95 protein-coding genes, 2 rRNA genes, 1 other RNA gene and 3 pseudogenes (1 of these 101 only partly in view) are annotated in these 115,343 nt (G+C 38.9%); 57 read left to right on the forward strand and 44 right to left on the reverse strand.

The genetic code is table 11. From position 1 onward, the window contains the following. The first annotated feature begins 105 nt into the window (after nucleotides 1–105). Nucleotides 106–292, forward strand: a non-coding RNA gene (ssrS, locus tag NMG86_RS20440) — 6S RNA. 28 nt (nucleotides 293–320) lie between these two features. Here ssrS and NMG86_RS20445 read toward each other — a convergent pair. The 3 genes from NMG86_RS20445 to NMG86_RS20455 are packed head-to-tail and all read right to left on the reverse strand — an operon-like array spanning nucleotide 321 to nucleotide 1,765. Next, nucleotides 321–1,064 carry a HEAT repeat domain-containing protein gene (locus tag NMG86_RS20445; protein WP_026785358.1) on the reverse strand — a complete coding sequence of 248 codons (744 nt, stop codon included), beginning with the start codon at nucleotides 1,062–1,064 and terminating at the stop codon, nucleotides 321–323. Between the two features lie 52 nt (nucleotides 1,065–1,116). After that, nucleotides 1,117–1,602 carry a GNAT family N-acetyltransferase gene (locus NMG86_RS20450; RefSeq protein WP_026785357.1) on the reverse strand — a complete coding sequence of 162 codons (486 nt, stop codon included), beginning with the start codon at nucleotides 1,600–1,602 and terminating at the stop codon, nucleotides 1,117–1,119. Further along, nucleotides 1,595–1,765 carry a DUF8624 family small hydrophobic protein gene (locus NMG86_RS20455; RefSeq protein ID WP_173401021.1) on the reverse strand — a complete coding sequence of 57 codons (171 nt, stop codon included), beginning with the start codon at nucleotides 1,763–1,765 and terminating at the stop codon, nucleotides 1,595–1,597. Before NMG86_RS20455 ends, NMG86_RS20450 begins: the two co-directional genes overlap by 8 nt. A gap of 184 nt (nucleotides 1,766–1,949) precedes the next feature. Between NMG86_RS20455 and NMG86_RS20460 the strand changes: the two genes are divergently transcribed. The 3 genes from NMG86_RS20460 (at nucleotide 1,950) to NMG86_RS20470 (ending at nucleotide 6,243) form a co-directional block, all read left to right on the forward strand. Further along, the gene (locus tag NMG86_RS20460; protein ID WP_026785356.1) at nucleotides 1,950–3,260 is read left to right on the forward strand and encodes a M16 family metallopeptidase; all 1,311 of its coding nucleotides are present in this window, start codon (nucleotides 1,950–1,952) and stop codon (nucleotides 3,258–3,260) included. Nucleotides 3,261–3,470: 210 nt separating this feature from the next. After that, nucleotides 3,471–4,688 carry an RNA-guided endonuclease TnpB family protein gene (locus NMG86_RS20465; RefSeq protein WP_087882091.1) on the forward strand — a complete coding sequence of 406 codons (1,218 nt, stop codon included), beginning with the start codon at nucleotides 3,471–3,473 and terminating at the stop codon, nucleotides 4,686–4,688. 526 nt (nucleotides 4,689–5,214) lie between these two features. Further along, on the forward strand, nucleotides 5,215–6,243 hold the full coding sequence (locus tag NMG86_RS20470) for a C39 family peptidase (RefSeq protein WP_026785355.1): 1,029 nt from the start codon (nucleotides 5,215–5,217) through the stop codon (nucleotides 6,241–6,243). Between the two features lie 61 nt (nucleotides 6,244–6,304). Here NMG86_RS20470 and nadC read toward each other — a convergent pair whose 3' ends face one another. From nadC to rrf (NMG86_RS20485), 3 genes are all read right to left on the reverse strand, one after another. Then, on the reverse strand, nucleotides 6,305–7,156 hold the full coding sequence (gene nadC, locus NMG86_RS20475) for a carboxylating nicotinate-nucleotide diphosphorylase (RefSeq protein WP_026785354.1): 852 nt from the start codon (nucleotides 7,154–7,156) through the stop codon (nucleotides 6,305–6,307). Nucleotides 7,157–7,281: 125 nt separating this feature from the next. Then, nucleotides 7,282–7,398 (reverse strand): 5S ribosomal RNA (gene rrf, locus NMG86_RS20480). Between the two features lie 257 nt (nucleotides 7,399–7,655). Then, nucleotides 7,656–7,772, reverse strand: a 5S ribosomal RNA gene (rrf, locus tag NMG86_RS20485). Between the two features lie 337 nt (nucleotides 7,773–8,109). On the opposite strand from rrf (NMG86_RS20485), the gene NMG86_RS20490 reads away from it, so the two are divergent. The 5 genes from NMG86_RS20490 (at nucleotide 8,110) to NMG86_RS20510 (ending at nucleotide 13,350) form a co-directional block, all read left to right on the forward strand. After that, on the forward strand, nucleotides 8,110–8,352 hold the full coding sequence (locus NMG86_RS20490) for a hypothetical protein (protein ID WP_026785353.1): 243 nt from the start codon (nucleotides 8,110–8,112) through the stop codon (nucleotides 8,350–8,352). 79 nt (nucleotides 8,353–8,431) lie between these two features. Continuing rightward, nucleotides 8,432–9,460 carry a J domain-containing protein gene (locus NMG86_RS20495; RefSeq protein WP_043939057.1) on the forward strand — a complete coding sequence of 343 codons (1,029 nt, stop codon included), beginning with the start codon at nucleotides 8,432–8,434 and terminating at the stop codon, nucleotides 9,458–9,460. 53 nt (nucleotides 9,461–9,513) lie between these two features. Continuing rightward, nucleotides 9,514–10,860 (forward strand): P-loop NTPase fold protein, encoded by a 1,347-nt coding sequence (locus NMG86_RS20500; protein ID WP_026796389.1) that lies wholly within the window; start codon nucleotides 9,514–9,516, stop codon nucleotides 10,858–10,860. Between the two features lie 577 nt (nucleotides 10,861–11,437). Next, on the forward strand, nucleotides 11,438–12,610 hold the full coding sequence (locus NMG86_RS20505) for an ATP-binding protein (RefSeq protein ID WP_026796390.1): 1,173 nt from the start codon (nucleotides 11,438–11,440) through the stop codon (nucleotides 12,608–12,610). A gap of 2 nt (nucleotides 12,611–12,612) precedes the next feature. Then, nucleotides 12,613–13,350: a DUF4276 family protein gene (locus NMG86_RS20510; protein WP_026785349.1), complete on the forward strand. Its 738-nt coding sequence runs from the start codon at nucleotides 12,613–12,615 to the stop codon at nucleotides 13,348–13,350. Between the two features lie 81 nt (nucleotides 13,351–13,431). Here NMG86_RS20510 and NMG86_RS20515 read toward each other — a convergent pair whose 3' ends face one another. Continuing rightward, complete coding sequence (locus tag NMG86_RS20515) at nucleotides 13,432–14,055, reverse strand: Uma2 family endonuclease (protein WP_026785348.1); 624 nt, start codon at nucleotides 14,053–14,055, stop codon at nucleotides 13,432–13,434. Between the two features lie 105 nt (nucleotides 14,056–14,160). Here NMG86_RS20515 and NMG86_RS20520 point away from each other — a divergent pair, with 105 nt between their 5' ends. Both NMG86_RS20520 and NMG86_RS20525 read left to right on the forward strand, forming a co-directional pair. Further along, on the forward strand, nucleotides 14,161–15,024 hold the full coding sequence (locus NMG86_RS20520; protein ID WP_026796391.1) for a shikimate dehydrogenase: 864 nt from the start codon (nucleotides 14,161–14,163) through the stop codon (nucleotides 15,022–15,024). A gap of 12 nt (nucleotides 15,025–15,036) precedes the next feature. After that, the gene (locus NMG86_RS20525; RefSeq protein WP_026785346.1) at nucleotides 15,037–15,468 is read left to right on the forward strand and encodes a hypothetical protein; all 432 of its coding nucleotides are present in this window, start codon (nucleotides 15,037–15,039) and stop codon (nucleotides 15,466–15,468) included. A gap of 6 nt (nucleotides 15,469–15,474) precedes the next feature. On the opposite strand, the gene NMG86_RS20530 is transcribed toward NMG86_RS20525, so the two are convergent. Beyond that, entirely contained in the window at nucleotides 15,475–17,664 is a 2,190-nt protein-coding gene (locus NMG86_RS20530; RefSeq protein ID WP_081694400.1) for a serine/threonine-protein kinase, read from the reverse strand. A 137-nt stretch (nucleotides 17,665–17,801) separates the two neighbouring features. Between NMG86_RS20530 and NMG86_RS20535 the strand changes: the two genes are divergently transcribed. The 7 genes and pseudogenes from NMG86_RS20535 to NMG86_RS20565 all read left to right on the forward strand — a co-directional run bounded on the left by NMG86_RS20535 (nucleotide 17,802) and on the right by NMG86_RS20565 (nucleotide 27,783). After that, complete coding sequence (locus NMG86_RS20535) at nucleotides 17,802–17,933, forward strand: hypothetical protein (RefSeq protein ID WP_267879857.1); 132 nt, start codon at nucleotides 17,802–17,804, stop codon at nucleotides 17,931–17,933. Between the two features lie 653 nt (nucleotides 17,934–18,586). Next, on the forward strand, nucleotides 18,587–20,365 hold the full coding sequence (gene ltrA, locus NMG86_RS20540; protein WP_087882101.1) for a group II intron reverse transcriptase/maturase: 1,779 nt from the start codon (nucleotides 18,587–18,589) through the stop codon (nucleotides 20,363–20,365). Nucleotides 20,366–20,461: 96 nt separating this feature from the next. Next, on the forward strand, nucleotides 20,462–22,324 hold the full coding sequence (gene acs, locus NMG86_RS20545; protein WP_026785344.1) for an acetate--CoA ligase: 1,863 nt from the start codon (nucleotides 20,462–20,464) through the stop codon (nucleotides 22,322–22,324). Between the two features lie 459 nt (nucleotides 22,325–22,783). Next, nucleotides 22,784–23,629, forward strand: a complete 846-nt coding sequence (locus NMG86_RS20550) for an MASE1 domain-containing protein (RefSeq protein ID WP_026785343.1) — start codon at nucleotides 22,784–22,786, stop codon at nucleotides 23,627–23,629. 47 nt (nucleotides 23,630–23,676) lie between these two features. Beyond that, on the forward strand, nucleotides 23,677–25,233 hold the full coding sequence (locus tag NMG86_RS20555; RefSeq protein WP_026785342.1) for an ATP-binding protein: 1,557 nt from the start codon (nucleotides 23,677–23,679) through the stop codon (nucleotides 25,231–25,233). Nucleotides 25,234–25,294: 61 nt separating this feature from the next. Further along, nucleotides 25,295–25,780, forward strand: a pseudogene (locus NMG86_RS20560) (7TMR-DISMED2 domain-containing protein); the annotation flags it as partial. An 84-nt stretch (nucleotides 25,781–25,864) separates the two neighbouring features. After that, nucleotides 25,865–27,783, forward strand: a pseudogene (locus NMG86_RS20565) (7TM diverse intracellular signaling domain-containing protein). On the opposite strand, the gene NMG86_RS20570 reads toward NMG86_RS20565, so the two are convergent. From NMG86_RS20570 to NMG86_RS20580, 3 genes are all read right to left on the reverse strand, one after another. After that, entirely contained in the window at nucleotides 27,780–28,355 is a 576-nt protein-coding gene (locus NMG86_RS20570) for a Uma2 family endonuclease (protein ID WP_026785339.1), read from the reverse strand. The pseudogene NMG86_RS20565 and the gene NMG86_RS20570 overlap by 4 nt on opposite strands. A gap of 116 nt (nucleotides 28,356–28,471) precedes the next feature. Further along, nucleotides 28,472–28,783 (reverse strand): helix-turn-helix domain-containing protein, encoded by a 312-nt coding sequence (locus tag NMG86_RS20575; protein WP_026785338.1) that lies wholly within the window; start codon nucleotides 28,781–28,783, stop codon nucleotides 28,472–28,474. A gap of 1 nt (nucleotide 28,784) precedes the next feature. After that, complete coding sequence (locus NMG86_RS20580; RefSeq protein ID WP_026785337.1) at nucleotides 28,785–29,135, reverse strand: type II toxin-antitoxin system RelE/ParE family toxin; 351 nt, start codon at nucleotides 29,133–29,135, stop codon at nucleotides 28,785–28,787. Nucleotides 29,136–29,278: 143 nt separating this feature from the next. On the opposite strand from NMG86_RS20580, the gene NMG86_RS20585 reads away from it, so the two are divergent. Next, nucleotides 29,279–30,229, forward strand: coding sequence for a thermonuclease family protein (locus NMG86_RS20585; protein WP_043939053.1), 951 nt, complete (start codon nucleotides 29,279–29,281; stop codon nucleotides 30,227–30,229). A 13-nt stretch (nucleotides 30,230–30,242) separates the two neighbouring features. After that, a complete protein-coding gene (locus NMG86_RS20590; protein ID WP_026796394.1) occupies nucleotides 30,243–30,824 on the forward strand; it encodes an NADPH-dependent FMN reductase in 582 nt (193 codons plus the stop codon). 110 nt (nucleotides 30,825–30,934) lie between these two features. Here the strand turns inward: NMG86_RS20590 and NMG86_RS20595 are convergent, their stop codons facing one another. Then, nucleotides 30,935–31,993, reverse strand: a complete 1,059-nt coding sequence (locus tag NMG86_RS20595; protein ID WP_026785332.1) for an NAD(P)-dependent alcohol dehydrogenase — start codon at nucleotides 31,991–31,993, stop codon at nucleotides 30,935–30,937. A gap of 231 nt (nucleotides 31,994–32,224) precedes the next feature. On the opposite strand from NMG86_RS20595, the gene NMG86_RS20600 reads away from it, so the two are divergent. Beyond that, nucleotides 32,225–33,442 (forward strand): RNA-guided endonuclease InsQ/TnpB family protein, encoded by a 1,218-nt coding sequence (locus tag NMG86_RS20600; protein ID WP_087882102.1) that lies wholly within the window; start codon nucleotides 32,225–32,227, stop codon nucleotides 33,440–33,442. Here the strand turns inward: NMG86_RS20600 and NMG86_RS20605 are convergent. Beyond that, complete coding sequence (locus NMG86_RS20605; protein ID WP_071783159.1) at nucleotides 33,388–34,335, reverse strand: SDR family oxidoreductase; 948 nt, start codon at nucleotides 34,333–34,335, stop codon at nucleotides 33,388–33,390. The two genes, NMG86_RS20600 and NMG86_RS20605, sit on opposite strands and share 55 nt — an antisense overlap. A gap of 195 nt (nucleotides 34,336–34,530) precedes the next feature. On the opposite strand from NMG86_RS20605, the gene NMG86_RS20610 reads away from it, so the two are divergent. Together NMG86_RS20610 and NMG86_RS20615 are read left to right on the forward strand one after the other, a co-directional pair. Next, complete coding sequence (locus NMG86_RS20610) at nucleotides 34,531–35,046, forward strand: FHA domain-containing protein (RefSeq protein ID WP_026795972.1); 516 nt, start codon at nucleotides 34,531–34,533, stop codon at nucleotides 35,044–35,046. A gap of 38 nt (nucleotides 35,047–35,084) precedes the next feature. Continuing rightward, nucleotides 35,085–37,070 (forward strand): FHA domain-containing protein, encoded by a 1,986-nt coding sequence (locus tag NMG86_RS20615; protein WP_026796396.1) that lies wholly within the window; start codon nucleotides 35,085–35,087, stop codon nucleotides 37,068–37,070. 330 nt (nucleotides 37,071–37,400) lie between these two features. Here the strand turns inward: NMG86_RS20615 and rpsN are convergent, their stop codons facing one another. From rpsN to rseP, 3 genes are read right to left on the reverse strand one after another with little or no spacing between them, the layout of a single operon-like run. Then, nucleotides 37,401–37,703 carry a 30S ribosomal protein S14 gene (rpsN, locus tag NMG86_RS20620; protein WP_026785328.1) on the reverse strand — a complete coding sequence of 101 codons (303 nt, stop codon included), beginning with the start codon at nucleotides 37,701–37,703 and terminating at the stop codon, nucleotides 37,401–37,403. Nucleotide 37,704: 1 nt separating this feature from the next. After that, nucleotides 37,705–38,424, reverse strand: coding sequence for an endonuclease III (nth, locus tag NMG86_RS20625; RefSeq protein WP_043939052.1), 720 nt, complete (start codon nucleotides 38,422–38,424; stop codon nucleotides 37,705–37,707). Between the two features lie 9 nt (nucleotides 38,425–38,433). Continuing rightward, the gene (gene rseP, locus NMG86_RS20630; protein ID WP_026785326.1) at nucleotides 38,434–39,537 is read right to left on the reverse strand and encodes an RIP metalloprotease RseP; all 1,104 of its coding nucleotides are present in this window, start codon (nucleotides 39,535–39,537) and stop codon (nucleotides 38,434–38,436) included. Between the two features lie 174 nt (nucleotides 39,538–39,711). On the opposite strand from rseP, the gene gcvT reads away from it, so the two are divergent. The 7 genes from gcvT to NMG86_RS20665 all read left to right on the forward strand — a co-directional run bounded on the left by gcvT (nucleotide 39,712) and on the right by NMG86_RS20665 (nucleotide 46,935). After that, nucleotides 39,712–40,842, forward strand: a complete 1,131-nt coding sequence (gene gcvT / locus NMG86_RS20635; RefSeq protein WP_026795974.1) for a glycine cleavage system aminomethyltransferase GcvT — start codon at nucleotides 39,712–39,714, stop codon at nucleotides 40,840–40,842. A gap of 62 nt (nucleotides 40,843–40,904) precedes the next feature. After that, on the forward strand, nucleotides 40,905–41,813 hold the full coding sequence (rimK, locus tag NMG86_RS20640) for a 30S ribosomal protein S6--L-glutamate ligase (protein ID WP_026785324.1): 909 nt from the start codon (nucleotides 40,905–40,907) through the stop codon (nucleotides 41,811–41,813). Nucleotides 41,814–41,864: 51 nt separating this feature from the next. After that, nucleotides 41,865–42,605, forward strand: coding sequence for a Uma2 family endonuclease (locus NMG86_RS20645; protein ID WP_026796397.1), 741 nt, complete (start codon nucleotides 41,865–41,867; stop codon nucleotides 42,603–42,605). A 146-nt stretch (nucleotides 42,606–42,751) separates the two neighbouring features. Next, on the forward strand, nucleotides 42,752–43,069 hold the full coding sequence (locus NMG86_RS20650; RefSeq protein ID WP_026785322.1) for a DUF6825 family protein: 318 nt from the start codon (nucleotides 42,752–42,754) through the stop codon (nucleotides 43,067–43,069). 56 nt (nucleotides 43,070–43,125) lie between these two features. Continuing rightward, nucleotides 43,126–44,889, forward strand: coding sequence for an ABC1 kinase family protein (locus tag NMG86_RS20655; protein WP_026796398.1), 1,764 nt, complete (start codon nucleotides 43,126–43,128; stop codon nucleotides 44,887–44,889). Between the two features lie 118 nt (nucleotides 44,890–45,007). Beyond that, nucleotides 45,008–45,733 carry a PP2C family protein-serine/threonine phosphatase gene (locus NMG86_RS20660; protein WP_026796399.1) on the forward strand — a complete coding sequence of 242 codons (726 nt, stop codon included), beginning with the start codon at nucleotides 45,008–45,010 and terminating at the stop codon, nucleotides 45,731–45,733. Nucleotides 45,734–45,750: 17 nt separating this feature from the next. Next, entirely contained in the window at nucleotides 45,751–46,935 is a 1,185-nt protein-coding gene (locus NMG86_RS20665) for an anhydro-N-acetylmuramic acid kinase (protein ID WP_043939051.1), read from the forward strand. Here NMG86_RS20665 and NMG86_RS20670 read toward each other — a convergent pair. Next, the gene (locus NMG86_RS20670) at nucleotides 46,909–48,159 is read right to left on the reverse strand and encodes an RNA-guided endonuclease InsQ/TnpB family protein (RefSeq protein WP_499075460.1); all 1,251 of its coding nucleotides are present in this window, start codon (nucleotides 48,157–48,159) and stop codon (nucleotides 46,909–46,911) included. The two genes, NMG86_RS20665 and NMG86_RS20670, sit on opposite strands and share 27 nt — an antisense overlap. A 186-nt stretch (nucleotides 48,160–48,345) precedes the next feature. On the opposite strand from NMG86_RS20670, the gene NMG86_RS20675 reads away from it, so the two are divergent. Then, nucleotides 48,346–48,798 (forward strand): hypothetical protein, encoded by a 453-nt coding sequence (locus tag NMG86_RS20675; protein WP_026785318.1) that lies wholly within the window; start codon nucleotides 48,346–48,348, stop codon nucleotides 48,796–48,798. A gap of 149 nt (nucleotides 48,799–48,947) precedes the next feature. Here NMG86_RS20675 and NMG86_RS20680 read toward each other — a convergent pair whose 3' ends face one another. Further along, the gene (locus NMG86_RS20680; protein WP_026785317.1) at nucleotides 48,948–49,145 is read right to left on the reverse strand and encodes an NblA/ycf18 family protein; all 198 of its coding nucleotides are present in this window, start codon (nucleotides 49,143–49,145) and stop codon (nucleotides 48,948–48,950) included. A gap of 559 nt (nucleotides 49,146–49,704) precedes the next feature. On the opposite strand from NMG86_RS20680, the gene NMG86_RS20685 reads away from it, so the two are divergent. Continuing rightward, on the forward strand, nucleotides 49,705–50,052 hold the full coding sequence (locus tag NMG86_RS20685) for an NINE protein (RefSeq protein ID WP_026796400.1): 348 nt from the start codon (nucleotides 49,705–49,707) through the stop codon (nucleotides 50,050–50,052). Nucleotides 50,053–50,076: 24 nt separating this feature from the next. Next, nucleotides 50,077–50,778 (forward strand): helix-hairpin-helix domain-containing protein, encoded by a 702-nt coding sequence (locus tag NMG86_RS20690; RefSeq protein WP_026796401.1) that lies wholly within the window; start codon nucleotides 50,077–50,079, stop codon nucleotides 50,776–50,778. Here NMG86_RS20690 and NMG86_RS20695 read toward each other — a convergent pair whose 3' ends face one another. Further along, nucleotides 50,779–52,308 carry a carboxypeptidase M32 gene (locus NMG86_RS20695; RefSeq protein WP_026796402.1) on the reverse strand — a complete coding sequence of 510 codons (1,530 nt, stop codon included), beginning with the start codon at nucleotides 52,306–52,308 and terminating at the stop codon, nucleotides 50,779–50,781. It abuts the gene before it with no gap. Nucleotides 52,309–52,570: 262 nt separating this feature from the next. Between NMG86_RS20695 and NMG86_RS20700 the strand changes: the two genes are divergently transcribed. From NMG86_RS20700 to NMG86_RS20715, 4 genes are all read left to right on the forward strand, one after another. Continuing rightward, nucleotides 52,571–53,266 (forward strand): hypothetical protein, encoded by a 696-nt coding sequence (locus NMG86_RS20700; RefSeq protein WP_043939049.1) that lies wholly within the window; start codon nucleotides 52,571–52,573, stop codon nucleotides 53,264–53,266. 45 nt (nucleotides 53,267–53,311) lie between these two features. Continuing rightward, nucleotides 53,312–55,180 carry a hypothetical protein gene (locus tag NMG86_RS20705; protein WP_026796404.1) on the forward strand — a complete coding sequence of 623 codons (1,869 nt, stop codon included), beginning with the start codon at nucleotides 53,312–53,314 and terminating at the stop codon, nucleotides 55,178–55,180. A gap of 14 nt (nucleotides 55,181–55,194) precedes the next feature. Beyond that, complete coding sequence (locus NMG86_RS20710) at nucleotides 55,195–56,688, forward strand: DUF1802 family protein (protein ID WP_043939048.1); 1,494 nt, start codon at nucleotides 55,195–55,197, stop codon at nucleotides 56,686–56,688. 335 nt (nucleotides 56,689–57,023) lie between these two features. After that, the gene (locus NMG86_RS20715; RefSeq protein ID WP_026796406.1) at nucleotides 57,024–58,520 is read left to right on the forward strand and encodes a DUF1574 family protein; all 1,497 of its coding nucleotides are present in this window, start codon (nucleotides 57,024–57,026) and stop codon (nucleotides 58,518–58,520) included. A 47-nt stretch (nucleotides 58,521–58,567) separates the two neighbouring features. Here the strand turns inward: NMG86_RS20715 and NMG86_RS20720 are convergent, their stop codons facing one another. Continuing rightward, complete coding sequence (locus tag NMG86_RS20720) at nucleotides 58,568–59,269, reverse strand: Uma2 family endonuclease (protein ID WP_026796407.1); 702 nt, start codon at nucleotides 59,267–59,269, stop codon at nucleotides 58,568–58,570. Nucleotides 59,270–59,373: 104 nt separating this feature from the next. Here NMG86_RS20720 and NMG86_RS20725 point away from each other — a divergent pair, with 104 nt between their 5' ends. Beyond that, nucleotides 59,374–60,294: an NAD(+) kinase gene (locus tag NMG86_RS20725; protein ID WP_026785308.1), complete on the forward strand. Its 921-nt coding sequence runs from the start codon at nucleotides 59,374–59,376 to the stop codon at nucleotides 60,292–60,294. A 119-nt stretch (nucleotides 60,295–60,413) separates the two neighbouring features. Here the strand turns inward: NMG86_RS20725 and psbA are convergent, their stop codons facing one another. After that, on the reverse strand, nucleotides 60,414–61,496 hold the full coding sequence (psbA, locus tag NMG86_RS20730; protein WP_026787323.1) for a photosystem II q(b) protein: 1,083 nt from the start codon (nucleotides 61,494–61,496) through the stop codon (nucleotides 60,414–60,416). Between the two features lie 195 nt (nucleotides 61,497–61,691). Continuing rightward, entirely contained in the window at nucleotides 61,692–62,033 is a 342-nt protein-coding gene (locus NMG86_RS20735; RefSeq protein WP_026796408.1) for a histidine triad nucleotide-binding protein, read from the reverse strand. Nucleotides 62,034–62,212: 179 nt separating this feature from the next. Between NMG86_RS20735 and NMG86_RS20740 the strand changes: the two genes are divergently transcribed. Then, nucleotides 62,213–63,523: a D-alanyl-D-alanine carboxypeptidase gene (locus NMG86_RS20740; protein WP_026796409.1), complete on the forward strand. Its 1,311-nt coding sequence runs from the start codon at nucleotides 62,213–62,215 to the stop codon at nucleotides 63,521–63,523. Nucleotides 63,524–63,732: 209 nt separating this feature from the next. Here the strand turns inward: NMG86_RS20740 and NMG86_RS20745 are convergent, their stop codons facing one another. The 3 genes and pseudogenes from NMG86_RS20745 to dnaE all read right to left on the reverse strand — a co-directional run bounded on the left by NMG86_RS20745 (nucleotide 63,733) and on the right by dnaE (nucleotide 68,801). Beyond that, nucleotides 63,733–64,353, reverse strand: coding sequence for a GIY-YIG nuclease family protein (locus NMG86_RS20745; protein ID WP_026785305.1), 621 nt, complete (start codon nucleotides 64,351–64,353; stop codon nucleotides 63,733–63,735). A 73-nt stretch (nucleotides 64,354–64,426) separates the two neighbouring features. Beyond that, nucleotides 64,427–65,236: pseudogene (locus tag NMG86_RS20750) on the reverse strand (DNA-methyltransferase). A gap of 196 nt (nucleotides 65,237–65,432) precedes the next feature. Next, nucleotides 65,433–68,801 carry a DNA polymerase III subunit alpha gene (gene dnaE, locus NMG86_RS20755; RefSeq protein ID WP_071783056.1) on the reverse strand — a complete coding sequence of 1,123 codons (3,369 nt, stop codon included), beginning with the start codon at nucleotides 68,799–68,801 and terminating at the stop codon, nucleotides 65,433–65,435. A gap of 46 nt (nucleotides 68,802–68,847) precedes the next feature. Between dnaE and menD the strand changes: the two genes are divergently transcribed. The 6 genes from menD (at nucleotide 68,848) to NMG86_RS20785 (ending at nucleotide 75,812) form a co-directional block, all read left to right on the forward strand. After that, nucleotides 68,848–70,611 carry a 2-succinyl-5-enolpyruvyl-6-hydroxy-3-cyclohexene-1-carboxylic-acid synthase gene (menD, locus tag NMG86_RS20760; RefSeq protein ID WP_026785304.1) on the forward strand — a complete coding sequence of 588 codons (1,764 nt, stop codon included), beginning with the start codon at nucleotides 68,848–68,850 and terminating at the stop codon, nucleotides 70,609–70,611. 190 nt (nucleotides 70,612–70,801) lie between these two features. Further along, nucleotides 70,802–72,091 (forward strand): hypothetical protein, encoded by a 1,290-nt coding sequence (locus NMG86_RS20765; protein WP_026796410.1) that lies wholly within the window; start codon nucleotides 70,802–70,804, stop codon nucleotides 72,089–72,091. A gap of 83 nt (nucleotides 72,092–72,174) precedes the next feature. Continuing rightward, the gene (locus tag NMG86_RS20770) at nucleotides 72,175–73,242 is read left to right on the forward strand and encodes an AAA family ATPase (RefSeq protein WP_026785302.1); all 1,068 of its coding nucleotides are present in this window, start codon (nucleotides 72,175–72,177) and stop codon (nucleotides 73,240–73,242) included. Between the two features lie 49 nt (nucleotides 73,243–73,291). Continuing rightward, the gene (locus tag NMG86_RS20775) at nucleotides 73,292–73,933 is read left to right on the forward strand and encodes a DUF3226 domain-containing protein (protein ID WP_330949120.1); all 642 of its coding nucleotides are present in this window, start codon (nucleotides 73,292–73,294) and stop codon (nucleotides 73,931–73,933) included. A gap of 59 nt (nucleotides 73,934–73,992) precedes the next feature. Further along, nucleotides 73,993–74,760 (forward strand): YebC/PmpR family DNA-binding transcriptional regulator, encoded by a 768-nt coding sequence (locus tag NMG86_RS20780; RefSeq protein ID WP_026796411.1) that lies wholly within the window; start codon nucleotides 73,993–73,995, stop codon nucleotides 74,758–74,760. After that, nucleotides 74,757–75,812: a retropepsin-like aspartic protease gene (locus NMG86_RS20785; RefSeq protein ID WP_052338550.1), complete on the forward strand. Its 1,056-nt coding sequence runs from the start codon at nucleotides 74,757–74,759 to the stop codon at nucleotides 75,810–75,812. Before NMG86_RS20780 ends, NMG86_RS20785 begins: the two co-directional genes overlap by 4 nt. A 39-nt stretch (nucleotides 75,813–75,851) precedes the next feature. Here NMG86_RS20785 and NMG86_RS20790 read toward each other — a convergent pair whose 3' ends face one another. Then, on the reverse strand, nucleotides 75,852–77,972 hold the full coding sequence (locus tag NMG86_RS20790) for a S8 family serine peptidase (protein ID WP_026785299.1): 2,121 nt from the start codon (nucleotides 77,970–77,972) through the stop codon (nucleotides 75,852–75,854). 239 nt (nucleotides 77,973–78,211) lie between these two features. On the opposite strand from NMG86_RS20790, the gene NMG86_RS20795 reads away from it, so the two are divergent. The 3 genes from NMG86_RS20795 (at nucleotide 78,212) to grxD (ending at nucleotide 79,724) form a co-directional block, all read left to right on the forward strand. Next, the gene (locus NMG86_RS20795) at nucleotides 78,212–78,877 is read left to right on the forward strand and encodes a hypothetical protein (protein ID WP_026785298.1); all 666 of its coding nucleotides are present in this window, start codon (nucleotides 78,212–78,214) and stop codon (nucleotides 78,875–78,877) included. Between the two features lie 136 nt (nucleotides 78,878–79,013). After that, nucleotides 79,014–79,271, forward strand: a complete 258-nt coding sequence (locus tag NMG86_RS20800) for a BolA family protein (RefSeq protein ID WP_026785297.1) — start codon at nucleotides 79,014–79,016, stop codon at nucleotides 79,269–79,271. 129 nt (nucleotides 79,272–79,400) lie between these two features. Then, on the forward strand, nucleotides 79,401–79,724 hold the full coding sequence (grxD, locus tag NMG86_RS20805) for a Grx4 family monothiol glutaredoxin (protein WP_026785296.1): 324 nt from the start codon (nucleotides 79,401–79,403) through the stop codon (nucleotides 79,722–79,724). A gap of 104 nt (nucleotides 79,725–79,828) precedes the next feature. On the opposite strand, the gene NMG86_RS20810 is transcribed toward grxD, so the two are convergent. Then, complete coding sequence (locus NMG86_RS20810) at nucleotides 79,829–80,077, reverse strand: DUF6761 family protein (protein WP_026785295.1); 249 nt, start codon at nucleotides 80,075–80,077, stop codon at nucleotides 79,829–79,831. Between the two features lie 241 nt (nucleotides 80,078–80,318). Here NMG86_RS20810 and NMG86_RS20815 point away from each other — a divergent pair, with 241 nt between their 5' ends. Then, on the forward strand, nucleotides 80,319–81,083 hold the full coding sequence (locus NMG86_RS20815) for a response regulator transcription factor (protein ID WP_026785294.1): 765 nt from the start codon (nucleotides 80,319–80,321) through the stop codon (nucleotides 81,081–81,083). Nucleotides 81,084–81,151: 68 nt separating this feature from the next. Here the strand turns inward: NMG86_RS20815 and NMG86_RS20820 are convergent, their stop codons facing one another. After that, the gene (locus tag NMG86_RS20820; RefSeq protein WP_026785293.1) at nucleotides 81,152–81,721 is read right to left on the reverse strand and encodes a hypothetical protein; all 570 of its coding nucleotides are present in this window, start codon (nucleotides 81,719–81,721) and stop codon (nucleotides 81,152–81,154) included. Nucleotides 81,722–81,835: 114 nt separating this feature from the next. Beyond that, nucleotides 81,836–82,210, reverse strand: coding sequence for a DUF1830 domain-containing protein (locus NMG86_RS20825; RefSeq protein WP_026785292.1), 375 nt, complete (start codon nucleotides 82,208–82,210; stop codon nucleotides 81,836–81,838). Nucleotides 82,211–82,589: 379 nt separating this feature from the next. Here NMG86_RS20825 and NMG86_RS20830 point away from each other — a divergent pair, with 379 nt between their 5' ends. The 4 genes from NMG86_RS20830 to uppS all read left to right on the forward strand — a co-directional run bounded on the left by NMG86_RS20830 (nucleotide 82,590) and on the right by uppS (nucleotide 87,617). Next, entirely contained in the window at nucleotides 82,590–84,158 is a 1,569-nt protein-coding gene (locus NMG86_RS20830) for a photosystem II high light acclimation radical SAM protein (RefSeq protein WP_026785291.1), read from the forward strand. Between the two features lie 237 nt (nucleotides 84,159–84,395). Then, a complete protein-coding gene (gene lysA / locus NMG86_RS20835; protein WP_026796412.1) occupies nucleotides 84,396–85,784 on the forward strand; it encodes a diaminopimelate decarboxylase in 1,389 nt (462 codons plus the stop codon). 187 nt (nucleotides 85,785–85,971) lie between these two features. Further along, nucleotides 85,972–86,871: a diadenylate cyclase CdaA gene (gene cdaA, locus NMG86_RS20840; RefSeq protein WP_026796413.1), complete on the forward strand. Its 900-nt coding sequence runs from the start codon at nucleotides 85,972–85,974 to the stop codon at nucleotides 86,869–86,871. Beyond that, nucleotides 86,868–87,617, forward strand: coding sequence for a polyprenyl diphosphate synthase (gene uppS, locus NMG86_RS20845; protein ID WP_026796414.1), 750 nt, complete (start codon nucleotides 86,868–86,870; stop codon nucleotides 87,615–87,617). The genes cdaA and uppS overlap by 4 nt, the downstream gene beginning before the upstream one ends. A 76-nt stretch (nucleotides 87,618–87,693) precedes the next feature. Here the strand turns inward: uppS and NMG86_RS20850 are convergent, their stop codons facing one another. The 4 genes from NMG86_RS20850 to NMG86_RS20865 all read right to left on the reverse strand — a co-directional run bounded on the left by NMG86_RS20850 (nucleotide 87,694) and on the right by NMG86_RS20865 (nucleotide 90,946). After that, nucleotides 87,694–87,966, reverse strand: coding sequence for a DUF3143 domain-containing protein (locus NMG86_RS20850; protein WP_026796415.1), 273 nt, complete (start codon nucleotides 87,964–87,966; stop codon nucleotides 87,694–87,696). 78 nt (nucleotides 87,967–88,044) lie between these two features. Further along, complete coding sequence (locus NMG86_RS20855; protein ID WP_043936715.1) at nucleotides 88,045–88,518, reverse strand: J domain-containing protein; 474 nt, start codon at nucleotides 88,516–88,518, stop codon at nucleotides 88,045–88,047. Between the two features lie 214 nt (nucleotides 88,519–88,732). Next, complete coding sequence (locus NMG86_RS20860) at nucleotides 88,733–89,506, reverse strand: pentapeptide repeat-containing protein (protein ID WP_071782639.1); 774 nt, start codon at nucleotides 89,504–89,506, stop codon at nucleotides 88,733–88,735. Between the two features lie 186 nt (nucleotides 89,507–89,692). Beyond that, nucleotides 89,693–90,946: a tetratricopeptide repeat protein gene (locus NMG86_RS20865; RefSeq protein ID WP_052338551.1), complete on the reverse strand. Its 1,254-nt coding sequence runs from the start codon at nucleotides 90,944–90,946 to the stop codon at nucleotides 89,693–89,695. Between the two features lie 55 nt (nucleotides 90,947–91,001). Here NMG86_RS20865 and NMG86_RS20870 point away from each other — a divergent pair, with 55 nt between their 5' ends. Together NMG86_RS20870 and NMG86_RS20875 are read left to right on the forward strand one after the other, a co-directional pair. Then, complete coding sequence (locus tag NMG86_RS20870) at nucleotides 91,002–94,025, forward strand: tetratricopeptide repeat protein (RefSeq protein WP_052338552.1); 3,024 nt, start codon at nucleotides 91,002–91,004, stop codon at nucleotides 94,023–94,025. A 107-nt stretch (nucleotides 94,026–94,132) separates the two neighbouring features. Next, entirely contained in the window at nucleotides 94,133–96,550 is a 2,418-nt protein-coding gene (locus NMG86_RS20875) for a tetratricopeptide repeat protein (RefSeq protein WP_052338553.1), read from the forward strand. A 6-nt stretch (nucleotides 96,551–96,556) separates the two neighbouring features. On the opposite strand, the gene NMG86_RS20880 is transcribed toward NMG86_RS20875, so the two are convergent. The 11 genes from NMG86_RS20880 to NMG86_RS20930 all read right to left on the reverse strand — a co-directional run bounded on the left by NMG86_RS20880 (nucleotide 96,557) and on the right by NMG86_RS20930 (nucleotide 114,154). After that, the gene (locus NMG86_RS20880) at nucleotides 96,557–97,321 is read right to left on the reverse strand and encodes a cephalosporin hydroxylase family protein (RefSeq protein WP_026796416.1); all 765 of its coding nucleotides are present in this window, start codon (nucleotides 97,319–97,321) and stop codon (nucleotides 96,557–96,559) included. 1 nt (nucleotide 97,322) lies between these two features. Continuing rightward, nucleotides 97,323–98,243 carry an NAD-dependent epimerase/dehydratase family protein gene (locus NMG86_RS20885; protein WP_026796417.1) on the reverse strand — a complete coding sequence of 307 codons (921 nt, stop codon included), beginning with the start codon at nucleotides 98,241–98,243 and terminating at the stop codon, nucleotides 97,323–97,325. Further along, on the reverse strand, nucleotides 98,240–98,773 hold the full coding sequence (gene rfbC, locus NMG86_RS20890; RefSeq protein ID WP_026796418.1) for a dTDP-4-dehydrorhamnose 3,5-epimerase: 534 nt from the start codon (nucleotides 98,771–98,773) through the stop codon (nucleotides 98,240–98,242). Before rfbC ends, NMG86_RS20885 begins: the two co-directional genes overlap by 4 nt. Then, nucleotides 98,770–99,999, reverse strand: coding sequence for a class I SAM-dependent methyltransferase (locus NMG86_RS20895; protein ID WP_026796419.1), 1,230 nt, complete (start codon nucleotides 99,997–99,999; stop codon nucleotides 98,770–98,772). The genes rfbC and NMG86_RS20895 overlap by 4 nt, the downstream gene beginning before the upstream one ends. A 5-nt stretch (nucleotides 100,000–100,004) precedes the next feature. Beyond that, entirely contained in the window at nucleotides 100,005–101,006 is a 1,002-nt protein-coding gene (locus tag NMG86_RS20900; protein ID WP_026796420.1) for a GDP-mannose 4,6-dehydratase, read from the reverse strand. After that, nucleotides 101,003–101,782, reverse strand: coding sequence for a glucose-1-phosphate cytidylyltransferase (gene rfbF, locus NMG86_RS20905; RefSeq protein ID WP_026796421.1), 780 nt, complete (start codon nucleotides 101,780–101,782; stop codon nucleotides 101,003–101,005). The genes NMG86_RS20900 and rfbF overlap by 4 nt, the downstream gene beginning before the upstream one ends. Nucleotides 101,783–101,926: 144 nt before the next feature. Then, a complete protein-coding gene (locus NMG86_RS20910) occupies nucleotides 101,927–102,901 on the reverse strand; it encodes a methyltransferase domain-containing protein (RefSeq protein ID WP_052331193.1) in 975 nt (324 codons plus the stop codon). Nucleotides 102,902–102,974: 73 nt separating this feature from the next. Then, complete coding sequence (locus tag NMG86_RS20915; protein WP_052338554.1) at nucleotides 102,975–106,439, reverse strand: tetratricopeptide repeat protein; 3,465 nt, start codon at nucleotides 106,437–106,439, stop codon at nucleotides 102,975–102,977. 117 nt (nucleotides 106,440–106,556) lie between these two features. Then, the gene (locus tag NMG86_RS20920; RefSeq protein ID WP_026796422.1) at nucleotides 106,557–108,521 is read right to left on the reverse strand and encodes a glycosyltransferase family 2 protein; all 1,965 of its coding nucleotides are present in this window, start codon (nucleotides 108,519–108,521) and stop codon (nucleotides 106,557–106,559) included. Between the two features lie 158 nt (nucleotides 108,522–108,679). Beyond that, the gene (locus tag NMG86_RS20925; protein ID WP_026798789.1) at nucleotides 108,680–111,208 is read right to left on the reverse strand and encodes a tetratricopeptide repeat protein; all 2,529 of its coding nucleotides are present in this window, start codon (nucleotides 111,206–111,208) and stop codon (nucleotides 108,680–108,682) included. A 96-nt stretch (nucleotides 111,209–111,304) separates the two neighbouring features. After that, nucleotides 111,305–114,154, reverse strand: a complete 2,850-nt coding sequence (locus tag NMG86_RS20930) for a tetratricopeptide repeat protein (RefSeq protein WP_026796424.1) — start codon at nucleotides 114,152–114,154, stop codon at nucleotides 111,305–111,307. A gap of 310 nt (nucleotides 114,155–114,464) precedes the next feature. Here NMG86_RS20930 and NMG86_RS20935 point away from each other — a divergent pair, with 310 nt between their 5' ends. Together NMG86_RS20935 and nusB are read left to right on the forward strand one after the other, a co-directional pair. Further along, the gene (locus NMG86_RS20935; RefSeq protein WP_026785284.1) at nucleotides 114,465–115,214 is read left to right on the forward strand and encodes a DUF502 domain-containing protein; all 750 of its coding nucleotides are present in this window, start codon (nucleotides 114,465–114,467) and stop codon (nucleotides 115,212–115,214) included. A gap of 34 nt (nucleotides 115,215–115,248) precedes the next feature. Continuing rightward, on the forward strand, nucleotides 115,249–115,343 hold the beginning of the coding sequence (nusB, locus tag NMG86_RS20940; protein ID WP_026785283.1) for a transcription antitermination factor NusB. It continues 565 nt past the right edge of the window; only the first 95 of its 660 coding nucleotides appear in the window; it begins with the start codon at nucleotides 115,249–115,251; the stop codon falls past the right edge of the window.

The following is a 115,343-nucleotide window of genomic DNA, read 5'->3' on the forward strand; positions in this document are numbered from 1 at the left end:
ATTTAATTTTTTGATGAACAACAGCCATTACCCATTACCCATTACCCATTACCTCTTGCCCAATCTCCTTGCTATCCCAGAAAAATCTGTTATAATAAGTTCAAGGTTGTGCTGCGGCGTTGGTGATTTGCCGATATGTTTTTTTGATCTATAGCTTTAAGAATACGGGAGCCAAGAGAATTGCAGGCGGCAGTAAACCGAGCTTAGACTCGGAAACTTTAAGTCTGGTCGAGGTACCCACCTGGTTTTGCCCAGGTCAAAAGCTGAGGTAACACGGCGTTGCGGTTAACCTTATCGATCAAGTTCTGAAACGATAGAAACTATAATAGGCCGTCCATTTCTAAATCTTCAATAATTTGTAATCCCCTCGGATCACCGACTCTTAATAACGATGATTTAGCATCATCCTTAACCCCTACATCCCCATCTTCTTCTAAGGCTTCAATTAAGGCATCAATAGCCACGGCATAAACAACATTAGAGGGTAGTTCTCGACAGAGTTGACCCAATGCCCAGGCGCAGTTACTTCTAACCGCCGGAACCGGATCTTGACGCAGGGCTTCAATCATGGGGGGAATTGCCCGAATCACGGTATCATAACTCACTTTCGCCATTTGACCAAGGGAACTCGCCGCCCACAGACGCACGGCGGGAATATCAGTTTTTAGGGCATCTAATAAAGGTTCTAAAGCTCGGCGATCGCCACAGGTTCCTAAAGCCCAAACCACCCCTTTACGGACATAACCATTCCAGTCTTGATGTAGTTGTGTAATCAAAGCTTCCACCACTTGGGAATTAGAATTGCGTCCCAAGGCATAGGCCACACTTACCCGCACCAAAGGGCAACTATCCTTCAACAACCGAATTAAATCAGGAATAGCCCGCCTGTCCTTAATTTCACAAAATGCCCTGGCCGCAATCATGCGCTGTTGCGGTTCGGATGAGGTTAACAACAGCAACATTTCCTCTGGATCGGGTTTGGCCATTTCGCCATCATCCAATTGATCCAAAGGACTTTCTAAGGGGTCTTGAGTATTGGTTACGATCAGTTTTTCATCCTCCATATCATTAATTTACAACAATTTGTCACCGTTGATGTTATCAATTTTAGGGAAGTTAAACCTCTTTGTATAGAATCTTCTGCATCAACAAAGATTGAGGTTGATAACCTAGTTTCTGATAAAGATTGAGAGCGGGTTGGTTATTCGTGAAAACTTGTAAACTGATTTTGCGATCGCCTCGTCCTATGGCCCACTGTTGGACATGAGCCATTAAAGCCGAACCAATACCCCGTTTTCGGTGTTCTGGTGCGACATACAACAAAAAAACATGGGCGGTGCGTTCTCCGTCGGCCAAATCAATCGCATTACCTAACCATAAACAAGCTATCGGTTCGGGAGGGTAGGAGTCTGGGTTGAATTTATCCACCCACCACAAAGGAGTTTGAGGCGAAAAATACTGCTCAACAGTTAGGGCGAGATGGCTTAAATCTTGATCGGGGAATTGTTCCTTATAGGTTCGATATGCAAACTTGAGTAATAAAGCCCGATCTAAACGTGACCCCTGGCGCAAATGATAACCGGGAATAAAAACTTCAGACACGGATATGATTAAGGAAATAGGTCGCCGATGTAGTAATCGTGCCAATGGGCGCAGGGGCGGTCATATCTCCAGGGAGAAAAATTCGCGCACTGACAACGAACAGAGCAAATAAAAACATGATGACCACAATCAACGGGGCCATATATTGACGAAAGAATGCCATAATCAGTTATCAGTTATCAGTGTAGGAATTGTCGGTTTTTAGCTAATAACCTACAATACAATAAAAACTATCAACTATGAACGAATAACTAATAACTGGTACGGATGCAATAACAGCCTGACGAGATTGCGCTTTGTTTAGGCGCGTCTAACCACTGATAACTGTTTACTGATAACTGAATTAAATGACTTCTATCCTCGTTAAACCATCTTTGCCTCGACCGATCAATACTCCCACTGTTCATCAACTCTCCAATGGTCTGACCATTGTGGCAGAACAGTTAGCCGTTGATGCGGTAAATCTCAATGTTTGGATTAATATTGGTTCAGCCATTGAATCCGATGATATCAACGGTATGGCGCACTTTTTAGAACATATCGTTTTTAAAGGCACACCCCATCTGCAAATCGGTGAATTTGAGCAAAAAATCGAACAACGGGGCGCGGTCACCAATGCAGCAACCAGTCAGGACTATACCCATTACTACATCACCACCGCCCCCCAGGACTTTGCGGATTTAGCTCCCCTACAATTTGATGTGGTTCTGAATGCCAGTGTCGCGGATGAAGCCTTTGAACGGGAACGATTTGTCGTCTTAGAAGAAATTCGTCGGGCTGAAGATAACCCAGGGCGGCGTTCCTTCCGTCAGTCCATGGAAATCGCCTTTGAGCGACTCCCCTATCGTCGTCCGGTTTTGGGGCCAGCATCGGTGATTGAGCAGTTACAATCTCAACAAATGCGGGATTTCCATGGCACTTGGTATCAGCCCCGCTCCATGACCGTAGCAGTGGTCGGAAATTTACCCGTGGAAAATTTGATCCAAACGGTAGAAAATTCCGTTAGCTCGGTTTATTCCCCATCCTCGTCGGGTTCTGCCCTCCCTGAACTACAACCCTGGACTCCTGAAGCGAGTTTTCAGGAAATTGTTCGTCAAGAAATCATTGATGATACCTTGGAACAAGCCCGATTATTGATGTTGTGGCGTGTACCTGGTTTAGTAGAACTTTCTGAAACCTATCCTTTAGATGTTTTAGCCTATATTTTAGGTCAGGGCAGAACCGCACGACTATTCCAAGACCTACGAGAAAATCGGGGGTTAGTTTCGTCGATTTCTGCGAGTAATATGACCCAGCGTTGGCAGGGGGTATTTTATATTTCAGCCCGTTTGCCCGTGGAGAATTTGGCTCTGGTTGAAGGAATTCTCACCGATCATATTCGTCAAATCCAAAGCGAATTAATTACCGAAGATGAAATTGCTAAAGTTAGGATGCAGGTGGCAAATCGGTTTATCTTTGGAAATGAAACTCCTAGCGATCGCGCCGGGTTGTATGGATACTATCAATCTTTGGTGGGGGATTTAACTGCTGGTCTCTATTACCCCGATCATATTCAAAGTTTGAGTTCAGAAACCATTCAACAGGCAGCACAACGGTATTTGTCTCCTGATGCCTATGGAATTGTGATTTTGAAACCTTCCTCAAACAGTCATCAGTAATCAGTCATCAGTTAACAGTTAACAGTCATCAGTTAACAGTGTAAGAGGTATCAGTTATCAAAAGAACCCGCCCTTACAAAGCCAGGGTGGGAGCGTGAAAGCCCACTGGCTTCAGCCGTGGGATGAAACGCGACGCAGGCACTTTTAAGTGCCGTCATCTACCAATTAATTTGTACCCAGTTATTAGATATTTATGTTATCATATTTTCCATGATCAAAGTAACTCGGACGATTAAATTAAAATTCGCAAAACTCAACCGTTGTCAAGCTCAAATGTTTGAGCAAATGACGGAAGAAAACACGCAGATTGCTAATAAGCTGTTGTCATTGCCAATTAAAGAACGGCGAAAAATGACAACAGCTAAAATCATGTCCGAGTTAAAATCTGCTCTGGTTAATCAAGTAATTCGACATACCACATCACCCACGGGTCGTAAAACCAAACAGTATAAAGTTCTTCCCGTGGAAGTTAACAACCAAAACTGGAAGTTAACTCAAAGAGGGAATACTTATTCAATTAGCTTCCCGACTCTTAAAGGTGAAAAAAGAATCCCCATTGAAGTTGTATCCGCTCACTGGCAAACCATTTTAGATGGATTATTAGAGGGAACAATTCAAGGAGGATCTTTTAAGTTAATTAAACATAGAAATAAGTGGTATGTCTATCTGTCAATCACTGAGGATGTTCCAGAAGTTGAGACAGAGAAAAGATTAGGATGTGACCGAGGGCAGAATAATTTAGCTGTAGTTGCACCAAAAGAAGGTTTCGGTAAATTCTTTAATGGTCAAAGCGTTAAGCATCGGAGACGTTATTTTCAACAAAGAAGGCAACAACTTCAAGAAGCTAAAAAGTTTCGAGCTTTAAAGAAATGGAACAAGAAAGAGCAACGATGGATGGATGCTATCAACCATACCATTAGTCGCCGAATTGTTCGTTTTGCCGAATTTCATAATGCTGATGTTGTGATTGAGGATTTAGAAGGTTGTCGAAATACCATGAAACAGAGACAGAAATCTCGTTCTGATTCTGGTCAATCTCGACATAGTTGGTCTTATTATTCTTTGGAGCAGAAACTTAATTATAAGTTAGCTCTTAAAGGATTGAAGTTAATCAAAAGACCTGCACCATACACCTCTAAATCTTGCTCAACTTGCGGTGTTATTGGCAAAAGAAATCGACATGATTTCAATTGCCCTAATGGTCACTACCACAATTCTGATTTTAATGCTGCACGAAATCTGTCTCAATGGGATGGTTTCGCTTGTGATTTAAACCTAAAGAGAGATGCTTCTGTAATGGATTCATCCGGTTTAAATTATGGGGTGTTTGGCGCACCCCCGAACTCGGTGAAAAACAATCAAAAAGAGTATATTCAACTGTCTTTATTTGATTGGGCTAGATACGAGAATCCCACCCCTTTAGCGTAGCGTAGGGGTGGGAGTGTCAAGTTCCTTGAATTCAAGAAAACCCAGAGTTGAGAAGTTTGTGGGGACTAATAATGGTAAAATTGTCCTGACAACTTTGATCTCCATGTTTTTTGAGTCATTGGTGAGAATTAGCCTCTGTCAGCACCCCGCACTCTCTGTGACGGGGCTATGCGCGGAGCGCAGGCTACGCGCCCGGTGCCTCTAACTTCAGTTAGTTGACCAGCCTAAGTCTTAACTGACTACGTTTTTGTGAGTCAAGACACCCTGTTGGATGCGTAGCTAGTCCCTGGCTCTGTCGTTAGTAGTTAAACAGTTTTACGAGGGGTAAGACAGTGCTACTAGCCTAACAAGCTCTTAAAACCTTGGCGTTCGCGTAGCGTGTGCGAAGCACTCAGCTAACTTTACCCTAGAAATAGGAGTTAGGAGGGCCACCATACCCTCCTCCCTGAAAGGGGAAATATAAAGCCGTCCTATAAGGCTTGCCCTGAGCTTGTCGAATGGGACGGGGTTTCTACCCATTTTTCTGATGAAACTACAAGATTTTCTCGGTAAAAATACTCGATATGATATTAAAGGTATTTCTGAAGACGACGAACTTTCCCGCCAAGTTCAGACTCGACTAATTGATTTAGGACTACTTGATCCGCCTGTGGATGGGGTTTTTGGCCCGAAATCAACGGCGGGATTACACCAATTTCAGAAGTTGATGGAGTGTGGTGAAGCGGGTTATCTGGGCGCAGTAACGGCGAAAAAGCTAATAGAAGCAAAACGGGAACAGATTCCCGTAGCAACCCCAATTCTGAAAACGGTCAAAAGTACAGTTTTTAAAGTTAAACCGATTGCTTCTTCTCAACTAAATGACTCGGAAAAATTTGCGATTCCCGCCGATAAAGAATTTAGTGTTTTAGCCTACGATCCCATTCGCGGACATTTACGAGTCGCTTTACGCACTGAATCCTACGGGGGATATTCGGTCTTATATATTTGGGGAGAACACGCTGAAATTTATGAAAATGGCAGCCGGGTGTATCCTAAACCGCTTCCCAAAAGTTTCCGTCTCAATGTTCCCTATAAATCTCAATTGGATAACTGGTTTAATCCGACGGGATCGTGCAATGTGACATCCATAGCAATGTGTTTGGAATACTTGAAAGCTCGTCGCAAAACCAGTTCTGGTCAGTTTGAAGATGAACTCTATCAATATGCTATTGATAAAGGCTACAGTCGCCACAATCCCAACGATTTAGCTCGAATTGTTCGAGATTATGGCTGTCAGGATTATTTTACTGAAAATGGCACCATAGATGATATCAAAGATTGGATTGCGGCTGGAAATCCTGCTGTAATTCATGGATATTTCACCTCCTTTGGTCATATTATGCCTGTGGTGGGTTATGACGAATATGGGTTTATTGTTCATGACCCTTATGGGGAATGGTTTTCCTCCGGTTATCGCACGGATTTGAGTGGATCTTATTTGAATTATTCCTATCTACTGATCCGCCGTGTTTGCATACCTGATGGTAGTTTTTGGGTACATTTTATTTCTAAGTAGTTGTTAGGAATAAAAGTGTAATCTTAGGGCGAGGTTTGTTTACTCGCCCCTAAAGTTTAATTTAGATTCTCATGCTTAAATCTAACCAATTTGAACGGGTAATCGGGGCGCTAGTTGAAATATAATCAACTCCGGTTTCTGCAACTGAGCGAATAGTTTTTAAAGTAATATTTCCCGATGCTTCTATTTTAATTCTGGGGTTATATTCACGAATAATATTAACAGATTCTTTCATTAACTCTAAGGACATATTATCTAACATAATAATATCCGCTTCATGTTCTAAGGCGATTTTAACCTGTTCTAAAGTTTCTGCTTCGACTTCAATAGTTAAAGGATAAGGCATGGTTTCTCTAATTTTTGCGATCGCTTCTGCAATTCCCCCCGCCGCCGCAATATGATTATCTTTAATCATAATCGCATCATCTAATCCCATCCGATGATTTTTTGCCCCACCGACTTGAATAGCATATTTTTCTAATAATCTTAATCCGGGTGTGGTTTTACGGGTATCCACTAATTGACAGGGTAAATCGGCGATCGCTTCTACATATTTCCGCGTCTCCGTAGCAATTCCACTCAGTCGCATCGCTAAATTTAACGCGACTCTTTCCCCTGTTAATAATGCTTCTAAACTCCCCTCTAAAAATGCAATTTTTGTCCCTTTTTCACACCATTCTCCCTCTTTAACTAAAGGAGTAAATTCTATCTGATGATCCAACAGTTGAAACACTCTTTCAGCAATAGATAATCCGGCGATCACACCCTTTTCTTTAACAATCCAATCGGCGGATTTGATCTGATTTCCGACTAATAATCCGGCGGTCGTGCGATCGCCTCGTCCAATATCTTCTAATAACCATTGTTGTAATAGGGGATCTAAAATAACCCTAGGAGGTAATATCGCATTCATATTTAATTCACGAGAAATATCAAAACATCCTATAATACCGGGGGTCAAAGAAACAAGAAACTGGGTTTCTAATACCAAAGCCTCCTTCCGATTTATCACTGGAAGAAGGCTTTAGTTTGATATTAACCTGGCATCGAGCTATTTTCCCAGGCGGCTACCCGCCAAGTATCTTCGCCGTGTCAGCGTTTCACTTCCGAGTTCGAGATGGATCGGAGTGGTTCCACTGAGCCATAGACACCAGGAAAGCTCTATAAACTTTTCCTGTTTTTGAGGGCTTTGCGTTCTTGTGGTTCGCTCGTTTCTCCCTCACAATTTACTAATCTACTTGATTTCTCTAGGAATGTCAACCCCTTTTTTAAAATATTTTTTTTGATCCTCTGATCCGGCTTGGTGAGGGAGTTAGGGGTATCAAGCGGATCAAAGAAACCGGGTTTCTGAGATTAAAATATAAAAGCCTGCTTCCGATTTATCACTGGAAGCAGGCTTTTATTTGATATTAACCTGGCACCGAGCTATTTTTCCAGGCGGCTACCCGCCAAGTATCTTCGCCGTGTCAGCGTTTCACTTCCGAGTTCGAGATGGATCGGAGTGGTTCCACTGAGCCATAGACACCAGGAAAGCTCTATAAAACTTTTCCTGTTTTTGAGGGCTTTGCGTTCTTATGGTTCGCTCGTTTTTCCCTCACGACTTACTAATCTACTCTGTTTCTCTGGGAATGTCAACCCCTTTTTCAAAAGATTTTTTTTTCCAATGTCAAATTTAGCTATAACATAAAGCTAGAAACCGATTCACCGAAATCCTATTCCTGTAGATGTTACCACAAAGACACGAAGACACGAAGGAATGGATTAGGGGGTATTCTGTGGCCTGTTGCCTGTTGCCTACTATAGTAATGGTGGGGAATAGAAACAACTTTAAGGAATTATTGATATCATTATTTGGGAGATCTGATCATGGCAATTGATTTACCTTGGGCTTTAGCATTGGTAGTTATGTCGGGACTAATTCCGGCATTAAAAACTATTGAAAATTCTCCTATTTCTCCATCTGAAAATTCATCACAATATCCTATACATATAATTTGCTCTGAAAATTCACAATTAAAGTTGAGTGATGTTAAATTAGTGCAAATTGAACAAGGGATAAAGGAATGTTATGTCAATAATTTAGAATGGGGAGAAATCTGTCCTAGATAATTGAATCCGCAAGTGGTTTACTGTTGATTACAATAATTCTGATGGCTGAAAAATAAGAGCAGGTCAACAAATTGCAAACGTGGAGATTGAAAAATATTATAAAATCTTAGACTTAGAACCTGGGGTAAGATTAGAGGAAGTCAGACAAGCCTATCGCCATCTAGCATTGATATGGCATCCCGATCGTTATCCCCAAGATTCTCTCTTACAAATCGAAGCGGAAGCAAAATTCAAAGAAATTAGCCACGCCTACGAAACCCTAAAAACCCATTTAAGTTATCCTACCTCCCCGGCTCCCCCAACCTTCACAACCTTCACACCTCCCCCAACTCCCCCAACTCCCCCTACTCCCCCAACTTCCCCAACTATCCCTCTAGGTTGGCTAACGGGGGTGTTTGTTTGTTATACGCTGATCGCTTGGATTTTAATAACTTTGAAGATTCCCTTCTGGGTTTGGATATTTGGCCTAATTGCTTGGTTTACGATTACCTTGGTCGCCAGTAAGGATTCGGATTCGTCTCAACCTTGGTTAATATCGTTGATGTTTGCTGGAGCGATCGCTGGTTGGGTACTAGGAAATGAAGCTGGGGGGGTAATTACAGCAACGGTATGGGGGATGGTCGGCATCGGATTAGGGGCGATCGCAGGCTCAGAAACGGTCTCTAAATCGGTAATTGGACTGTTGACGGTGATGGGAATTGCTGCCATTGCCGGGTTAATTGCCGGAACTCGTCGGGGAAACTGGTTAGGTTCGGTTTTCGGTGGGGGTTTTGGGGTGATTATGGGGTTAATGTTAGGGATTATTTTAGATGCAATATTTCAATCAAGAGCCAAACTAGGAACGGGGAGTTTATTTGGATTACTATTAGGAGGATGGATCGGGGCTGGCATTGGGGCGGGTCAGAAAGCCATCATCCGGGTGATTGAACAAATACAGCCAGAGCTTATTATTGCTGCTTGGGGTGCGATCGCTTTGGTTGCTGGGGTCGTGGCGCAAATGGCGGCGGGAGAAAAATTACTTGCGTCCTACAATGGGTTTTATACCTTTTTGATTTTAGGGATAATTTCCGGCCTCGGTTTTAGTTTTGGGTTGTGGTTAGCCTACTAATCCTTTAATAATAGATACAGAATCAATTCAACGTTCAAACTCATTCAATAACAATGGAACTTGATTTATCTCGCTTTTTTAAAGCTTCTAATCCGGCTGAAACCCTGGATGTAGAAAACCCGGAAGATCAACAATATTATATTGATTTTTCTCCTGCACGCGGTGGTAAACTGATTGAACAAATTTCCCGAACAATTACTCGTTTATCACCCGATCGCCCTACTTGTCAACTCTTTACAGGTCATGTTGGATCAGGAAAGTCAACGGAATTACTCCGACTTCAAGCTCAACTCAAAAAAGAAGGATTCCATGTCGTTTATTTTGAGTCTAGTAAGGATTTAGACATGGCGGATGTGGATATTACCGATATTTTATTAGCGATCGCCCGTCAAGTCAGTGAAAGTATTGAACTCCTACAAATTAAATTAAAACCTAAAGGCTTTAAAAGTTTACTCAGTGGAGTGATCGGGGTTTTAAATACAGAAATTGATTTAAAAGGAGATGTTAATGTTCCCGGAATTGGGACGTTAGCTGCAAGTACGGAAGGGGAGTTTTCCCTTTCAATGGGAATTGGGAATATTACGGCTAAAACCAGGGACAGTCGAGATTTAAGGTCTTTATTGCGTCAATATTTAGAGCCTCGAACTAATAATATTTTAGAGGCAATCAATAAAGAATTATTGGAACCATCGATCCAACAATTGAAACAAATGGGGAAAAAGGGGTTGGTCGTAATTGTTGATAATTTAGACCGGATTTTGGATAGCCAAAGCAGTACCGGACGCCCACAACCGGAATATTTATTTATTGATCGGGGTGAACAACTAAATAAACTCAATTGTCATGTTGTCTATACTATTCCCCTCGGTTTGATTTTTTCTAATAATTTAGGACAACTGATGAATCGCTTTGGTAGCGACCCGAAAACCTTACCAATGGTGACGGTAAAATTTGAAGATGGAACTCGCTGCGAAGCCGGAATTGAACTATTACGCCAAATGGTAATGGCGAGAGCATTTCCGGGTATTGATCCGAAAGAATATCCAGACTTAGTAACAAGTATTTTTGACACTCCTGACACTTTAGATCGACTTTGTACGATTAGTGGCGGTCATGTTCGCAGTTTATTAATTTTGTTATATAGCTGTTTGCAAAAAGAAGATCCTCCATTAACTAGAAAATCCTTAGAGGAGGTGATTTTACAACGTCGCCACCAATTAACCTTAGCTATTGAAGCAGATGAAAGAGAAATGTTACGTCAAGTAGCAGTAACTAAAAAATTAAGTGGTCAAATGGAATATCAAACCCTATTAAGAAGTTTATGGGTTTTTGAATATCATCAAACCGAACATTTTTGGTATGATATTAACCCAATTTTAGCAGAAGCTCAGGAATTTTGATCACGGATTTAGAAGGATTACACGGATTACACGGATTTTTTTGATGTTTTTAGATGGATTGTAAGGATTTTAGGAGGGTGGGCATAGCCCACCTTATTTTTAAATCGAAATATATAATGTTTTCATGTCGTGTTACCAGAGATTGCCTCAACAATCATTTTCTCAAGTTTGTGATTGGGCGATCGCTATTTCATCCAACTACAAATATTCTCAGATGATTTGATGTGTTTTAGAGAGCGATGGTCGCTTGGACTCTAATCTGATAGGAGTTCACCTGAGCGATCTGCAAAGCAAATTAGAACAAGTGAAAAAGTTTTTTTCATTTCGCTTGCTCAACTAATGTTTTACATTTTGGTGTAAGATCAATACCCCGGACAGTTTTTGAGTAAAAGCCTAGACCCCTTATTCTACCGTTAGCGATCGAGGCTAAACGAAAGCCTGAACCCCTTATTCCACCGTTGGCGATCGCAAACTGTCCGAAGTGTTGTAAGACGAAGCAATCCACCAAAACTTAACTATTTTTTAGATTAAGATTAAAGTGTTTTAGGTCAACTACCTAGTATAGGGAAAGAAAAAAGTGCAATTAAAAGAAATAAAGATTTCCCGTTTTAAGAATCAACCTGATGAGTGGTCAATTGAAGGGAAACCTCTAAATAATGAATTTGGACAATGGCTCTCTTTCGTTGGGATGAATCTCATCGTAGGGAAAAATGCAACAGGCAAAAGTAAAACAATCGATGCCATACGCCATATTGCAGACCTATTTTGTGGGGATGTGCAAATATCCCGGCTTAATTCATTAGGCTTTGGAACTACTGAATATAATTTAAGGTTCGATAGTGATGAGGGAGAAATACAATACTATTTGGATTTCAAAGATGGGAAAATCATTCAGGAGACTTTAACGGTTAATAATGTAGAAAAGTTAAACCGTACTGAAGGGATTCTCTGGTATGAGGGAGCTGAGAAAAAATTAGCTTTTGAGACAGATGATGATGTATTAGCTGTATCAAAAAGAGATAAAAAACAACATTCTTTCTTTGAAACGTTATATTCTTGGGGGAAAAACTTAAATTACTATCCTTTTGGGGCTCCATTAGGTAAAAATGCTTTTCTAAAAGATATAAATCTGGTCAAATATGATAGTGACGAAGTAGATTTAAAAGATGGTGATGAAGTAACTCGAATTTTTTGTATGGGGGAGAAGCAATTTCCCGATTTATTTGTAAATACCATACTTGAGGATATGAAAGCAATTTCATACGATCTACAAAAAATAGAAGTAAGTCCCTTAAAAAAATTTCCTATTCCTGCATATGGCTTAAATGTACAAGAGAGAGATTTAGAGGTTATTACAGATCAGACAGAAATGTCTCAAGGAATGTTCAGGGCTTTATCACTCCTTGTGCAACTCAATTATTCTTTGTTAAGCAAGACTCCAAGTTGCATTTTGATTGACGATATCGGAGAAGGATTAGATTACGATAGATCGAATAGCCTTATTGAACTTATTATTGAGAAGATAAAAGATTCATCTGTCCAAGTTATCATGACCACAAATGATAGATTTGTAATGAATAAAGTTCCTTTGGAATATTGGTCTGTTATTCAAAGAATACCCAAAAAGTCTTTATTTTATAATTATAGAAATTCTAAATCAACTTTTGAAGAATTTCAACGTACAGGGCTTAATAACTTTGATTTCCTATCCTACGAATACTACATTGAAGATTTTGAAATTGAAGAATAACCATGAAAAAAATTACTTTTTTTGTTGAAGGACAAACAGAACAGCTTTTTATAAATAAGCTACTCATAGAAATAGCAGGACAAAAAAATATTTCAGTTGAACTAGAGCAATTTCAAGGTTATGGAAGAAGACCTACAAAAAATATTTATCCTAAAACAGCTTCAAATCCAGTTTCTCCTAAGCATTATGCTTTGATTCACGATTGTAGGAGTGATAGCAGTGTAAGATCAAGAATTATAGACAACTATCAGACATTATTTTCACAAGGGCATACTCAAATAATTGGTCTGTTAGATTTTTATCCGCAAAATCTATGTCCAGAAACGAACTTAACTCAATTTGAAAATGAGTTGATAAATGGTACTGTAAAACGAAATCGCCAAGTAACTCCGCCTTTACCTGCTAACACTGCAATTGTGGTGGCTGTGAATGAAATTGAGTCGTGGTTCTTATCTGAATGCAATCACTTCACCTGTGTTGATGCGATTCTGACAAACTCTTTTATAGTATCAAGAGTAGGCTTTGACCCTTGTATTGATGATATGACTTTACGCTCCCATCCAGCCCAGGATTTACATGATATCTATCAGCTTGTAGGTAAAGCATATAAAAATAAGAAAAAAGATACCGTAGAAAGAACTATAGAATGTTTGGATTATGCAAATATTTACATAAAAATCGCAAGTAAAATAACAAAATTAAACGATTTAGTTTCAATAATCAATACATTTTTGACATAATAAAGAATTCGATATGTCAAGATTATCTATTTCACCCTTACCTCACATTGTAAAGCGATCACACTTTAGATTAATAATTTTTTAAAAAGTCTTCAAAATTTCTGCGGCTGTCAATTTTAGGTTAGGGAAAGTAGTCGAAATAACTATCTGATTGCCACGGAATTGCTGAATTTCATACTCTCCATTTGCTAGTGTGCAGATAGAGAGAGTAGGCTGTTTGGACTTCCCAATATGTCGAACCCCTCCCAATCCAGCGTAGTCGGCAATCCAATATTCGGGAATGCCCAGAGTTGCATAGTCTTCAACTTTACGGGCATAATCATTTTGCCAGTTGCTACTCACAACTTCCGCTACAAATTTAATTGAACTGCCTAGGGTCAGAATTGACTGCTCACTCCAAATTGGTTCTTTAGTAAGCTCATGTCGGTCAATAACTGCCACATCGGGTCGAAATGCAGTCATTCCCATGTTAGAAGGGCGAATAAGTCCTCGCTGAAGCACAAACCAAGGCAATCCCATTTGGTCGATTTGGACGCATACCTTTGTGGTAATAAAGGCTGCAACTTCTTCATGCAAGCCTGTTGGTTCCAAGTCAAATATATCTCCATCAATAAGTTCATAACGGTTATCGTCACGATAAGTAACGATAAACTCGTCAAAGCTGAGTGCTTTCTGTTGAATTGGTCGGTCGGTTGCGATTGGCATATATCAACTTATCCCAATTAATACATTCATTATATCGAAATATATAATGTTTTCATATTCTTGGGATCACCACTATAATCAAATAGATATTGAATTCCCGTTATTATGATTAAAGGCACAACCAAACTATTAGGAGTAATCGGTGATCCGATTGCACATTCCCTTTCTCCGGTGATGCACAATGCCGCGATCGCCCATTTAGGAGTGGATTATGTTTATCTGCCATTTGCCATTTCTCCTAATCATTTAAAAACCGCCCTCGATGGATTTGCAGCTATTGGAATTCAGGGATTTAATATTACTATTCCCCACAAACAAGCGATTTTACCCTTTTTATCGGAAGTGACAACCCTGGCCCAGTCCGTCGGGGCGGTGAATACTGTTTGGCGGACTCATAAGGGTTGGAGTGGCACCAATACCGATGTTGTGGGTTTTCTGACTCCCCTAGAGGTGTATCATCAACATTGGCATGATCAAGTGGCCGTGATTTTGGGATATGGCGGGGCGGCGCGGGCGGTGGTGGCTGGATGTGCCCAGTTAGGGATCGGGGAAATTTATGTTGTCGGTCGTGACCCCCAAAAATTGGCCACATTTCAACAGAGTTGGATCACTTCCCCCCTATCGGTTGCGGTCAAAACCTGTCCCTGGGAACAATTATCGAGTCTGCTTCCCCAAGCGGACTTATTGGTAAATACGACCCCGGTGGGAATGTATCCTCACGTTCAGGAGTCTCCCGTTGAGGCGTCGGTGCTGGATAAAATTAAATTGGGTGCGATCGCTTATGATTTAATTTATGTTCCTGAAACCACCCAATTTTTGACTTTAGCAGGGGCTAGAGGTGCGCTGATTTTAAATGGATTACCAATGTTAGTAATTCAGGGAGCCGCCGCCTTAGAATTGTGGTTACAGCAACCTGTTCCCGTCGAGATTATGCGTCAGTCTCTCCAACAATATCTAAATATAAAATAACTCAAAAATTGTATGAAATTTAGAATTTCACCGATTATTTTTTGCCTTTGTTTCTGCATTTTAATCATCGGTTTTTGGACTCCCCCAGCTTGGGCATTAATTCCGATTCAACTTCAAGATTTAAGTTACAAAGACTGTCCTCCTGAATTAGCAGAAGGGTATATATCTAGTGGTTCTAGTCAAGATGCCAACTGTTTTATTATTACCGGAAAAGCGAATAATACATCGGGAAAAGTTGTTGTAGATGCCGATATTTTTGGTCGGATTTATGATGCGACCAATAACCCAGTGATGCAAAATCGAGGACGGTTAGGGAGTATTGATACAGTTCCCCCTGGAATTAGTGATTTTGAATTTAGAATTTCGATTCCTTCTAACCTGGAAACTCCTCTGCAACTCAAACAATTTAAAGCCTCTGGTTTTAAAAATCGAATTGGGAGATAAACTCGACTAACTTCCTGATTGTAAGCGTTTAATTTGGAACTGGGCATCCTTATAACCTCCCGTTAAGCCTTGTTCCAAATAGAGTTTTCCCGCCTGTTCAAAATCACTAATAGCGCCACTTTTATCACCGATTTCAACTCTAACTAATCCTCGTCCATAATAAGCCGCAGCATAGTTAGGTTTCAGACGAATGGCTTGGGCATAATCGGCGATCGCCTTATCATAATTTTTCATTCTAACATGAACTTGGGCACGATTCCCATAAGCTTCGGCATCATTGGGATTAATATTAATTCCTTGGGTATAATCAGCAATTGCTCCTTCATAATCCTGGGCGGCGGAACGGGCTAATCCTCGATTACTATAGGCTTTATAATCATCTCCTTTAATTTCAATAGCTTTTGAGCAATCTTCAATCGCTTTGGGGTAATCTTTTAAATTCAAATTAGCAATACAACGATTATTATAGGCAACTTCATTCGGAGTTCTATTAATCGCTTCGGTGCAATCTTTAATCGCTTGATCATAGTCCCATAAATTAATATAAACACTACAACGATTTGCATAGGCTTCAGAATTATTAGGATCAATTTGTAGGACGGTATTATAATCAGCTAACGCCCCTTGATAATCCCCTAAATGAAATCTGGCTCGACCTCGATCATAATATCCTATCGGGTTCTTTGGTTCTAGGCGAATAGCTTCGGTATAGTCGGCCATTCCTGCTTGTAAATCCCCTGATTTCACCAATGCAGTCCCCCTAGCACGATAGACTTTACTTTCTTTCGGTTGCAGTCGTAAAACCGTATTATAATCATTAATGGCGGCGGTATAATCTTCTAAATCATAATGAATTAAACCTCTTTTATAGAAAGCATCTCCGTCTTGAGGTTCTTGTTTTAAGACTTGGTTAAAATCAGCCAAAGCCCCAGATAAATCCGACATATCATAACGAGTTAAACCCCGGTTAAAATAAGCATTGACATACTTAGGATTTAGTTCAATGGCTTTAGTGTAATCTGCCAAGGCTTGTTCATATTCCTTCAAATCATAGTAAGCATTGGCACGTTTATGATAGGCTTCGGGATTATTAGGATTAAATTTAATGGCTTGATTAAAGGCTCGAATTGCACCTTTTGGATCACCTTGATTGACTTTTTCCACGCCTCTTTTTAAGGCATTTTCAGCTTTGACGGGATCGGGACGATTTAAAACTTGGAGCAAGCCAAAAATCACGATTAAACTGACTAATCCCGTTGTGGTAATTGCAATTATTTTAGGCCAAGGAATCGGTTTTTTTTCTTCTTGATAAATTGGGAAACTTTTTAACTTATTAATATTAAATCCCGATCGTCCGGTTGCCTTTCTTAAGTCATCTAAAACATCAATTACAGTCAGATAGCGTTTGCTATAATAAGGGTGTACCATTCTATCAATAACTTGGGTTAATCCAGCACTAACTTTGGCATAACTTTGCCAACTCGGTTCTCCGGTGCTCGATAAATTTGGATCTTGTAACTTAGGTAAATCTGAAGCTTCTAACCCCGTAATTGCTTGAATGGCAATCATCCCCACAGCATAAATATCACTATTATATTGGGGATGACCTTGGAACTGTTCAATGGGCATATAAAACGGAGTTCCCGTGGCTATGGTTCGTAATCCTTGTCCATTACCATCGGCAAGTCTGCTACTGACTTCTTTGACGGAACCAAAATCAATTAATACTAATTTTTTATCCGATTTACGACGGATTAAATTAGAAGGGTTGACATCCCGATGAATCACTTGATTATCATGGACAAATACTAAAATCTCTAAAATATCTTCGATTAATAAAATCACCTGTTCTTCTGACCAAGGAACCCCGGGAACTAACTCTTTCATAAGAGGCTGTCCACTAACAAATTCTTCGATCAAATAAAATTGATTATGATCTTCAAAATAAGCTAATAATTGGGGAATTTGATCATGTTTTCCCAACCGTTCTAAAATTTCTGCCTCTTGGCGAAATAATCGTAATGCGGTCTTTAAAGTATTAGAATTATTATTAGGTGGTCGCAATTGTTTCACAACACATTGAGGATGACCCGGACGTCGGGTATCCGCAGACAGATAGGTTTGTCCAAAGGCTCCCGAACTTAGGACTTGAACAATTCGGTATCTCCGATCTAATAATTGACCAATCATTTCCATAATTAGTAATCAGTAAACAGTAATCAGTCAAAAGTAATCAGTAATCCGAAAAGTTAAGAATTATCAAGCCCATTCTTAACCCTTAACTCTTAACTCTTACACTGGTAATGCCAATACTTGATGACTGATTACTGATTATGTCACAACCTACGATAGAATCGATTTTGCAAGAAAATCGGTTGTTTAAACCAACACCAGAGTTTTCCCAGAATGCCCACATTAAAACCTTAGAGGAGTATAAACAACTCTATGAAGTGCGATTCGTTTAACCTAAAATAAGCCGAAAAGCTTATGGGACGGTTAACCCAGTTGATGAAACTGGTGATAACTGATTACATTTATGGGTGAGTAAAGAAATGCCACAAAATCTCTAAAAAGTAACGAAATGTTACGAAATTAAGAGATAAGTAACAAAAATTTACAAGTCCCATCCCTCAAGTGCTGAGGTGAAAGCATAACCCCTAGTTTGACTGGGTAGCAACCAACAAGCTAAAGCGGGGTTAAAAGGGTAGAACTACTGGAAGCCAAATCTGGTAACTACTGAGCAAGAAGTCCATGCGTAGCGAAAGCAAAGATGTGTCTGAACCATCGTTAGTTGTGATGGTGTAATGGCTAAATCAAGAACAATCTTGATTAACACCAAGCCAAAAGGCAAGGATAGGGCATAAGCGTATTTCTTAACGACTTATAAGCACCGCCCAAAAAACCCGGTGGATAGCATCACGCTAAAGACTTCAAACAAATGTGTAATCGGAACGAAGTAACCCCTGTATATCTCTGGAGAGGTCGTGCGTCCAGTAAGTAGCTAACGAATGGTATATGGGGAAAGGATGGTATCAAAAGCGAATGCCTTGTTGTAATGACAAGGATATGCTGACAGATACTCGGTAATTCCAAAGAAATAGAACAAGTAGCAATACAAATGTCTAAAACGCTGATTAAAACTCAGACGGTGGAATGGAAAGACCTTAACTGGCGCAAGCTGGAAAGGGTAACTTTCAAGTTGCAAAAGCGCATATTTCAAGCGAGTGAACGAGGCGATGTTAAAGCAGTTCGTAAACTTCAAAAGACCCTGATTAATTCCTGGAGTGCTAAATGTATTGCGGTTCGCAGGGTAACACAAGATAACCAAGGCAAAAATACGGCTGGAGTAGATGGAATTAAATCTCTTACCCCAAAGCAACGTATGAACTTGGTAGGACGATTAAAGTTAACCAATAAGGTAAAACCAACTCGCAGAGTTAATATTCCCAAACCTGGTACAACAGAAACCCCCCCCCAAGCCCCCCATGCACGGGGGGTTTGGGGGGGCGGAATACCCACAATCAACGACCGCGCATTGCAAGCGTTAGTTAAACTAGCGTTAGAACCAGAATGGGAGGCTAAATTTGAGCCAAACAGTTATGGTTTCAGACCAGGACGTTCCTGCCACGATGCAATAGGAGCAATATTTTTGAGTATCAGATACAAGTCCAAATATGTATTGGATGCTGATATTGCCAAATGCTTCGACCGCATAAACCACAAAGCATTAATCTCCAAGATAAACACATACCCTACATTAAGCCGTCAAATTCAAGCGTGGCTAAGAGCAGGGTACATGGACGGAAAAGAACTTTTTCCTACTAATGATGGTACACCACAAGGCGGGGTAATTTCACCCTTACTTGCGAATATTGCCCTACATGGTATGGAAGAAAGAGTCAAGCAATACGCCGAAACTCTAAAAGGGAAACAAAACAAACAGCATAAACGTGAATCCCTAAGTTTAATCCGTTACGCCGACGATTTCGTAATAATCCATGATGATTTAAACGTAGTCAAAAAGTGTCAAGAGATAATTGCAAAATGGTTAAGTGACATGGGATTGGAATTAAAACCAAGTAAAACAAAATTAACCCACACCCTCAATAAAATTGATGGAAATGTTGGGTTTGAGTTCTTAGGATTCCATATACAACAACACAGAGTAGGCAACTACCGATGTGCGAACAACACGCACGGAACACCGCTAGGTTTTAAGACATTAATCACACCCTCAAAAGCCAAAGTTAAAACTCATCTTGTCAATATAGCTGAAGTAATAGATACCCATAAGACAGCCCCACAAGCTGCTTTAATTAGCAAGCTAAATCCAATTATTAGGGGTTGGTCAAACTATTACACAACAGTGGTTAGTAAAGCAACTTTTTCAAAAGTAGATACACTAACCTACGATAAGTTAAGAGCATGGGCAAGAACGAGGGGAAAAGGGAGCATCAATAAAGACAAATACTGGAGAACAGTAGGCGATAAAGATTGGTGTTTCAGTACAGAAGACGGAATAGAATTATTCAACCACGCCAGTACGCCAATCGTAAGGCATACAAAGGTCAAAGGAAAGGCTAGTCCGTTTAATGGAGACTGGATTTACTGGAGTAAACGAAGGGGCGAATATCCTGAAACTCCTAGCAGAGTTTCCAAATTAATCAAAAAACAAAAGGGTATTTGTCCTCACTGTGGTCTGTATTTCACAAGTACAGACATTGTAGAAGTTGACCATATTAAACCAACATCGTTAGGTGGAAAAGACACCTACGATAACCTTCAACTTTTACATAAACATTGTCACGACATAAAAACGGCTCACGATGGTTCCTTAACTAAAAATAAGGTTAATCCCTTAGAACAAGTCGAGAATTACGACCTCAATCCGTTTTGAATCGTACCTATAACAAAGGTGGAATTATCAAGGAGCCGTGTGAAGCGAAAGTTTCATGCACGGTTCTGAAGGAGAGGTAGGAGTGGTAACGCTCCTATCGACTCTAACAAAGCTAAAGCCAACCCGGAAGCGTTCTGGGCAGAACTAGCGGAAACAGAACTCCATTGGTTTCAAAAATGGGATCAGGTTTTAGACTGGCAACCCCCTTTTGCCAAATGGTTTGTCAATGGCAAAATTAACATTTCCTATAATTGTTTAGATCGGCACTTAACCACCTGGCGGAAAAATAAAGCCGCCTTAATTTGGGAGGGAGAACCGGGGGATACCCGAACTTTAACTTACTTGCAACTGCATCGAGAAGTCTGTCAAATGGCGAACGTTCTCAAACAGTTGGGAGTGCAAAAAGGTGATCGGATTGGCATCTATATGCCCATGATACCCGAAGCCGCCATTGCTATGTTAGCCTGTGCCCGCATTGGTGCGCCCCATACCGTTGTCTTTGGGGGGTTTAGCGGAGAAGCACTTAAAGATCGGTTAGTGGACGCCGAAGCTAAATTAGTGATTACCGCCGATGGTGGCTGGCGTAAAGATGCCATTGTTCCCTTAAAAGAACAAGTCGATAAAGCCATTGAAGCCGGGGCTACCAGTATTGATAACGTTTTAGTGGTACAAAGAACTAACCAAAAAATCAATATGGAACCCGGACGGGATCATTGGTGGCATGATCTCAGACAGGGAGTTTCCGCCGACTGTCCCGCCGAACCGATGGATAGTGAAGATATGTTATTTATCCTCTACACCAGTGGGACAACGGGCAAACCCAAGGGCGTTGTTCACACCACGGGCGGATATAACCTCTATACCCACATTACCAATAAATGGGCTTTTGACCTACAGGATACCGATGTCTATTGGTGTACGGCCGATGTCGGTTGGATTACTGGACACAGTTATATTGTCTATGGGCCCCTATCCAACGGCGCGACAACCCTAATGTATGAAGGGGCGCCGCGTACTTCTAACCCCGGTTGTTTCTGGGATGTGGTGGAAAAATATGGGGTGACGATTTTCTATACGGCCCCCACCGCAATTCGGTCATTTATGAAAATGGGCGAACACCATCCCAAGTCCCGTAATTTATCCTCTCTGCGCCTATTAGGAACCGTGGGAGAACCGATTAACCCCGAAGCTTGGATGTGGTATCAACGGGTAATTGGTAACGGTAAATGCCCGATTGTCGATACTTGGTGGCAAACGGAAACGGGCGGGTTTATGATTACCCCCTTACCCGGAGCGACCCCAACAAAACCCGGTTCGGCTACCTTACCCTTTCCTGGGATTTTAGCGGATGTGGTAGATACGGAAGGAAACCCCGTAACCGATGAAAGTGGCGGCTATTTGGTGGTGCGCTATCCCTGGCCGGGAATGATGCGGACGATATATGGTGATCCCGACCGTTTCCGGCGGACATATTGGGAATATTTGAAACCAAAAGATGGTATTCCCCTCTATTTTGCCGGGGATGGAGCCCATCAAGACCGGGATGGCTATTTCTGGGTTATGGGCCGGGTAGATGACGTGATCAGTGTGTCGGGACACCGTTTAGGGACGATGGAAATTGAGTCAGCCTTAGTCTCCCATCACGCGGTGGCTGAGGCTGCGGTGGTTGGGAAACCCGATGAAATTAAGGGTGAGGAGATTGTGGCTTTTGTCACCTTGGAGGAAGGCAAAGAGGCGTCCGATGAGTTAGCACAGGAACTCAAGAAGCACGTTGTCAAGGAAATTGGCGCCTTAGCCCGTCCTGGGGAAATTCGGTTTACGGATGATCTACCTAAAACCCGGTCTGGGAAGATTATGCGGCGGTTATTGCGATCGCTGGCGTCGGGTCAAGAAATTACGGGAGATACTTCTACGCTACAGGATCGCAGTGTATTAGAGAAATTGCGGGGAGGGGCGTAAATCAGTTATTAGTTATTAGTTATCAGTTATCAGTTGTCAGTTATTAGTTATCAGTTATTAGTTATCAGTTATCAGTTATTAGTGTTGATTTTGTGATCTTCCCTAGATTTTTTATAGTATTTAAAATTTATCACAGTTTATAAATCAGCCTCTTAGTAACTTTTAAATAAATTTGAGCAAATTAGTGATAATTATTATAAGTAATATTACTGATTACTTGATTATGACTAGCGATCGCACTTCAAAATCCCCAAAAACTCGACAAATTCCCCTGAGATTATTACTATAGCAGTCGCCAGACCTATTAGGACAAAGAGTGATGCAGCAAAGCTAGACGGTGAAGTCTTTTCGTGCGTCAATATCAATTTGAGCAAATTATTGGTTTAATAGAACCTTTGATAAATTATAAATAACCAAAGTAGCAAAAAATTCAAACCAATTCAGGGATATCTACAACAAATGAAGCGATCGCTATCCAGAAATTATAAGTTTCAACTCATCACATTTACTATCATTTATATTGCCGGGATGACTCTATCACTAAAACTTCAGTTAATAGATCCTTTTGCTCTGGCTGTCTGGCCACCCGCCGGAATCGCCCTAGCACTAATGTTATTATTTGGGGTTAGGGTTTGGCCAGGTATAGTAATTAGTTTTATATTATTAAACATCATTTTGTTCCCAGATGAAGTTGATTTTACTACATCAATTATGCCTCCAATCGGTGAAATATTACAAACCCTATTTGCAGTAAAATGTTTAGATTATTTTAAGTTTGATCGCCGTTTAAGTCGTTTAAGTGATGTCTTTAAGTTGATATTTTGGGGGGCGATAATTTCTACTCAAATTAAAACAATTTTGCAAATATCAACTATTTGTTTATTTAAAGAAGGGATGTGGAATGATTTTATTTGCGTATCTCCTGAAGGAGATTGGGGTAATTTTATTAATCTTTTCTGGAATTGGTGGCTAGGTAATGTGATGGGAATATTAAATTTTACTCCCTTAATTCTATTATTATATTTAGATAATCAGCCACCGGATCGGCAAATTTTATCTGAGTCCAAATTGGTGAGAAAAAGGGTTAAATCTTTCCTTCTATTGGGCCTAATTATTATTATTAGTTATCTAATCTTTTTTGAAAAAATTGATCAGCATCTTGCTAATTATCCGATAGAATATTTACCTTTACCTTTTATTATTTGGGCAACTTTAAAATTTGATCACAGAATCTCGATTACTGCTACATTTTTAGTATCAATGATCTCGATTTTATCAAATTTTTATGGTGGGGCCCATTTATAGCGAGAACAGGAAATATCAGCGAGGCAACACTATTATTACAAACATTTATGGCTGTAATAACTATTACTAATCTAGTATTATTAGCTACAGTTAGTGAACGGAGACAAGCAGAAAAGAAGTTAAAACAATTAAATCAAGAGTTAGAAAATCGTGTAAAGGAACGCACAGCAGAGTTAGAAATTGCTAAGAAAAAAGCCGAAGTTGCAAATCAAGCTAAAAGTACGTTTATTGCCAATATGAGTCACGAATTGCGGAGTCCTCTCAATGCAATTATTGGCTTTTCTCAATTAATGTTACGCACGAAAAATTTGCCTTCTGAACAATATGAAAATGCGGGAATTATTCAAAGAAGTGGGGAATATTTATTAACTTTAATTAATAATATCTTAGATTTTTCTAAAATTGAAGCTCAAAAAACTACTTTAAATCAAAAGGATTTTGACCTATATCAATTGTTAGATGATTTGGAAGATATGTTACATTTAAGGGCATTTAATGCGGGATTAGAATTGATTTTTGTCCGTGGAGAAAATCTACCTCGTTATCTTTATGCTGATGGAGTAAAACTACGCCAAATTTTACTCAATTTATTAGGGAATGCGATTAAATTTACATCAAAAGGTGAAGTAATTTTAAGTGTTAATAGCCAGGAAAATCAAGACAATCAAAATTATATTTTAAATTTTACAATTAGCGACACAGGAAAGGGAATTTCTCAAGAAGAATTAGGCAATTTATTTCAGGCTTTTTCCCAAACAGAATCAGGACGAGAAGCCCAAGAAGGCACGGGATTAGGATTAGTAATTAGTCGTCAATTTGTGCAGTTAATGGGAGGAGATATTGCGGTAGAGAGTCAATTAGGACAAGGCACAACTTTTCAATTTTCGATTAATGTAAAATTAGGTCAAGAATCAACTAAAATTGAACGAATTAATCCTAAACGAGTATTAGCACTAGCACCGGAACAACCGACTTACAAAATCTTAACAGTAGATGATAAAGCGATTAATTCCCAATTATTAATGAAATTATTAACACCATTAGGATTTGAAGTAAAAGAAGCGAGTAATGGACAGGAAGCTATAGAAATTTGGAATCAATGGCAACCTCATTTAATTCTTATGGATATGAGAATGCCTGTAATGGATGGTTATGAAGCGACTAAATATATTAAGTCAACGACCCAAGGTAATGCTACCGCGATTATTGCTTTAACTGCGAGTGTTTTAGAAGAAGAAAAAGCGATTACTCTGTCAGCAGGATGTGACGATTTTATGCGTAAACCCTTTAAAGAATATACAATTTTTGAAGTATTAACTAAACATTTAGGAGTTAAATATATATATGCTGAAAATAATGATCAAAATTTGGCAGTTATCGAAGAAAAATCTTTAACATCTGATGGTTTTAAATGTATGAATCAAGCATGGATTAATCAATTTTATGAAGCTGTTTTAGAAGCAAATACAAATGATGTGATAGAATTAATTAAAGAAATTCCGCAAACAGAAAGTTCTTTAATACAATCTCTAACAAAATTAGCCAAGCAATTTGAATTTGAGAAATTAGTTGATTTAGTTGAACCTTTGATAAATTACGAATAGAAATAGCAGCAAAAAATTTAAACAAATTATCTCTTTTATTATCTTATCTACCTTGTTTTTATTGGTAACAATATCTCATGCTTATACCCAAACCAACCAAGAAATAGAAAGTGTAAATCCTGTTGTTTTAATTGATAAAATAACAAAATATCCTTTAGGTTTAAATTTAGAAATATTTGAAGATAAAACTAGAGAATTAACGATTGAAGATGTAGTTAATCAAAAATTTATCCCTAGTCAGCAAAAAGTCCCCAACTTAGGACTAAAAAACTCAGCCATTTGGGTACGTTTTCGGGTAAAAAATGAAGCAATTAAAATTAAAAATTGGCTTTTAATTTTTAGTGATACTCGTATTGGCACAGTAGATTTTTATTTGCCTAAACCAGATCGAAATAAATTTAATTTTATTAAAACTGGTAGAGATTTTCCCTTTCATACCAGAGAATTTAACCACCGTTATTTTATTGTTAATTTACATTTTGATCATCAAAACGAACAAATTATTTATTTACGTTTAACTTCACAACTTGGTTTCACAATTCCTTTAAATATTTACTCCTTAGAAATATTTTGGCAACAGGATCAAGGTAATATTTTATTCTTAGGAATATCCTACGGAATTATTCTGGTGATGATTGTTTATAATTTATTTTTATTTATATCCTTACGAGACAGAAGTTATTTATATTATATTTTATTTATTACGGGTTATTTATTTTTCCAACTAAGCCGTGAAGGAATAGGACATCAATATTTATGGAGCAATTTCCCTAATTATCCTGAAATTTCAGTTTTAATGGCCTTATTTACTTTAATTGGGTGGATTAAATTTACTCAATCTTTCTTACAAACCCAAAAATATATTCCTAAAATAGATAAATTTTTCTTTTTTACAAGTATATTTCTCATTGTTTTTGATCTTAGTGTGATCTTAATCAGATTTATTAGTTTTTTCAAAAATTATCAATATTCATTTATCATAACCTTTAATAGTTTATTTATCTCGATCATGATCTTAATCATCGCTATAATTAGATGGAAACAAAAATATAAACCAGCTAAATGTTTTTTATTAGCAATGTTAGCTCCAATTTTGTGTACAACTATTCATGGTTTAAGTGTATTTTCATTAATACCTTATAATTTTTATACTGAGAAAAGTTTAGCATTAGGTTTTACTTTATCAGTAGTATTATTTTCTATTGCTTTAGCAGATCGGATTAATTTAATTAAAGAAGAAAGAGTGCAAGCACAAGCAGAAGCCTTAAAAAATGCTGAACTTAATCAACAATTAATTAAAGAACAAAATATTATTTTAGAACAAAAAGTTAATCAAAGAACAACAGAATTAGCAATTGCTAAGGAAAAAGCCGAAGTAGCAAATAAAGCGAAAAGTAGCTTTATTGCTAATATGAGCCATGAATTAAGGTCGCCTTTAAACGCAATTATTGGTTTTTCTCAGTTAATATTACGCACAAAAAATCTACCTTCTGAACAATACGAAAATGCGGGTATTATTCAACGAAGTGGTGATTATTTATTAACTTTAATTAATAATGTCTTAGATTTTTCTAAAATTGAAGCTCAAAAAACTACTTTAAATCAAAAGGATTTTGACCTATATCAATTGTTAGATGACTTGGAAGATATGTTACATTTAAGGGCGTTTAATGCTGGATTAGAATTAATTTTTGTGCGCGGTGAAAATCTACCTCGTTATATTAAGGAACCGGATTAGGATTAGTAATTAGTCGTCAATTTGTGCAGTTAATGGGGGGAGATATTACGGTAGAAAGTGAATTAGGAAAAGGCACAATTTTTCAATTTTCAATTGTGGTACAATTAGGTAAAGAAACTGATAAAATTGAACACATTAATCCTAAAAGAGTATTAAAACTAGCACCGGAACAACCGACTTACAAAATCTTGACAGTAGATGATAAACCGATTAATTGTCAATTATTAATTAAATTACTTTCACCTTTAGGCTTTGAAGTAAAAGAAGCGAGTAATGGACAGGAAGCGATCGCAATTTGGCAAGAATGGCAACCCCATTTAATATTGATGGATATGAGAATGCCTGTAATGGATGGTTATGAATCCACTAAATATATTAAGTCAACGACTCAAGGTAATGCTACCGCGATTATTGCTTTAACTGCGAGTGTCTTAGAAGAAGAAAAAGCGATTACTCTGTCAGCAGGATGTGATGATTTTATGAGAAAACCCTTTAAAGAATATACAATTTTTGAAATATTAACTAAACATTTAGGAATCAAATATATTTATGAAGATATGACAGATGGAAATAGCCAAACAGGAGTAAAAATCAATGAATTATCCCAACTAACTACAGAACAATTCCAAATAATGCCCCAGGAATGGGTGCTCAGATTATATCAAGCAGTTCTCGAAGCAGATGATCAGGAAATCATAAGATTAATTCCAGAAATTCCTGAAACCGAAGCTGCTTTAGCTAAAATCTTGACTAAACTGGTGCGTCAATATCAATTTGAGCAAATTATTGATTTAATAGAACCTCTCGTTTAATCATCAACTTCTGCTTCTGTGAAAATAGGCGGCCATAATGCAGAAATTGATAATTCCCAACCGGGAAATAGTTCGGGTAGAGTTAAAATATCTTCATTTGCTAATATAATGGGTTCCCCTGTCGGTCGATAAACGGTAACAGTCAATTCATCAGGGTCAATCAAAATTCCCACAATTGCACCTAATTCTAAAAACTTTTTGAGTTTTTTTTCTAGTGTTTTAACTCGATCACTTTGAGATTTAATTTCTACAACTAAATCTGGAACTAATTTGGCAAAGTATCGGACACTTTGTTGTAGCTGAGATGCACGAACAAAAGAAACATCTGGTGCTTTTAAGTTAGTATCGGGCATGATAAAACCTCCTGCGGAGTCAAATATTCGCCCTAAGCGACGAGGTTCAACCCAAGCGAAAAGAAAGGCAATTAAACGGACACCTATTTCGCTAGAGATAATATCTGATGGCCCCATAACGATAATTTTCCCATTTTCAAGTTCTAATTGGTAATCCTGTCCAGCTTCCGAGAGAGTTGCTTGTAAGTTTTCTAAGTCTTTTATTGTCATCAGTGCCATGAGAAAAATCTCCTTGTCTAACTGAATTGATTAATATTATAGCTCTAAATTTAGGTAAAAACTTGATCGGATGCGATCACACTTTAACAATTTTCCTAGAGGTGATTAAATTATTATCAGGACAAGCCGCGATCGCTATTGGATTCTAAAACAAATTCAACTTTTAATTTTTTACCCAATACTAATGCAGCTTTAGTAATTGTTTGTAAATTTAAAGATGAATTTTTAGGATCAAGAAGCCGTTGTAAAGAAGATCGGCTAGTGTTCATTCGTTTAGCCATTTCGCTTTTTGAAAGTCCGGCTTGATTCATGGCTTCTTGAATTTGGTAAGCAATTACCCTTTTGATTGCTATTGCTTCTACCTCTGATAATATTCCTTCTTCTTCAAGAAATGTATCAAAATTACTGCCAATATATTGATTATTCATGTTAATTGATTGATAAGTTATTTAATCTATTTTTAGCAATGTCTAACTCTTTTTCAGGAAGTTTTTGAGATTTTTTAATAAACCCATGTAACAAGATCATTTTATCATCTTTAACCGTAAAAATAACACGGGCAATTTTATTGTCTAAAGATATTCTAACTTCCCATAAGTTGGCTACCAACTTTTTAACCAAGGGCATTCCCATAGGCCAACCAAACTGCACGGTTTTAACATCTGTCCCAATAATTTTCTTTTCATTAGGGGATAAGGACTTTAGCCATTCTCTAACAGGCTGATTGCCAAGTTCGGATTTGTAAAAAACAACCTGTAAAATCAGGTTAGGATCATTCATCTTTAATAATTATACCTAATAAGTTTCATCTTAATCAATATTTAGGATGCAATTTTAACCAACTATGGTATTATGGCGACGACGATTAATGCCAGTACCAAGAGAAATAGTATCATTTTTAACTTAAAGGAAAATCAAATATTGTGGGAACTCGGATTAAAAATTTACAAGTCACAAAAGTCGTGGATGGGGACACAATCAAGGTGTTACTCAATGATAAGCGGGAATTTTTAAGACTCGATTGTGTGGATACGGAAGAAATACTCAACCATGATTCTAAACCCCGAACAAATGCCGGAATTGCCGCCGCAGAAATGGCACAACAATATTTTATGAATGAACATGGTTTTTTAACAAAAGTCGATATTGAATTTGATGGCAATGAACCAGCAGAAGTGTGTTTAGAAAAATATCGAGATCATCACGGACGATTAATTTGTTATGTGCATAAACAGGGAGAAAATTATAATTTAAAATTAATTAAGGAAGGTTGGAGTCCTTATTTTATTAAATATGGAAATTCTCGATTATATCATCAAGAAATGATGCGGGCTGAAGCCGATGCCCAAGCCCATAATCGCATGATTTGGAATCGCCAAACCAACGAAAGTAGTGCCTTTAGAAACTATACTATTTTAATGCCTTGGTGGTCGTTACGCGCTGCGATTGTGGATGATTTTCGTCACTATGGACAACCGAATGGCGTGTTATCCGTGCGTTTAGATTATCCTAATATATTATTAGCAGCAATGAAGCAACAATCTATTACTATTTTCTGTGATTTACAGGAGGGAATTACTAAATGGATTGGCAATAGTGGGATTATTCATACCGGAACAAAAGACCGAAGTTTAAAATTATGGATTCCTGAAGCTAGTAATAATAAAGATTCTCCTATCATTCATTTAATTAATAAACGATATACGGGGTTAGGACGGAGTTATGTCTATATTAGTGGACAGGTGACCATGTACCGAGATAAACCCGAAATTACCCTAAATCATCTGCAACAATTATCGGATTTTTGCCCGATTGTTCAAGCAAAAAAATTGGCAAATTCCCCAGCTTTAACTTATAATAATACGCAGAAATAATTAGGATATCATCATGGTAAATTCCCCCAAAATTCTCGCCTTTGCTGGAAGTGCTAAGGAAACTTCCTATAATAAAAAGTTAGTCCAAATTGCAGCCACCGGAGCCAAAACAGCCGGGGCGGAAGTCACCTATATTGATTTACGGGATTTCCCGATGCCCTTATTTGATGAAGACTTAGAAGCCCAACAGGGTATTCCGGTGGCTGTTCGTCAATTCAAAGATTTAATGGTAGCCCATCAAGGCTTATTAATTGCCTGTCCTGAGTATAATAGTTCGATTACACCGTTATTAAAAAATGCCATTGATTGGGCATCCCGTCCCGAACCCAATTTACCGGGATTAGCTTGTTTTAATAATAAAATTGCAGCGATTATGAGCGCCTCCACTGGAGGGTTTGGAGGAATGCGCGGGTTAGTTCATGTTCGGGCTATTTTAGAAAGTATTGGGGTATTAGTTATTCCTCAACAACGCTCTATTTCTCAAGCCTTTGAAGCCTTTAATTCCGATGGAAGTTTAAAAGATCCCAAACAACAGCAGGATGTAGAAAGTTTAGGCGCAAAAGTTACAAGTTTATTGATTAAACTTTCAGCTTGAATTTCAGTCATCAGTTATCATTTATCATGCCACAGGTAAGTGCCTGCGAGACTTACCCATGACTCCCGATAAGTTTGTTAACGGATAATCGCTTCGAGTTTCCAACTCGGTTATGCAGATTTAAGGGATGCCATATCTATGCAGAAGCGGTACTTCACATCGGACTTGAGCAGTCGCTCGTAGGCTTCGTTAACCTTCTGGATTGGGATAACTTCGACATCGGCAGTGATGTTGTGTTTGCCACAAAAGTCGAGCATCTCTTGGGTTTCGGCGATCCCACCGATGCTAGAGCCAGAAAGACTGCGGCGAGCCATGATCAGGCTGAATGCCGAGACATCCAGGGGTTTCTCCGGGGCGCCGACAAGGGTGATGTTACCGTCAAGGCGAAGCAGATTGAGATAGGCGTTAATATCGTGATTAGCGGAGACGGTATCGAGAATAAAATCGAAACTGCCAGCGTGCTGCTGCATCTCGTCGGCGTTGCGGGAGACAACCACTTCGTCGGCACCAAGACGGAGCGCGTCTTCTTTCTTATCGGGTGAAGTCGTAAAGACAACGACATGGGCTCCAAACGCATGAGCAAATTTCACCCCCATGTGACCGAGCCCACCAAGACCGACCACGCCAACTTTCTTACCTTTAGTAACGCCCCAGTGACGCAGGGGTGAGTAGGTTGTAATCCCGGCGCACAGAAGTGGCGCGACTCCAGGGAGATTGAGGTTGGTAGGAACTCGCAGAACGAAGCGTTCATCAACAACAATACTATCGGAGTAGCCCCCATAAGTAACGCCTCCGAGGTGCTTGTCGGGAGAGTTGAAGGTGAAGGTTAGGTTCGGGCAGAACTGCTCAAGATTAGCTTGGCAATGGGGGCAAGTACCATCGGAGTCAACCAGGCAACCAACCGCGGCGAGGTCATCGGGCTTGTACTTCGTAACTGCCGAGCCAACCTGGGTAACACGGCCGACGATCTCATGACCGGGGACAATTGGGTAGGTAGTGGGCATGACGCTGCTCCACTCGTTACGCACCGAATGGATGTCGGAGTGGCAGATACCGCAGAAAAGGATCTCAATCTGTACGTCGTGTTCGGTTAAATCGCGTCGTCCGATCTGGGTGAAGGACAGCGCTGATGTTGCACTGGCTGCGGAATAAGCTTTCGTGTTGTACATAAATTGATGCTCCTATTTGTTTATTTTTAGCGAATGGTATTGTTGTGTTTTGATATCTATTCTCTCGCTCATGTATTGCATTATAGGTTCCAGCTTACAAAGCCAGGGTGGGAGCGTGAAAGCCCACTAGCTTCAGCCGTGGGATGAAACGCGACGCAGGCACTTTTAAGTGCCGTCATCTACCAATTAATTTGTACCCAGTTATTAGATATTTATGTTATCATATTTTCCATGATCAAAGTAACTCGGACGATTAAATTAAAATTCGCAAAACTCAACCGTTGTAAAGCTCAAATGTTTGAGCAAATGACGAAAGAAAATACGCGAATTGCTAATAAGCTGTTGTCATTGCCAATCAAAGAACGGCGAAAAATGACAACAGCTAAAATCATGTCCGAGTTAAAATCTGCTCTGGTCAATCAAGTTATTCGACATACCACATCCCCAACGGGTCGTAAAACCAAGCAATATAAAGTTCTTCCTGTAGAAGTTAACAACCAAAATTGGAAGTTAACTCAGAAAGGGAGTACCTATTCAATTAGCTTCCCGACCCTCAAAGGTGAAAAAAGAATCCCCATTGAAGTAGCATCTCCTCATTGGCAGCCCGTTTTAGACGGATTGTTAGAGGAAACAATTCAAGGGGGTTCTTTTAAGTTGATTAAACACAGAAATAAGTGGTATGCCTATCTGTCAATTACTGAGGATGTTCCAGAAGTTGAGACAGAGAAAACATTAGGATGTGACCGAGGGCAGAATAATTTAGCGGTAGTTGCACCAAAAGAAGGTTTCGGCAAGTTCTTTAATGGTCAAAGTGTTAAGCATCGAAGACGTTATTTTCAACAACGTAGAAAACAACTTCAAGAAGCTAAAAAGTTTCGAGCTTTAAAGAAATGGAACAAAAAAGAGCAACGATGGATGGAAGCTATTAACCATACAGTCAGTCGCCGAATTGTTCGTTTTGCTGAATACCATAACGCCGATATTGTTATAGAGGATTTGGAAGGATGTCGTAAAACCATGAAACAGAGCCAGAAATCTCGTTCTGATTCCGGTGAATCTCGACACACTTGGTCTTATTATTCTTTGGAGCAAAAACTTAATTATAAGTTGGCTTTGAAAGGATTGAAATTAATCAAAAGACCTGCACCATATACCTCAAAATCTTGTTCAACTTGCGGTGTTATTGGTAAGAGAAATCGACATGATTTCAATTGTCCTAATGGTCACTACCATAATTCTGATTTGAATGCTGCACGAAATCTGTCTCAATGGGATGGTTTCGCTTGTGATTTAAACCTAAAGAGAGATGCTTCTGTAATGGATTCATCCGGTTTAAATTATGGGGTGTTTGGCGCACCCCCGAACTCGGTGAAAAACAATCAAAAAGAGTATATTCAACTGTCTTTATTTGATTGGGCTAGATACGAGAATCCCACCCCTTTAGCGTAGCGTAGGGGTGGGAGTGTCAACATGAGAATTATTAATCTACTTAATTCCTCCCGAATTGATCGGGGCTGATATCCTAAATTAAAGGCTTTATAACTATCTAAAGAAACATCAGGAGGACGAGGTGCTAACATTTTAATATCCACTTGAGAACAGGGTTTAATTAAATGCTTTGGAAGCTCTAAAATATCAGCCATGAGTAAGCCAAATTCATAACGAGAAATCCGTTCTTTTCCTCCTAAATGCAAAATTCCTGATATAGTTTCTAGGGCTAATAATAATCCCTTAGCTGCGGTATTTCCCCCCACAGGAGTTCTAAATTCATCTACAAATAAATTTAACTCTTTTCCTGCTTTTAAAGTTTTAATAAAAGGCTGAATAAAACTGGTGGTATGGTTAGGAACATCCCCAAACATTAAGGGCATTCTGCAAATAGTTGTTCGAGGATAGCGTTCTAACATTCCCTGTTCAGCTAATACTTTTTGTTCCCCATAATAACTAATTGGGGATACGGGATCGGTTTCCGTATAGGGTGGATTTAAACCATTAAATACTAAGTCCGTTGAAGTAAAAACACAGGGAATATTCAACTCAGCACAAAGATTAGCAATTTCCCAAGAAGCGATAACATTAATTTGATAGGATATTTCAGGATACTGTTGACAAAAGTTGGGTTGAGATTGAGCCGCAGCATGAATAACCGCATCGGGTTTAATTTCTTGAAACAGATTTTTTAATCCTGGAATATCCGTTAAATCTGTCTTAAAAAGATAAATATTAGGAATATCAATAGTTTGAGAATGAGTTAAGCCATAGACTTGCCATTGAGTTTGAGCAATTTGGCAAAGATGCCATCCTAAAAAACCACTAGCTCCTGTAATTAAGAGTTTATTCATGATTAATATGATAGACTATAGAGTGTGAACGGCGATCGCATCTTTCAGCCTAAACCATTAAGATCTAACCGTAATCATTTTTGATCCACAAAAGCAATTATATCAAAAAACTAGGATAGAATTGACCGTTAAGGATCACCTAAAATAGTATTCGGTAAACTGAAATAAAAACCCCATATCTCAAGATTAATACCCATGAACGAACTGACACTAAATTGGACAGAAGCTGGTCAGTCCCGCACCCAAACCTTAAATGATCAAAAAACCTATCGGGTTGGACGAGATCCCACACGCTGCGATATTGTATTATCCCATCCTACGGTATCAGGATTACATATTGAAATTTTTTTTGATCCATCCAATCATAACTTCTATCTGAAAAATTTACGAGAAACTAACCCACCAATAATTAATAATCAAAAGTTAATAACGAGTGAGGTTATTTTAAATTCAGGGAATAACATACAATTGGGACAGCAGCAATTAGAAATAATTGCGGTTTCTTTTGAACATTTTTCAATTGCACCAACACTATTATTTTCCCCCGATGAACTAATATCAAAAGCTCCTGTTCATCTCAATCTTGTACAATATGGTTTACAGTGTCCTCAATGCGATCGCGTTTCCTCTTATGAACAGTTAAATATAGGTTGTCCTTGGTGTGGAACGTCCTTAGCAGCAGCAGTTAGTGTGGTTTTATCCACCCAATAGATAATAGATAAATCTCAAAAATAAAGACTAAAAAACGGATGCAAATTCGACTGAGTTGGCAAAATTTAGAAACAGGAGAATGGCGAACCCCGGTTCTAACCTTACCCATTGCATTAGGAAGGGTTTTTGAACGAATGCCTTCTACGGTGAATGGAGAAAAGGTTTCTCGGATTGTTTTAACGGGGGAAAGAGTCTCGCGTTTTCATGGGTTAATTACCCGGGAACAAGGAAACTTAATGGTGACAGATACCGGAAGCCGAAATGGAATTTTAGTAAATGGAATTGTTCAAACTCGTTGTTGTATTCAAGAGGGAGATACTTTACAAATTGGTGAATATAATATTACAATTTCTTTTATTACTAATACTTTTAACATTCCTAATCAAAAATTATCACAAATTTCCTTTAATCCTCAAACAGATTTACCCGTTCCCAATCTTTCTACTCCGACAATATCCTCATCAAATCAAGAGAGTTTCCCTCCTCCATCATTTCTCGATCCCGCTCAAGTTTCTTTAACCCAATTACAAGCCACAGGATTACCGATTGAGCAAATTGATTATCTAACTATTGGGGCAGGATTAGGGAGTTTTGTTTGGGTTGATGCCCTCAGAATTTCCGGGGTTAAATCCAATCAAATTATAGCGTTAGGAATGGAAAATAAACCCTATACTCGTTATCAAAGATTATGTTTAAATTCCCAAATTCCTCCCCATGAAAGGTTACGTTCTAATTCTGATTCCTGTCCCGATAATCTTTGGGGATGGCCGAGTTATGCCCTACGAGAATCCTATACAGAATGGTGTAAAGGCAAATTTTCCACCGCTTTAAATTTACTCTGGCAAGTGTTTTCAGAACCGACTTTTGCCCAGACCTATACCCCCCGTTCTGGTCATGTTTTTGATGCGATTGATCGAGAAGATAATCGGATTGAATGGTCAAAAATATATCGCTATGGCCGGGTAAAAAATATTAGAAAAACTACCGATGGACGTTATGCAATTGCCTATTCTTGTTCTACAGAAAATCGTCGAGATCATGGTTTTATTATTGCCCGATATGTTCATTTAGCGACGGGTTATCCCGCGATTCAATTTCTTCCAGATTTACAGACTTATCGAGAACAAACCCAAGATTTTAAATCCGTTGTCAATGCCTATGAATATCATCAACATATTTATGATCATTTAGAACAATCGGGGGGAATAGTAATTATCCGGGGTCGGGGAATTGTGGCTTCTCGAATTTTACAGCGTCTTTATGAAGCTAGATCTAAAAATTCTCAGATCCAAATTTTACATTTAATGCGATCGCCCAAAGCCCAAGGAAATCAATTTCAACAAGCAAAAAGAACCATTGAAAATCATTTTGAATTTCAACCCTTTAACTGGCCCAAAGCCTCTTGGGGCGGTGATTTACGCCAACAATTAGAATTAGCTAATCCCCAAGAACGATTACAACTCTTAGAACAGTGGGGAGGAACCACCACAGCTAACCGAAAAGACTGGCGAAATATTATTAATCAAGGACTGCGCCAAGGGTGGTATCGGATTACTTTTGGAACCGTTGAACAGGTGGAACCCAGTCCTACGGGTCGCACTTTAACAACCATTCGAGAACATGGGTTAAATGCTCACCTTGAGTTAGAGGCGGATTTTATTATTGATGCGACTGGATTAGAGGCAAAAGTCAATACAAATCCCTTATTAAAGGATTTAGTAGTTCATTATAATTTGCCATTAAATGCGTTAGGAAGATTGAGTGTAGCGAATGATTTTGAACTGGTGGAAATGCGGAATTCTACGGTATTAAATGATGCTGTAGGCGGTCGGATGTATGCCACGGGTGCAATTACTTTGGGGGGCCCCTATGCGGCCGTCGATAGCTTTTTGGGATTGCAATATGCGGCGTTAATTTCTTTGGAAAGTTTGGCTTCTATTTCTGCGCCGGGGTTAGGCAAATTAAAGGGATGGCGATCGCTCTTACAATGGTTTAAATGGGTGAATAATCAACCTCCCAACTAAAAATCCCAATTATTTATAATTACTCAGTTTTTTTGCCTGATTCGCCGAAAATTGGGGACTCAATTTGACTCCCCAATTCTGTAAAATGAAACAGCCTTACTGATTCAGGGGGGTAAGGGAGATCTGATATAGCAACCGCCAAGGCAGTTAAGACACCAGACGGATCTTGGAACCCAGACGGTAAAGTGTTTTCCCCCCAAACCCCCCGTGCACGGGGGGTTTGGGGGGGCTGTTCCCTGTTATATCAGAAAAAATCAACTAACTTTCAGTTTTATAGCTTATTTTTAGCTGACATTTGATACCCACCGTCGGATATCTCGCCCCTATCTATTACCAACTGGACTTAACCACACCGGGTAATAATCCTGCGTGGGCCATTTCACGGATAACGTTACGAGACAATCCAAAATCCCGATAGAACCCTCTGGGACGTCCAGTTAACCAGCAACGGTTTCTGACACGGGTTCTGGAACTATCGCGGGGGAGTTGTTGGATTTTGCGGTGAATTTCCATTTTTTCCAATTGAGACCCAGCTTGCTCAAACTGGTCTTTCAGATCAGCGCGTTTTTCCGCATATTTTTCTACCGTTCTTTTGCGCTTATTATTGCGCTCAATCATGCTTTTTTTAGCCATATTAAGGCTGTTCTCCTTGTAAATAATTATTTATGCTAAAGCCAAGTTTTTTTCCTGCGCTGGGGACGGTTGATCCTTGAGCAGAGGGGCATAAATCAGACAATTCGCAATTATAACACATTGGACTACGCGCTGTACAGACGGCCCGACCATGATAAATTAAGCGAATTGACCAATTTTCCCAATCCTCCCGGGGAATCAAAGGCATTAGATCCCGCTCAATCCGAATTGGATCGTTATGGGAAGTCAGTCCTAGCCGTTGACTCAGCCGTTTAACATGGGTATCCACCGTCACCCCCATATTAATCCCATAGCCATGGGCTAACACCACGTTAGCGGTCTTACGAGCTACCCCTGGGAGTTCTAAGAGTTGTTCCATCACTTTTGGCGGTTGTCCCCCGTATTTTTCCGCCAACAGTTGACAGGAGCCTTGTATATGGCGGGCTTTGTTCCGATAAAATCCCGTTGACCGTACCAGGGTTTCCAGTTCGGTAATATCGGCTTTGGCTAAACTTTGGGCGTCGGGAAACCGAGCAAATAGGGCGGGAGTGACTTTATTTACCCGTTCATCTGTGCATTGAGCCGATAGAATTGTGGCGACTAATAATTGCACCGGGGTTTGATAATTTAAACTACAGGTTGCATCGGGATATAGATGCTTGAGTCGCAATAAAATTTCTAAGGCTCGTTGTTTTGGGGTACGCTTTTTCTGAGTCACCATATTAATTACTTACTGTTGAAATAGCGATCGCACCCAACTTAAATCCGTTAAATTAATCGTATCTCGAATAATCAAGAAAACCCCTAATCCTAATAACAACATCAAACCCGTTTGCATCACATTTTCTTGAATTTTCTCAGGTAAGGGTTTACCGCTAAGGGCTTCAAATAACAAAAAGGCTAACTGACCGCCATCTAAAGCCGGAAGGGGTAAAATATTAATGAAGGCTAAATTAATACTAATTAACGCCGCAAATTGCAACAAATTCCATGGATCGGAACGGGCAATATCGGCCCCAAATTTGACAATTCCCACCGGGCCAGATAGCTGTTCTGCGGTTTCACTAAATCGACTAATCAGTTGTCCAAAACCAGATGCAGTTAAGTTAATAATCCGTTGAAATTCCGTTGCACCCTTGCTTAATGCTTCAATTGGGTTCGCAGCCCGATGACGAACAATAGTGCCATTCGCGGTTAACTGTACTCCAATCCGACCTTTCCCATCACTTGCTAAATCGGGAACCAGGTTAACAGATACCAGTTGATCCTGTCTTTTAATCTGTACTGATAAAGGTTGATTCGGATGGGTTTGAATAGCTGCAATTAAGGTTTTAATCGAAGTTTCAGAAGCCCCTAATTCCTGACCATCCACTGCCAAAATAATATCTTTAGATTCAATTCCAGCCCGATGAGCGGCGGAATCAACATTTTGAGTAACTTCTGCAACTTTTACACCAGGTTCCTGATTAAAACTGGGAACCCCAATAATTCCAATTTGAGTCACCAATAATAAATAGGCAAAAATCAAATTAGCAATCACCCCGGCACTAATCACAATTGCACGATCTAAAACCGGACGATTACTGAGTAAATTCGGATCATTTTTGGGAATGGTACTCTCAGGATCATCATCGGGAAATCCCACATATCCCCCTAATGGTAAACCTCTAATTGCATATTCTGTTTCTGACCCTTGATATTTCCATAATATCGGGCCAAAGCCAATAGAAAAGCGATTAACATGGATATGCTGGAAACGGGCGGCTAAAAAATGTCCCAGTTCATGAACGAAAATCAACACCGCAAGAACGGCGATCGCTGCCAATATTGACATGAATAAATCCTGTAAAACGACAATTGAGCGGTTCTAACCATTCTAATATCAGAACTCAGTTGTTGGGTATTGAGAGTTGGTTTAACAACGGTAGTATGATAATCACAACGGGAGAAATTCAACGATTGACCCAAAAACCCATCGTCACCCGAAAACCGAAACCTGATACTGAACATGACAACGACCCTTTCTCATACTCCCCTGTATAACGTCTCCGTTGAACTGAATGGCCGCATGGTGCCCTTCGCAGGTTGGGAAATGGCGGTTCAATTTAGCGGAATTAACCTAGAACATCAAGCTGTCCGTCAAGCGGTGGGAATGTTTGATATCTCCCACATGGGCAAATTTGTTCTGCGCGGGGAAAAACTCATCGAAGCCTTACAATCCCTTGTCCCTTCGGATTTGAGCCGTTTACAGCCAGGTGAAGCCCAATATAGCGCCCTTTTAAATGCCCAGGGGGGAATTTTAGACGATATTATTTTTTATGATCAGGGGATTGACCCGGTAACGAATCTGCCGCAAGGGGTGATGATTGTGAATGCGGCGACAAAATCCCGTGATAAAGCTTGGATTATTGCCCATATTGAAGATCAGGCGATAGTATTAGAAGACTTATCGCGAGATAAAGTCCTATTAGCGGTTCAAGGGCCCCAGGCTGAAGCCACATTACAGCCTTTTGTCGGGGATAGTCTTTCTGAAGTTAAATTTTTTGGTCATATTACCACCACCGTACTCGGAAAACCAGCCTTCATTGCCCGCACCGGATACACCGGAGAAGATGGTTTTGAAGTCATGGTTGCTCCTTCTGTTGGTGTGGAATTATGGAAAAGTTTAGCCACTGCGGGGGTAATTCCCTGTGGTTTAGGTGCTAGAGATACCCTGCGTTTAGAAGCGGCAATGGCTTTATATGGACAAGATATTAGTTTAACTACTACTCCCTTAGAAGCGGGTTTAAATTGGATTATTCATTGGGAAACTAAAGGAAAATTTATTGGTCGTCAAGCTTTAGAACAGCAAAAAGCTGCCGGAGTAACTCAAAAATTAGTGGGTTTAGAAATGCAAGGACGACATATTGCTCGTCACGGATATCCGGTTTTATTTAATGGTCAAACCGTGGGAGAAATTACCAGTGGAACCCTATCACCAACGTTAGGAAAAGCCATTTCTATGGCCTATGTTCCCACAGCATTATCCAAAATTGGTCAATCTTTAGATATTGAAATTCGGGGCAAAACCTACCCAGCAACGGTGGTTAAACGTCCCTTCTATCGTTCTCCTAATCGTCCCAAAAACCCAAAAACCTAAGCCCTCGTTGTTGCGCTTTAGCGCTCTTAGGAGGGGCTAAAGCCCAACAACAAAGTTTATTTATGAAAATTGCAATCTTATCCCAGGATGGTTCCCTATATTCTACTAGAAGAATCAGGCAAGCAGGGGAACAACGGGGGCATGAGATAGAAATTATTGATTATTTAAGATGTCATATTTCACTGAGTTCCCAGAGTCCCACTGTGATTTATGAAGGCAGATATTTAAAAGAATTTGATGCAATTATTCCCAGAATTGGCGCGTCAAAAACCTTTTATGGAACGGTGATTGTCCGTCAATTTGAACTAATGGGAATATTGACTTTGAATGAATCCCAAGCTATTGCTCGTTCCCGTGATAAATTAAATGCGTTACAAAGTTTAGCTAAAGAAGGGATTCATTTACCTAAAACCGGATTTACTACTTCTATTAAGGATATTGATAGTTTAATTCAACAGGTGGGGGGTGCGCCTTTAATTATTAAATTATTGGAAGGAACTCAAGGGATGGGGGTAATTTTAGCTGACACTTATCAATCGGCTAAATCGATTATTGAAGCGTTTCAAGGGTTAAATATTGATGTTTTAGTTCAGGAATTTATTCCTGAAGCGGATGGGGAAGATTTACGCTGTTTAGTGATTGGTGATAAAGTTGTGGCGACAATGAAACGCATCAGTAACCCTGGAGAATTTCGAGCTAATTTACATCGAGGTGGGAAAGCAGAAAATGTTAAATTAACCGCAGAAGAACGAAATATGGCGATTAAATCCGCAAAAGTGATGGGATTAAAATTAGCAGGAGTTGATTTGATTCGTTCCCATCAAGGGCCATTGGTTTTAGAGGTGAATTCATCCCCTGGACTGGAGGGAATTGAAACCGTTACGGGTATTGATATTTCCGATAAAATTATTGAATGTTTGGAGAAAAATGCGATGAAAAGAAAAACACAAAAAATGGAGAATAAAAAATGAAATAAATGTTCTGATTGTCTGTTAAAATTATTAACAACGGAGGTAAATACAATGGCACTCACGGCCCAACAAATCGCAGATTTAATGCCGGATACGAGTCAATTAGAAAGTGATGAACCGGAAATGGAAAGTTCTTTACATTATTTACAATTAGCCTTGTTAGCTTCTTGTTTAGATTGGCTCTGGCGAGATCGAGAGGATTATTTTATTGGAGCCAATTTAACTATTTATTATAGTCAACAACAACTCAAAAATCGAGAGTTTAGAGGCCCAGACTTTTTTGTTGCTAAAAATACGGCAAAACGTCCTCGTCGCTCTTGGGTTGTCTGGCAAGAAGATGGTAAATATCCCGATATAATTATAGAATTACTCTCGGATTCTACAGCAAAAATTGATCGAGGAGAAAAGAAAAATCTGTATCAAAATCGGTTTAGAACCCCGGAATATTTCTGGTTTTCTCCCGAAGATTTAGAGTTAGCTGGATTTCGCTTAAGTGGTGAGGAGTATGAACCCATTTTACTGAATGAATCGGGGTTATTATGGAGTCATGTATTAGGATTATATTTGGGAATTTATCACAATCAATTGCGTTATTTTAGTGCAGCCGGGGAATTAATTGCCACCCCACAAGAAGCCGCACTTCAATCTCAAATCTTAGCTGAAACCGAACGTCAACGGGCTGAAACCGAACACCAACGGGCTGAAACCGAACGTCAACGGGCTGAAACCGAACACCAACGGGCTGAACGTTTAGCAGAAAGACTCCGAGCATTAGGAATTAATCCCGACTAATGTAGTAGAGACGTTGCATGAAAAGTCTAATTTAGTAGAGACATTGTATACAACCTCTCTACAGAGGTGTTTTTACCCAAATAAAACCCTTAAGATGAGGAAGGCAGGTTATAATTTGTTACCGAAGTTAGCAAAACTTAAGTTTTATGAGTAAACCCGCCGTGAATTCGTTTTTTGTAGGCCGTGCCTTAGCTGAAGGACTATACGAACAACTGGGAAATAGTCTGACCAACGCTTTGAGTGAACTCGGAAAATTTGAGGCCGAACAGAAAGAGCATCTACGCTCATTTACCCAACAGGTGATGGAACGCGCCACCCAAGAAGTGGCAACCGTTGTTGGCGATAGTAACTTTCCCGCATCTAACAGTGAACCCGTAGACTTACAGGCCACTATTGACGAACTGCGGGCCGAAGTTGCGGAATTACGCTCCGAACTGCAACAGTACCGTAATCGTACCGTTTAAACTCTTTTGTAGTCAAAATACGCGCTTATTGGGTTAACTTCATTGTGGAAACGGTTGTGTCAGTTCCTGTTGATCATTCAGTTCGGGGTTCTGGTTCAGAACAACGAATAAATCCGCCTTTAGTCACTCCTCCCGGCAAAAATTATGGCGGAAAAGCCTACCGTTGGAACCGCAAAAATTATTCCCGTCAACGACGTTTTATTGACATTTGGACGTTTGTTCTGACGTGGTTAACTTGGTTGTGGGTCGATGGTAAAAAATGGAGTTACTGGGGCGGTTTTACCGAAGATAAAAAAAATGCTCGTCGTCGAGCGCAAGCAATTTGGGTAAGGGAAACATTTTTAGATTTAGGGCCAACTTTTATTAAAGTCGGACAATTGTTTTCCACCCGGGCTGATTTATTCCCCGTTGAATATGTAGAAGAACTTTCCAAACTCCAAGATAAAGTTCCAGCTTTTAGCTATGAACAAAGTGAAGAAATTATTCAAGAAGATCTGGGTAAAACCGTTCAAAATTTATTCCAGAATTTTGACCCAATTCCCTTAGCTGCCGCCAGTTTGGGCCAAGTTCATAGAGCCCAACTCCATTCGGGTGCAGACGTGGTGGTTAAGGTTCAGCGCCCCGGACTAAAAAAATTATTTGAAATTGATTTAGCGATTTTGCGAGGCATTGCTCGTTATTTCCAAAATCATCCTCGGTGGGGAAAAGGTCGAGATTGGGTGGGAATTTATGACGAATGTTGTCGGATTTTATGGTTAGAAATAGACTACCTGAATGAAGGTCGAAATGCCGATACATTTAGGCGTAATTTCCGCAGTTTTAATTGGGTGAAAGTGCCGAGGGTTTCTTGGCAATATACCTCCCCCCGAGTTCTGACTTTAGAGTATCTTCCGGGGATTAAAATTAGTAATTATGAAGCCTTAGAAGCATCGGGACTCGATCGCAAAGAACTCGCAGAAATGGGGGCAAAAGCCTATTTAGAACAACTCCTTAACCATGGCTTTTTCCATGCCGATCCCCACCCAGGTAATATTGCGGTGAGTCCTGGGGGAGAATTGATTTTCTATGATTTTGGCATGATGGGACAAATTACCTCCAATCTGCGGGAAAAACTCATGGAAACCCTATTTGGAATTACTCAAAAAGATGGTGATCGGGTGGTTAAATCCTTAATTGCCATGGGAGCGATCGCCCCCACCGGAGATATGGGGCCAGTGCGTCGGTCGGTTCAGTATATGCTGGACAACTTTATGGATCAACCCTTTGAAAATCAATCCATTGCCTCCATTAGTGATGATTTGTACGAAATTGCTTATGACCAACCGTTTCGTTTTCCCGCAACCTTTACCTTTGTGATGCGGGCATTTTCCACTTTAGAAGGAGTCGGAAAAGGACTCGACCCCGAATTTAACTTTATGGAGGTGGCACAGCCTTTTGCCATGCAGCTTATGTCTAATGGAAATCTTCCCAATACTGCCAATAGTATTTTTAATGAATTCAGTCGCCAAGCGGTTCAAGTCGGTTCCTCGGCCTTCGGTTTACCAGGACGCATTGAAGATACCCTGGAAAAACTTGAACAAGGAGATCTGCGAATGCGGGTTCGTCTAGCGGAAACCGACCGGGCATTAAGACGGATGAGTAACGTGCAAATGGGGACGAATTACACCGTCTTGATCGCTGCCTTGACTCTATCGGCGACACTGTTATTCATTAGTGATAAAGTGGGATTAGCTCTGTTTGTAGTATTCTTAGCTGTTGCTCTGGGGATTGCTTTCTTAAGGCTGTTACGCCGGATTGATCGCTTGGATCGGATGATGTAAATGTCTCCTGTACTCGTCATCTGTCTTGTAAAGCTTTGCAGTGATCCCCAGGGGTGGATATAAGAAAATTTGATAACCCAATCCGCTTGGGAGCTAGAGGTCAATCTTTAACTTGTTTATGAAACGTTATTTTGCTGGAATGACGGATACGGGCAATGTTCGTAACGTCAACCAAGATGCTTACTATATTGATCCTGATGGCCGTTTTTTTATTGTCGCCGATGGCATGGGTGGACACGCAGGCGGCCAGGAAGCCAGTCTGATTGCTACTAAAACCATTAAAGAACATATTCTTGAGCATTGGGATAGTTCTGAAGCATCCCAAACTATCCTCAAAAATGCCTTTGTCGCCGCCAATAAAGCACTTTTAGAGGATCAGCAACAACATCCTGAACGCTCAGACATGGGAACAACGGCGGTTGTGGCTTTATTCCGAGATCCCGATAGTCCTTGGTTTGCGAATGTGGGGGATTCCCGTTTATATCGTTTACGGGGACATCAATTAGAACAAATTACAGAAGATCAGACTTGGGTAGCTCAAGCGGTTAAGTCCTCCCGTCTCAAGCAAGATGAGGCTCGCACCCATCCTTGGCGTCATGTTTTATCCCAGTGTTTGGGACGCGAAGATCTCTCGGAAATTGAGATTGATCAGATGGATGTCCAGTCGGGAGATCGCCTATTGTTATGTAGTGATGGCTTGACCGAAGAACTCTCGGACGGGGTGATTGCTTCCAACCTGAAATCAATTCGAGCTTGCGATACCGCAGCTACGGCTTTAATTAAAGCGGCTAAAGATCGGGAGGGCAAGGATAATATTACGGTGATTGTGGTCGCGATTGATTAAATACCATAGTTAATCCCATGCGTGTGATTGGTTTGATTAGTGGAACTTCAGTGGATGGGATTGACGGGGCCCTGGTGGAGATTTCGGGTTCCCCAGGGGATTGGCATTTAGAATTGCTGGCGGGGACAACCCTCCCCTATCCGGTGGACTTGCGATCGCAAATTTTGGACGTATGTGCTGGAAAGTCTCTATCCATGCCCGAACTGGCTGAATTAGATGATGCGATCGCCACGGTTTTTGCCGATGCTGCCTTAAGTTTACAACAGTCCTCTGAACCTGCGGAACTGATTGGCTCCCACGGTCAAACTGTATTTCATCGTCCCCCCCAAAATCATCAACTGGGTTACAGTCTGCAACTCGGACGGGGAGAGCTAATCGCCCAGTTAACGGGTTTAACCACCGTCAGTAATTTTCGGGTCGCAGATATCGCCGCCGGAGGTCACGGCGCCCCCCTAGTTCCAATTCTCGATACCTATTTCCTCCGCCATCCCAACTATGATCGCTGCATTCAAAATTTGGGGGGTATTGGCAATGTCACCTATGTCCCGAAAACCGATAACCAGATTTTAGGCTGGGACACCGGGCCGGGAAATGCCTTAATAGATTTGGCCGTAGAGTATTTTTCTGAGGGCGCTCAAACTTATGACCGGGATGGGGCCTGGGCCGCAACGGGAACCCCCTGTATAGCCCTAGTCGAACAATGGTTAGAGCAGGATTTTTTTCAACAACCGCCCCCGAAATCGACGGGACGGGAATTATTTGGGGTGGACTATTGGCAACGTTGTTTAAGGGAAGCTGAACCCTATAATTTAAGTCCGGCGGATATTTTAGCTACCTTAACGGAATTAACCGTCGTTTCAATTCATCACAGTTATTGTCAATTTTTACCGGAATTACCCGATCAGATTTTATTATGTGGGGGAGGTAGCCATAACCACTATTTACAACAGCGTTTACAAACTTTATTCGCCCCAATTCCAGTTTTTTCCACTTCTGAACTAGGCTTAAATGCTGATTTTAAAGAAGCGATCGCTTTTGCGGTTTTAGCCTATTGGCGACTATTAGAAATTCCTGGGAATTTACCTTCGGTAACGGGCGCGGTTTCAGAGGTTTTATTGGGAGAAATTCACCCGGTCTTTACTCCTAATGTGATACGATCCCAATCATTGACACTCTCAGGTCTGAAGACACTGAGATTCTAACTTCAACCTGGACACTTGCTCGACCAGACTTTCATCAAGAGGAGTAGAGGTTTCCAGTCCATTAGCGTTACTTTGGGGATGCCCTCCCCTAGCTTGTTTACCAAGATTGAGAATATTAATTGCAGCATTTGTATCTCTATGCAACTCACATCCACAATTACAAACATGGGTGCGAGTTGATAGAGATTTTTTCACTATTACCCCACAATTAGAACATTTTTGTGAAGTGTAATGGGGTGCAACCGGAATTGTTAACTTATCAAATTTAGCCGCAAAATATTCTATCCATTTTCTCAATAAATACCAGCTAACATCACTAATTGATTTAGCTAAACAATGGTTTTTAACTAGATTTTTAACAATTAAATCTTCATAGACCACTAAGTCGTTAGACTTGCATACGTTACGCGCAATTCTCTTTGCGTGTTCATTCCGTTGTCTACTTACTTTTAAGTGTTTTTTACTGTAAACTTTCCTAGCTTTCCGTCTCCCCGATGAACCTTTAACTTTCTTATAGATTTGTTTCTGAGATTGCTTAATTGATTGTTCAGCTTTTCTCAAAAACTTAGGATTAACTTCTTGATATCCATTGGAGTCTGTGTAAAACGACTCAATACCAACATCAAGACCAATTTCTTTTCTAGTTTTAGGTTGAATATCGGTGACATTAATATTCAGACAAAATTGTGCGTAATATCCATCGGCACGACGGATTAAACGTACCCGCTTAATGTCTTTAACATTGTAGGTGTGGATATCCCATTTACCCAATAATTTGAGTTTACCCCCCCCAAACCCCCCCGTGCACGGGGGGGCTAGGGGGGGGCCGTTTTTATCGGTTAAGGTAATTTGTCTTTTGGTTGGGTGTAGTTTCCATCCCGATGTTTTATATTCAACGGAACGGCAATCTTTTTGGAATTTGGGATATCCTTTTTTGCCGGAAATGTTTTTCTTACAATTGTCGTAAAAACGACTAATGGCAGACCATCCTCGCTCGGCGGCGGATTGGACTGCCATTGAATTTAGGTCAGCAACAAAGGGGAATTGCTTTCTGAGAGTTGTAGAATATTTATTTAAGGCAAATCTATCAATCTTTAATTCTCTTGAATTATCCATCCAATATCTAATTGCTTTATTGCGAATGAATTGGGTGGTGCGAATTGCTTCATCAATCGCTTTATATTGATTGGGTTTGCCTTTACACTTGTATTCCAGAACTATCATAAAAATCTCCTGTTTTCGACCTAATACTATGTTAACATAAATCATGAGAATATTCACGGGGAATAAATTCCCCTGGGTCGCTTTTCATCTCAGGGCTAAAGCCACTGAGTTTTCAATCTCCCAGACTTATGTTATAACTTAAATCGACAAAATTTTTTCAATCTTGGTGCAAATAAAGGTGGCACTGTGGCTCACACATTTTTGATGGAATCTGGTCAATGGTTATTAGAAGGAAATTGGATCGACCGAGGCGAAATACCAATTGCCCTTCGCGGAAAAACAGTGGTTGCTTGGCATCAAAGCGACTGGTTCAGTATGGTGACAAAATTAGTTTTCCCCAATAGCGATCGCGAAGATATTATTTTACAGTATCGGGGAAGATTAGATGGTAATGAAAGAGAATATACCTTTGTTTTACAACATAGTCAACTCGGAAAAATTGAAGGCGAAGGTTTAATTAGCCCCGAATCAATTGTCCAACGTTATCGAGTTTTAGGAGATGAACGTCAACGTCGGAATGGTTTTGAAACCCTGAGAAAAGTTGACTCTAATCACTACTATTATTGTAGTGGAATCATGGCGGGCCATTCCCTAAATTTAATCAGTGTGGTGGAAGCGACCCTAGAACGTAAATCATAAAATAAATAGGAGTTCAGGGTTGATCTTGAATATCAATTTAACCCCAAGTGAGTTAACCTCAGCAGTTTGATGCCCGATTATCTTAACTTGTTTCCGAGGGATGGAAACAAGTTAAAGATAGAGGTCGCCGACTGCAATAGTTTCAAGGTCTACTCCTGGGCAAAATTGGGTTCGAGTCCCCAATGGTGTTTGAGAAAATGTTGATACATATTTTCTCTGACCATCATGTGTTCATAGAGATTAATCAAAAAATCCTGAGCCTGTTCTGGACTCATTTGACCGACTTGCATCTTGAAGGAGGTGAGGCTGAATTGTTGCTCAAGAGATAATTCTGCGGGTTGGTTCATGGGTGACTCCTTACGGGTTCTCCAGTATTATTAACAAGTGTAACAAGTATTTGACAAATTGTCCACTACCCTCTAGGAAGATATGTGTTGTTATGAAGATAGCAAATATTTTTAGAGATGGTGTAGCACAGGATACGAGTTTTCACAACAACGGCTAGAAATGCCAAGACTCAATGATTGCGGAATCCTTTAATATAGATGTGTTAAAGTAATATAGAGGATTTGAAAATCTTATAGATTTTTTATATTTGACTCATAAGGATGTGTAATTCAATATGACTCTTTCTAAGACTAATCAACCCAAGCCATTGTGGAGTCGATTCCGTTTCCTGTCCTACGGTGTGCTGGGTCTTCTAATTTTCTATTTCAATTCGACTTGGGATTCTAATATTTTTGTGAAAGGATATTTAACACTCATAGAAGTACAAACTTCTATAGTTTTGTTATACTTTATGATAGCTAGGCTTTCCAAAAGCCCAACTCGTAAAATCGATCTCTAATTCCTACTGATTTGACTTTGATTAGTCTTTTGAATATTTTAAATTCAGGAGAATACCTCATGAAAAATAAATTTTTAGCCGCTTTACTCGCTTTCTTTTTAGGTGCAGTTGGAATTCATAAGTTTTATTTAGGGGAAAATTTTGGCGGAATTCTCTATTTTTTATTTTCCTGGACTTTTATTCCTGCTATTCTCGCCTTCTTTGATTTTATGAGTTTATTATTAATGTCTGATCAAACCTTTGATGCTAGATTTAATCCGGGTTTAAATACCGCAGTTTTAAGGGGGAGTCATTCTCGAGAGGATGTTACGATCGCCATTTCTCAACTGAAAAAACTCTATGATCAAGATGCGATTACTGCCGAAGAATATGAAGAAAAACGTCGCAAATTATTAAATGAATTGTAAATATTAATAGGAGTGACATTCAAAGTGTCTAATCTATCCCAATGGTTTCAGAAAACCCCGCAGTGGTTATACTGGTCTTTATTTCCCGTATTAGGAGGATTAGCCATTGTCTATGCGGGAAGTAAAACTAAAACTCAATCCTGGGTTTACATCGGTTTAGGGTTTGTAGCGACGGCTTTTATCTTATCAAATAGTTCGTTAAGTGGAATCATTTGGATTGCTCAAATTGCCACGGCGATCGCCCTAAAAAAAGAATTTCTAGCTAAAACCTATCCTAATTCTTTAACCAAATCCAATGAATCCAACCTGATTAAATTAATTGCTAAACATCGAGATAAAATTGATATTAATAATTGTTCCAAACATGAATTAGTTCACGGCTTAGATTTACCGATTGTGTATGCCAATGAAATTGAAGAAATGAAACGAGAGGGCTATAACTTTACCAGTTTAGAAGAACTTTCTGAATTAATTGGAATTCCTGAAGCCACTTTAAACCGGATTGAGCCTTTGGTTTCATTTGGTTTTGATATGAACAAAGAGATTCATCATTCCTGGCGACGGTTAAATGTCTTATCCATAGATGAATTAGTTAGTTTAGGACTCCATATCAATGCGGCTAAAATCGTTGTTTTAGAACGTAAAAAGCGTGGGAGTTATAAATCTTTTCTGGATTTTAAAAAACGGACAGAACTCCCCTTACATTTATATCGACATCTTTTATAATTAAAATTTACAATTGTAGAGATATTCATATTTATTATGCAGATAATTAATAAATGGATCAATTTTCAGGGGAGAACCTGTCACCTGTTCCATTAATTCTGATGTGGTAAATTTTCGACCATGTTGATAAATATTTTGTTGCAACCATTCTAATAGCCGCTTCACACTTCCCCGTTCAATTTCAAAGGGAATTTCAGGATCAAAACTAATGATAGTATGATAAATTTGAGCCGCCATTAAATTCCCTAACGTATAACTTTGAAACATTCCCCCAATTAGTCCAATATACCAATGCACATCCTGTAATACGCCCTCCAAATCGGTTGTAGCAATAACACCTAAATCATTTCTATACCGTTCATTCCAAGCTTCAGGTAAATCAGAAATAGTTAATTTTCCCTCCAACATTGCTAACTCTAAATCAAACCGAATCATAATATGTAAATTATAGGTAACTTCATCGGCATCGGTACGAATTAAAGAAGGAGTAACTTTATTAATTGCTTGATAAAACTGATTAGTTGTAACTTGTCCTAACTGCCGCATAAACACCCCCTGTAACCGGGGATAAAACCATTCCCAAAACCCGCGACTGCGACCGATGACATTTTCCCATAAACGAGCTTGACTTTCGTGCAAACCAGAGGAAGCACCCCCCGCTAAGGGAGTACCTTCTAACTCCAGTGCAATTCCCTGTTCATAGAGGGCATGACCCGCCTCATGAATGGTACTAAATAAGGCTTGTTCCAGATGGTGTTCATAAACACGGGTAGTAATTCTAACATCATCAATCGAGAATTTCGTCATAAACGGATGCAAGGTTTTGTCTTGACGTCCTCGATTTAAGTCGTACCCCAAAGATCGAATTACCCCAAGACTAAACTTAATCTGCTCTTTAGGAGAGAAATCTTGATGTAAACAAGAGTTGTTTAACGGAACACAACTACTAATATCTTCTACGATCGCAACTAATTGTTCACGCAGAGGTTCAAATAGCGATCGCACCTTTGCCACCGTCATCCCCTGATCCTGTTGATCAATTAAGGGATCGGCTATGTGTTCATACCCTGGAAAACACAAGGCATATTCCTGACTCAATTCTAAAGTGGTTTTTAAATAAGGTTGAACAATAGCAAAATTTTGGGCTTCCCGTGCTTTAGCCCAGGCATCATAGCAGGCAGATTGATGCTGGGATATCTGTGCCATCAGCTTTGAAGGAACCCGTACCGCTCGCTGATAATCTCGACAGGTGACACGAATTAAACTGGCTTCTAGGGAGGGATAGAGACGGTTAGCTTCCTCCGTCCGTAAGTCTTCTAAGAGTTCTCCCAAAACCGGATCGGTGAATTTTTCATGGGCGAGGCGGCGTAATGTGGCCATTTGTCGGCCTCTGGCCTGAGCACCCCCAGGCGGCATATAGGTGGCTTGATCCCAATACAACAGGGAAATTGCCGATTTAATATCGTTAATCTCCGTGAGGCGATTAAGTAGTTCTGTGTATTTGGGATTTGGAGAGGAAGAAACGGACATGAGGAAACCGATAAATCGGATGGTCTAATTTAATAACAGCTTAGTCGATGTTGGACAGATATTGATCAATCCACAGAATTAAGTTAAGAAAAATGTCCCGTCAAGGTCAAAAGCCTGGAAATCCATCAACCTTGGTATCAAGATTTTACAAACTCTACGAGAATATACGGATTTGTACTCATTAAAATGAACATTTTTACTTTTAATTAATCCCCATTTGATGTAAAATTTGATCGGTTTATTCAATCCTGTCATCAATAATATGTCATCCACACCTTCTATAGATGCTTCTAGTTCTATTTCTTCTGCGACTGAAACCGTTGAAAAAACTCGTTTACTCTTGACATTATGGGCAATGAGTTGTACTGAGGGAACGGTTAAAAAAAGTGAATTGACGAGTAAAGTTAAGCAAAAACGCAAGGGGAAAAATGTTGGTGTTTCTCAAAGTCTTTACGACGAACTGCAAGCGGCGGATGTCATCAAAATTTATAAGCAAAATCAAACGCCTATGGTATCACTCACCGATACCGGAAAACAAATATTAATTGATTCGTTAATAAATCCTGACTTTGTTTTTGATGCAACGGTTGTGGCGGCTCGGTTAGCCAATGGGTTAATTGCGTTAATTCGAGAACTGCATCAAGGAGGAATTCCTCTAACATCTGTTAAACAAGTTACCATCGCTTCTTATGAGGAGTTTAAAGCGATCGCCCTTCAAGTGTATGATCAATTAAATAAAGATTATAACTATGATAACTTAGTCCCGATTTATCGCATTCGTCGGACTATCGGTGATCAGGTTAGTCGTTCACAGTTCAGTGAATGGATGTTAGAAATGCAAGCTAACGATATTTTTCAATTGATTGGAGGTAGTGTAGAAGATAGCGCGTCAGATAAAATTGAAGATTCTATTAGCACAGAACTGGTTGGCTTACGTTGTTATGCTAAACGGTTATAAAATTTCTAATTTGTTCATTATTCACCCCTTATTTTTGGTTAAATTATGACTGCTTCTGAGTTTAGTAAGATTGACGATCTGATTCAGCAATATAACCCGTTTGCTGGACATACAGTAGTTAGAAATTCTCAAGTTTGGAATAAAAGTTTACCCGATGCACCCTCGATTAATGCTCATGTTTCTGATACAGTTTTTGATGTTATTAATAAAATCAATCAAAACTCTATGCAAACTGTAGGGATTACAGTTGTTGGTGAACGAGGATTAGGCAAAACTCAAGTGATTAGTCGCATTCGCCATCATTTTAAACCAACCGATCAAGTTTTGTTTATCTATATGGGAGACTATGGCGAAAAACTATCTAAAATCAAAAGTAAATTTCTGGAGAACCTAACTTCAAGTTTAAGAGCCTATGGTCAATATGAAGGAATCATGCAATGGCAAGAAATAGCTGCTCATTTAATTAATGAAGCTAAAGGATGGAACTATACCGCAGAACAATATATTCAAAGATTTCCTGAGTGGTTAAATAAATATTCAACTAAGGCTGTTGATCATTTTACAGACTTAATTTTTCCCAAACAAAATCAAATCATTGAAAATCCATATATAGTCAGAGCTATTTTATGGACACTTTCTCGTCCCCACGCCATGTATGCAACTTATTGGTTATCGGGAATGGAGTTAGCAGAAAGACAAGCTCAAGATATGGGATTACCAAACTTCAAAACTGGAGAAAAAGAAGTAGAATCTTTTAAGACAACTTGCCAAATTCTGAATTTAGTTAGTGAATATAAAATACCAGTTATCTGTTTTGATGAACTTGATGCACCTTTGTTTGATGAGTTAACGGGTTTTTCCTTACCCCAAATCATTGCTAGTTTCGCTAAAGATTTATTCAATAACATTAAGCGGGGTTTATTTGTTCTGGCAATGTATGAACCTACTTGGTTACAGGATGTTAAATCTTTGCAACAAGCAGAAGCAGTTATCCATAGAATTGCCAATTATCCTCAATTGGGAAAACCGATTTATTTAAACTATTTAAAGCCAGATGATATCATCGCATTAGTATCTCAATGGTTAAAGGAATTTTACGCCCAGCATCAAGTTGTTCCTCCTCATCCTTTATATCCATTTACGGAAGCTCAACTCATAGAATTAGGGAAGCAAAGACCAATGACTAGAGATGTTTTAAGTTGGTGTGCTTCCCATTGGAAAAAAGACAAAATTGATTCTCCAGCTAACCTAGTTAAACCTGCTTTTGAAAATGAACTCGCAGAAATTGAACAGAAAATTACTGACCTTTTAGAAGACAGTGATAAACTGGCTGAAACCCTTGCTTTTAGCTTTGAACAGATCATCGGAAAAACGATTGAAAATGTCAAAGTTGAAAGTATTCAAAGATTTAAACAAAACGCCTGTTATCTTCATTTCAAAATCAATGGAATAGAAAACGGTCAACCTGTTAAAATTGGATTAGCTGTGATTCAACAATCAGGAGGAGCTATAGTCCAAGCTATTCTTAAACAACTGGGAGATTACAAAAAATTTGATTTAACGCGAGGGTGTTTAGTTCGGTCTAAAAAAATTGGTTCTAATGCCAGATCAGCGCAAAAATATCTTAAAGAACTGCAAGACGAAAAAGGTGGGGAATGGGTTCGCTTACCAAAAGAAGATATTAAACCTTTATTAGCCATATACGCAGTTTACAAAAATCAAGAAAGTTATGGGGTAAAACCAGAACAAATTTTTGACTTTATCGAAAAATCAGAATTAGTCCTTAAAAATCCGATCATTTGTGAAATTCTGAGTGACCCTTCCGGCCAAGCACCCGATGGTCTAATTGATGAAGATATCCCCATTATTATTCCTCAATCTACCTCTAGTTCAGATAGTGACTTAATCCTATAAATTCTTTGATTCAGATGACTACAATTTCAACAGCTTTGTGTCTACCTGCACCTGATATTGAAGCCTTAAACCAAGGTCGAAATATATTGTTAATGCCTCGGCGATTTATGCGCCTAGGGGAACAATTTGCCCTATATCCAACAAATATAGAATTTAATTCCTTACCCTTAGAACAATATTATCGTCCGGGTTTTATTCCAATTGCTAAACAGAGTATTGCAGAACTCAATCAGGATAAAGTTAAAATTAAAGTTTGGGCAAAATGTGAACTTTGCCAAACATTGGATCAACCAGAGGAGTTTGAAACCTTATCAAAATTAACCGTTTGGACAGCAGCAGCCTTACACAAAACCCTAGAACAACGGGGTCATATTTTTCTGGCTTATTTTCGCGTTTATCGACTTCCCCAACCCCTAGAAATTGATCCAGTTTCTAATAGTCGGTTTATTTCCCTTCCCCATTCCATAATGGTTGATGAAAGTCAGGCAATTTTAGACGATAATAACTTTGAAAGACAATATCGAAAAATACTAAATCGTCAACCGCCTGAACATCCTGAATTAGAAGAATTAGAAAATGCGATCGCCCAATACCCCAATGATAATCTATCCCAAAAAGAACAAATTGGTTTACAACAATTAAAAGCAAATATTCATTATTTCTTGGGTTGGAAAACTGCATCTAGTTTAAATTCAAACCAGGTAGACTTAAATTGGATTAACACAATTACAACATTAGGAAACCGGAGTAAAGAACAAGATGAAGGAAAAACTAACTATCAAGCGGGAACCGATTTTGAGAATATTGTTAAACAAAGCTTAGAATTTTTAGGTTTTACTATAGACTATGCTCATAAAGGAGGTGCAGGTGGATTAGACTTATTTTGTTCACAACCCTATCCCTTAGTAGGAGAATGTAAAGCTGGGAGAAAAATCCCTAATCCTACAGTCGTTCAACTCTTGAATTTAGGAACACTGCGTTTAAAGGATGAAAAACTGTTCAAAGACGCCATTAAATTAATTATAGGCCCTAGTGAACCTACTCAACAAATGAACGAGGCAGCAAAAGTACATAAGATGACAATTATTAATCCTGAAACATTAGAAAAGCTCGTTAAACTCCAAGCTCAATATCCCGGTTCAGTTGACTTAATTGAACTCAAAAAGTATTTTAAAAAAAAGAAAGAGGATCAAGAGGAATGGGGTCAAATGGATGATAAAATAGATGAATATATTGAAACTGTAATTAAAGACTTAAAATTGCGATCGCATATTATTCAAGTGGTTAAAAACTATCTAAATAACGCTCAAATGACAGAAGCAACAGTTTCAGGAATTCATGGACTTTATTGTTCTAATCCCCCTCAACCCTTATCACCAAAGCAACTCCATGAAATTCTGATCGAACTATCTTCCCCTCTAGCCGGGTATTTAGGACGAAACAGAGCAGATGATTGGCGCAATGATAGCTTTTATTATCTAAGAGAACTCATAGTAGACCAAAGCTAGGGTTTTGATTACAATTTGTAAAGCAGGTTGACATCAAAACCCATTCGCTTGACTATGAACTACCCCAGAACATCCAGTAACTTCCCCATTAACCTTGATTTCCTCCCCCCCGATGTCATCCCCTTCACCGGAAATAAATTAATTAGTGAGTTAAGGTACGGCTCAATAGTTCCATTTAGTATCAAAACTAATAATAATTGATCAAGTTATTACTTTTTCATTCCTTAACAGGAACATTTTGATTTATAATCGGACAAGAGAAATCCCGATTAACCGAAATCATCTAATTCCAGCTAACAATTGCTATGAGTCTATTGTCTATATTAAGCCTATTCATGAGATCAACCCGTATAAATAGTGGGGTAATGGCGATAGTTCCTCTGATAATATTAACGATTGGGTGTTCATCAAAAGAATCGTCTCAACCTTCTGTTGGTTCCCAAACTGCGATCGCCGCTTCTGTCACCCCTAATACTAAGCAGTTGAATCAGAATAAAATATCAGGAAAACCAGAAAATTTAATCTCTCAAAATCCTGCTAAATCTCAAACTTGTATCGAAGAAAATCCCTTTGATGAATCGGTTAAATTTGCCCTACAAGCCTCTAATTTAGCCCAAACTGCTCAATCTCAATCCGATTGGGATGAAGTTGCCCGCCTATGGTTACAGGCAGTGGCGTGGATGCAAGCGGTTCCTATTAATAGTCCTAGACGCACTTTTGCTGAAAAGAAAGTGGTTGAATATATGAGAAATTTAACCTATTCTCAACAGCAAGCCGCGCGTTCGGGTTCGGTTTCCCAGTTTCCTAGTTTTGATAGTGAACCCTTAGATCAACAATTAAAATTATATTTATCTTATTTGAGTACCGTGGGCAAACCTGATATTTTAATTGTGGGAAGTTCTCGCGCTTTACAAGGAGTTGACCCCGCACAAATGCAGCAAGTTTTAGCTAAAAAAGGATATCAAAATTTAAGGATTTTTAACTTTGGGGTAAATGGTGCAACCGCGCAAGTGGTCGATTATATTTTAAGAGAAGTTTTAACCCCAGAACAATTGCCTAAATTGATAATTTGGGCCGATGGAGTTCGAGCGTTTAATAGTGGTCGAATTGATCGAACCTTTGAGGCAATTATGGCTTCCCAAGCCCATCAAAAAATAGCTGCTGGCATTCGACCCCAATTAGCTAAAGCTGAACCAAATTTTCAAACCAAATGTTATCAATTACCCAACTCTTGTAAACATAAAGATAACTCTAAATTTCAGTTTAAAACTTCTAATTTTATTAAAAAAAATGATTATAATTTAGCTGATAATTCACCGAAGAATAACCCATCTAACTATCAGAATTTATTCTATCGTGCTTCAAAACTTAATTTTTCTGCTACTCTTGTTTCTTTAGATGCCATTGAAGCCAATGGATTTTTACCCCTATCTATTCGGTTTAATCCCAATACCTATTATCAACAAAAACCCTATGTTTCGGGAACCTATGATGGCGATTATCGAGGATTTAATTTAGGAGGAGAACAGGCCAGAGCCTTTGATTCAGTTGTGGCATTTACGAGTTCTAATAACATTCAATTAGTCTTTGTCAATTTACCGATCACAGATGATTATTTAGATTCTGTTCGTTGGTCTTATGAAGTCGAATTTAATCGACAAATGAAACAGTTATCTCAGGAATATAGCTTTATTTTTATCAACTTATCCGAAAAAGTATTAAGGCAATATCAATATTTTGTTGATCCGAGCCATTTAAACCGCTATGGAGCCAGTTTAGTCGCGAGGGAAATTGCCACTAACCCGACTATTCCTTGGCCTAGTGTTAGATAAAATAAACAGGGTTTATTGTATTAAAAAACCTTGTTTTCTCCCAGGAATTATTCAGAGGGTAAATCACCAAAGCGATCGCGGTATTGTTGCAATACTGTTTCCATTTCTGCTAATCTTTGTTGAGCATTTTCAGCCCGTTGATATTCTTGTTCAGATCGTTGGCGTTCCTGTGCTAATTGTTCGCTAACTTCCTGATAGGATAAAAAGGGGATACCATCGGGACGATAAATTTGCAATTCTTCCCCCGATAAATCAAAGCGAATACCTAAACGGGGACTCACCCAACCGTTAATTTCTTCAATCACATCTAAACCCATTTCCCGACGTAACCACCCTTTAAATTGATTCCTGTCCGGGTCATAGATGTAATATTCTTCTACTCCATAACGATCATAAAATAATAGCTTTTTCTCCATATCTGTTTGGGAATTACAAGGAGAAAGAATTTCAAATACAACTTGGGGAGAAACTCCATCTTCTTGCCATTGTTTATAGGATGGGCGATCGCCTTTAGGTCTACCCAGAGCAATCATCACATCCGGTGCTTGCACAATTGTATTGCGTCCTTCAACGGGATACCAAAATAAATCTCCGGCGACAAATACATTTGGATCATTGGTATAAAGTTGATCTAAATTCTGTTTAATAATAACAATCCAACGGAATTGTTTTGTATTATCAGCCATTGGTTTACCGTCACTTTCTGGGTAAATAATATCAGAAGATAGCAGAGGTTGTAGTTGAACCATAACTTTATTTTAGCTCTATCAATCTATTGTAATCAATTTATCTAATTTTGGCGACAGATCAGGGATAATAATAACAAGACTGTCAGAAATAATGGGATAGTATCATGGAAATTAAACAGGTAATTATCGCCCATAAAGCTAGAGATCCTTTAAGCAAACGCTGGGCGGAACAATATGCTCAACATTTAGAAAAGCGCGGATGTCATGTTTTAATGGGGCCCAGTGGAGCCAAAGATAACCCCTATCCGGTTTTTCTCGCTTCTCGTAATGTTTCAATTGATTTAGCAATTGTCTTGGGTGGGGATGGCACAGCTTTAGCCGCAGCCCGACATTTAGCCCCGGAAGGTATTCCCATTTTAGCGGCAAATGTGGGGGGACATTTAGGATTTTTAACTGAATCTTTTGAAGATGTTGAAAATAGTGAACTTGTCATTGATCGACTTTTTGAAGATCGCTATGCGTTGCAAAGTCGGGTGATGTTACAAGCGATGGTTTATGAAGGAAGTCGAACTAATTTAGAACCCGTGAGCGATCGCTTTTTAGCCTTAAATGAAATGTGTATCAAACCCGCTTCCGCCTATCGAATGCCCACATCATTTTTAGAGATGGAAGTGGATGGAGAAGTCGTTGATCAATATCAAGGAGACGGTTTAATTGTGGGAACTCCCAGTGGTTCCACCTGTTACAATACCTCCGCCGGAGGGCCGATTTTACACCCCGGAATGGCGGCAATTAGTGTTACCCCCATTTGTCCTTTAAGTTTATCCAGTCGCCCGATTGTTTTACCTGCGGGTTCTGTTGTTAGTGTTTGGCCATTGGCTGACACGGAACATGATACAAAACTCTGGATGGATGGGGTATTAGCAACCTCTATTTGGCCGGGTCAACGGGTGGATGTTTCCATGGCAAATTGTGAGGCAAAGTTTATTATTCTGCGGGAAAATTATTCGTTTTATCAAACACTAAGAGAAAAATTACAATGGGCTGGGGCAAGAATTCGACATATTAATAATCATCGGAATTGAAGTGAATAGGAGACTCTGATAAATAATGATTGCGAGTGAGAAATATAGGATTATAGTGTATAAACACCAAAAAACGCCCCCCTTTCGGAGAGCGTCTTTTGTATTATTTAGGTTAAAAATTAACCATTGATTTGAGGAGCAATCAAAGCCACAGGAGCAGATTCACCAGAAGCTAAGTCTAAGGGGAAGTTGTGAGCGTTGCGCTCGTGCATTACTTCCATACCTAGGTTAGCGCGGTTTAACACATCAGCCCAGGTATTGATCACGCGACCGGTAGAGTCGATGATTGACTGGTTGAAGTTGAAACCGTTCAGGTTGAATGCCATGGTGGACACACCTAAAGCGGTGAACCAAATTCCGATGACAGGCCATGCGCCTAACAGGAAGTGTAAGCTACGGCTGTTGTTGAAGCTGGCATATTGGAAGATTAAACGACCAAAGTAACCGTGGGCTGCAACGATGTTGTAGGTTTCTTCTTCTTGACCGAATTTGTAACCGTAGTTTTGTGACTCGGTTTCGGTGGTTTCACGAACTAAGGAAGAGGTAACTAAAGAACCGTGCATGGCGGAGAATAAACTACCACCAAAAACTCCAGCAACTCCTAACATATGGAAGGGGTGCATTAAGATGTTGTGTTCGGCTTGGAACACTAACATGAAGTTGAAGGTTCCAGAGATACCTAAAGGCATACCATCAGAGAATGAACCTTGACCGATGGGGTAGATCAGGAACACGGCGGCTGCTGCTGCAACTGGTGCAGAGTAGGCGACGCAGATCCAAGGACGCATCCCTAAACGGTAGGAGAGTTCCCATTCCCGTCCCATGTAGCACAGAATCCCAATCAGGAAGTGGAAAATCACTAACTGGTAAGGGCCTCCGTTGTACAGCCACTCATCTAAGCTGGCTGCTTCCCAAATGGGGTAGAAGTGTAAACCGATGGCGTTAGAGGAAGGAACAACTGCACCGGAGATGATGTTGTTTCCGTATAACAGCGAACCAGCTACGGGTTCACGGATACCATCGATGTCTACGGGGGGAGCCGCGACGAAGGCGACGATGTAGCAGATGGTGGCGGTTAATAAGGTGGGGATCATCAGGACTCCGAACCAACCGATATAAATGCGGTTGTTGGTGGATGTCACCCAGTTACAGAACCGTTCCCAGATGGAGGCGCTTTCGCGCTGCTGAATCGTGGTTGTCATGTTAGGTATGTATTGCTATGTATTTGTCGAGGTTCGTCGGTAGTTGTTTTTCTACCTTGATTACTAATATGACACAGATGATTGCGTTTTGTAAAGAGGTTTTAATAAAATTTTTCCCAATCTATGTAATCAGGAAATCTTATATTTTGATTTCTGCTATATCGGGGTGGGGCGAGATTGCCTCGCCCAAAGAGTTTAACCAGGAGGCCATTGCAGTTGACGACCACCAAGAATATGAAAATGAAGATGATCTACAGTTTGTCCGCCATCTTCGCCAGTATTAATCACAACTCGATAGCCACCGTCTAGTCCCGCGTCCTGAGCAACCTGTTTCACCTTTAACAGTAGATGTCCCATCAGTGCATGGTCTTCCGGTGTAGCATCAGCCAGTTGCGGAATAGTTTTTTTAGGAATAACCAGGATGTGAACCGGGGCTTGGGGGGCAATGTCCCGAAAAGCCAGACACAAATCATCCTCATAAACAATATCAGCCGGAATCTCCCGACGGATTATTTTGTTAAAAATCGTATCAGCCATAGGTTGATCCTGGGGTGAAAAAATTACACTCCTATTTAATTTAAGCTCTTAGCTGAGGTATTTAGACAATTTAGGAGATATTAACAATTTTCTATACAGAGCTACGCTACGCATGGCGCATCTGCGTAAGTCCTGTTCCATGTAATACTGGTTTGTTTGATAGTGTTTAGCATTTGAATATGATTGATATTTTGAGTTCGGGATTAGTTAGTGTTTGGTTGCAAATGGCGGGGATGGATCGGGCGGAACTCAATAATTCTGTATTGGAGAACTTGGAAACGGAGTTATCTCAGGTGGTGTTTCCCCAACAGCCTGATCCCGTTGCAGAAGCAGTGGTACAGCAATATTTGAATCGGTTATCGGCTAAGGGACTTTCCCAGGATGTCCAGGGGGTTTGGGTACAGTCAAGTTGGGTTCCTTTGGCGAAAAATTCCGGCACTACACCCCTGCCAGCCGCTTCTCTAACGAAGATAGCGACTTCCTTGGCATCCCTCCAGGTTTGGCCCCCTGAACATCGGTTTGAGACGATTCTAGGGGTGACTGGGCCAATTGTTGGGGGGGTGGTACAGGGAGATTTAGTAGTTACGGGGAATGGTGATCCGTTTTTTATTTGGGAAGAAGCGATCGCTTTGGGAAATAGTTTAAATCAAATGGGAATTCGCGGGGTTGCGGGTAATTTAATTATTACGGATCGTTTTTATATGAATTATGAAGTTGATCCGATGAAAGTGGGTCAATTATTAAAAGAGGCATTTAATTCCCAATCTTGGAAGGAAGAAATTATTGGTCAGCATTCTCGGATGACACCGGGAACCGCTAAACCTCAAGTTGTGATTTCAGGAAATATTATTGCTCAAACTGGGGCTGTGAATTCAACCCCAATTATTCGTCATCAGTCTTTAGCTTTAGTTGAAATTATTAAACAAATGAATATTTATAGTAATAATCTCATGGCTGAAATTTTAGCAGCTAATGTGGGCGGGGCTGCGAATGTTAGACAATTAGCATCACAAGCGGCGGGAGTTCCCATAGATGAAATTCGGTTAATTAATGGTTCGGGTTTAGAACCGGAAAATCAAATTTCTCCGAGGGCAGTTGTCGGAATGTTTATGGCTTTAGCTCGATATTTACAAGATACAAATCTTACCGTTGCTGACTTATTTCCGATTGCTGGAATTGATACCCAAGGCACATTAGAAGATCGAAAAATTCCGGTTTATACTCCTGTTAAAACCGGAACATTATCAGATGTCAGTGCCTTAGCAGGAGTTCTACCAACCCGTGACCGAGGTTTAGTTTGGTTTGCTATTATTAATCGAGGCACAAATTTAGATGGGTTAAGAGCAGATCAGGATTTATTGTTACAGCAATTAGTGAGTAAATGGGGTTCTCCTGATAGCTTACCGGAATTAATTCAACCACATATTGATGGTCGTCGTCCGGGTATTGGTGATTCAAATCGCAATCAGATTTTAGTACAAACACCTTAATTTTTCCTCGTTCCAATGCTCTGCATTGGAATGCTAATTTTGAGGCTCTGCCTCAAATTATAACAGGAGGCAGAGCCTCCTTAATATCATTTCTAGGTAGAACCTAGAAACGAGGGAAAAATCGTCCCAACGTATTCGGTAACATCTGTAAATCAATTAGGATTAATTTCTTTCATAAACTTCCTATAAAAAATTTATAAGAAGTTTTTTCAATTTTCACCATACTTGATAAAAGCAGCTTTCCATCCACTCGGAGGAGGCCAATCTACACCTATTATTTCTAGGTCTTTTCTTGTCCATCCTCCTTTAGAAGTTTGCAAAGAATTAACTAATTTTTCTCTGGCTTCTGGAGTAATAGGAAGTTCTAATTTTTTTTGTTTTTCTACTAATTGTGAAGGAATTTGATCAGGATTTACTTTTTTAGTGTTTTCTGTATCAGGATTTCTTGACCACGAATATAATCCTGTTTCTTGATCGAATGTAAAGTGAATTCCTTTAGCTTTTAACCGCTTGCGATGGCTATGGTTATAGACTCCAAAATCAACGCAAGTAAGATAAATATCTTTTAAATCATTCAAATATTGATTATCAACTATTTCTTCTGAGGGAATAATTTCAAAAACTTGGAAAACAAAATTTTCTTTGCCATACTTAATAACATCTTTAACTAGGGATAGATTGCCAGGATTGCCATTATTTTCAAAGGCACGAGCATGATTTTTATAAGCATTATATAAATTGGTTGTTTGACCGATATAAAATTTTTTTGTCAATTGATTAATAATTCCATAAATTCCGGGTTGACGAGGAATTTTGTGTTGAGGACTCATTGTTAAATAGCTTTAATCTATACCTACAAGAATAATAATAACTTAAAAAGTGGCTTTAGTGGGTTTAAACTGATCAATAATGATTTTGTATTCTTTGAGTTGCAATTTCACAATATTCGGGTTTAATTTCAAAACCAATTACCTGACGATTTAAACTTAAAGCTGCGATCGCAGTTGTTCCAGAACCCAAAAAAGGATCTATAATTAAATCTCCCTCATAAGAAGATGCTTTAATAATCCGATCGATAACAGTAATAGGAAATTGTGCCGGATGAGAAGTTCGTTCTTTAGATGCGCGATTTTTACCGGATGTTACTTTAGGAAATGACCAAACATCCGTCGGATTTTTTCCTAATGGATTAACTTTAATTTTACCATTTTTCTTTTGATTCGGATATTTGACATTAGGATCTCGAATATCATCTAAATTAAAAATATAATTATTAGGATCTTTGACATACCAGAGAAATTTTTCGTTTCGAGGTGAAAAGAATTTTTTTCCAGCAACTCCTGCTCCATAATTCTAAATAATTTCTTGAATCAAATAAAAAGGTATTTTATCCCATAGTAAATAAGGAATCGGAATTGCCTTAGCAACACCAGGAATAGAAGTATAACCTAAGTTTAACCAAAATGCCCCATTAGGATTAGTTACTCGATAAATTTCTTGAATCCATTCTATACACCAGCTTAAATACTGATTGAGAGGCAGACATTCTTCATATTCTTTCCCAATATTATAAGGAGGACTTGTAACAGTTAATTGTAAGCTATCAGAAGGGATCTTTTTTAAGACTTCTAAGCAATCTAAATTATAAATCAAGCAATTATTTGATTTATAATAAGGTTCACCCAAAATTTCAATCACTTCAGTTAAATTCATTTTTTGCCTTGAGGATATAGAAAAAATTGAATCAATCTAATTATAGCAAAATAATTAAATTTTGTATCAAAAGCAGTAATGATTTTTCTAAAATATGCTAAGCTTGTTTATATATATGGCGACTGCATCACGTTACAAAAGCCATGGAAAACCCCATGCTTACATTATGACTTGTTTGGGAACTTAGTTATAGATTTTAATTAAAATTAATCTGTTGTAAATCTAACTCTTTTTCAAAAATTTCATCAATAGGTAACATTTGACCCTGAACAGTCATAAATTTATGATCTTTTGTCGCTCGAATAACTGAACCATCTTCTAGGCAATATTCAAAAACTTCTTGTTCACCTCGATGATGCCATTGAGCAATCGGTTGAGTATAGACATAACCCTGATTATTAACAGTATAAACTGTACATTCTATTTTTTCCTTAACAATTTTACCGATGGGCATTAACCCATATTCAACAGTCAAAATTTCTGTATCATAACTTAAACAATACTCCGCGAATTGAACCATTTGCTCAAATAACTTTTCTGCCAATTTTTGCACGACTCCATTTTTGGTTGCACCGTCAATAAAGAGTTCCCTTTGCTTCTGCATTTCTTCTGCTTTCTTTTTACCCATACAGTTGTGGGCAATAAAATTATTAGCAATAAAATTATGAGTTTCAGGAATGCTTAAATCAAACACTTCTTCTTTGCCTATATACTCAATTCCAACAATTTCATCCCAAAAAACATCCGATTCCGCGATCGCTTTTAATTGGTCATTTTGAAATGCAATCGCAAAATTTTCTACACGATGACGAGATAGACTACGAGAGGGTGTTTTCTGGAAATTTAAACCAGAAGACATAGTACCCCTTGCCACTCCCACAGTCTGATCAATTTTATCCCATGTCATCCTAGTTGCTTTTTTTGCCTGAGCAATTAATGTAATAACTTCCGGTGGAATTGTATGTTTTGATTGATTTTGAGCATCTGATATATTACTTTGATTCGTAATCGGGATAGTTTTGGCTAAACCCACGCGATCGCCAATTTCAAAGGACTTTAATGGTTGCCATCCTAAGACTGTATAGAAAAGATGATCGTCAGTGGCTTTAATTTGGTGATTCGTTTTCGTGGTAATTTGCCAAATATCCCGAACTCCATTCGGATGAATTTCCGTGATTGGTTTTTGAGTAATTTTTTGAGTATTAAGATTAAGAGAAAAGACTTTTCTACCTAACCAATATTCAGGAGATTGTGCAATTTCTTTTAAGGAAACTAAGTTTCCGGTAGCAGCATCTAAAATTTGCGTAGATCCACTCAAACATCGGCGAAGAATATCCGCTTGACCTAAAGAATAGCCCGCTAAATCTTGAGCTAATCTCATAATTTGTTCTTGAAAACATAAAATTCCATAGGTTTCTTTTAAAATTGGCTCTAACAGTGGATGATCATATCTAATTTCATCCCGTCCATGTTTACGATCAATAAATTGGGGAATTAAACCCGCATCTAACGGCCCCGGACGATACAGTGCTAAAATAGAAGAAATATCATCTAAACAGGAAGGTTTGAGTTTTTTAACAATATCTATCATCCCAGAAGATTCTAACTGAAAGATGCCATCTAAATCTCCTTTTTCTAGTAATTTATAGGTTTTTAGCACATCTTCAGGTAACTTTTTATGGGTTTTATAGGCATCTTGGGCTTTTCTTTCGATATCAGAAGGCAGTTTTTCGGGATCAATTTTATAGCCATATATTTCTTCAATATAATTAACGGCTTTTTGAATCATGGTTAAATTTCTTAACCCTAAAAAATCCATTTTTAATAGCCCAACGGCTTCTAAATCCTCCATATAATATTGAGTAATTACCGCCCCATCATTATTGCGTTGTAACGGAACAATTTCATCTAAAGACTGTTTAGAAATCACCACCCCTGCCGCATGAACTCCGAAGGTTTTATTAGTTCCTTCAATCCGAATTGCCATATCTAACCATTGTTTAACTTTAATTGTTCCCACTTCATCCCCAGCATCATTATGAATAGCAACATCTTCATTATCATAGGCTTCTTTGAATTCTGGCGCGGGACTTTGATCGGAAATCATCACTTTCAAACGGGCTGGTTTTCCCCGTGAAACCGGAATTAATTTCGCCATTTTATCCGAATTTTTATAGGAAATTCCTAATACCCGGGCGACATCTTTTAACACAGCTTTAGAAGTCATGCGGTTAAAAGTAATAATTTGGGCTACCTTATCGTCTCCATATTTATCAGTAACATATTTAATCATTTCATCTCGTCTTTCAATACAGAAATCCGTATCAATATCAGGCATAGATTTCCGTTCAGGATTTAAAAATCTTTCAAATAATAAACCATGATAAACCGGATCAATATTAGTGATTTTTAAAGCATAAGCTACTAATGATCCCGCAGCCGAACCTCGTCCTGGCCCGACGGCAATATTGTTATCTCTGGCAAATTTAATATAATCCCAAACCACCAAAAAGTAAGTCGAAAAACCCATCTGTTGCATCATTTTAAGCTCATATTCTAAGCGCTCTTTATAAACAGGTTTAATCTCGCTTCTGGTTTTAGCATTCATTCTTTGTAGTAACCCTTTCCAGGTAACTTCTTCTAAGTAAGTATCCGCCGTATGATCGGGTGGAATTGGATAGTCAGGGATACGAGGTTCTCCCAAAATGCCCTTATAGGGTTCAACTTTATTAGCAACTTCTACGGTATTATTAATCGCTTCTTGAATGATATCATTAGGTAGGTGATCTTGAAACAATTGCCCCATTTCTTCGGCAGATTTTAAATATTCTGTACCGCTATAGCGCATCCTTTTTTCTTCACTAATTAATTTTTGGGTATTAATACAAAGTAACGCATCATGGGCTTCCACATCATTACAGGAGATAAAATGGGAGTCATTTGTAGCGACAATTTTAATGTTTAATTCTTGACTAATTTTAACAATTTCAACGTTTACCATCCGATCTTCTGGAGAACCATGATCTTGAATTTCTAAATAAAAATCTTCTCCAAATACCCTTTGATACCATTGAGCGACTTCCCGCGCGACATCATAACGCCCTTGTAAAATTGCTTGGGGAATTTCTCCCCCTAAACAAGCACTGGTAACAATTAACCCTTCGTGATATTGTTCTAATAGTTCTTTATTGATACAGGGACGTGCAAAAATGCCTTTTCCTTGAAACCCTTCCAGGTGTGAAATAGTGGTTAATTTAACTAAGTTTTTATAGCCTTGGCTATTTTTAGCTAAGACCACTTGATGATATTTTCTTCGTTTCTTATTCTTCTCATCCTGAACTTTAACATCACCATTAATCACATACATCTCATTGCCAATAATGGGTTTTATTCCTTTATTTCGGCAGGTTTTAATTAACTCAATCGCCCCATACATAACGCCGTGATCGGTGATAGCGATCGCAGACATTCCTAACTCTAATGCTCGGTCAATTAATTGGGGTAATTGTGATGCCCCATCCAGTAAACTATAATCACTATGAATATGTAAACCTACAAAAGACATGGTTGAGTTCCTTAGTTAAATTAAACTTAAAATTAATTCAGATAAAATGATTGACTTCCGTAATATTAACACAGTTTGGGCTTCTGTATTAGTAGAAACTTTGGCCCAATTAGGATTAAAAACTGCTATTCTTTGTCCCGGTTCCCGTTCTACCCCTTTAACTATTGCTTTTGCTCAACATTATAGCATTGAAACTATCCCAATTTTAGATGAACGTTCGGCTGCTTTTTTTGCCCTAGGAATTGCCAAAAAATCGGGTTTACCGACGGTTTTAGTTTGCACTTCTGGAACCGCAGGAGCTAATTTTTATCCTGCTATTATAGAAGCTAAAGAAAGTCGAGTTCCTCTATTGATTTTAACCGCAGATCGCCCCCCTGAATTACGAGATTGTCATGCAGGACAAACAATTGATCAAGTTAGATTATATAATAATTATCCCAACTTTCAAACCGAATTAAGCATCCCCAGTTTGGATTTAGGATTGTTAGGTTATTTGCGACAAACCTTAATTTATGCTTGGGAGCGATCGCAATTTCCTATTTCCGGCGTTGTCCATCTGAATATTCCCTTTCGCGATCCTTTACACCCGGTATTTCAACCAGAAACAGAAGCATTAAAAGCCATATTTCCTGATGATTTTTTTGCTAAAATAAATCTATCAAAAACTCAAATTTTCTCTAATATTGATATATCTAATTATTTGAAACTATGGTATAATTATTCTCAAGGAATTATTGTTGCCGGAGTAGCTCAACCTGAAAATCCAGAGGTTTATTGTCAAGCGATCGCCCATCTTTCTCAGCACTTAAATTATCCCGTTTTAGCCGAGGGATTATCCCCCGTCAGGAATTATTATAACCTCAATCCCTATTTAATTTCAACTTATGATTTAATTCTGAGAAATTCAACCTTAGCGGAAAAACTCGCCCCGGAAGTGGTGATTCAAGTTGGAGATTTACCCACCAGTAAAACCCTGAGAAATTGGTTAGAACAACAACAACCAGATTGTTTTATCCTAGATCCTAGTTATCAAAACCTAGATGGATTACATGGAAAAACTACCCATCTCAGGATATCAATAGAACAACTATCAAAACAAATTGATCCAGCTAAATATCCTAAACAAATTCATTTAGATCAATCTAATTTATATGCTAATTATTGGTATGAATTAGAAACTCAATCCAGAAATAATATTGATAAAAAACTAAATCTAACTCAATCATTGATAGAACCCAAAGCCGCTTGGTTACTCTCTCAAATTCTACCTAAAAATACACCAATTTTTATTTCTAATAGTATGCCCGTGAGGGATGTAGAGTTTTTTTGGTGTCCGAATAATTTAAACATTCAACCCTTTTTTAATCGAGGGGCAAATGGGATTGATGGAACCCTATCAACTGCTTTAGGAATTGCCCATCATCAGCAAAGCAGTATTTTATTAACGGGGGATTTAGCCTTACTTCATGATACCAATGGATTTTTAATCAGAAATAAATTTATCGGACATTTAACTATTATTTTAATTAATAATAATGGCGGGGGAATTTTTGAAATGTTGCCAATTTCTCAATTTGATCCTCCCTTTGAGGAATATTTTACTACCCCTCAAAATATTAATTTTGCTCAATTAGCAGTAACCTATAATATTGAGTATGAACAAATCCAATCTTGGGAACAACTGCAACAAAAATTAAATCCTCTCCCCCAAACAGGTATTAGAATCTTAGAAATACCAACAAATCGTAAAACTGATACCCAATGGCGACAAAAATATTTAAAACAACTCGCAGAAGGGTTAACTTTTTAGAAATCCAGTTTATTAAGTTGCCAAACTCTCCTACGTTTTGTTATTTTCTCCTTTATGCTATAATTAGGTAATTGGAATTTAGCAATTTTGGTGATCGCTCGTTATTAACTATTAATCAAGATCCCTACCTTCTTTAATTCTCCACATCACCCCCCTCTCTACTGCTTTCCATCTACCTCAAACATAAATTATGACGAATAAACCATCATTCGACCTAGCGAAGCAGGGTGATCCCCAAGAAATTGCTAGATTAATCACTTATTTAATTAAAGAACAAGAGATTATTGCTTTCGCTGAACTCAAACAAGATTATCTTGAAATTACCTTAGAGTCTACTTCTGTTCCTCACCAACAAAAATCTGTTAAATTTGTTCAAAGAGTAATGGAAAAATTAAACTGTCCTTATATTAAATCAGTTTTAATTCAAGGTAAAGAATTAGCACTGGAAAAACCTGTTTGGACTGAATGTATTAGTTTAGGTAAAAAAACTAAGCTCGTCAAAAACAAATCGAGCTTTAATTTTATTACCTGGTTAAAATGGCCAGCTTGGTTTCCCTATCCCAATTCGTGGTTGAGAACAATTGTACTAATTATCTGGGTTATATTTATTATTAAAATAACTACATTTTGGGGAGGGTTTATAGGGGTTATTATTTCAGATATAGAAACCGATCCTCGACCTTTTTTACAAGCATTAGGAATAGCATTTTTAATCTCTGGAGTAATTTATTCCTACGCGCACCACTGGATTTTTAACCGATCATTACGATATTTTTCTCCTTGGACACCCCATTATAAAAGTTTATGGGAAGGAATTTATGCCTTAATTGTCTTCTTTTTATCTATACTAATTGTTTTAGGGGTTTTAATTCCCTTTTATCCGATTCAGGATTGTTATTCTTATATAACGCAAAACTTTCAAATTCAATATTGCCGTTTTGGAGATCATCAGGAATGGGGAAAATTAGCAGGATTATTACAGATTTTGTGCATTTTGTATCTCTATCAAATTGAATATCTAATCTGTAAAAATCCTCAAATTAAGAAAAATATGATTTTAATGGGGTGTATCGGTTTAATTACGGCGGTATCAATTCCTCTGTATTCTAAAAATATAGAAAATATTCAAAATTTAGGTTCTTGGGTTGTTTCTTATCTTCCTGAATGGGGGCGAACTGAAAAAATTGAAACGGTTAATAAAACTGAGGTTTCAACTATTCTTAATCAAAATAGTGAAACCCCCACTGAAATTAATTATTTTCGAGACGCTATTGCAACAGCAACAAATGCTGCTAATTTAGCACAAACATCTAAATCCAAAGATGAATGGGAATTTGTAGCGAGTCAGTGGGAAAAAGCGATTGAAAATATGAAAGCTGTTTCGACTTCTGATATTAATTATAGTAAAGCACAACAACGGGTTATTCAGTATCAAAAAAATCTGGATTATGCTCGTTTGGCTGCTAGTCGTGCTAAATAGTAAAACTAGCTAGACAACTTCTGACCTCAATGTGCTAAAGTTAAAGTAGATTAGGGCTATTTTTACAGCAAAATTTGATTAATATGCTTGAAAATATAGAAATTCAAAATTTTAGATGTTTTGAAGATACTAAAATTTTAGGGTTTAAACGAGTGAATTTGATCGGGGGTAAAAATAATGCAGGCAAGACAGCTTTTTTAGAAGCTTTACTGTTGCACAACTTTCCTCGCCCTAAAAGTATAATTGAACTTAAGAAAATTAGGAGAGAGTCTTCAGAGATTTCAAAATCCAGACCTGAACGCACTTGGGATAATTTTTTTTTAGATCAAAAATATCAAGAGAAAATAAAAATTATTGGCAAGTATTCAGAAGATTTGAAAACCGTAGAGATTTATGTTTCTGATACAATTAACTCTGATTTTTTTGAAGATCAAAAAGATATTAAAAAATTGATTGAATTTATTTCTCAAAATGAATCAGTAACATCACTTAATATTAAAGTTACTCAAAATCAAGAGAGTATATCTGAATCTTCGGTAATTGCAAGCTCAAACGGAATAATTTCAGTAAGTGGTTCAGACTCAACTGATATACCTATTATCCCCTCTGGTTTAAGAATGTCGAATAAAGAGTTAGCTGAAGCTTATGATAAAGCTCGTTTAGATGAAAAAGATGGTGAAGTTTTAAAATTATTACAAATTCTTGATTCATCAATTCAAGAAGTAGATAGTTTTTCTATTGGTGAACCTACTTTATATTTAAGAAGCATCAATAAACGTCGCTTACCGATTTCACTGTATGGAGATGCTATTATTAGGGCTACAACTATTATTTTGAAATTAATCAATAACAATCATAAAATTTTGTTGATTGATGAAATTGAAAATGGCATACACTATACTAATCAACGAGAATTTTGGAAAACTTTATTTCGACTATCAACAGAACTAGATACCCAAATTTTTGCCACAACCCACAGTTTAGAAATGATTCAATCTTTTGGAGATGTAGGCTTAGAAACAGATGAAGAAATGAGTGCTTATTTTGAACTAGCAAGACATCCTAAAACTAACGATATTATAGGAATTAAGAGGGATGTAGAAACCTTAAAATATGCTTTAGAACATGGAAAAGGAGTTAGAGGTGAGTAATCTTTTAATTGTGGAAAGTAAAAATGATAAATTTTTTCTTTAAGCTCTGATTGAGGAACTAAATTATGATATTGAGATTGATGCTCCTATTTTTATTGATGACTATGAATGTTTAGAAGGATTAAGTGAAAAAAGGCTAGTAGAGGCTTTAAAGTCCTTGTTAGCTGATATTCAAAAAAGACAAATTAGTAAAATTGGAATTGTGATCGATATTGATCTCCATTCTACGCAAGAGCGTTTGCAATTTATTAATAAATGTTTGCGACAGGTTTTTACTTTAAATAATGAATTTTCTGATATATCACAATTCATAACTGTCAATATTCCTGGCTATGATTCTATTGAAATAGCTTGTTATTTTACCCATGTCGAAGGTCAAGGAGAGTTAGAAACTGTCTTAAAACTTATTAAAACCAAAGAATCTACTTATGCAGATTGTTTAGAGAGTTGGAGAAACTGTTTGGAAAGTAATAATAAATTGATTAAGGATAAAGACTATGATAAATTTTGGATTAGTAATTATCTTCGATTTGATACTTGTTTTGGTGACGATAAAAAGCAAGCAGAAAGAAAATGTAGCATGAAAAATTTTGAATATATTATGGAAAATAAAAAAGATATCTGGAATTTTAATCACTCTGTTCTCGATGAGATCAAAGAATTTTTGCACCTTTTCGTTGCTGAGAGTTGATCAAAATGTAAAATTGATTATCCTTCGTCTTATAAATGTTGTTGTAATTTTGTGTAAGTATGGCTGGACATAGTAAGTGGGCGAATATTAAACGCCAAAAAGCAAGAGTAGACGCGGTAAAAGGTAAAGTGTTCGCAAAAATTTCCAGGGAAATTATTGTGGCGGCGCGTCAAGGGGGCGACCCGGCGGGAAACTTTCAATTGCGAACTGCGATTGAAAAGGCAAAAGCCGCGGCAATTCCCAATGATAATATTGAACGAGCGATCGCAAAAGGGGCGGGGAAACTGGGGGCTGGAGCTTCCGAGTTAGAATTTATTCGTTATGAAGGCTATGGGGTCGGGGGCGTGGCGATTTTAATTGAAGGACTCACGGATAACCGCAACCGGACGGCGGCGGATTTACGAGTGGCTTTTAGTAAAAATGGCGGTAATTTGGGGGAAACCGGATGTGTGAGTTGGATGTTTGACCAGAAAGGTGTTGTTACCTTAACCGGGCCAATTGATGAAGAAAAACTTCTGGAAACCCTCGTAGAAGGCGAAGCCCAATCCTATGAATTAACGCCTGTTAATGATACCGATGGGGCAGAAGTTTATACAGAAATTACGAATTTAGAACAGTTAAGCCAAGTTTTAAGGGAACATAAATTTTATGTTGTTGAGGCGGAATGGCGTTGGATTCCTAATAATATCATTGAAATTAATGATATTGAAAAAGCCCGATTGCTAATGAAGTTAATGAATGGTTTAGATGATTTAGATGACGTGCAGAATGTAACGGCAAACTTTGAACTATCTGATGCTTGTTATCAAGCTCTTTATAATGAATGAAATGCTTGACTCCTTTGATCATAACTTTAGTTTGGGTTTTTCCCCTATCTATTCAGGCTTTAGCCAGCCCAACTCTGACTTTTTCTCGAAGTTTAAAACTTCCCTTAGTTCCTAATAATTTGGAATCAAATACTACAATATTATTGAGTATTTTTTCTTTAAATGCGATCGTCAGACTGGAGGGTTTAAATTTACCCAATCCCAAAACCATCGGTGAGGCGACAATTCCACTTCAACGATTAGAAGGAAGTCAAGTATTTACCCTACAGCTTGATATTGGGGGAAAATCCGGTAGCTTTTTATTGGATACGGGAGCATCCACAACCATGATTGCCAACACTGTTGTTCAGGAGTTGGGATTAATAGGAGAACCGATTCCGAATCAGGGGTTAGCCTATGCCGTAGCGGGGAATGATTGTCCGAATATGAATGCTATTTTACACCGTTTACCCCCGTTAGTAATTAATCAAGTTCGAGTCGAAGAATTGCGGGGTTTAGAATTTTCTACAACGGTAATTCCCGAAGAATTATCGGGAGTATTGGGAATAGATTTTTTAAGGAATTTTGATCTGAAATTAAATCCTAAAACCCGTCAATTACAATTGCTGAATCCTTCGCCTTTACCTGCTGAATTTGTCCCTGAAGCTATCCCCTTAAAAAGTCGTTTGGGAGTGATGTTAGCCTCGGTTAAAATTAATGATCAAGGGCCGTTTACGTTTCTATTAGATACGGGTGCTGATACTATTTTTATTTCTAAACAGTTAGCTAATCAAATAAAAATCAATCATTCTGATCGGCAACCGATTCAAGTTCAGGGTTTTTGTGGGTTAGAAGATGCAGAAGTTTCTCGTTTGGAAAAAGTCACAATTCAGGATTATGATCAAAATAATTTAGAAGCTGTTATTTTATCATCTCCAGTTTTGGATTTACTACAAATTGATGGGATTATTGGTCAAAGTTTTTTAAATCAATATCAACAATATTGGCGGTTTAATTCTCCTACTCAATCCCAAGACTTTCAAGGAAGTTTATTATTAGTTCCGATAAAATGAGAAACCAGGCTTATTGAGAAAAACCTGGTTTCTGTAGAATTACAATCCTAAATCCAGTTTCCAGTATTTGAGAGTTCCGGTATTCTCAGGAATAGCATCGACAACTTTTAACTGCCAATTTCCCTGGGCGGAAATATTGATAAACTGTCTCAAATACAGTGTATTTTGTAAGTTATAGGTGGTTTTCAACTGAGTTTTAATCCCTAAAGTTCGATTTTGAAGTAATACCTGATCTCCATTAGGTGCAACTAACCAAACTTCAATATCCCCCAAGAAACTATGTTCAATCTCCACCGTTACCTGGATATCCTGAATCGGACTGGTTTCCGTAATCGCAATTGAACTACTAACCCCATTTGGGTTATTATCAGGAATCTCAACACTTTGACTATTTTCTTGAGAAATATTCCGAGAAATTTGTTGCTGCACCATGCGTCTATTTTTTGCCATTTCCACAGCCTTAAACGCATTGACTTTGCCATAGCCAAACCATTGAGAATAGCCATTTTTATCATAATTTCCCATCCGAATTCCCAACTGAGGATCAGGATCAGAATCCACAATTTTATCCGCACTTTGTTCAAGAATTCGGCGAACTTCCTGGGCCGTTAAGGTCGGATTCACCGATAACACTAAAGCCGCCACCCCAGCCACCACCGGAGTTGCACTTGATGTACCCCCAAAATAGGGCGTAAAATCCGATGGATCATAACCTCCGGCTCCCGTGCGGTCAGTAGTAAAGACCCCCAAACCGGGCAACGTCCCCTTCAGGACTGGAGGCGTACCGATATAGCCCGTTTCCTGTAACCACATCCCCGGAGGCGCATTATTACTCGGAGCACAGACTGAAACCCCAACTCCCCAGTTACTATAAGCAGATTTTTTACCCAAACTATTAGAAGCAGAAACCGTAATCACATCGGGATGAACCGCAAATCCAGCCAACCATTTCACCCGACCGCTAATAATATCATTCGGCCAACCGGATTCATCGAGCATACCATTCACCGGACGATTGGCATTTCCAGCGGCAAAAACCACTACACAACCTTTGCCCTTACGACCCTTGGTTACGGCTTTACTAATCGCTGCTTTTTGTCGGGCTGAGAGGGGAAAATAAATCGCACTCGCCCCCCAACTACAGGAAATCACCGCCGCCCCCTTATCAATGGCCCAATTAAAAATCTGTTCCACCGATTCATCATCTAAAAATCCCGTTGTCCGAATTGGCATCAAGGCACAACCCGGAGCTACCCCGACAATTCCTACTCCGTTTTCTTCAGCCACCGCTACCCCGGCACAAGCGGTTCCATGATTATCCGTAGGGGCTTCTGGAAGCGGAAGATTATCTTTGCCTTTTAAGTCTAAGGGGGCAACAATTTTACCGACTCCTTGGAAATCTGGGTGATTGATGTCTACAGAATCATCACTAATAGCCACCACCACAGAACGAACTCCCCGGGTAATATCCCAAGCTTTTTCGCTGGAAATATGGGAACCTGGTGCGAGTTGGTTGCCCCCATTATGGTTGAGATACCATTGCTTATTGTATAGAGAATCCCGAGGAACATAACAGGGCTGACTTCTAATTACAATATTAGGTTCAGCTAGTAAAACTTGAGTATTCCGGGTTAAACGATTAGTAATTTTTAGGGGATTCTCAGAGGAATTAGGTGTCATCTCATAAACAAAACCATGGGGTAAACTGTCTATGGGTTTTAACTCTTTTAATCCAAATTCTGAAACAATAGACGCTCGTGTTGAGGGATCAATTTCTTCTTTAAACTGAATTGTAAGCTGATTCGTTAAATAGACGACGGAGCTAGGGTCACTATCGAGTTGGTAAACATGACTAGCAAATTTAATATTCTCAGAATTCCGCGCTAATTCCATTGCTTCGTCTAGTTGCTCAGAAGCCACTTGTAATTCCTCTAAGGAAGGGGGAACACTGCTGGCGTGTTGCATCGGAATCGGCGGCTGGGGTAAGTCTTTGATTTGGGTGTCAGGAGAGGATAGTTTGACGGTAAAACGGTCGGGGACTTTATTCAGGATTAATTCTTCGCCCCCCCGTTGCAAAACAAAGCCAATACTCTCGTCAGGAACACCAATGCCCTGATAGTTTTGTTGTGGAACGTTTGATGAGTTAACTGATGATGTCATAATTTAATCTATCCTTATCTCCTTAAAGGTTTAAATCTCGCTTAATCAAGTTCAGATAGATTTATTCTGAACGGTGTGGGAGATGATCGATCTATTCATGATCCCCTCCCCCCAAAAAAATATAACCCGTATCGGTTGAGTCAGGATCAGGTTATTGCCAGAGTATGGGATTGCTCAAGATTAATGATAAGATCCATGAGGTTTAATGTTTTTTTTTATCGCGTTCGCGCAATTGAGTCATGGTATCCTCTGGAACTGTTAGCTTCCTTCGACTTACAGCTTATCTGTCTATCCCCCTAATGGTGGCTTGGGGTGTCTTGTCGCCATTTCAGGTTAATGCTCAAGAATCTTCTCCAACTGTTGCCCAGGGGAATGTACAAATGGGGGGGGAAACGGACACAGAGGTTGCGCCACCATCGGGTGATTTAGCACCCCTCAATCCTAATGATATTCGTCCTTTGTCCCTTGATAGTAGTTTTTTGAGTATTGAGGGCGGAAAACGGCTGATGCAAGAAGCTGATACCGCCGTTGCCCGTGAAAATTATGCTGAGGCAGAAAAAAAATTCCAAGAAGCTCGTCAAGTTTTTAACCAGTTATCTAATTTTTATCAACAGTTAGCGGGTAGTTTTTCTGGCGTCGATAACCGAATTGCCGATGGTTTTAGGAATTCAGCCCGGGACACGGCACAAATGCGCGATACCGCCACCTATCAGTTAGCCTTACTCCACCGAGCTAAAAACCAACCGGAATTAGCTGTCCCTCTGTTAATTCAAATTATCCGCTCCCAAGCCCCCACCCGGGACTTAGGCAAAAAAGCTTATCAACAATTATTAGAATTAGGATTTGTGACTGACCCCTTCCCCCGGGTTGGTAGTGAAACAACTCCACCGACTGCGGCGCAATAAGAGAGCAGGGGGAGCAGGGGGGCAGGGGGAGCAGGGGAGGCAGGGGGAGAAATCATTAACTTCTGACTTCTGACTTCTGACTTCTGACTCCTGTTTCCTCTAAAATATTTACATCTACTAAGGTTTGGGAATGGCAATGATTACACTGAATCAAGTTGAAGCAATGATTAAGTCAGAATTACCTAATGCGGTGGTTCAAGTACAAGATTTGGGCGGAGGTGACCATTTACAAGCAATTGTGGTGTCTGCTGAATTTGAAGACAAGACTTTAGTAGAACAACACCAAATGGTTTACAAAGCTGTTAAGGAAGCAATGGCTACCGAAGCTATTCATGCTTTAGCATTAAAGACCTACACCCCCCAAGATTGGGCAAAAGCCAGTTCTGGGGCTTAATTGTACCTAAACTCCGATCTAGCTTAACGCCCAAATTCTTGGAAATCAGTTAGACTCAAATCTGGGATTCTATGATCGTTTTGCCGATCAATTAACCTATCCAAACCTACCTCATTTTATTAATAAACCATGACGACAGACCCACAGGAAAAAATTAAAGATCTGATCACGAAAAACAAAGTCTTTGTTTTTATGAAGGGAACAAAGCTCATGCCAATGTGCGGTTTTTCTAATAATGTTGTACAGATTTTAAATAGTTTGGGGGTTCCTTTTGAAACCCTAGATGTTTTAGAAGATTCTGAAATTCGCCAAGGGATTAAAGATTATTCCAACTGGCCGACGATTCCCCAGGTCTATATTAACGGCAAGTTTGTTGGCGGTTCTGATGTGCTGATTGAACTATATCAAAAAGGTGAGTTACAGCAACTTGTAGAAGTCACTTTTGCTTCATAAAACGGTTGTGGGGTTTTGGGTATAGGGTTTGGGTTGGAGTTGATTCCTCCCTAACCCTCTATCCCGTTTTCCCCTATTCCCAAACCTTTGGGTGACTTTCTAAGTTAATAATAATCGACTTGACGTTGAGGCATCGGCATTTCAAAATTTGAGGGGTCGTAAATATATCGAGTCGCTTCTTCCTCCAAACGACTAATTAAATAGGGTTCTAAGCCATTCGTGTGTCTGAGGGCGGCTAAGTAACCGTCTAAATATAACCTGAGATCATCATAACGATAACCTCGGTTCCACATCTCGACGAGGGCATCGGTAAGTTTCTGATAATGGCGAATCGTTAAGGTGTCCTGAAGCATGGTTTGAATGGGGTTTAATGGGTGATTACTGGACTGAATTAGGAGGTTGGGGCCCGATTCCGAGAATAAGACTCGTCTATCCTTATGTTAGCTCTTTCTATCTTAACTTCAAATCAAAATTACCCCGGTTGGCTTTGATACTTTTGAGTATTAAGGTTATGGGGAGGTAACAGTAGCTACAAAATCAGAAAGATTACCCTGTTACTCTTAAACTCAACATTGAAGAAGGAAGCTCGCATTCGTGGGATCTGCTTGTATTTCAATTATTGAGGGAAACCCGCATTTACGGTCGCTCTTGGGTTGGCATTTACAGCACGTCGGTTATTTGGTTCATCAGGCTGCTGATTTGCAGAATGCAAGGGATATCTTCTATGCTCATCAACCCAATTTAGTGATTTTGGACGCTGAATTACCAGAGGGAAATAGTTTAGAATTTTGCCAATGGCTTCAGCAACAGCGACAATCTTTAATTCTGATGTTATCGTCTCGCACAACGGAATCCGATATTGTCCGGGGCTTGAGGGCGGGTGCTGATGACTATTTAGCAAAACCTTTTGGAATGCAGGAGTTTTTGGCGAGGACAGAATCCTTAATGCGCCGTAGTCGCACCATTGTTCCGCCAACCACCTTGGATTATGGATCTCTGAAAATTGACTTGGTACAGCGTCGCGTACGCTTACAGAGTCAATTAATTGAACTGACTCCCCAGGAATATAGTCTGCTCTATGTTCTCGCTCAAGCCTGTGGAGAACCCTTGACTCGTTCAGAACTATTACGACGAGCTTGGCCAGATGCTATTGATAATCCTCGCACGATTGATACCCATGTTCTTTCGTTACGGAAAAAGTTAGAAACTGACCCTCGCCAACCGAATTTAATCCAAACTGTTCGGAATATTGGCTATCGTCTCAATTTAGAAATTCTGAAAGCCGAAACGGTTCGTACCGTTAGACTAAATGGTAAATATCCACCCATTCGAGGGGTGAAAACAGAGAGTAGTGCTTGATCTGATCGGGATTCTGGGAATAATCAAAATCTAATCCTTAACTTTGATTATTCCCTATTCTCTGGGGATTATTTCAGGGTGAGGGCGGTGGAAATTGTCCAAATATCCACTAAGCCCAATAATAAACTACAGCCAAATAAAATAAAATACATCCAGGGTTGAGCCAACGGACGGACATCGGTTGTATCAATTCCTGTTTTTTCTTGTACTATTCCCACAAACTTGGCAAACCCAGCCATTCGCATCGGGAGTAAATAGCCTTCTCCTGTGTGGCTAACGAAATAATAAACCAGTCCTCCTTGTCCGGTGGTTCTAGGTTTCAATGCTTTGATCTGATTCCATGGTAATGACCAACCCCGACGGAATATCAGAGTAAACCAAGAAACATAACTCACCTTAATCCCCTCATTATCTACTATTACTCTTTCTGTTAAAAGTGCAAATAGGGCGATCGCTCCGATCCCAATTCCTAGCCAAAGTAACATCGGAGAAACGGGAGCATTAACCGCTTTTGACAAAAAAGGTAGGGGGATCATCAACACCGCATATAAACTTAACAGCGTGATTCTAATAATTGGAGACAGGCGAAATACAATTGGACTAGATAACGCTACGGATTCTACTGTTTCAACAGTCATTTTTAAACAGATTTTAAATTGATTAACCTTCAGAAATTCCACCACGATTTTGTAAGTCGCAGTGGAATCTCTCCGGTGAATTTTGAGATGATTTTATTATCGTTTTTTTGTAAATTAATCAACAGAAGTTAAAGCCGGAGTGGTTAAAGGTTCCTGTTTAACTGTACGCTTATTGGCAAAATTTCTGGATTGAGGATTTGGAGTTAACGGTTTATCCTCATAGCTGATAGACTGTTGATCAATCTGGAGCCGATCACAAGGAATATTATCAGCAATAATTGCGCTCGCCATACTTCCAGTATGGATTTCTAAAGTTGCTTGTGGAATCGCTTCAAAAACTAAGCGTTGTCCTGGGAATACCACCCGCTCAAAGTACCAATTGGGGACATTGGTGATCCGAGCGATCTGAATATGGCTGGTAGCATTGACATAGCAGCACAAAATTCGACCAGAACTATTTGACGGTAGGGGATCAAGAATTTGAGCCATATCTGAATCTGGGGGCTTTAAGCTAAACGTTTTACTGACTAATCGTTACGTTAACATTTGTTGATCCCAGTTGGTTGTAACCCCGACTACCAATCCCTAATTATACTCATCGAGCCAAAATTTTTAGTCAATTCACTGGTTTTAGCTGATTTTGAAGAAATTATTTCCAAAAATAGACCTTCAAAACCTTCGGATAGGTATGGTAGAGATCGGTTGTCCCTTGTCCCATCGACTTATTGAAATTATTGAAACTTAAGGAATTTCTCAGATTCGTGACCCTAAAGGGCGGAAAATTTGTTATATTGTTAAGGAATCTTAAGCAAAGTCGATATAACTTCACCGATTTCAACCCAAATCCCGCCCGACGCACAACAGCATCATGGAAGATAAAATTCTTTACGTCCGCCTTCCTTGTAACCCGATTTTCCCGATTGGGGTGGTTTACCTGTCCGACCACGTTCACAAGCTATTTCCCACCGTCCAACAGCGCATTTTTGACTTAGGGGCGGTTCCTCCTCTGGACTACGCCGCCACCTTGGATGCCTGTGTGGATGAGTTTCAACCCACATTATTAGTCTTTTCTTGGCGAGATATTCAAATTTATGCGCCTGTGGGGGGACGGGGTGGTAATCCACTGCAAAATGCCTTTGAATTTTATTATGCGAAAAACCCTTTAATTAAATTAAGAGGAGCTTTAGGAGGATTACGGTTAGCCACTTCCTACTATACAGAACTTTGGCAGAATTTAGGACTAATTAAACGGGGATTATCCCGTTCTCAACGTTATAATCCCCAGGCGCGGGTTGTCGTTGGAGGCGGAGCGGTCAGTGTTTTTTATGAACAGTTAGGAAAGAGTTTGCCCAAAGGAAGTATTGTTTCGGTGGGAGAAGGAGAAAGTTTATTAGAAAGGCTATTGAGAGGGGAAGATTTAGCCGATGAACGTTGTTATATTGTCGGAGAAACGACGCCTCGCGATCGCTTAATTCATGAACAACCCATGAATTTTGAAAAAACTGCTTGTAATTACGATTATATTGAAACCATCTGGCCAGAATTTCAATATTATTTTCAAGATCAAGACTTTTATATTGGAGTCCAAACCAAACGGGGTTGTCCGCATAGTTGTTGTTATTGTATCTATACCGTTATTGAAGGGAAAAAAGTTAGAATTAATCCCGCCGATGAAGTGGTGGCAGAAATTCAACAACTTTATCAACGGGGAATTAGAAATTTTTGGTTTACCGATGCTCAATTTATTCCCGCCCGTAAGTTTATTAGTGATGCGGTGGAATTATTACAGAAAATCCTTGATTCTGGGATGACTGATATTCACTGGGCGGCTTATATTCGCGCAGATAATTTAACCCCAGAATTATGTGATTTAATGGTTAAAACTGGGATGAATTATTTTGAAATTGGGATTACCAGTGGTTCGCAGGAATTAGTTAGAAAAATGCGGATGGGGTATAATTTACGGGTGGTTTTAGAAAATTGTCGGGATTTAAAAGCTGCCGGATTTAATGATTTGGTTTCAGTGAATTATTCTTTTAATGTGATTGATGAAACCTTTGAAACCATTCGTCAAACAATTGCTTACCATCGGGAATTAGAGGCTATTTTTGGGGCGGATAAAGTCGAACCTGCAATTTTCTTTATCGGGTTACAACCCCATACCCATTTAGAGGAATATGCCTTTAAGAAACAGATATTAAAACCCGGGTATGATCCTATGAGTTTAATGCCTTGGACGGCGAGAAAGTTACTCTGGAATCCTGAACCTTTAGGATCATTTTTTGGAGAAATCTGTTTAGAAGCCTGGAAGCGAAACTCCAATGATTTTGGACGAACGGTGATGGATATTTTAGAGGAAAAGTTAGGACGAGCACCTTTAGAAGAAGCCTTAAATGTACCCTTGGGTCGGGGAAAAGAGTTAGCGAGTATTGGTTAATTTTAGGTTAAATTGTGGGGTGCGGTTATGGTAGTGTTGAATAATCAAATCCCACGATTATAGGATCGGGTTTATTCGGGTTTGTTGCTAATTAAAGTTATTCAGTATCTAGTATTCTAAAGATTTATTTAAAATGCCAACTAACTTTGGGTTTCTAAATTCGGATAGTTAACACCCGACACCCGTGCAACTTTACGGTAAAATCTGATCAATAGAAGTGTTAATATAGTATTTCCTGTGCAAAATTCTGGACTGCAATACCTATCTGCATCAACGGATGCCTTAGAAACCCGATCGCCTAATCAACAATTATTTCCTTTGACGGCGAAAGTCAATTCGCAAGATCACTTAGAAATTGGTGGCTGTGATGTTACCGCTTTAGTTGAACAATTTGGCACGCCCCTCTATATTGTCGATGAAACCACCCTGCGAACGGCTTGTCAACAATACCGGGACGCCTTCAAACGCTATTATCCCGGTGAGTCCCTCGTCCTGTATGCCTCCAAAGCCTGGAATTGTTTAGCGATTTGTGCTATTGTAGCCGCCGAAGGATTAGGTATTGATGTCGTATCAGGAGGAGAACTCTATACCGCCCTCCAAGCCGGAGTTTCACCCGAAAAAACCTACCTCCATGGTAACAATAAATCCTTAGAAGAAATTCAATTAGCGATTGAAAATGGGTGTACCGTTGTTGCGGATAATTGGTTGGATTTACACACCCTCGCTAAACTCAGTCAAGGGTCTATCGTTGATCATCCAATTCGGATGATGATTCGGTTTACCCCAGGAATTGAATGTCATACCCATGAATACATCCGTACTGGACATTTAGATAGTAAATTTGGTTTTGATCCCGGTCAACTGGATGAAGTCTTTAAATTTATTAGTCAGCAACCGGGTTTATCCTGTGTTGGCATTCATGCCCATATTGGCTCCCAAATTTTTGAATTGCAACCCCATAACGATTTAGGTTCTGTAATTATTGATACTTTAATGAAAGCTAATCAACAGGGCTTAAATATTTCAGAAGTTAATATTGGTGGTGGTTTAGGGATTTGCTATACGGAGTCAGACGATCCCCCAAGTATTGATGATTGGGTAAAAATTATTACTGAATCCGTGATCAAAGCCTGTGAACAGAAACAATATCCCCTACCGAAATTATTATCTGAACCGGGACGGTCTATGATTGGCTCTAGTTGCGTTACAGCTTATACTGTAGGTTCTCAAAAACAAGTTCCTGGAATTCGGACTTATATTGCTGTAGATGGCGGGATGTCCGATAACCCCCGTCCGATCACCTATCAGTCTTTGTACCGAGTGGTTTTGGCTAATCAAATGTCTGCACCAATGACCGAAACCGTTACGGTTGCAGGAAAACATTGTGAATCTGGGGATATTTTAATTAAGGATGCTCAACTTCCCAAAGTTGAATCTGGGGATATTCTCGTGGTTATGGCAACGGGAGCCTACAATTATAGTATGGCGTCTAACTATAATCGACTGTCTAAACCGGCGGCAGTTTTAGTTAGTAATGGTGATGCTAACGTCATTATTGAACGAGAATCTTACCAAGATTTAATTAGTAAAGATCGACTTCCAGAACGCCTAACCATAAATTCTTAGGGGTTGTAGGGGTGAAGTACAGGATCGGTGTCAACAATTGCCAAAAACTGATGATGATAGCCGAGATCCGATCCCCCTAAATCCCCATGAAAAAGGGGGACTTTGATCCCTCTAAATCCCCCGTAAGAAGGGGTTGGCTCAGGCTTCTATTAATTTGATCAAAATTCAATGAATGCGGCGTCTAGTCATGACTAAGCAAGGAATTCCTCCCTGGTTCATTCAAAGTCTTGATATTGGATTAGTTTTTGCCGTCGCTTATGTAGTTTTGGTCATCATTGGAGAACGCCGTACCCTTTGGATGGTGCGCGGGTTTATTATTCTAATGTTGGCAACGGCCATTAGTAACTGGGCAAATTTGAAATTATTGTCTATTGCCCTGAATAGTTTAGTTACAGGTTCTGCCGTAGCGATGGCAGTCATATTACAATCGGAATTCCGCGAATTTTTGGAACAGTTGGGTCGCGGAGAAATTTCGCAACTGTTTGGTCAGGGTCGCCGTGTCATTCCTGAACCCGATGGGGTAATTGATCAACTTGTGGAAGCGGTTAAAGAACTCTCGCAAAATCGTACTGGTGCATTAATTATTATTGAAACTGGAAGTCCAATTGATGAACGGGATTTTTCTGTCCCTGGAGTAAAACTAAATGCCGAAGTTTCCAGAGAACTGTTACAAACAATTTTTCAACCGAAAACCCTGTTACATGATGGGGCGGTGTTAATTCGGGCATCTCGAATTGCAGCCGCCGGGGTGATTTTGCCCCTATCGGAACGGATGGCATCTCGACAATTGGGAACTCGTCATCGGGCGGCAATGGGAATTACCGAACGGGTGGCAAAATGTATGTGTATTGTGGTATCGGAAGAAACGGGTTCGATTTCTCTGGCGGAAAAAGGAATCCTCAACCGACCCTTAACTAGCAGTAAACTGAAAGAGCTATTAGAAGCTCGTTCTTGGACATCCAATGATGATAGAACTGTTCCTGCAATTTCGATTACCCATTGGGGAAACCGCATGGGTTCCCAAGGATGGGCTTTAGTGTCTCGCCTATTCCGTCCTCGATCCAAAGCTTCTCGGGAGAAAAAATGAGTGCTAAGACAAGGGTTGTATATGAATTACCCGCAGATTTAGACCAAGACCGTTTACCTCAACACATTGCTGTAATTATGGATGGCAATGGTCGCTGGGCGAAGCGTCGGGGTTTACCTCGAACTATGGGCCACCGTCGGGGAGTGGATGCTCTCAAAGAAGCTTTACGCTGTTGTCGAGATTGGGGTGTGGAAGCACTAACGGCCTATGCTTTTTCCACGGAAAATTGGGGTCGTCCTTTGGAGGAAGTCGATTTTCTCATGGCATTATTTGAGCGGGTTTTAATGCGAGAACTACGAGAAATGATGGCGGAGGAAGTGCGAATTCAGTTTGTAGGAAATTTGGTAGCCCTTCCCCAATCTCTACAGGAAAAAATAGATTATTCTATGGAGGAAACGAAGCAAAATAAGGGTATTTTATTTACTATTGCTACTAATTATGGCGGACGACAAGAAATTTTACAAGCCTGTCGAGAGATTGCTAATCAAGTAAAACAAGGGTCAATTCAACCAGAAGATATTGATGAAACTCTATTTGAACAGCATCTATATACTACGGGAATATGTCACCCCGATTTATTGATTCGTACCAGTGGAGAAATGCGAATTAGTAATTTTTTATTATGGCAACTCGCCTATGCAGAAATTTATGTAACTGATACCCTTTGGCCTGATTTTAATCAGAAGGAATTACATCTAGCCTTATCTTCCTATCAAAAACGGGAACGTAGATTCGGCAAAGTTTGAATCACTGATCACAGATTTGGACGGATTAAAGGATTTCACGGATTAAATCAACAGTTGACTGATAACTGATAACTGATTAAGGCCCCCCAAAAATGGTAGATTCAAGATCTTGACGAGAAAGAGAATATTTAAAAGAACGTTGAATATCCTGACCGTTGGTTGCAGCTCCGATATAACGGACTGTAATTTGGTCAATTTCTAACCACAAGTCTGCTGTCCAATTTGGGTTTCCAATCCGCCAATAATGGAGTTCTTTTTGATCTTGTTCACCCCCATGGGAGCGTAACCATTCTTCAATATCAGGTAGGGGATGATTATATAAGGGTGTCTCTGAACTCGGCAAAGTCATAAATAAGAAGAAGGAGAGCTAATTTATATTGGGTATTGATTATAGCATTTTTGATCAATTCTAACCAATACATAAATATTAATAACGAGTTAAACTAATAAAAATTGCTAATAGGATACATCCAATAAAAGTTAATCCCATTAGAAATAATGAAAAAACTTCCCCAGGGGAAAGAGGCCGATCTGTTGGGTCTAAATAGGCGGAAGAAGAATTAAGACGATTATTTTTAGAATAGGGTTGATTTAAGTCCGTTGGAACCTGAATTAAATGATATCGAGAATAGCCAATTTTTTGATCATAGGACTGACGCCGATCTGGGTTACAAAGGGTGGCGTAAGCTTCATTGAGTTTTTGAAATTTTGCCGTAGCGATCGCCTTTGATAAGGTTGTGGTATCAGGATGATACAGTTTACTCAATTCTCGATAGGCGCGTCGAATTTCTATCGGGGTCGCACTCGGATGAACTCCTAATAAGGTGTAATAGCTAGAACTCAGCGCCGGATGGTTTTCGGCTTGGGGTTGCTGTTGAGATGAATTTCCTGGAGAAGTCACGGCTATCCTAACTCTACATCACGAAACAGTTCTGTTCATTATACAGAAAAATTAAATCAGCAGGTTAGTGTTTACAACTTCTTTGTGTCTTTGTGTCTTTGTGGTTAAATTAGGCTTTACCGTTGTCAACATAGCCACAAGAACTGCTATACTTTCTTCCCCTGTCCCGGTAATTTTTGTCAAACAACAACAAACACCTAATACTTTTCACAGATTAAAGACCAACCTCTAACAGACCAACTCCTGATCGGTGTTGACCTCCCCATTCGTGAGGATCTCCCCTCATATCATCATCAAATTTCATGATTTGATCAGGAAAGATATCAGTTTCATCAGGTCTTAGAATACTGTTAATGCGAGGAAAAGTATTAGTTTTATTGCTTGTAAAGGGGTCGATATTTGGCTCAAACAAGTCATCCAAATATTCCTTGGTATATTCAAAGGGTTGACCTAATTCTGGCCCCCCCATTGGGAAGGTTAAACTATCAGGATCACGTCCAATGGTTAGTTCTTCTGGTATTCCTAAATCCTGGGCGGAACCTCTTGGCAGTTCAGCCGTCTGTAAAGTAGGAATTGCAAATTCCGATCCGGTTAAATCGGCATTTAAAAGATTTGCACCTTCTAGTTGAGCTTGAACTAAATTAGCATTAGTTAAGTTAGCACCACTAAGGTTAGCATCATTAAATTCAGTTTGATTTAAAAACGCGCCCTCTAGGTTTGCAGATGTTAAGTTTGCTCCTTTTAAATCTGCACCTTCTAAATTGATATTAGCTAAGTTTGCCCCGGCAAGATTAGCATCTCGTAAATCTACACCAATCAAATGAGCACCGCTTAAATTAGCGCCTCTCAAATCACACCCTTGACAGAATCGGGTTTCTAATAATTGTTTAAGATCATTAGGGTTCTGAGAATAGGCTGGAGTTGTGACTCCCAAACCGAGTAGAAGCACTGTGGCGGTTCCAAACATTGCTGTGGACAGGATTTTCATAGATTATCCTCCAATAGCTGCCACCTAAAAACTACACCTGATAGTTTTCTGATTACTATTATACGCTAGAGTCAACGACCGAATACTTCAACCATTAGGAAGATTTAATAAAATTCAGTTTGTACCCCAAAAAATTAAGAGTGCGTTATAGGATGTTAACGCACTCTCTAATTTACGCAGTTACGCTTAATTCCTTAATTTAGAAGCCTGATTGAGTTGGGATAGAGCATGATTTAATTTCTGGTCAATAGCTTCTGGATTGGGATTTAATTCCAGGGCTTGACGATAACAATTAACTGCATCTTCGAGATCGTTACGAGCATCTTTGTCTATCGGTTGAACATGGGAACGTTGTTCGAGGGCATCCCCTAAATGCAAATATACGACATCAGATAAGCTCACATCTAAGGCCCGACGATAGGCTAAAATCGCATCATCCCAGCGTTGGAGTTGGGCCAGGGCAAACCCTAGATGATCTTGCGCTTCTAGGGAATGGGGTTCCAAATCTACGGATTTCCGGTAAGCCGTGGCCGCCTGTTCCCAACGCTGTAACGTCGATAACGCATCCCCCAAATGTTGATAAATAATCGCTGAAGTCGGTGCGAGATCTAGGGCTTTCTTGTAAGCTGCGATCGCTTCTTCCCAATGATGAACCAGGGATAGGGTATGTCCCAGGAAATGATAATAAATGGCCGATTTGGGGTCATATTCCGTGGCTTTGCGGTAGTAAGCGATCGCCTCCTGATATTGACCTTGATCTCGGCAAATCATCCCCAACTGATAGTAACTCCAAGCCGATTTGGGGTTAATCTGAATCACATTTTGGTAAGCTGCGATCGCCTCCAGAATTTGATTATTTGCCTTTAACGCTTCGGCCAACTGCTGATGCAGTTCCCCATTATTGGGAGTCAGTGCAACGGCTTTGTGTAAATAAGCAATCCCTTCAGTTACCCGTCCTTGTTGAGCAAAAGCATGCCACAAATATTGATAACAGGAAGTGGCATCGGGTTCGAGTTCAATTGCTTTTTCCAGGGAACTAATGGCTTCAGCAAACTGTCCCTGTTGACAGAGCAGTTTCCCTAGACTCTGCTGAAACTCATAAAAATCAGGATTCAGCCCCACAGCCCGACGATAGGCCTCCGTTGCTTCCGGGATTCTACCCTGTTGCTCTAGGAGTTCACCTAGGTTATAGTAAGACCAAGCGGAGTTGGGGTTCAGTTCGCAGGCCTTTTGGTAACTGGCGATCGCCTCCTCAACCTGATCCAGTTGAGCCAGGGTTTCCCCCAAGTTGTGGTGATACCAGGAAAAATTGGGTTTTTCGGTGATAGCTTGACGGTAGACAACAACCGCCTCTTGAAGTTGGTTCAGTTGCCTTAGTCTGTTAGCTTGGTCAAAATAGTTTGCCGAGATGTGATCATTGTTGATCAATACACTGTTCATGGTAATCTAGTCTTACTTTAATTTTGCTTCTTTATCTAAAATATACCTTGGTTTTATGAATTTCCTAAAAAAAGTTAATCTTAATAAAAATATAGAAGCATCTGATCGGTTTTGTAAATTTGATTTTGATCCGGTTCCAGAAGTAATAGAAGAACATCTAAAGTTATCAGGTTGGGTGATTGGAATAGAATCACCTGTAGTTGGTATTGAATTAATTCAAGATGGTCAATTAGTCGAGGAAGCACCTTTAACAATTAATCGCCCTCATGCTGATCAAATTTATGAAACTTTTCCGGGTGCTGAACACAGTGGCTTTCTTATTGATCTGGCCTTAGAGAACATCAATTTGAAATCGGGAGAAATTTTGATTCAAGCTGTTTTTGAGGATTTTAAAAGAATTCCATTGGCTAACCTTAATTTATCTGAAGCTGAAGAAAGTGACCAAGATTTGGCACGAGCGAAAGCAGAACTTCATAACACACAAGAGGAATTAGAACGGTTGCAATCTCAGTTTGATGAAGTTTTAGCTGAGTTAGAACAGACTCACTGGCAACTGCATCAAATTCAAACGAAACAATCAGATTCAGATGTGATAGTTGATAGTTGCCAACAGGTAATTGAAGTAAATCCAGACGATATACAATCTCATTATAGGTTTTTAGAAGTTCAACCAGAGAACAGTGATATCTGGTTGCAGTTAGCGAATATCTTGGTCGAACAAAATAGTTTAGAAGATGCGATCGCCGCTTACCGCCGACTGGTAGAACTATCTCCTTGTGAAGAATATTACCAGCAGTTAGGAGAACTTCTCGTCAAGCAAGAAAAGTGGGACGAAGCTATTATAGTTTATAAGCGTGCCATTGAATTCAATCCAGAATCTTATTTGTATTATTATCAACTCGGAGAAGTGATTTATAATCGGGTGATGCAAAACCCGGAATCGTTTTTTGTTGATTATAAAATAGCCGAATTACCCCATAAAGATTATCAGCTATTTGACCCAGAATTACCAGAGGTCTGTTTCCTCAATGACCACGCCTTTTTGCAAGCTACCGCCCACCTGGATGATGCTACTTATACAGTCGAATGGTATAGAGTTTATCTGAGACGTTCCCTTTCCGAATCGGAAAAACAAGGGTGCATTAATTGGTTACAAACCCCTGGTCATAGTCGGGAAATGGGTTTACAAGTATGGCGCAGTTCAGTATCAGAATTTCAAGAAATATTGAGAAAATCAATATTTGTAGTGAGTTTGGAAGAAGTAGTTAGTTGCTATCGCCAAGCGATTGAATTTAATTCTGAAAAATATGAGTTGTATGATGTTTTAGCTGATACTTTATGCCAACAGGAAAAAAGAGATGAAGCGATTAAATTATATCACCAAGCGGGATTAAAAATAGCTGAATTAGGACAAATTAATCAAGGTGTAACTTGTTTTGAAAAGGCAACTAAAATTTATTTTGATCAGGAAAAAACTTACGACATAATATGGGAGAGATTAAATCAACCGATAGTGTCAAATATTAATGACTTTGACTATCCATCTGAATTGCAGAAGGAAACTATTGAAAATTACTTTACTAGAACTAGCCAATACAAGATTATGAATCTTTGGGATTTAACAGAAACAGATAAAGATTTTCTTAATCAGAAAGGTTTCTTAAAAGCAAACTTAGATATAATAGCTCAAGACAGTATCCCGATGGAAGAAATATATATCAATAATTTTGACCCTGATCACGAGTTTAGGTTATCTAATATTTCTCCTAAAAAAGATAATTATCAATACAAATTAGTTACACACTTTAATCAGCCTAATGTTTATCAACAAAGCATAGTAGAAACTGGTTATATTTATTCAGTTTGTCCTGTAACTGGTCAAATTCTTAGATCCAATCAATCTTTTTATGATATAGGTTGGCAATTTGCTGTTAGTTACCGTTTTGTTGGTCGCGAAATTTACTATCTGGTAGTTGGCCATTTCTGGGGGCCAAAGACATTTATTTATTTTCCCAGATTAGAACTAATTATTCACTTAAACAATCATTTGAGAGGCTCAGAGGTTGCAATTATAAATAGATTAAAAAGTTCTATGGTAAGTCATTATCAACAAGTTATTGGTTATTTGTCAACAGAGGTACCGAAGAAAGTAGCATCTATTTCAGGTTTGTTTAGCAATATTGGTCACTATTTTTGGAATGAGGTAACGGGATTACAGTTTTTGTCAGATAATAATCTTTTAGAAAAAATAGATCAGGCACTAATAGAGCCTCAGGAATATTTTAATATAGGGGATATTTTTCCTGAAATAGCTGATAAAATTATTAGAGTCAAAGATAAACAAAGTATGTTTAAAACTATTGTTGAAAATAACTGTTGTGCTGTGCGACTTACCAATGTTTTCGTTAAAGAAAATTTAGCGAATAGAACCTATCAAAGTAGCTATAAGAAATGCAGTCCTCTTTTTATAGAAGGAGTAGAGCAAGCTAAAAATAAGCACTTTCCTTTATTGTGGGTAGGATTTCGTAGTCATAATAAGATGTGGATATCGCAGGTAGAAGGAATAGCCAATATTATCAAAAGTTTGTCAGAAGATTTTCCAAATTTAGGAGTAGTTCTTGATGGTTGGTCTCGTACAGAAAGAGAAGATGATTATGGCGAATCGATGATTGCTACAGATAAAATAACAGAGCAACAAATTTTGGAACTCTTACCTAATAATATTCCAACTTATAGTGCAGTAGGGATTATGACATATGAAAAAGTTATTTGGGCTTGTGCCATTGATCTCTATTTAATGCCACTTTCATCGGGTGGAACCTTTGTATCTTGGATTGCTAATAAACCCGGATTTATGCACGCTAACCATTCCATAAACAACGAACATCTGAGAGAGCAAGTTTCTCAGAGTCGAGAAAACCCTGCTCCCATATCATTTATATCTGTCGATTCAGTATTTGATCAAGAAGCTCCTCCTCATATTATTGCAGTCGCCTGTCAAAATTATGATTTCGATTGGAAAATTGTTTACAATGAAGCTGTGAAAATCATCAATTCGTTGAACCAGAATACAGCTTAATTGTTCGTGGGAAGTTAAGAAAAAAAATACACCGCTTTCCTTACAATACCCAAAAATAACTTCTCACAGCAATTTATATCCTGTGTCGGAAAATTCAACTCCTAAAAATGGTTATGCACCAAAAAGCGAAAGTTAATATGAACTCAGAAATTATTGTAACAGAAGTCAAAAAGGCAAACCAACTGAAACAAGAAGGCAAACTAGAGGATGCGATCACTGTCTATCGTGGGTTGACTGAAAAACTCTACCGGGAGTTAGGAAAACTCCTATCACAACAAAAAAATTGGGATGAGGCGATTGCCACATACCGTCGTGCTTTAGAATTAAATCCTGAAGACTATGAATGTCACTATCAGCTAGGGGAAGCTATCTATCAGAGGGTAATGGAGAACCCAGAAACCTTTTTTTCCAAATATAACTTGGCTGAAGTTACCCATAAAGACTACCAAATATTTGACCCAGAATTACCAGAGATTTGTTTCCTCAATGACCAAGCTTTTTTGCAAGCTACTGCCCATCTGGATGATGCTACTTATACCATCGAATGGTATAAAGTTTATCTGAGACGTTCTCTTTCTGAAGCAGAAAAACAAGCTTGTATTAATTGGCTACAAACTCCGGGGCATAGTCGGGAACTGGGGATACAAGTTTGGCGGGAGGGTTTGGCAGAATTTCAGACGTTGTTGAAATGTTCCTACATGACTGTTGGTTTAGAAGAGGCTATCAATTGTTATCGTAGTGCAATTGAATTATACCCCTATCATCACCCCTTCTACAAGGGTTTAGTAGAATCTTTAACAAAACAAGGAAAACGTGAGGAAGCCATCAGTATTTATCATCAACTAGGTCTTTATTTGGCAGAAGCCGACCGCATGGATGAGGCCATAGCTTGTTTCCAAAATATTCCCAATATTCTATTAAGTAACGATCAAAAAACATACGATTTAATATGGGATGAACTAAATGAATTAAGACCGATTAATACAGTAGTAAATCTCTATTACCCATCTGAAATTAGTCTAAATGCAGCATACGAATATTTTGCCAATAGCATTCAATATACAGTTGTTAATCTTTGGAGTCTAAATGATTCAGATCGCTTGCTTTTAGAAAATCTAGGTTTATCTATAGAGAATTTAGGCTTGATCAAGCAAGACAATATTACTTTGGAGGAAATCTATATCAATAGTTTTGATGATCGCCAAGGGTTTCAGCTTTCAAGAAAGGTAAAAAGACATCCAAAAATGTCTCGCTATTATCAGTGGGACAAAGCTATTAATCTACAGCAAAGTATAGTAGAAACAGGTTTTGTATATTCAGTCTGCCCTTTCACTGGTAAAATTCTGCGTTCAAACCAGTCATTTTATGTTGAGCCATTTATATTATATCGTTTTGTTGGCAAGGAAGTATTTTATTTAATGTATGGTGACTGGATGGGAAGTAAGCAGTGTATTTATTTGCCTAGCCAAGAACTCATTATTGCTTTGGATCAATTTCCCACGACTAACTTCATAGGTTTGATTAATATGTTCAAAACTTATTCTATTAGTAATTGGCAAAAAATTAAATCTTATATCTCTCCAAAGAAAAAAAAGATTTGTGCTGTTGTAGGTATATTTAATGTGGGACATTATGTATGGAATGAATTGTCCGGCATATACTATTTGGAGAAAAATGAAACTATTAATAATATTGATAATTTTTTGGTTAGTTGCTATGAACATATTATGATTGACGATATTTTCCCAAGCATACCGTCGGGGAAAATCATCCGACTAAATAGTGGTAATGAGGTTATTTTTCAAAATATTATAGAAAATAATTTATTTGCAGTGCGACTGATAGACACTTTTATAGAAGAAGAACTAGCCAAGCAGATATATCAAACTTCGCTTAGAAAATGCACCCAAAAATTTTTGGAACAAGTAGAAATTGCCAAAAATCACTTTCCTTTACTTTGGATTACACTTAGGAACTATAAAAGAACTTGGTCTTCCCAAATAGAAGGTACAGCCAACATTATTAAAAGCCTGCATACACATTTTCCTAACTTAGCTGTTGTATTTGATGGTTGGTCTGTACCTGAAAGAGATAAAGAGGATGCCTCAAATCAGACCCATATCAAGGCATTAGAGAAAGACTGTTTACAACCTATTCTCAATCTCCTTCCGCCTGAAATTACAACTTACAGCACCATTGGTCATCCCATTTATGAAACCATTGTCTGGGCTGAAGCCATTGATCTTTATTCTGTACCGCTTGGAACAGGAATGACTTTTGTAACCTGGATAGCGAGCAAGCCAGGGGTAGGTCATGGAACCAAGGACTACTATGGTCCAGTTGAAGACTCATTTTCTCCTCTTTATCGAGAAAATGCTGTACCACCAGTGTTAATATCTAAAGAATATATCACTGAGGATAATAAGAATAACCCTGATCCCATGACTCGCAATTATGATTGCGATTGGCAAGTGATTTACAATGAACTGATGCAAATCTTACAAAACTTGCCAAAACGAGTCTAACTTTTGTTATTTTCGCTTTAACCACGCCCCAGGCCAATGAGTCACATTCTCCGTCAAATCGCTTTCACTAAACGGCCATTTTGGCTGCTCCAACACAAACTCAGGATGCTTTTCTGCAAACTCAGCCGCCGCCGCCGTAGGATGATCCCACTTCCACTCAGGATTACCGCGTGGAACATCATCCAAATCCTTCATAATCCCATCAGTGGCAATTATATAAGAGCAGGGTGTCACAAAGCTGCAATAAGCCTCTAACTCGTCAGCAACGTGCTGTTTTGTGTGACAGGAATCAAGAGAAACTAATACCGTTTCCCCTGGTTTGACTAAATTTTTTACTTGATTGACAATTTGAGTATCTGTAGAACCACCTTCAATCAAAGTAATTAAAGGAAATAACTCATGTTCTTCGATCGCCTTACGGTTATGCGGTCTAATTTCAATATCAACACCAATCACTCGGCCTTTACCCATAGCTTTAAACAGACTAGCATAATAAATCAAAGAACCACCATGAGCTATACCTGTTTCAATAATTACATCGGGTTTTACCTGATAGATAACTTCTTGTATCCTAATCATATCTTCAGGTAACTGAATAATCGGTCGTCCCATCCAAGTAAAGTTATAGGTATATTTTTGGTTCCAACCTAATACTACCCATTGCTGAGAAATTAGTTCAAAAGCTTCCTTGGAGTAAAGGGGAATAGTTTTTTGTTGTCCTTCTACTTCTTGAACTAAGTTTTGATTGTCTGTATCAATTGTTAATTTCATGCTAATTCCTCAAGTTTAATTGTTTTTCCCACCAGATTATAGTCTGTTCTAATCCAGTATCTAAGTCAAATTTTGGAAACCACCGTACCTCTTGGGATAAACGAGTTACATCGGCTACCAATAAGGGTGTATCATTAGTAGCTTCTGGTATAGCACCCAACTGAATTAAGTTTGATCGTTTTATTTGCTCCCCAATTTTATAGACTATATCTTTAATTGCTATTGGTTGACCCGAACCAATATTAACAGGGCCAGTAACATCACTTTCTAAAAGAGCAACAAAAGCATCAGCAACATCCTGTGCATACAGGAAGTCTCGCATTTGCCGACCATGAGAACAACGTGCAGGTTCACCTTTTAATAGAGAGCAGATCACAGAAGCAACTAGGCGATCAACATACTCATAAGGCCCATAGGGCAAAAAAATTCGGCCCCAAGCACTACTGAGATTAGTTAACTTAGCATAAGATTGTAACATTTCCTGCATAGCATTTTTACAAATACCATAAGGAGAAGATGGATTTTTGGGGGTAAGAAATTCTGAACAATAGCCATAATTCCAATCATACTCAGCACAAGTACCAGACATAACGACTCGCTGACCACCTTGGGCTTGAAATTGTTTCAGCATTGCTAAACTAGCTTGTACCCACAAAAAGTTATCTTCTGCTTGCCAATATTTACCCGGCATACTATAACACCAAGCAAAATGTAAAAAATGAGTTGGTTTTATTTGTTCAAATAGTTGTTTAATTTGGTTAATATCTAATAAATTAGCTAAATGCCAGTGACAATTCTTGAGATTGATATCAGGTGCATTCTCGGAAACAATGGCATGGATTTCAAAATTGCGATCGCGCAAATTTTTCAGAGTATGTCTACCAATAAACCCCTTAGCACCTGTAACAACTACTTTTTTCATAAGGTAAAGTTTGGGTAACTTTTATCTTTTTCAGAAATGATCATTGGTGATGTCTCAGGCCAAATAATCCTAAATATTGGATCATCCCATCTTACTCCAGTAGCTGACTCAGAATGATAGAACTCTGACATCTGATAAAAAACCTCGGTATTGTCCACCAAAGTCTGAAACCCATGAGCCATGCCTTCAGGAATATAAAGCATTTTCCGATTTTCAGCAGTTAGCTTAACAGCTACCCACTGCTTAAAGGTTGGTGACTCAGGACGCAAATCAATAATGACATCATAGATCGCACCCATTGTACACCTAACTAGCTTTGCTTCTTCATGGGGTTTAGCTTGATAGTGCATCCCCCGCAAAGTTCCTTTTTTAAGATTAAAAGAAATATTACATTGAACTAGATTAGGATTTAACCCTTGTTCAATAAACTCTTTTTGACACCAAGATCGAGCAAAAAAGCCCCTTTCATCCCTAATCAATTCTGGCTCTATAATATAAGCACCTTTTAGTTGAGTTTCAGTAAATTTCAAGCAATCACCTCCACTTCAGGAATAGGGACAACAAACTTGCCTCCCCACTCACGAATATGACTCATTTGCTCGATAATCTCATCCTTGATATTCCACGGTAAGATTAGCAGATAATCTGGTTTAGTTTCGATAATTTTATCAGGATGATGGATAGGAATGTGGGTGCCGGGTAAAAATAAACCTTGTTTATAGGGACTACGATCTACTGTATAGTCGAGTAAATCTGTCCGAATTCCACAATAGTTCAATAATGTATTCCCTTTAGCTGGCGCACCATAACCGACAACTGATTTCCCCTGATTTTTGATATCAATTAAGAAACGGAGTAAATGGCGTTTTGTTGCCTTAACTTGTTCCCCAAACCCTAAATAAGTTGACCGTTGCTCTAACCCAGCTTTACTTTCTTTAGTTTTGAGTTTGGAAACGCGATCACTAATAGGTTTTTTACCATCATTATGTTGCCCATAAATTCGTAAAGATCCCCCATGAGTGGGTAATTCTTCCACATCAAATAAAATTAAACCATGAGTTGCAAAGACTTTTTCGACGGTCAAAAACGAGAAATAAGAAAAATGTTCGTGGTAAATGGTATCGAATTGATTTTGTAAAATAAGTTGTAATACATGAGGAAATTCCATTGTTAAAATCCCATCAGGTTTAAGTACAATCTTCATTCCTGCTACAAAATCATTCAAATCAGGAACATGAGCCAAAACATTATTACCCAATAATAAATCAGCTTGTTTCCCTTGAGCAACTAATTCTTGAGCCGTTGACACCCCAAAAAACTTAACCAAAGAAGGAATTCCTTTTTCTTCAGCAACTTTAGCCACATTAGCAGCAGGTTCAATTCCCAATACAGGAATATTTTGTTTCTGAAAATACTGAAGCAAGTAACCATCATTACTGGCAATTTCAATAACTTGACTATTCGCGTTCAAACCAAATCGTTGAGTCATTAATTCAGTATAATTTTCAGCATGGCGCAACCAAGTTTCTGAATAGGAGGAAAAATAAGCATAATCACTAAAAATTTGATCCGGCGTTTCAAATTCTTCCAACTGAACTAAAAAACAGTTTTCACAAACATAAGCATGAAGCGGATAAAATTTTTCTGCCTTATTAATAGCATCTGATTCTAAATAAGCATTAGAAAGGGGAGACATCCCCAAATCAACAAAAGTATGGTTTAATAAATTACCACAAAAACGGCATTTCGATGGCATTGAATTTACATCTCCTTTAAATTTTGATCGTCTTGTTTACTCACAAAAATCTTATACCACTCAATAGTTTCTTTTAAACCTTTTTCTAAGGAATATTGAGGATACCAATTCAACATCTCACGAGCTTTTTTAGCGGAAAGATACTGGTGCTTAATTTCATTCTTGGCTTGATTCAAGATAACAGGTTCTAAATCTTTCTTATCCATCAAAGCTAGAATTTTATGCACCAGTTCTAACACCGTAATTTGCAGTTCATTACTAAAATTAAACGCCTCGCCCCAGATTTCTTTTCTCTCCATCTGTTCCGCTAAATGTAGATAGGCTAACACCCCATCCTTGACATAAAAATAATCCCGAATATAACTCCCATCACTGCGAATAGTAACGGGTTTATCGCGCAATGCTGAACGAATGGTATCCGGTACAATCCGGTTAAAATTCAAGTCCCCGCCGCCATAAAAATTACCACAGCGAGTAATACAAACTGGCAATCCATAACTAACATAATAAGTGCGACAAATCAAATCTGCACAACTTTTGGACACATCATAAGGGTGTTCTCCTTGTAAGGGTGTGGTTTCATCATAAGGCAAAATTTCTTGATCGCCATACGCTTTATCACTAGAAGCCACCACAATACGACTCACTCCCCCCACACGACGACAGGCTTCTAAAAGGTTCCAAGTTCCTTTAATATTAGCTTCAAAGGTGGCCAAGGGTTCACGGTTAGCTACTCCGACAATAGTTTGAGCCGCTAAGTGAAAAACCGTATCAACTTCATACTCATTAATCGCCCGTTCTAGGGTCGGTAAATCTTCAATACAACCCCGAACAATATTAATTTGATTATGCCAGTTTTCAGTATACAGTCGAGACTGGGGAACACCATCTCGGATTAAAGCCGTTACCCTAGCTCCTCGCTGCACTAACTCCGCTACTAACCAACTTCCTAATAACCCTGTACCCCCGGTGACAAACACAGAGCGATCGCGCCAAAATTGACTCATTTCCATACCTTCCAAGGAGCTTGTTCAGTTTCCCACATTTTATTGAGTTCAGTGTATTCTTTAAAGGTATCCATCGCATAAAAAAAGCCATGATGCTGATAACTCATTAACTGCCCCTCTGCCGTTAAACGCTCTAAAGGTTCCCGTTCTAATATACAATGCCCTCCCTCTAAATAATCAAATACTTTGCGGTTAAAGACAAAATAACCCGCACTTACCCATTTATTATCCTTAATTTTTTCTCCAAACTTCAAAACCCTAGCTTCTCGTTCATCAATATCCACAATTCCATAACGAGAAGGCGGTTGTACCGTTGTGACGGTTGCCAGTTTTCCATGTTCCTTATGAAAACTGAGTAATTCTCCAATATTGACATTGGCCAGACCATCTCCATAAGTGACCATAAATAGATCATCTTCGATGTACTTCTCGATCTGCTTAATTCGTCCTCCGGTCTGGGTATCAACTCCTGTATTAGCTAACGTTACCCGAAAATTCTGCTCATCGTAATTATTCAGATAACTAATTTGGTTAGGAACTCCTAAACCAATGGTAAAGTCATTATTCATCGCTTCATAATTGAGGAAATATTCCTTGATCATATTTCCCCGATATCCCAAACAGGTGATAAAATCCAGGAACCCATAATGGGCATAGAGTTTCATAATATGCCAAATAATCGGACGTCCGCCAACTTCAACTAATGGTTTAGGACGATATTCCGTTTCTTCTCGAAGGCGAGTTCCCAAGCCTCCTGCTAAAATTACAACTTGCATTACTTAATCCTACTAACAACTTGGTTTATATGATACAGGAAAATTGTTTTTGTTCCTGTACTTCTTGACTTTGTTAAAACTTTCCAATTTTTATCTGGGTTAATGATCAGAAGTTTACAGTACATAAGAATATAGCGATAAATATTAAAGTTTGGGATAATAACTATTGGCTTCTAAAACATCATCTAACGTCACATCCCATCTAAATTTATCATAATTCACTTCTCTAACTTTTTTAGCCAGGATTACTACACCTCCAAACACAGGATAAGTAGGAAAGCTTTCTTGACCTGACTGTAACCTATCAAAATGCAAACGCATCGGTTCATGATAAGCCGCTTGTATGACCTCAAACCCTAAAGCCGGAGAAAATAACGCTTTTAAACCTGTATCACAAAACCGCCAAAAGTCCCAAGGCAACTCATGAGTTGGCCAAGTAAAGTGGGTATGATGAAAGGTGTAACCTCCGACTTCCAAAATCTTACTAATTTCCCTAGCAACAATCCAAGGCATCGCTAAATGTTCTAAAACAGATAAGGAAAAAATCCCATCAAATCGCTGATTATTAAAGTATTGAGACAGTTTATGAGCATCTCCAACAACATCAGTATTAGAGTCGGGATAATAGTCAAATCCAGTATAGGATTGAGCATTTGGAAAAAGAGATCTTTGACTGACACTTCCAGGAGAAACAATGCGGGAACCAATCTCTAAAACATTAAGATAATTTTGGTTAACTAACTGCATAAACTGATTATAAAGACTTGAGCCATCTGGAAATAAATGAGGGTCAGGAGGTTGAGGGAATGAACCATCACAAGTTATGGTTGTATTGTAGGTTTTCCCTTGACCTTTCGCATTAAACGTAACCTGATGTTTCGCAATCCGAGGAAAATGAACAACAAAACCACAATTTTGTGTGTAATATAGGGGATATACTGCTTCGACATCTGGACGAGGATGCCAGGAGGTTATGAGAATAGTATTACCTCCTACAGAAATTTCTACTTTATCTAAAGCACCTTTTTTTGAAGTAATCCACCCTCTTAGACCCATTGCATGATCATTTGACCAGGATTCATCAACGGATAAAATCAGGTTCTCATCTTCTACCAACATATCCCCATTCCTTGTATTTAAGTTTCACGAATCTACGAGATCAGAATTAATTAAAGGATTTATATATCTGTATTTAATCCTGCACCTTAATACTAAAGTTCTGACAAACTCTTGTCAAGTGAGGACTATAACAAGGATCATTATCAATATACTTTTGCCAACGTCCTTCAATAATTTTTGATTCTCGGTTTAGGCGTTCTTTCTTTTCCGGTGTATCTTCATAACCCCGACTTTTTGATTCATGATGATAAAGTTTAACATGAGGTAAGTACAAATTTCGATAGCCTTTATCTAGCATCTTTAAACACAAATCGACATCATTATACGCGACTGTCAAATGTTCATCAAAACCTCCAATTTGTTCAAATACTTCTCGCCGACACATCAAGCAAGCACCTGTAACCGCAGAGACATTATTAAACCCAATAACATTGCCAAAATATCCAGGGATATCAGAAGACATAGCATAATATCCATGACCAGCAACGCCACCTAATCCCATCACAACTCCGGCGTGTTGAATCGTATTATCTGGGAATAATAATAACACTCCTACCGCACCAATTTGAGGACGTTGAACTTGTTCTACCATCGCATTCATCCAGTCAGGATTAAGCACTTCGGTATCGTTATTTAAGAATAGCAGATAATCTCCCGTTGCTTGACTGACTCCATAATTATTAATGGTGGAGAAGTTAAAAGGAATATCTAAACGATAACATTTAAACCGTGAAGATTCCTGAGAACTCCACTTAGAAAACACTTTAAATGTATAGTCTTGAACGCTACCATTATCAATGACAATCACTTCATAGTTAGGATAGTTTGTTTGAGTAAAAATAGACTCTAAACATCGGTCTAATACTTCCCCTAAATCTCTTGTTGGAATAATGATGCTAACCTTCTTATAATCGGTAATTTCATAACGGACTAAATGATGTCCTAAAAACCCTGGAACTCCTGTTACTATTCCTGTTTCTCCTCGTCTATCTATAGCATCCTGAATCGCTTTTTCTGACGCTTCATAAGCATAGGGTTTAGCTTCGCTTCCTCCTGCGGTGGAACCGGAGTGCATTCGCCAGTGATATAAAACTTTGGGAATATGAGCAATTTTTTGAGTTTTTTCGGTAAATCTCAAGACTAAATCATAATCTTGAGCGCCTTCATAACCGATTCTGAAACCTCCAATTTCTTCTATAATAGAACGTCGGTAAGTTCCTAAATGGCAGGTGTACATCCGAGACAAAAATGATTCAGGACACCATTCTGGTTTGAAGTAAGGATTAATTAAGTTACCATTGGGACTAATTTTATCTTCATCGGAATAAATCATATCTAAATTAGGATTCCGATTTAATAATAAAGCAACTTCATATAACCCATCGGGAGTAATTAAATCATCATGATCCAGCAAGGTAATAAATTCCCCTGTTGCTAATTCTAAGGCGGAGTTAGAGGATGCAGAAATATGACCATTTTCTGTTCTATAAATAACTTTAATTCGGGAATCTTTAGCTTGATATTCTTCTAAAACTTCCTTAACATGGGGAGAGGGGGAAGCATCATCAGCAATACAAAATTCCCAGTAGGGATAAATTTGATTGATCACAGATTCTATGGCTTCCCTGAGAAATTCTTCTGGGGTATTATAAACAGGCATAATCACGCTAAATACGGGTTTATGCACGAATAATTCCATCGTTTCTGCCATTTTTCTTAAATCTGCTGCTCTGGGAAAGTTCTTGTCTCGCCAGAGTTTATACATATAATCTTCAACTAGAATTTTATCTAAAAGTGCAGTTTTTAAGCCATTAAAATCAATTCCTAATGCGGGATCAAGTTCGGATGCTCGTCGATAATGATGTAGAGAATCTTCTATTTTACCTTGTTTAGCTAAAGCGGTTGCTAAGTTACAGTGTGACCAACCGAAATGGGGGTTAATTTCTAAGCATTTGCGGTAAGTTGCGATCGCTTCTTCTGAATTACCTTGTTTTTCTAAAGTATCAGCTAAATTATGATAAGACCAGTAAAAATCAGGATTTGATTCAATCGCTTTTTTATAAGATAAAACCGCTTGTTCAAATTTCTTTTGGCGTTGTCGAATATCTCCTAAATTGTGATAGGAACCAAAAAAGTCAGGGTTTAATTCAATGGCTTTTTGGTAGGTTTTTGCGGCTGCTTCCAGTTCACCTATTTTTTCTAAAGGTTCCCCTAAACGATGGTAAATATCCGATGAATTGGGGTTAATTTCTAAGGCTTTTTGGTAAGTAGCGATCGCATCTTCAAACTCACTCATCCTGACAAATGCTTCTCCCAACTTTAGTAATATTTCAAAGTCTTGGGGTTGAGCATCTTTAACTTTTTTATAATAAATTAGTGCTTGTTCACGCTGATTTTTACTCCATAATAAATTAGCATATTTCCAACATAATTCTAAGTTATCTGGCTGGGATTTTAACAGATTTTGATATACTTCAATATCTTCACTATCAAATTCAATAGATTTTTCATAATATTGGTTTGCTTTTTGTAAATCGCCTGGGGTTTGTCGGTACTTTAAGGTATCTGCCAACTGAGAATAAATCTTTGTTAAATTAGGATTTAATTCTAACGCTTTAGAATAGGAAGCGATCGCAGCGTCCCATCGTTCTAATTTAACTAAAACCTCGGCAAAACTCTGATGACATTCGGCTGATTCAGGATTTAATACGATTGCTTGGGAATAAGCAGAAACGGCATTTTCCCATTGATTTAGGTGAGCAAAAACATTACCTAAACCGTGATGAAATATCGCTGCATTGGGTTTGATTTGAATTGCTTGGGAATAGGCATCAATAGCTTGATTAAAATGTTGACAATGAGAATAAACATCTCCCAGTGCATGATATATTTCTGGTGATTTAGGATTAAATTGTATGGCTTCTAACAATATATTTAAGGCTTCTTCAAACAAACCTTTTTGAACTAATATTTTCCCTAATATTTCATAAGTATTTCCTAAATTGGGATTGAGATCAATCGCTTTGCGACAGGACTCTATTGCTTCATCCAGTTGACCCTGTTGTGCTAATGCTTCTCCTAAATATTGATAAGCGATCGCATCTTCTGAATTAAGTTCCAGAGCTTTTTGATAGTAACTAATTGCTTGTTCTAATTCACCTTGTTTAAATAGAGCTTGACCTAAACTATTATAAAATTCGTTAGCATTTGGATTGATAGCGATCGCACATTGTAACGTCTTAATTGTATCGGGTAAATTTCCAAGTTTCAATAAAACTTCTGCTAATTGATATTGTGACCAAGCTGAATCAGGATTTAGTTCAATGGCACGCTGAAATGCCTGAATTGACTCTAATAGTTGATTATTTTCTGCTAATGCTTCCCCTAAATTATGGTAGACCCAATGAAAATTAGGGCTTAATTGTGCTGCTCTACGATAAGCAATAATGGCAGCTTGCAATTGACCCGATTGTTTCAGTTGATTGGCTTCTTCTAGTAAATTTGTAGCTGTTTTGAAGTTGTTGGATTTAGATAGCATTGTTGATTTTTCCCGAATTGAACTAAGTCATGATGTTGTTGCGCTTCAGCGCTCCATGTTGTTGCGCTTCAGAGCTCCATAATTGTTGCGTGCGAGAAGCTCTTACGCACCCTACATTTAATGGTTGATTTCTAGTTTTACTTTTGCAAATTTAGCATAAGTTTCGTTGTTTAGAACAGCTTGGAATAACAATTCTGTTGCTTCAGACAAATTTCTGAGTTCAATTGTTTCGCAAAATCCACAAAACTCTGAATTTAGGTTTTCAGGATGCAGTAAATGAACATCAGGACGGGGGAAGTTAGTCGGAATTTCCTTAATTACTTGGCCATAATTACCAATAATTTGAACTGCGGTTATTTTCTCCTGTTTTCCCAGTACCCAACCTTTAAAAGTAATTTGGCTAATTCCCCCATAAGTTTTAATTTCGGGTTCATCTATCGCACAATCCTGTAATACTCTATCATCAAATTCTAGGAAAACATCAAAAATTTCTACTTCAGCAAATCGCCTTAAACTATAATCCGATGCGGATAGCGTTAAATTAGGATTATAACAGGGATCGTGCTCAATATAACGTTGCCATTTTTGCCGTGTAATTGTCACTTCCTGCATAAATCGTTTTAACTTATCTGGAGTTGTATCATAACCCCGACTTTTTGATTCATAATGATATAAAACAACATGGGGTAAATAAATATTCCGATACCCTTGTTCAACGATTTTCAAGCAGAAATCAACATCATTATAAGCCACGGCTAATTGTTCATCAAACCCTCCCACCTGTGTAAATATTTCTCGCCGACACATCAAACAAGCCGCCGTCACCGCCGAATAATTACTAATAGAAATAATTTGACCATAATATCCGGGGTCTGTTTCCGATGCCATGCGGTGACTATGGGCGGCAAAATGACCAATTCCCACCACAACACCAGCGTGTTGAACGATTTTATCAGGATACCTTAATAACGCACCCACCGCACCAATAGAAGGCCGTTGTGCCTGTTCTACCATCGCATCAATCCAATCAGGATGAATGACTTCGGTATCATTATTTAAGAATAGCAAATAATCCCCGGTGGCTTTACTAACGGCATAGTTATTAATCTTAGAAAAATTGAAAGGAATATCTAAAGCATAATATCTAAACCGATTCGGTTCCTTTTCTTGCCATTTCTCTAAAATATCCTGGGTTGCTGATTCCGTACTGCCATTATCAATGACAATAACTTCATAATCGGGATAAATGCTCAGAGTAAAGATAGATTCCAAACAGCGATTTAAGATTTTTCCTAAATCTTTAGTCGGAATAATAATACTCACCCGCTTGTAATCTAAAATTTTATAGCGGATTTGATAATGTCCTAAATAAATCGGAACATCTTTAACAATTCCGGGTTCTCCTCTGCGGTCAATTGCATCTTTTAACGCCCGTTTCGCGGCTTCATAAGCATAGGGTTTCGCTTCTGTTCCTCCAGCGGCTGAACTGCTATGAATCCGCCAATGATAGAGGATTTTAGGAATATGAAAAATCTTATCGGTTTTTTCCGTAAATCTCAAGACTAAATCATAATCCTGACTGCCTTCATATCCGGTTCTAAATCCTCCAATTTGGTTGATAATTTCTCGTCGATAAACTCCGAAATGGCAAGTATACATCCGGGACAAAAAGGAATCAGGACACCAATCTGGTTTAAAGAAATGACCTGTTAATTCTCCTTTTTCATTTAGTTTATCTTCATCGGAATAAATCATATCCGCGACGGGATTCTGATTTAATAAACTCACCACTTCATATAAAGCATCAGGAGTCAAAACATCATCATGGTCTAATAACCCGATAAATTCTCCCGTTGCTAACTCTAAAGCAGAATTAGAAGTTACAGAAATATGACCGTTTTTAGTTCTAAAAACCACTTTGATTCGTCTATCTTGCTGTTGATATTCTTCTAATATCTGTTTGACATGGGAAGCCGTCGAAGCATCATCCGCAATACACAATTCCCAATTAGTATAAACCTGATCTAACACCGATTGAATTGCTTCGCGTAGAAACGTTTCCGGGGTGTTATAAACGGGCATAATAATACTAATCAGGGGTTGATATTTGAAATCTTTCGTAGTAAGCCCTTTAGGGCTATGAGGCGTGAACACCTCACTACGAATTGTGTTGTATTTTAGCCAAGCCTGATAGAGTTTATCATATTCTGATTGAGATTGAGAGACGGAAAAGTAGGGGGTTAACCTAGCTTTTTTTTTTCCACAATTGCCTCTAATTTCTTAACTACTTCAGGATGATCGGGTTCTAACTGCAATGCCATTTGATAGAATACGATCGCACCATCTAAATGATCATGATTAACCAACGTATTCGCTAACTGAATATACAATTGGGGATCATCAGGTTTAATCTCAATGGCTTTATGATAAACCGCAACATGATCCGGGTTTTCTTGAATTACTTGATAATAATAATCCAAGGATTCCTGTAAATCTAATTTAGCTCGATTTCTCAACGCATCGGCAAGTTTTTCTTGAATATTCGGTAAATCTGATTGAACTTTAATTGCACCTCGATAGGCGACAACCGCTTCTTCCCAATTCTCTAATTCCGTTAAAACTTTCCCTAAATTATAATGAGACCAAGGAAATTCAGGATTAAGTTTAATCGCATTTTGATAAGCAGGAATTGCTTCTTCCAACCGTTCTAAATTAACCAAGGCATCCGCTAAACTATTATATGACCAAGAGTAGGTTGCATCTAATTTAATGGCATTTTGATAGGCAGAAATCGCTGCTTCCCAACGTTCTTGTTTAAAGAAAATATCCGCTAAATTATTCTGTGTCCAGAATACACTAAAATTCAGTTCAATTGAACGTTGATAAGCACTAATAGCAGATTCAAACTGTTCTTGATCTCGTAGTAAATCCCCTAATTTCTGATAAACTTCGGCTTGACTATGATCAAGTTCGGTTGATTTTTGATAGGCTTTAATCGCTGCTTCCGTTTCCCCAACTTTCGCCAGTGCATCCCCGAAACCTTTATAGGATTCCGCATCTCCACTCGGGTTCATTTGTACTGCTTGACGCAAGACCTGCACTGCTTCTTGCCAACTTTCCTGTTTAACTAAAACTTTCCCTAATCCATAATAGGAAGAAACCAATTTAGGATTCAAGGAAATTGAGTTTTTATAAATATTAATTGCTTCTTCTAAACGCCACTGACGGTTAAAAATTTCTCCGATTTTGTAATAAGCAACGGATTGATTTGGGTCTAATTCCAAGATTTTGTTATAAACTCGGATTGCATCATCCCAACGTTCTTGACTGCTGTATAAATCGGCAAACCCATAATAAAATTCTAACTGAGAGGGTTCCAATTCTAAGGCTTTTTGATAGGAAGAAATTGCCGCTTCGATTTCTCCTTTGGCTTGATGCAGTTGCCCTAATTGATAATAGACTCCTGCCCACTGAGGATTTAATTTCAAGGCTTGTTGATAATATCTGATCGCCTCATCAAATCTACCTTGTTTAAATCGAGTATTGCCTAAATTAAAATGTTCCTCTGCCGTGGCTTTTTCCGGTTCCAAACTATAGGCTTTTTCCAAACATTGGGAGGCTGATTCTAACTGCCCCATTTGGGTTAAAACCTTAGCATAATTGCGATAAACCCCAGCAAAATCAGGTTTTAAACTGACCGCTTGTTGATAATAAGAGGCAGCTTTTTCTAATCGTTCTTCCTGAGCATATAAACTGCCCAAATTTGCATAAACTTCTGGATATTGGGGTTGAATTTCTAAAGCTTTTGAATAACAACGAATCGCCGCCGACATTTCCCCTAAAATTTGTAAAGCATTGCCTTGAATTTTATAGGCTTCTGCTAAATCCGGTTGTAATTTTAATGCTTTTTGACAAGTAGCGATCGCTTGATCCCATTCTTTCAAGGCACAATAGGCTTGGGCTTGTTTTAAGTAGGTTTGGGGATTACCAGGATGATTCATCGGGGTTTTTGTGTTATGACTCACCGTTTGCTGACGAGTTGCCCCGGCTAAAGTTTCTTGGGGTGATAAATCCCTGGCTGTGGCGGCGGCTAGGGTATCGGAAGGGGCTGGAGCTCCCAGGGTCGGAGTATTAAATTCGATCGCTTTCCGGTAGACCTGGGTTGCTTCCTGGGCTTTTCCTTGGTCTTTGAGCAGATTGGCCAAAGATTGATGGGCTGGGGTTAAATTGGGATCGAGTGCAATCGCATTCCGATAACAGATCTGCGCTTCGGTGGTGGCTCCCTGTTGTGCCAACTGCTGGCCAAGGTTAAAATGTTCTTCTGCGGTGGCTTGATTTGGTTCTAATTTAAACGCTTGATAGAGGGCTTGTGCGGATTTTTGGGGCTGATTAAGTTGTGTCCAAACTTTGGCTAAATTCCGATAAGCCCCAGTGAAATCCGGTTTCAGGGTGACAGCTTTTTGATAACAAGCGATCGCCTGTTGCCATTGTTGTGATTTAGCATACAGACTTCCCAAGTTAGCATGAACTTCTGGCCAATTAGGTTGAAGTTGCAATGTCCGGGTATACCATTCTTGGGCGTCTTGTAATTTCCCCTGTCTTTGGAATATATCCGCCATCAGTTTATAACCGGGGGCATAATCAGACTGAATTTGCAACAACTGGTTGCAAGCCTTGATCGCATCCTCAAATTGCCCTTGATTAATATAGATTTCTGTTTGTTGATGGAGAAACTGTACACTACGGGCGCGAATTTCGTTAGGTAACATAGTTGGTTTGCTGTTGCTGACACTCAATGGGGATCTTCCCCAATCAATTCTATCGGGTTTTGGGTTTCACATATCAGATTTTTGGGATTAAGATATTTATTTCCACGGCGATCGGACAAATAGTATTTCTAATAGCCTTTTCAAAGAAACCAGATTCAGCCAAATATCTTCGGTCAGGGGATTTTGATACATTAACCCCCGTAGCGGATAGCAAGCAAACCCATCTCCAGTCAAACAATAATGTTCTAATCCCAGATATTGACTAATTACCCAATAATAATGACGATTATAGTGGGGGGACATCCACTCAATAATTTTGGTTCCCGGTTGACAAAACAAAATATTAGTTAAACCGCTACCATGGGCCCCCATAATTACCTTAGCTTGAGCAAACAAAGCCACCTGTTCCGTAAAGGATAGCGTTTCTAATTGCACGGTCACAAAGCCCCAAGGACGTAAGAATTGAATTACTTCATCTTCATTTAAAACCCGACGATAGCTGGCATCTCCCCGACTAATATAAATTCGTTCGGGATAATTCTTACCCGAATTTGAGCTTTTAGGGAGAAACCAACGGCGCAAAGTATCAATTGCCCAGGGTTGCAACCATCCTGTATGTCCAGCAAAGGAGGGAACAATTAGCTGTTGTGCCTGAATATGGGGAAATTGATCACTTTCAAGGATTTTAAACTCTGGAATTCCTAAGCGAGTTAGGGTTTCCCGTTGAAAGGGTGCTTGGTAACTATTGACTAAAAACCAATCTATTTGATCAAAATTTATCCCACTTTGGCGCAGGAGTTCCAGTCTCGGTAAAATATCAACCATCCAATGAAAATAGACATTCCCCGACAGCCCCGATAATACTACGACCCGACCTTCAATGGTCTCTAGGGGCGGTAATTCTGACTGTTGAAAAACTTGATGCTGTTGTGGGTCATAACTGGGACAACCCGGAAGGGGGGCAGGATATTCCCTTGAGACATCGGCTAATAGTTGATTATCAGGTGTAATAATAGCGATCGCTCTACAAACCAGCCAATAATTCTCCTGGGGAACAATCCAGGCTCGTCCATTAGGAATTATCGCCACAAACAAAGGCGTTGAAACTGGATTATTTTTGGATGTCAAACCTTTTTGAATTCCCTGTCCCAAATTCTGCCACTGAAACAATTTGAACACACCTTTCAGACAGATTTCACAATCTAACCCCCCGCATTGATTGGGTTTAGAGGGTGTCTGTTTCCAGTTCTCCAAGTTTTGGGAACCGCATAATCCTGATAGATTACAATAATGGCTATCCTGTAAATTATTATTTTTCAGCCAGGTTAGGGTTGAATCACACACTCCTTCAGGAATATCCGTCTGTTGAATATAGGGAGCATTTGCCCATTCTTGCCATAAAGTTAAGATTGAGGGATGATCATTGACCCAAGAATTAAACTCCTTTTCCTGCTGAGTCTGTAAAACTTTACTATAGTAGTCCGCAGCAAATTCCCAATATCCTTGTTTTTCCAATATTCTCCCCAATTGCAAATTCACTTCAAGTAACTGAATAGGGGAAAAACTAGACTCATTTTTGAGTAAATTTAAAGCAATTTGATAAATCGTTAAAGCCGCATTGAGTTGTTTATTTTTGAATAAACAATTGCCTAATTTTAGATAAATTTCTACTGAATAGGGTTGAATTTGTGCTGCTTTTTGGTAGTAGCTCACTGCTTGATCAAACTTGCCATAAATAGTTAAAGTATTTCCCAGATGTAGATAGGTTTGATAGAGATGTTCATAGACTGTTTTACCCCCCCTAGCCCCCCCTTGGTCTGGGTGGGGGACAGACACTTTCCCCCCTTGTTCATCAGAGTTGGAAGTATCTGCCCCCGCTTGGCAAGGGGGGGTTGGGGGGGTATCATCCTGTTGTAATGCCGTGAGAAAATCAGCACAGGACTTTCTGGCCAAAGATAATTCATCCAATTCCGAACGTTTCTGTACTCCCTGACAGTAACCGTCTACAAATTTAGGTTCTAGCTCAATAACTTTTTTAAAACAACTGAAAGCCGCATCAATTCTTCCTAAATTGAGTAAAGAAGCTCCACAGTCGGTATAGGCAAATATATTTTCGGGTTCTAATTCAATAACTTTTTCAAAGTAGGAAACTGCATTTTTATGTTGATTTTGTTGCTGGAAAATTTTGCCTAAATTGGTATAAGCCAGAGGAAAATCATCTTTAATATTTAGGGCTTGATGATAGGATTTAATCGCCTCTTGGATTTTTCCTTGAGCATTAAAAACTTGACCAATATTATTATAAATTAATGATTTTTCTATTTCATTATCATTATAAATTAATGATTTTTCCCAGGCTTCTAAAGCCCCGTCATAATCATTTATACCAAATAACAAACAACCTAAATTATTATAGGCATTAGCAAAATCTGGTTGCAGATGAATCACTCTTTGATAGAGTGCAATAGCTCGTTTTGTATCTCCCAACTGCCCATAAGCCATTGCTAAGGTAAAATAGGAATTAACATGATTGGGGTTTTGTTCTAAGGTTTTTTGATAGCATCGAATCGCCTTGAGAATATCCCCACTCCAGTAATAAGCCTGACCCCATTGAAAATATAATTCTGTCCAAGTTGGACGCAAATTTAGGGCTTTTTTATAACAGAAAAAGGCTGGCTCAAACTCTCCTGTATTTCGTAAAACTTGAGCTAAATAGGCATAGGCTTCTACAAAATCTGGTTGTAACTTAATTGCCTGTTTATAGGCAGAAATGGCTTCTGGGAATAGTCCTTGAACTTCATACCAATCCCCTAAAACTTTATAGGTTTGAGCATGATCGGGATCTCGTGCTAAAATTCGTGAGATTGTCTGATCAGCTTCTCGCAGATTTCCCACATCTAAATCAGTGATCGCTGATTGGATTAAGTCTTCAATGCTTGGATTCACAGTGTTTTGCTGAGGATTGAAAAATGGTTAGAAAGTCTTTGCGATTGTCAAATTCTGTACTATGTCGCGAGGTTGGTGTGAACTAACCCCATCTATTCTAGCAATAGGGGAGTAATTAATTGTCTAATCTCTGTACAGTTAGTTTCTCAAACACTACCTCGGCTACCTTGAGAGTAGTGGCATTCCTAGCATCTGCTCAAGCCCGTCCTCATTTTTTCTTCCTATCTGGGTAAATAGATCGCTGCAAAGACAAATCATCGTTAATAATAGGAGAGAGAAACACCAAAAAAAAGAGGAGACTGGACGCTCTGTGTTCCAACGCTTGAAGCAGGACTTAAAAAATGACTTAATTGCAGGTCTGTTGGTCGTGATTCCCCTAGCAACCACAATCTGGTTGACCATCACCATCTCCAGTTCTGTGATTGAGTTTCTGACCCGTATTCCTAAGCAAATTAATCCCTTTGATGGTTTGCACCCGATTTTAGTTAACCTACTGAATGTTTTGGTTGGGTTAGCTGTACCCCTGTCGGGAATATTATTTATTGGTTTAATGGCCCGTAATATTGCGGGACAATGGCTTTTGGGCTTTGGTGAAAAAATCTTACAAGCTATTCCCTTAGCGGGTTCGGTTTACAAAACCCTGAAACAACTTTTAGAAACCCTTTTACGAGATTCAAACGATAAATTCAGTCGTGTAGTCTTAGTGGAATATCCCCGTCGAGGTCTTTGGTCACTGGCTTTTGTTACTGGGTCAGTCGGTGGTGATATGCAGTCCAAATTATCTGAGGAAATGGTTAGTGTGTTTATTCCCACGACCCCGAACCCCACCAGTGGATGGTATGCTATTGTTCCACAGCAGGAGGTCATTAACCTGACCATCTCGGTAGAAGATGCGTTTAAAATTATCGTATCCGGTGGAATTGTTAATACGACGTCTTCATCAACGGTGAAAGCCCTTAACCCCAAAACTGAACCTCCATTAGAATCTCTGCTCAAAACCGAAAACAGAATTCCGGCTATTGTCCTAGAAGATGAGGGCATTGGGGTCAGCGAAAATTAAAGGGACAATCTTTATTCTTAAATTCTTATAACCTATGCAAGCCCGTCGTACTGCCCGTGAACTCGCTTTACTTGGAATTAGTCAACTTCCTGCGACTTCCGAGCGCCTGGAAACTCAAGAATTACATGA

Origin of the sequence: Planktothrix rubescens CCAP 1459/22 (genome assembly GCA_904830895.1) — a bacterium.
Taxonomy (GTDB): domain Bacteria; phylum Cyanobacteriota; class Cyanobacteriia; order Cyanobacteriales; family Microcoleaceae; genus Planktothrix; species Planktothrix agardhii.

What these genes read in the sequence shown, in the direction of transcription:
- NMG86_RS20445 (WP_026785358.1), bottom strand. Translation starts at nt 1,064, where the DNA reads ATGGAGGATGAAAAACTGATCGTAACCAATACTCAAGACCCCTTAGAA.
- NMG86_RS20455 (WP_173401021.1), bottom strand. Translation starts at nt 1,765, where the DNA reads ATGGCATTCTTTCGTCAATATATGGCCCCGTTGATTGTGGTCATCATG.
- NMG86_RS20460 (WP_026785356.1), top strand. Translation starts at nt 1,950, where the DNA reads ATGACTTCTATCCTCGTTAAACCATCTTTGCCTCGACCGATCAATACT.
- NMG86_RS20465 (WP_087882091.1), top strand. Translation starts at nt 3,471, where the DNA reads ATGATCAAAGTAACTCGGACGATTAAATTAAAATTCGCAAAACTCAAC.
- NMG86_RS20470 (WP_026785355.1), top strand. Translation starts at nt 5,215, where the DNA reads ATGAAACTACAAGATTTTCTCGGTAAAAATACTCGATATGATATTAAA.
- nadC (WP_026785354.1), bottom strand. Translation starts at nt 7,156, where the DNA reads ATGAATGCGATATTACCTCCTAGGGTTATTTTAGATCCCCTATTACAA.
- NMG86_RS20490 (WP_026785353.1), top strand. Translation starts at nt 8,110, where the DNA reads ATGGCAATTGATTTACCTTGGGCTTTAGCATTGGTAGTTATGTCGGGA.
- NMG86_RS20500 (WP_026796389.1), top strand. Translation starts at nt 9,514, where the DNA reads ATGGAACTTGATTTATCTCGCTTTTTTAAAGCTTCTAATCCGGCTGAA.
- NMG86_RS20510 (WP_026785349.1), top strand. Translation starts at nt 12,613, where the DNA reads ATGAAAAAAATTACTTTTTTTGTTGAAGGACAAACAGAACAGCTTTTT.
- NMG86_RS20515 (WP_026785348.1), bottom strand. Translation starts at nt 14,055, where the DNA reads ATGCCAATCGCAACCGACCGACCAATTCAACAGAAAGCACTCAGCTTT.
- NMG86_RS20520 (WP_026796391.1), top strand. Translation starts at nt 14,161, where the DNA reads ATGATTAAAGGCACAACCAAACTATTAGGAGTAATCGGTGATCCGATT.
- NMG86_RS20525 (WP_026785346.1), top strand. Translation starts at nt 15,037, where the DNA reads ATGAAATTTAGAATTTCACCGATTATTTTTTGCCTTTGTTTCTGCATT.
- NMG86_RS20530 (WP_081694400.1), bottom strand. Translation starts at nt 17,664, where the DNA reads ATGGAAATGATTGGTCAATTATTAGATCGGAGATACCGAATTGTTCAA.
- NMG86_RS20535 (WP_267879857.1), top strand. Translation starts at nt 17,802, where the DNA reads ATGTCACAACCTACGATAGAATCGATTTTGCAAGAAAATCGGTTGTTT.
- ltrA (WP_087882101.1), top strand. Translation starts at nt 18,587, where the DNA reads ATGTCTAAAACGCTGATTAAAACTCAGACGGTGGAATGGAAAGACCTT.
- NMG86_RS20550 (WP_026785343.1), top strand. Translation starts at nt 22,784, where the DNA reads ATGAAGCGATCGCTATCCAGAAATTATAAGTTTCAACTCATCACATTT.
- NMG86_RS20555 (WP_026785342.1), top strand. Translation starts at nt 23,677, where the DNA reads ATGGCTGTAATAACTATTACTAATCTAGTATTATTAGCTACAGTTAGT.
- NMG86_RS20570 (WP_026785339.1), bottom strand. Translation starts at nt 28,355, where the DNA reads ATGGCACTGATGACAATAAAAGACTTAGAAAACTTACAAGCAACTCTC.
- NMG86_RS20575 (WP_026785338.1), bottom strand. Translation starts at nt 28,783, where the DNA reads ATGAATAATCAATATATTGGCAGTAATTTTGATACATTTCTTGAAGAA.
- NMG86_RS20580 (WP_026785337.1), bottom strand. Translation starts at nt 29,135, where the DNA reads ATGAATGATCCTAACCTGATTTTACAGGTTGTTTTTTACAAATCCGAA.
- NMG86_RS20590 (WP_026796394.1), top strand. Translation starts at nt 30,243, where the DNA reads ATGGTAAATTCCCCCAAAATTCTCGCCTTTGCTGGAAGTGCTAAGGAA.
- NMG86_RS20595 (WP_026785332.1), bottom strand. Translation starts at nt 31,993, where the DNA reads ATGTACAACACGAAAGCTTATTCCGCAGCCAGTGCAACATCAGCGCTG.
- NMG86_RS20600 (WP_087882102.1), top strand. Translation starts at nt 32,225, where the DNA reads ATGATCAAAGTAACTCGGACGATTAAATTAAAATTCGCAAAACTCAAC.
- NMG86_RS20605 (WP_071783159.1), bottom strand. Translation starts at nt 34,335, where the DNA reads ATGAATAAACTCTTAATTACAGGAGCTAGTGGTTTTTTAGGATGGCAT.
- NMG86_RS20610 (WP_026795972.1), top strand. Translation starts at nt 34,531, where the DNA reads ATGAACGAACTGACACTAAATTGGACAGAAGCTGGTCAGTCCCGCACC.
- NMG86_RS20615 (WP_026796396.1), top strand. Translation starts at nt 35,085, where the DNA reads ATGCAAATTCGACTGAGTTGGCAAAATTTAGAAACAGGAGAATGGCGA.
- rpsN (WP_026785328.1), bottom strand. Translation starts at nt 37,703, where the DNA reads ATGGCTAAAAAAAGCATGATTGAGCGCAATAATAAGCGCAAAAGAACG.
- nth (WP_043939052.1), bottom strand. Translation starts at nt 38,424, where the DNA reads ATGGTGACTCAGAAAAAGCGTACCCCAAAACAACGAGCCTTAGAAATT.
- rseP (WP_026785326.1), bottom strand. Translation starts at nt 39,537, where the DNA reads ATGTCAATATTGGCAGCGATCGCCGTTCTTGCGGTGTTGATTTTCGTT.
- gcvT (WP_026795974.1), top strand. Translation starts at nt 39,712, where the DNA reads ATGACAACGACCCTTTCTCATACTCCCCTGTATAACGTCTCCGTTGAA.
- rimK (WP_026785324.1), top strand. Translation starts at nt 40,905, where the DNA reads ATGAAAATTGCAATCTTATCCCAGGATGGTTCCCTATATTCTACTAGA.
- NMG86_RS20645 (WP_026796397.1), top strand. Translation starts at nt 41,865, where the DNA reads ATGGCACTCACGGCCCAACAAATCGCAGATTTAATGCCGGATACGAGT.
- NMG86_RS20650 (WP_026785322.1), top strand. Translation starts at nt 42,752, where the DNA reads ATGAGTAAACCCGCCGTGAATTCGTTTTTTGTAGGCCGTGCCTTAGCT.
- NMG86_RS20660 (WP_026796399.1), top strand. Translation starts at nt 45,008, where the DNA reads ATGAAACGTTATTTTGCTGGAATGACGGATACGGGCAATGTTCGTAAC.
- NMG86_RS20665 (WP_043939051.1), top strand. Translation starts at nt 45,751, where the DNA reads ATGCGTGTGATTGGTTTGATTAGTGGAACTTCAGTGGATGGGATTGAC.
- NMG86_RS20670 (WP_499075460.1), bottom strand. Translation starts at nt 48,159, where the DNA reads ATGATAGTTCTGGAATACAAGTGTAAAGGCAAACCCAATCAATATAAA.
- NMG86_RS20680 (WP_026785317.1), bottom strand. Translation starts at nt 49,145, where the DNA reads ATGAACCAACCCGCAGAATTATCTCTTGAGCAACAATTCAGCCTCACC.
- NMG86_RS20685 (WP_026796400.1), top strand. Translation starts at nt 49,705, where the DNA reads ATGAAAAATAAATTTTTAGCCGCTTTACTCGCTTTCTTTTTAGGTGCA.
- NMG86_RS20695 (WP_026796402.1), bottom strand. Translation starts at nt 52,308, where the DNA reads ATGTCCGTTTCTTCCTCTCCAAATCCCAAATACACAGAACTACTTAAT.
- NMG86_RS20700 (WP_043939049.1), top strand. Translation starts at nt 52,571, where the DNA reads ATGTCATCCACACCTTCTATAGATGCTTCTAGTTCTATTTCTTCTGCG.
- NMG86_RS20705 (WP_026796404.1), top strand. Translation starts at nt 53,312, where the DNA reads ATGACTGCTTCTGAGTTTAGTAAGATTGACGATCTGATTCAGCAATAT.
- NMG86_RS20710 (WP_043939048.1), top strand. Translation starts at nt 55,195, where the DNA reads ATGACTACAATTTCAACAGCTTTGTGTCTACCTGCACCTGATATTGAA.
- NMG86_RS20715 (WP_026796406.1), top strand. Translation starts at nt 57,024, where the DNA reads ATGAGATCAACCCGTATAAATAGTGGGGTAATGGCGATAGTTCCTCTG.
- NMG86_RS20720 (WP_026796407.1), bottom strand. Translation starts at nt 59,269, where the DNA reads ATGGTTCAACTACAACCTCTGCTATCTTCTGATATTATTTACCCAGAA.
- NMG86_RS20725 (WP_026785308.1), top strand. Translation starts at nt 59,374, where the DNA reads ATGGAAATTAAACAGGTAATTATCGCCCATAAAGCTAGAGATCCTTTA.
- psbA (WP_026787323.1), bottom strand. Translation starts at nt 61,496, where the DNA reads ATGACAACCACGATTCAGCAGCGCGAAAGCGCCTCCATCTGGGAACGG.
- NMG86_RS20735 (WP_026796408.1), bottom strand. Translation starts at nt 62,033, where the DNA reads ATGGCTGATACGATTTTTAACAAAATAATCCGTCGGGAGATTCCGGCT.
- NMG86_RS20740 (WP_026796409.1), top strand. Translation starts at nt 62,213, where the DNA reads ATGATTGATATTTTGAGTTCGGGATTAGTTAGTGTTTGGTTGCAAATG.
- NMG86_RS20745 (WP_026785305.1), bottom strand. Translation starts at nt 64,353, where the DNA reads ATGAGTCCTCAACACAAAATTCCTCGTCAACCCGGAATTTATGGAATT.
- dnaE (WP_071783056.1), bottom strand. Translation starts at nt 68,801, where the DNA reads ATGTCTTTTGTAGGTTTACATATTCATAGTGATTATAGTTTACTGGAT.
- menD (WP_026785304.1), top strand. Translation starts at nt 68,848, where the DNA reads ATGATTGACTTCCGTAATATTAACACAGTTTGGGCTTCTGTATTAGTA.
- NMG86_RS20765 (WP_026796410.1), top strand. Translation starts at nt 70,802, where the DNA reads ATGACGAATAAACCATCATTCGACCTAGCGAAGCAGGGTGATCCCCAA.
- NMG86_RS20770 (WP_026785302.1), top strand. Translation starts at nt 72,175, where the DNA reads ATGCTTGAAAATATAGAAATTCAAAATTTTAGATGTTTTGAAGATACT.
- NMG86_RS20780 (WP_026796411.1), top strand. Translation starts at nt 73,993, where the DNA reads ATGGCTGGACATAGTAAGTGGGCGAATATTAAACGCCAAAAAGCAAGA.
- NMG86_RS20785 (WP_052338550.1), top strand. Translation starts at nt 74,757, where the DNA reads ATGAAATGCTTGACTCCTTTGATCATAACTTTAGTTTGGGTTTTTCCC.
- NMG86_RS20790 (WP_026785299.1), bottom strand. Translation starts at nt 77,972, where the DNA reads ATGACATCATCAGTTAACTCATCAAACGTTCCACAACAAAACTATCAG.
- NMG86_RS20795 (WP_026785298.1), top strand. Translation starts at nt 78,212, where the DNA reads ATGGTATCCTCTGGAACTGTTAGCTTCCTTCGACTTACAGCTTATCTG.
- NMG86_RS20800 (WP_026785297.1), top strand. Translation starts at nt 79,014, where the DNA reads ATGATTACACTGAATCAAGTTGAAGCAATGATTAAGTCAGAATTACCT.
- grxD (WP_026785296.1), top strand. Translation starts at nt 79,401, where the DNA reads ATGACGACAGACCCACAGGAAAAAATTAAAGATCTGATCACGAAAAAC.
- NMG86_RS20810 (WP_026785295.1), bottom strand. Translation starts at nt 80,077, where the DNA reads ATGCTTCAGGACACCTTAACGATTCGCCATTATCAGAAACTTACCGAT.
- NMG86_RS20820 (WP_026785293.1), bottom strand. Translation starts at nt 81,721, where the DNA reads ATGACTGTTGAAACAGTAGAATCCGTAGCGTTATCTAGTCCAATTGTA.
- NMG86_RS20825 (WP_026785292.1), bottom strand. Translation starts at nt 82,210, where the DNA reads ATGGCTCAAATTCTTGATCCCCTACCGTCAAATAGTTCTGGTCGAATT.
- NMG86_RS20830 (WP_026785291.1), top strand. Translation starts at nt 82,590, where the DNA reads ATGGAAGATAAAATTCTTTACGTCCGCCTTCCTTGTAACCCGATTTTC.
- cdaA (WP_026796413.1), top strand. Translation starts at nt 85,972, where the DNA reads ATGACTAAGCAAGGAATTCCTCCCTGGTTCATTCAAAGTCTTGATATT.
- uppS (WP_026796414.1), top strand. Translation starts at nt 86,868, where the DNA reads ATGAGTGCTAAGACAAGGGTTGTATATGAATTACCCGCAGATTTAGAC.
- NMG86_RS20850 (WP_026796415.1), bottom strand. Translation starts at nt 87,966, where the DNA reads ATGACTTTGCCGAGTTCAGAGACACCCTTATATAATCATCCCCTACCT.
- NMG86_RS20860 (WP_071782639.1), bottom strand. Translation starts at nt 89,506, where the DNA reads ATGAAAATCCTGTCCACAGCAATGTTTGGAACCGCCACAGTGCTTCTA.
- NMG86_RS20865 (WP_052338551.1), bottom strand. Translation starts at nt 90,946, where the DNA reads ATGAACAGTGTATTGATCAACAATGATCACATCTCGGCAAACTATTTT.
- NMG86_RS20870 (WP_052338552.1), top strand. Translation starts at nt 91,002, where the DNA reads ATGAATTTCCTAAAAAAAGTTAATCTTAATAAAAATATAGAAGCATCT.
- NMG86_RS20875 (WP_052338553.1), top strand. Translation starts at nt 94,133, where the DNA reads ATGGTTATGCACCAAAAAGCGAAAGTTAATATGAACTCAGAAATTATT.
- NMG86_RS20880 (WP_026796416.1), bottom strand. Translation starts at nt 97,321, where the DNA reads ATGAAATTAACAATTGATACAGACAATCAAAACTTAGTTCAAGAAGTA.
- NMG86_RS20885 (WP_026796417.1), bottom strand. Translation starts at nt 98,243, where the DNA reads ATGAAAAAAGTAGTTGTTACAGGTGCTAAGGGGTTTATTGGTAGACAT.
- NMG86_RS20895 (WP_026796419.1), bottom strand. Translation starts at nt 99,999, where the DNA reads ATGCCATCGAAATGCCGTTTTTGTGGTAATTTATTAAACCATACTTTT.
- NMG86_RS20900 (WP_026796420.1), bottom strand. Translation starts at nt 101,006, where the DNA reads ATGAGTCAATTTTGGCGCGATCGCTCTGTGTTTGTCACCGGGGGTACA.
- rfbF (WP_026796421.1), bottom strand. Translation starts at nt 101,782, where the DNA reads ATGCAAGTTGTAATTTTAGCAGGAGGCTTGGGAACTCGCCTTCGAGAA.
- NMG86_RS20910 (WP_052331193.1), bottom strand. Translation starts at nt 102,901, where the DNA reads ATGTTGGTAGAAGATGAGAACCTGATTTTATCCGTTGATGAATCCTGG.
- NMG86_RS20915 (WP_052338554.1), bottom strand. Translation starts at nt 106,439, where the DNA reads ATGCTATCTAAATCCAACAACTTCAAAACAGCTACAAATTTACTAGAA.
- NMG86_RS20920 (WP_026796422.1), bottom strand. Translation starts at nt 108,521, where the DNA reads ATGCCCGTTTATAACACCCCGGAAACGTTTCTACGCGAAGCAATTCAA.
- NMG86_RS20925 (WP_026798789.1), bottom strand. Translation starts at nt 111,208, where the DNA reads ATGTTACCTAACGAAATTCGCGCCCGTAGTGTACAGTTTCTCCATCAA.